Below are 111,787 nucleotides of genomic sequence, written 5' to 3'. Positions count from 1 at the left end.
TCAATGCCTGGGACAACGAAGACTTCGTCCAGGCGATCAAGGCCACCGGCCGTAAGCAGATCATCATTGCCGGTGTAGTCACGGATGTTTGCGTAGCCTTCCCGACCTTGTCGGCGCTGGCGGAAGGGTTTGATGTGTTCGTAGTCACCGATGCATCGGGCACGTTCAATACCACGGTGCAGCAGGCGGCGTGGAGCCGGATGACGCAAGCCGGGGCGCAGATGATGAACTGGTTCTCGGTGGCCTGTGAGCTGCATCGCGATTGGCGCAACGACATCGAAGGCCTGGGGAATCTGTTGTCCCAGCGCATTCCTAACTATCGCAATTTGATGAATGGCTACTCGGCGCTGACGGCGCGCAAGGACTGAGTCAATCGCTGCACCCACTAAGCCTGCCTTAAACAGCAGGCTTTTTCGTTGTTCACTAGCCATTCGCCATTAGCACACTTGCCCTAATTGTGACCGAGCAGGCTCATCACTAAAGTCCTTCCCTTGATTCGGACCTCAAGGAAGGACGCTGTTGAATACATTAACCAAGGTCGGTCGTTTCTTAGCACTGCCAGTAGCATTACTGGCCAGTACCCCATTGGCATTCGCCGACGAGCAAACACCGATCGGCGACTGGTCGATCATCTACGGCAGCGGCCGGGCCCATCAAAATGTCATGTATGTGGCCGACCGCACTTCGGTGGTTCCATCGAAAAAAACAAAGGGCGCCACGTTGGTAGCGGTCACCTTGGTATATGAGGAACCGGGCAAGCCGATGATCGATGTGTACAACCTTGAGGTGCAGTGCCCGACGCGCAAGCTGCGCTTTCTGAACGGGCAATCGGTCGCGCCATTTTCCTACACCCTCACGCACTTAAAGGTCTCCACCACGTGGCAGACGCCAAAGGAATTCTGGCTCGATCGCACGCTTGCGTTTGTCTGTGAGCCGGGCAAGAGCAAGGACACCATCGCCATGGGCAAGATGACCCATTTGCAGATGATCCAGACCACCAAGGCCATGTTCGAGCAGTTGGGGCCGACTCAGGAGAAGAGCCAGATGATCGACGACCTCGACGACATGCTGGGCAACAAGCGCTGATCAACACTCACCGATAAGAAGGATTCACGATGCCTACATGGACAAGGCTGTTGCTGGTTGGGCTCTTGTTGCCTGCGGTACTGTTTATCAACGGGTGCCACCTGATTGCACAGTCGCGCTGGGAAGGCCGTGACGTGCAAGAGGCGCTGGATTTATTCGGCAAGCCCGACTCGATGAAGAAGCAGAATGCGCCCAATGGCGACGCGCAGGTAGTGATGACCTGGCACAAATCCTCTTCATGGACAACCACTGAAGCCGCCGGGACTTCAATGAATCACACCGGAAACGGGATGGTGTACACCGAGTATTACCAGCAAGTCGGGCACAGTTCGGATTGCAAGCTGGAAGCCACGGTGGATAAGGCGAAGAAGATCGTGCTGTTCAGGATTGAGGATGGCCGGATCCTGCATGGCAAGTGCCTGAATGTGCCATTTGTGCCGGGGTATATTCCGCCGGGGTTTTGAGGCTATCAGTCGGTTTTAACCCGCCAGCTCCCGCTCGATCTGCTTGATGCTTGGCAGGCTGGTTCGCAGCTCTGCGGGCAACGACTCAACCAGTTGATATTCCGCTACACCAATCGGTCGATTGTTATCGCGCAACGCATATTCGGCGACGACTTCGTTCTTGCTCTTGCACAACAGCAGGCCGATGGTGGGCCCGTCTTGTGGATGTTTAAGCTGGGCATCGACGGCAGCCAGATAAAAGCTCAGTTTCCCCAGATGCTCGGGTTTGAACTTGCCGGTTTTCAGTTCGATGACCACGTAGCAGCGTAGCTTCACGTGATAGAACAGCAGATCGACAAAAAACTCATCGCCTCCGACATCCAACAGTACTTGCTGGCCGACAAAGGCGAAACCGGCGCCCAGCTCCAACAAAAAGTCGGTGACGTGCTTGATCAAGGCGTTTTCTATGTCGCGCTCCTGCGCGTCCAGGGCCAGGCTGAGGAAGTCAAATCGGTAAGGGTCTTTCAGCGACTCACGCGCCAGGTCGGATTGCGGTTTGGGCAGGTGGGTCTCGAAGTTGCTGACCGCCTTGCCACTGCGCTCCAACAAGCGGTTTTCGATTTGCATCACCAGCGAGTTACGCGACCAGTTGTTCTCTATCGCCTGGGCTATGTACCAGCGGCGGGTTTCGGGGCCGGGGAGTTTGTCCAGTAATGCCAAATGGTGATACCAGGGCAATTGTGCAAGCACCTCTTGCACAAATTCAGCATCTGGCCACGCCTCGGCAAAAGCACGCATGTACTTGAGATTACGCGGCGAAAAACCCTTCATTCGGGGAAAGGCCGCACGCAAATCCTGGGCAAGTCGATCTATGACTTTGCTGCCCCAGCCCTGCTCCGCCTGGCGGGTCAAAATATCGTGGCCGATCTGCCAATAGAGCAACACCAATTCCCGATTCACTGCCAGTGTTGCGCGCTGTTGCGCCGCATGAATACGGCCTTTCAGGTCGGTCAGCCAGTCACTGTAGCCCGCTGGTGGTGTGGTCAAGCCGATACAGGGTTCGCTCATGCCATGTCACTCTGGAGTTTTGAGGCAGGCTAGTCAGGCGTATTGACGGTCACAAGGGGCGAAGGTCGTTCCAAGAAGGACCCTTCAATAACTACAGAAACGTCCTGCTGGCCATTGCGGACTACTGACTTGACTCTCCCCTATACAGCAGCCTTTACCCTGGAACGCCCTGTTCAGGACCTCCCCATGACCCCGCGTACCCTGGTGATCCTCGGCCATCCTTCCGCCACCAGCTTTTGTTCAGCCCTGGCCGATACCTACATCCAGGCGGCAAAAACCGCCGGCCATGAAGTACGTGTCGTACGCTTGGGCGAATTGGCTTTCGACCCAGTCCTTCATCACGGTTACACCCAGATTCAGCCGCTGGAGCCCGACCTGCTCAGCGCGCAATCCGACATTCTCTGGGCCACTCACCTGACATTTGTTTTCCCGATCTGGTGGGGCGGCCTCCCGGCGTTGATGAAGGGTTTTATCGACCGAATCTTCCTACCCGGTTTTGCCTTTAAATACCGAGCGGGCAAAGCTTTTCCTGACAAACTGCTCCACGGCCGAACGGCACATTTACTGGTGACCCTGGACACGCCGCCATGGTATTACCGTTGGTTCTATCGCATGCCGGGCATCCACCAGATGCGCAAGACGACGCTGGGGCTTTGTGGTGTCAAGACTGCAAAGACGCTGCTGTTCGGGCCGGTGCTGGGCTCCACTGCGGCGCAGCGGGATACATGGCTGAAACAGGCCGGCGCTTTAACGGAAAAAAGGAGTTTTCATGTACATCGGCAAAGCCGCGCAGTTGTCGGGCACGACCATCAAGGCGATTCGTCACTATGAGGCAATTGGGCTGCTGCCTGCGCCACAGCGTCAGGGCCAATACCGGGTCTATTCTGAGCAGAACGTTGAGCTGCTGATGTTTATCAAGTGCGCGCAGCAATTGGGGTTCAAGCTCAAGGAATTGCAGGAGATTCTTTCAGGCCACATAGGCGATGCATTGCCTTGGGAGCGGGCGGACCAGGCAATCGCAGACAAGAAGCAGGAACTGGCCCTGAAAATTGCCGCGCTACAGGAAATGCACGTGGGATTGCAGACATTTGAAGCACAGTTGAAAACATCACAAGAACAGTGCTCGTCAATGGCGCAAAGATCCTGACCGGCGGTGAGCCGAATGAAATGGGGATTCGGCTCATTTGATCAGCCGAATAGGGCGCTTATTCGGCTCACCGCCTGAACACCCTCCCCCGCTTATTTGCCCAGAATCCCCATGTCTGCTAGTGTCCCGCCGGTTTACCGTCTACCGGAATAGCCGCCATGGCCCGCAAAAAAGTTGCACTCGATTTCGAACAATCCCTCGCCGACCTGCAAACCCTGGTCGAGCGGCTGGAGAACGGCGAGTTGTCGCTGGAAGACTCGTTGACAGCGTTTGAGCAAGGCATCGGCCTGACCCGCGACTGCCAGAGCGCGCTTGCGCAGGCGGAGCAGAAGGTGCAGGTGCTGCTGGAGCGTGACGGGGAGTTGGCCGAAGAGCCTTTCGATGCGGAACAGCCCGAATGATCGACGCGTATCAGGCCAGTAGCCAAGCCCGGGTCAATGCGGCCTTGGAACCCTTGTTTGTTGCGCCAAGCCCCGAACTCAAGCGTCTTTACGAAGCCATGCGCTATAGCGTGATGAATGGCGGCAAGCGCGTGCGCCCACTGCTGGCGTATGCGGCGTGTGAAGCCTTGGGCGCAGACGCCGAGCAGGCCAATGGCGCGGCGTGTGCGGTGGAGTTGATCCACGCCTACTCCCTGGTGCACGACGATTTGCCGGCCATGGACGACGATGATCTGCGTCGCGGCCAGCCGACCACCCATAAAGCCTTTGACGAAGCCTGCGCGATTCTCGCCGGCGATGGCTTGCAAAGCCTGGCGTTCAGCGCACTGCTGGACCCGGCGCTGAGCAACGTCAACGCCGAGATCCGCTTGCGCATGGTCACGGCCCTGGCCGTGGCGGCAGGCCCGGCCGGCATGGTCGGCGGCCAGGCCATCGACCTCGGTTCGGTCGGCCAGAAGCTCGATCAACACGCGCTGGAATACATGCACCGCCACAAGACCGGCGCCTTGATCGAAGCCGCCGTGCACCTGGGTGCCCTGGCCAGCGGGCGCGCCGAAGCAGCGCAATTGGCGACGCTGAAGACCTACGCGCTGGCCATCGGCCTGGCGTTCCAGGTGCAGGACGACATCCTCGACGTGGAAAGTGACACCGCGACCCTGGGCAAACGCCAAGGCGCCGATATCGCGCGGGACAAGCCGACTTACCCTGCACTGCTGGGGCTGGAAGCCGCCAAGGCCTATGCCCTGGAACTGCGCAACCAGGCCCTGGACGCCCTGCGACCTTTCGACGCGGCGGCCGAGCCACTGCGTGACCTGGCGCGGTATATCGTCGAACGCCGGCACTGATAAGCGCGGCCTTTGCAGCCGCATATCAGCCAAGTTCGGCGCTCTGCGTGGGCAGTTTGCGATGCTTGAGGTAAACTGCCGCCTCTTCTATACCTATAACGATTCGCCTGATGCCCACGACGTTTCAAGAGATTCCCCGCAAGCGCCCGTCCACGCCCCTGCTAGACCGTGCTGTCACGCCGGCCGGCCTGCGTCGACTGGGTGAAGCCGAGCTGGAAACCCTGGCCGATGAGTTGCGCCTGGAATTGCTCTACACGGTCGGCCAGACCGGTGGGCATTTTGGTGCCGGCCTGGGCGTCATCGAGCTGACTATCGCCCTGCATTACGTGTTCGATACCCCGGACGACCGGCTGGTGTGGGACGTGGGCCATCAGGCGTATCCGCACAAGATCCTCACGGGTCGCCGTGAGCGCATGGCCAGCCTGCGCCAGAAGGACGGCATTGCCGCCTTCCCGCGCCGCGCCGAGAGCGAGTACGACACCTTTGGCGTCGGCCACTCCAGCACCTCTATCAGTGCAGCGCTGGGCATGGCGATCGCCGCCCGCCTGCAAGGCAGTGATCGCAAGGCGATCGCGGTGATTGGTGACGGCGCGTTGACCGCCGGCATGGCCTTCGAAGCGCTCAACCATGCGCCGGAAGTGGACGCCAACATGTTGGTGATCCTCAACGACAACGACATGTCGATCTCGCGCAACGTCGGCGGCCTGTCCAATTACCTGGCCAAGATCCTCTCCAGCCGCACCTACGCCAGCATGCGCGAAGGCAGCAAGAAGGTGCTCTCGCGCCTACCCGGCGCGTGGGAAATTGCCCGGCGCACCGAAGAATACGCCAAGGGCATGCTGGTCCCCGGCACCCTGTTTGAAGAGCTGGGCTGGAACTACATCGGCCCGATCGACGGCCATGACCTGCCCACTCTGATCGCCACGCTGCGCAACATGCGTGACCTCAAGGGCCCGCAGTTCCTGCATATCGTCACCAAGAAAGGCAAAGGCTTCGCCCCGGCAGAAGTCGACCCGATTGGCTATCACGCCATCACCAAGCTGGAACCCCTGGACGCTCCTGCCGCCGCGCCGAAAAAGGCCAGCGGGCCGAAGTACTCCGGTGTGTTCGGCGAATGGCTGTGCGACATGGCCGCCGCTGACCCGCGCCTGGTGGGCATTACCCCGGCGATGAAGGAAGGCTCCGACCTAGTGGCGTTCAGCGAGCGTTTCCCGCTGCGTTACTTCGATGTGGCGATTGCCGAGCAGCACGCGGTGACCTTCGCCGCCGGCATGGCCTGTGAAGGCGCCAAGCCAGTGGTGGCGATCTACTCCACCTTCCTGCAGCGCGGTTACGACCAGTTGGTGCATGACGTGGCGGTGCAGAACCTCGATGTGCTGTTCGCCATCGACCGCGCCGGCCTGGTGGGCGAAGACGGCCCGACTCACGCCGGCAGCTTCGACTTGTCGTACCTGCGCTGCATCCCCGGCATGCTGGTGATGACGCCGAGCGACGAGAACGAACTGCGCAAGATGCTCAGCACCGGCCACCTGTACAACGGCCCGGCCGCCGTGCGCTACCCGCGCGGCAACGGCCCGAATGCAGTGATCGAGAAAGACCTTGAGCCTATCGAGATCGGCAAGGGCATCGTGCGTCGTCAAGGCAGCAAGGCCGCGTTCCTGGTGTTCGGCGTGCAACTGGCCGAAGCGCTGAAAGTCGCGGAGAAGATCGACGCCACGGTGGTCGACATGCGTTTCGTCAAACCCCTGGATGAAGCCCTGGTGCGCGAGATCGCCGGCAGCCATGAACTGCTGGTGACCGTCGAAGAAAACGCCATCATGGGCGGCGCCGGTGCGGCGGTCAGCGAGTTCCTGGCGCGGGAGAACATCCTCAAGTCAGTGCTGCACCTGGGCTTGCCGGATGTGTATGTCGAACACGCCAAGCCGGCGCAGATGCTGGCGGAGTGCGGCTTGGATGAAGCCGGGATTGAGGCTTCGGTGCGCGAGCGTATGGCACTACTCGGCCTGTAACACCCCGAACACTTGTAGGAGCTGGCTTGCCAGCGATAGCGGCCGCACATTCAACATCAGTGTGTCAGACAGACCGCTATCGCCGGCAAGCCGGCTCCTACAACGCTATGGACAGCCTATGAATCGTCTGCACTTTGCCCTGCCCTTTCTTCTTCTGCCTGCCACCGACCTGCTCGCCGACACCCGCGACGACGCGCTGAAACTCCCCAACGTCGTCATCAGCGCCAACCGCCAGGTTCAGGCCCGCAACGATAGTAGCGCCGCCAACACAGTGTTCACCCGCGACGATATCGACCGCCTGCAACCCACCAGCCTCACCGACCTGCTCAGCCGCGTGCCCGGCGTACAGATCGCGCCCACCGGTGGCCGTGGCAGTTTGCCGGGGGTGTTCATTCGCGGCACCAAGACGGCCCAGAGCCTGGTGCTGGTGGACGGCCAGCGCATTGCCAACGCCACCTCGGGCGACAGCGGCCTGCAGTTTCTGAGCGTTGACCAGATTGAACGTGTGGAAGTGCTGCGCGGCTCGCGCTCAGTGATCTACGGCAGCGATGCCATCGGCGGGGTTATCCAGATTTTCACCCGACGCAATGCCCAAGCCGGCCTTCATCCGCGCCTGCATGTGGGTTTTGGCAGCAACCAGACGTGGGAACGCAGCCTCGGCCTGTCGGGCGGCGATGAGCGCACGCGCTTCAACCTCGGGGCCAGCCTGGATGAAACCCGAGGCATCAATTGGACTCATGAATCGTTTGCCAGCGATGGTGATAATGACGCCTATCGCAACAAGTCCTTGAGCCTGAACCTCAGCCACTCGCTGAACGATGACCTCGAAGTCGGCTTCAACCTGCTGGATGGTCGGGGCAAGTCGGAATATGACAACCCGTTCGGGCGCTCCGTCAGCTTTTTCGAAACCGTCGGCCAGAAGCCCTACACCGACTACACGGTGAGCAGCGCCAGCAGTTATGTCGACGCCAAACTCAACGAACGCTGGCAGACCCGACTGGAGCTGGGCCACACCGAGAACCGCGACACCAAGCGCGACCACCTCAGTGCTGAGGGCAGCGCCTTCAACACCTATCGCGACGCGGTGAACTGGCAGAACGATTTGACTCTGGATGAGCGCAACAGCCTGATCCTCGGTGGCGACTGGTACGAAGATCGAGTGCATGCCACCACCGACTTTGACGCGGACAGCCGTTGGAACCGCGCGGCGTTTATCCAGCATCGCTTCGCGGCCGAACGGTTTTCCACCGAGTTGGGCCTGCGCCACGACACCAACCAGCAGTTCGGCAGCCAGAACACCTGGAGTGGCACCCTGACCGTACCGCTGAACCCAGACAATGAAGTGCTGCTGTCTTACAGCGAAGGCTTCCGCGCGCCCAGCTTCAACGATTTGTATTACCCCGGCAGCAGCAACCCCGACCTCAAGCCCGAGCATTCAAAAACCTATGAGCTGCAATGGCGCAGTCAACTGAGTGACACCCTGCGCTTGGAAACCTCGCTGCATCGCACCGACCTGAAGGATGCCATCGTCGCGCAGCCGGTGGACTTCTACATCCCACACAACGTGGCGTCCGCACGCATCAATGGCTTTGAAGCCGCGCTGAAGCAACAACTGTTCGGTTGGCAAGGCAATCTAGGCGTCTCGATCATCGACCCTCGTGACCGTGACAGCGGCCATACCCTGGCCCGCCGGGCGCGGCGCACTCTGAACCTGGACGTGGATCGGCAATTTGACAAGCTTGGGCTGGGCGCCAGTTGGCAAGCCATCAGCAGCAGCTATGACGATGAAGAGAACCGCAATCGCCTCGGCGGGTATGCCTTGTTGGGGCTACGCAGCAGTTGGGCGCTGAACCGCGAGGTGCTGCTGTCACTGAAGGTCGATAACGTGCTGGGCAAGGAATATGCACGGGCGATGTACAGCTATCAGGACCCGGACTTCGAAAACAACCAGCATTACCGTGAAGAAGGACGGGTGTGGATGTTTGGGGTCACTTGGACGCCTGAACTCTGAGTGGGCAGACCCGGCCTCATCGCTGGCAAGCCAACTCCTACGTTTGGAATGCATTCCCCCTGAAGGAGCTGGCTTGCCGGCGATAGCTATGTCAGCGGTCCGGCGCAATCACCTGACACAACCGCCCCACCGCCTCCAGCATCTGCCCGCTGGGCCGCTCCAGGCCTTTGTCCGGCACCACGCGCACCCGCTCGGCCATCGCCGGCCAAACCTTCCACGCATCCTGCTGCGCCTGGTCGCCCACCAGTATCATCTCGGGATCACGCTGCAACACCGACTCGATATTCACCTGCGGCGCGGGCAACTTGAGGTCATCGAACACATTGCGCGCGCCGCACACATTCAACGCATCGCTGATGATCTGCCCACCGCCCACGGTATACAGCGGCTGGTTCCACACCTGGTAAAACACACGCAATGGCTCGGCACGCTGATAGCGCTGACGCAGTTCGACCAAGCGTTGGCGTAATTGCGCGGCCAATTGCCGGCCGGCCTCAGCACGGCCCAATTGCTCGGCGATGGCCTGGACCTGGGTGGTGAGTTGCTCAAGGCTATGGGGCTCAGCGACATAAACCGGGATGTTCAGCCGCTGCAACTGCGCACGCTGGGTCGGGCCGACGCTGCCGGGCCACAGCAGGATCAGATCCGGCTTGAGGCCGAGCAGGCGCTCCATGTCCAATTGGCCGTAACGCCCCACTGACGGCACTTGCGCCAGTGCAGCCGGACGATCGCCGCCATCGAGTACGCCGACCAGCACGTCGGCAGCACCCAATTCAGCGACGATTTCAGACAGGGACGGCGCCAGGCTCACGACCCGCTCGGCCGCCAGCGCCTGGGCGCTCAATGCCAGCAGCAGCACCGCCAGCCAGCGACGCCTCATCCCAGTTGACGGGGAATGCGGTAGAGGTAGAACAGCACCAGCGTCGACAGCGCCAACAGGAACAGCGGCACTGCCTCCAGGCCGACGAACACCGCCAGCGCGCCGATCCAGGCCGGGACGGCAGCAACCAGCAGCGCCGTGCGCCGCCGGGCCGCCAGGGTGATCCAGGCAGCCGGTTCTTCGGGGGTATCGAGGGCTTTGGAGGTGGCGATCAACGCGTGTTTATAGCCGTTGAAGTAGCGCAGGCTGAGGAACATCGAGGCCACGCCGGCAATGAAGAACGGCATGGCCAGCACCGGCAGCAGGGATTCGGCTTGGCCGAACACCAGGTTGATCACGAACAGGGGCAGCAACGCCAGGGCCAGGTACTGCCACCAATTGAAGGACAGTCGCCGTTTCACCTGGCCTCGGGTCACGCGCGGTCGACCTCGCCTTGGTGCTCGTTGCCCATCATGTGGTCGAGCTTGCTGGCCTTGGTGGCCAGGTAGAGTTTGTTGTGCGGGTTGTGCCCGGTGTGCAGCGGCACGCGCTCGGCCACGGTGATGCCCATCTCGGTCAAGGCTTTGACCTTGCGCGGATTGTTGGTCATCAGGCGCAGGGACTTGACGCCCAGGTGCTCCAGCATCGGCAGGCAGATCGCGTAGTCACGCTGGTCGGCAGCAAAACCCAGGCGCTCGTTGGCTTCGACCGTATCGGCGCCGCCATCTTGCAGCTCGTAGGCGCGGATCTTGTTCATCAGGCCAATGCCCCGGCCTTCCTGACGCAAATACAGCAGCACGCCCCGGCCTTCACGGGCGATGGCCCGCATAGCCGCTTCCAGTTGCGAGCCGCAGTCGCAGCGCTGGCTGAACAACGCATCGCCAGTCAGGCACTCGGAGTGCACACGGCCAAGCACCGGCGCGCCGTCCGCGATATCACCGAGGCTGAGCACAACGTGCTCACGTCCGGTGGCTTCTTCGAGAAAGCCGTTCATGGTGAACGTGGCAAAAGGGGTAGGCAGCTTGGAAGCGGCGACGAAAACGACGGGCACCGTGTGCTCCTGAATTCAGTTTTTACAGAGGCGGCCATTGTAACAGCACGTTCCTACAGACGCTTAAGCTGAATTATCGCTGATAAAGATCAATAGGTTCGATTGGCCTTCGACCTGGTTCTATGCACGTCAGAACGGATAGGGTTGTTTCCAGCGCTCGAATATCGGCTTTAACTCGCCGCTTTTCACCAGGGCCGCCATGCGCTGGTCAAAGACAGCCATCAAGCCCCGGCCCCGCTCGTTGTCGGCAAAACCGATGTACAACGGCAGTTCGGCAATCGGCGTGAGTGCGAACTTCGACGGGTCATCGGCCTGGCTGAGCACGTACTTGGCCTCGGTCAACGCATCGATATAGAAGTCGGCCCGGGCGTGTTCCAGCATCGGCAGAATGCCGTCGCGGCGCTCGATCTGGTTGAAGCGGTGCACGTTGGGCAAGTACTCCTCGTACTTGTAGCCGCGCACCCAGGCCAGGCGGTAATTGCCCAGCGTGGCCACTGTCGGCGCCGGCGTGCTGGCCAGCCCGAGCGCGTAGATATGGTCGGAATCGAAGTTCCAGTGGGGGTACAACACACCCTCGGCTTCATCACGATAGGAGCCCACCCAGCCGTCCACCTCGCCGCGCTGGGCCAGGCCAACCGAGCGGGTGTAGGGCACGGAGCGGGTCTGCACCTTGATACCGGCGGGCTCGAAGACTTGGCGCAACACGTCCCAGGCCAGGCCGGTGCCGTCTTTGTTGGTGTAGTCGTTCCATTCCTCACTGGCCAGCATGATCTTGCCGGGCACGTCCTGCGCCTGGGCCACCGCCATAAAGGCACACAGCACTATCAGCAGCCAGCGGCGCACATCCATGGTGACGACCTCCTACAGGGCCTTGCATCCGTGATAACGCTATAGAGGGTAGCGCAGCTCGCCGATTCAGGGCGTCTGGCGAAAATGCTGGTAGCCACGGATGGCCGGCGTGATGTCCTGCCCAGTGGCGTCAAGCAGGGTGACGCCCTGCCCCGCCTCGACCCGGCCGATCACATGGATCGGCCAGCCGTCGGCCAGCAATGGCGCCAACTCGACAGGTGGCAGGGTGAACGCCAGCACGTAGTCGTCGCCGCCGCTCAGGGCCGCCACGCGCGCTTCGTCATCGCCGACAAACGCCAGCAGCGCCTGGGACAACGGCAAGCACTGGCGTTCGATCAACAGGCTGACCTTGGACGCCGTCGCGATATGTCCACAATCGGCCAGTAACCCGTCGGAAATATCCATCGCAGACGTCGCCTTGCCGCGCAGTGCCAGCCCCAAGGCCAATTGCGGCTGCGGCGACCAGTAGTGGGCCAGCAATGGATCGGCAACCGCTGCGTCGGCGCCGCGCAGGCCCAACACCAGCGGCAAGGCGCCGGCGGCATTGCCCAGTTCACCGCCCACGCACAGCAGGTCGCCGGGTCGCGCACCGCTGCGGGTCAAGGCTTGCCCAGCCGGTACCCGACCAAACACCGTCAGGGTCAGGCTCAAGGGCCCACGGGTGGTGTCGCCACCCACCAGGCCCACGCCGCAGCGTTGCGCCATGAGGTTCAACCCTTGGGCATAGCGTTGCAGCCAATCGGCATCGACGGTCGGTGTGGTCAAGGCAAGGGTAAACGCGAGGGGGTGGGCGCCCATGGCGGCCAGGTCGCTGACGGCCACGGCCAAAGAACGTTGGCCCAGCAGGAACGGGTCGCAGGGGTCGGAAAAATGCACCCCGGCCACCAATGTGTCGGTGGAGATTGCCAAGTGCTCCCCTGCGGGGAGCGCCAGCAAGGCGCAGTCATCGCCGATCCCCAGGGCAATGCCTTCGCCGCCTTGCGCACAGGGCGCGGCGGCGAAGTAGTTGCGGATCAGCTCAAACTCGCCCATTCAGGTTTCAAGCGCGATTCAGCGCTTGTACGCCTTCACTTCGGCTTCACGCAGGCGCGGGGCCAGCTTGTCGAGCACGCCGTTGACGAATTTGTGGCCGTCGGTCGAACCGTAGACTTTCGCCAGTTCGATACCTTCGTTGATCACCACGCGGTACGGCACGTCGACGCGATACAGCAGCTCCCAGGCCGACAGGCGCATCACGCACAGCTCAACCGGGTCCAGCTCTTCGATGGTCAGGTCCAGGCAAGGCGCCAGGGCTGTATCGATCTCGGTCAGGTGGGCATGCACACCGTGCAGGATGTCGTGGAAGTACGGCAGGTCGGCGAAGGTGAAATCGTTGTCGACGCGAAACTGTGCTTCGATTTCGTTCAACGATGCGCCCGCCAGGTGGCGCTGGTACAGCGCCTGGGTCGCCAACTGACGAGCAGCGCGACGCTTCTCGTTCTTGGAAGGCTTGCCAGCATCGGCTGGACGTGGCTCGCGCGGGTTGAAGTTGTCGCTCTCGTCGGAAATCACTTGGCCTCCAACTGCGACAGCAGGCTGACCATTTCCAGGGCGGACAGGGCAGCTTCAGCACCTTTGTTGCCGGCCTTGGTGCCGGAACGCTCGATGGCTTGCTCGATGGAATCCACGGTCAGCACGCCGAAAGCGACGGGCACGCCGAACTCCATGGACACCTGGGCCAGGCCCTTGGTGCATTCGCCTGCAACGTATTCGAAGTGCGGGGTACCGCCACGAATGACCGCGCCCAGGGCGATGATTGCCGCGTATTCACCCTGCTGAGCAACTTTCTGCGCAACCAGTGGAATTTCGAAGGCGCCAGGGGCGCGGATGATGGTGATGTCGCTCTCGCTCACACCGTGGCGAACCAGGGCGTCCACGGCACCGCTTACCAGGCTTTCAACCACGAAGCTGTTGAAGCGGCCAACCACCAGGGCGTAGCGGCCTTTGGGGGCGATGAAGGTACCTTCGATGGTCTTCAGGGTCATTCGACAAATCTCTTAAAGAGCCGGGACGCGTGTATGACGCGTCCCTTAGTGATATTTGAACCGCGAACAAGGGGCGAAAATCGCCAGCCTTTATTCGGAGGGCACGTATTCTACTACTTCCAGGTCGAAACCGGATATCGCATTAAATTTCATCGGCGCACTCATCAAGCGCATTTTGCGCACGCCCAGGTCACGCAGGATCTGCGAACCGGCACCGACGATGCTGTAGGTGGTCGGTTTTTTCACCGGCGCGTGGTCAGCCGTTTCGCGGATATGCGCCAGCAATACGTCGCCATCCAACGGGTGGCCGAGCAACAGCACCACACCGCTGCCGGCCTCGGAGACCGCAGCCATGGCGGCGCGCAGGCTCCAGCGGCCCGGTTGCTTGACCAGCAGCAGGTCGCGCAATGGGTCCATGTTGTGCACACGCACCAGGGTCGGTTCTTCGGCGCAAATGGTGCCCAGGGTCAGGGCCATGTGCACATCGCCTTCGACTGAATCACGGTAGGTCACCAAATTGAATTGGCCCAGTTCGCTGTCCAGTGGCTGCTCGGCAATCCGCTGAACGGTACGTTCGTGGATCATGCGGTAGTGAATCAGGTCGGCAATGGTGCCCACCTTGATGTTGTGTTCGGCGGCAAAGGCTTCGAGTTCGGCACGACGGGCCATGGTGCCGTCGTCGTTCATCACTTCGCAGATCACGCCGCTTGGCTCGAACCCGGCCATGCGCGCCAGGTCGCAGGCGGCTTCGGTGTGGCCGGCGCGCGCCAGGGTGCCGCCTGGCTGGGCCATCAGCGGGAAGATGTGGCCGGGGCTGACGATGTCTTCGGCCTTGGCGTCTTTTGCCGCGGCGGCTTGCACGGTGCGCGCGCGGTCAGCAGCGGAGATCCCGGTGGTGACACCCGTGGTGGCTTCGATGGACACGGTGAACTTGGTGCCAAAACCCGAGCCATTGCGCGGCGCCATCAACGGCAGCTTGAGCAATTCGCAGCGCTCACGGCTCATGGGCATGCAGATCAGCCCGCGGGCGTGCTTGGCCATGAAGTTGATGTGCTCGGCCTGGCAGGCCTCGGCGGCCATGATGATGTCGCCTTCGTTCTCGCGGTCTTCGTCATCCATCAGGATGACCATCTTGCCTTGGCGGATGTCTTCAACCAGTTCTTCGATGCTATTGAGCGCCACGCGGCACCCCCTTGGTCAGGATTTCAGGTAGCCGTTAGCGGCCAGAAAACTTTCGGTGATGTTACCGGATGCAGGCTCTGCGGCCTTTTCGCCCAGCAACAGGCGCTCCAGGTAACGGGCAAGCAAGTCCACTTCCAGGTTCACCCGGCGACCCGGCTGGTACGAGGCCATGATCGTTTCGCTGAGGGTGTGGGGAATGATGGTCAGTTCAAATTCGGCGCCGTTCACGGCGTTCACGGTCAGGCTGGTGCCGTCGACGGTGATCGAGCCTTTGTGGGCGATGTACTTGGCCAGCTCTTTAGGCGCGCGGATGCGAAATTCCACGGCTCGCGCGTTTTCGCTGCGCGCGACCACTTCACCGACGCCGTCGACATGGCCGCTGACCAGGTGACCGCCAAGGCGGGTGGTCGGGGTCAGGGCTTTTTCCAGGTTCACCGGGCTGCCGGCCTTGAGGTCGTTCATCGCGGTGCAATCCAGGGTTTCCCGGCTGACATCGGCAGCAAAGCCGTTGCCCGGCAACTCGATGACGGTAAGGCACACGCCGCTGACGGCGATGCTGTCGCCCAGCTTGACGTCGCCCAGATCGAGCTTGCCGGTTTCAACCAGCAGGCGCACGTCGCCGCCTTTGGGGGTCATGGCGCGGATGCTGCCGATGGATTCGATAATGCCGGTGAACATGGCCTTCTCCTGGAAAAACGGGACGGGCACTTGAGCGCCCGGTCAGAATTATACGCTCGCTGGTAGAAGCGGGATGGCAGTGACTCGCCAGTCGTCGCCCACAGCGCGCATTTCAGTGATCTTGAGTTGGGGGGCGTCGGCCAGTTTCTCAAGCGGCCAATCCAGCAAAGGCCGGGCGGCGGAGCCGAGGAACTTGCCGGCGATGAATATCACGTACTCATCCACCAGGCCTTGCTGGGCAAATGCGCCCGCCAGGCTTGGGCCGGCTTCCACCAATACTTCGTTGACGCCACGGGCGGCCAGCGCCACCAGGGCAGCACGCAAGTCGACCTGGCCATCGACGCCCGGCACCACCAGGCACTCGGGGCCACGGGGGAATTGGTTTTCCGGCGTGACACAGGTAATGACCAACGCCGGGCCAGCCTTGAAGAAGGGCGCGTTGAGCGGCACGCGCAGGCGGCCGTCGATCAGCACGCGCAACGGCGGACGCGACATGGCCAGGGCGGTGGTGGCTTCATCCAGGCCGAGTTCGGCGGCGCGCACGGTCAGGCGTGCGCCGTCGGCCAGCACCGTGTCGGCGCCGGTCAGCACCACGCTGGCCTCGGCGCGCAGGCGCTGCACGGCGGCGCGGGCGGCGGGGCCGGTGATCCATTGGCTTTCGCCGCTGGCCATCGCGGTGCGACCGTCCAGGCTCATCGCCAATTTGACTCGCACGAAGGGCAAGCCGTGCTCCATGCGTTTGAGGAACCCCGGGTTCAACGCGCGGGCTTCGGCTTCCAGCACGCCGCTGCGCACTTCGATACCGGCTTGTGCCAAACGCTGCATGCCACGCCCGGCCACCTCGGGGTTCGGGTCCTGCATGCCGGCCACGACGCGGGCGACTCCCGCCGTGACCAACGCATCCGCGCAGGGCGGCGTACGCCCGTGATGGCTGCACGGTTCGAGGGTCACGTACACCGTGGCGCCACGGGCCTTGGCACCGGCAGCGCGCAAGGCATTGGGCTCGGCATGGGGCTCGCCGGTGCGCTCGTGCCAGCCTTCGCCGACAATTTGCCCATCACGCACGATCACGCAGCCGACCCGTGGGTTGGGGTGAGTGGTGTATAGGCCGTTGCGCGCCAGTTCGAGGGCGCGGGCCATGTAATGGGCGTCGAGCACAGCTTGTTCGGCAGAGGGCGGGTTCATTCTTTGGCAGGCTCACGGGCCAGGCGGTCGATCTCTTCGCGGAACTCATTGAGGTCCTGGAAGCGTCGATACACCGAAGCGAAACGGATATAGGCGACTTCGTCGAGCTTTTGCAGCTCGCCCATCACCAATTCTCCCACCACCAGGCTCTTGACCTCGCGCTCACCGGTGGCACGCAGCTTGTGCTTGATATGCACCAGCGCCGCCTCCAGCCGCTCGACACTCACCGGGCGTTTTTCCAGGGCGCGCTGCATACCGGCGCGCAGTTTTTCTTCGTCGAAAGGCTGGCGGCTGCCGTCGGACTTGATCAGACGTGGCAATACCAGTTCGGCGGTTTCGAAGGTGGTGAAACGTTCACCGCAGGCCAGGCATTCGCGCCGGCGACGCACTTGATCGCCCTCGGCGACCAGACGCGAGTCAATGACCTTGGTGTCGTTGGCACCGCAGAAGGGACAGTGCATGGTTGGCAGGCAACAAATAAAGGGAGGGCCATGGTAGCGCATCCCCGTGGCAAGACAAGCCATAGCCTTTACGGTATATAGGCTGACTATTATGTTTCATATTTTTTAAGCCACGGATTTTGTCCTTTCTGGAGCCGTACATGCAGTTACGACCACTTGTTTTGCTCACCCTGTTCAGTGTCCTGGTCGCCTGCAGCAGCGAAGCCCCCAAGCCGGCGGCACCTCAACCCACCCCGGCACAAGAGAAAAAAGTCCCCGGCATCGAAGACCTCGGCCCCTTGCCCGCCTTCCAGCGGGAAATCAGCGGCAGCCTGACCAACATTCCGGCCGGTGCCGAAGTCGAAATGGCCCTGCTGGTGATCGACGATCGTTCGCGCCCACAACAATTGCTCGCCAGCAGCGTGCTGACCGGCAACGGCCAGCCCCTGGCGTTCCGCCTGCGCTTTAACCCAGAGGCCTTCCCGGCCGGTGCGCGGGTTGAATTGCGCGGGCGCGCGAGCCAGTCCGGCCAGTTGATCCTGCACCTGCCCGCCGTGCGCATCACCCAAGCGATCACCCAGACCACCGGCCCCCTGCAACTCGTCAAGGCACCATGACGCCACCGCTGGAACTGCAAGCGGCCCTGAGCGAACTGATCGGCGACGCGCAGCTGGTGCCCTGCCCATTGCCGGGCACCGAGCTGTCGTTGTGGCTGCTGGATGCAGACAACATGGACCGCGCCTTCAGCCCCGAAGAAACCCGGCGCATCCTGCATGAACCGCCCTACTGGAGTTTTTGCTGGGCCAGCGGCCTGGCGCTGGCGCGGTACCTGGCGGCGAACCCCGAGTGGGTCGCCGGCAAGCGCGTGCTGGATTTTGGCGCCGGCTCCGGCGTGGCCGGGATTGCGGCGGTCAAGGCCGGCGCGTTGGAAGTAGTGGCCTGCGACCTCGACCCGCTGGCCTTGGCGGCCTGCCGGGCGAATGCCGCGCTCAACGACGTGGAGCTGGGCTACTCCGCCGATTTTTTCGCTGAAGCCGACCGCTTCGACCTGATCCTGGTCGCCGACGTGCTCTACGACCGCGTGAACTTGCCACTGCTCGACCAGTTCCTGACCCGAGGCCGCGAAGCGCTGGTGGCAGATTCGCGCGTGCGCGACTTCCAGCACCCGGATTACCAGCGGCTGGCGATGCTTGATGCGCTGACGTTGCCGGATCTGGCGGAGCCTTGGGAGTTTCGCAAGGTGAGTCTGTACCATTCGCGGCGCTCTTGAGACCATCGCCGGCAAGCCGGCTCCTACCGTTCACCGCGCGCCCTGTAGGAACCGGCTTGCCGGCGATAGCGCTCGAAGCGCCCGACACGCTTTCAGCCAACGACGCCAGCCCTTATATTTGCCCCATTCCCGCTTTATTCGAGACGCCCCATGAGTGATCCCACGCCGTACATCTTCGATGTCACCACCGCCAACTTTGATCAGGCAGTGATCCAGAATTCCTTCGAAAAACCCGTGCTGGTGGATTTCTGGGCCGAGTGGTGCGCGCCGTGCAAGGCGTTGATGCCGCTGCTGGCGCAGATTGCCGAGAGTTATCAGGGCGAGTTGCTGCTGGCCAAGGTCGATTGCGAAGCCGAGCAGGATATCGTGGCGCGTTTTGGCATTCGCAGCCTGCCGACAGTGGTGTTGTTCAAGGATGGCCAGCCGGTGGATGGGTTTGCCGGGGCGCAGCCGGAGTCGGCGGTGCGGGCAATGCTCGAACCGCATGTGCAGATGCCGCCACCGGCTGCGGCGGATCCGTTGGAGCAGGCCCAGGCGCTGTTTGCCGAAGGCCGCATCAGCGATGCCGAAGCTGTGCTGGTAACACTGCTGGGCGAAGACAACACCAACGCCGCGGCGTTGATCCTGTACGCCCGCTGCCTGGCCGAGCGCGGTGAATTGGGCGAAGCCCAGACCGTGCTGGACGCCGTAAAGAGCGACGATCACAAGGCCGCCCTCGCCGGGGCGAAGGCGCAGATCACCTTCCTGCGCCAGGCTGCCGACCTGCCGGATGCCGCTGACCTGAAAAGCCGCCTGGCGCAAGACCCGCAGGACGACGAAGCGGCCTATCAGCTGGCGATCCAGCAGCTGGCGCGCCAGCAATACGACGCGGCGCTGGAAGGCTTGCTCAAGCTGTTCATCCGCAACCGCAGCTACAGCGAAGGCCTGCCACACAAGACCTTGCTGCAGGTGTTCGAACTGTTGGGCAACGACCACCCGCTGGTGACCGTGTACCGCCGCAAGTTGTTCGCCGCGTTGTACTAATCGCCAACCCAGCTGTACAGCGGCGTATCCCCGCCGCTGGCAACCTTCACGTGGGCACTGTGGCGCAGGCGCACCAACAGGCGCTTGCCCGCCGAGGCGTCGCCGGCCAAGCCTTCCAACTGGTCAAGCAGCTCCAGGCCACTGAGTTGTCCGGCCTTGCGCAACAGGTCCTGGGCGCCTTGCCACAGGTCATCATTGTGTTTGACCGGAGCCACGGGCGCGGCAGCCGCACTGTCGACGGGCGTCGCCTGCAATTGCGCACCCAGTCGCGCCCAATCGCCGTCGTCCAGCTCCAGGGTCAAGTCCACCGGCAGGTCGCCGACGGTTCCACGAATTCGCAACATCGTCCCTACTCCCGCAGTTTTCTGACAGGCATGCTCCCACGCGGCTTGCGCAACGCCAAGCGGACGGTCAAACTCTCGGAATATTGTTATAAGATCACATAACAAAACCTTCATGTCCTGGAGCCTTCTCATGCGCCGTCTGTTGCTTGCTTTGCCGTTTGCCCTGCTGCCCTTGGCGGTTGCCCATGCTCATGACGATCACGATCACGACCATGAACACGGCAGCCTTGGCGCCCACGAACATGGCGTCGGTCGCCTCAACGCAGTGCTCGACGGCCAGGCCCTGGAGCTGGAACTGGACAGCCCGGCAATGAACCTGGTGGGCTTTGAACACCTGGCAACCACCCCGGCGGATAAAGCCAAGGTCGCCGCTGCACGCAAAAAGCTGGAGAACCCTGTCGCCCTGTTCAACCTGCCAAAAGCTGCCGGTTGTGTGGTCAGCAGCCAGGAACTCAACAGCCCGCTGTTCGGCGACAAACCCGAAGCCGACCATGATGACGATGATGATGACGCCAAAGACGGCGCCCACGAACACCATCACGACCACAGTGAAATCCACGCCCACTACCAGTTCACCTGCGCCACGCCGACGGCCCTGAGCAACCTTGACCTGACCCAGGTGTTCAAGACCTTCCCCGCCACCCAGAAAATTCAGGTACAACTGATCGGCCCGAGCGGCCAGCAAGGCGTGGAAGCAACCGCACAGGCCGCTACCCTGAAGTTCTGATTGGAACCTGTAGGCGCCGGCCTGCCGGCGATGGTATCGCTGCGTTGCATCAGGTGCACCGCGGTGATGCAATCGCCGGCAAGCCGGCTCCTACAGGGTTTTGCGCCATATTTTGAGACCTGTGATTTCCCATGACTCAAGCGTTGATCGAACTGTCTGACCTGGGCTTCAACTGGCCCGGTCACCCACAGTTGCTGGACATCCCCGCGTTCCGTCTGGACGCGGGGGAAACCCTGTTCCTCAAGGGACCGAGCGGCAGTGGCAAAACGACGCTGCTGGGCCTGCTCGGCGGTGTGCAGAAGCCCAGCCGGGGCAGCATCCGCCTGCTCGGCCAGGAGCTGACCGACCTCTCGGCCGGTGCGCGCGACCGTTTCCGGGTAGACCACACCGGCTACATCTTCCAGCAGTTCAACCTGCTGCCATTCCTGTCGGTGCGTGAGAACGTCGAGTTGCCCTGCCATTTCTCCACACTGCGTGCGCAACGCGCAAAGCAGCGCCACGGCAGTGTCGACCAGGCCGCCGCGGCATTACTGGCGCACCTGGGTTTGAAGGACAAAGACCTGCTGGATCGCCGCGCCGACTCGCTGTCCATCGGCCAGCAACAACGCGTCGCCGCCGCCCGTGCGTTGATCGGCCAACCGGAGCTGGTGATCGCCGACGAACCCACCTCGGCCTTGGACTACGACGCCCGCGAAGCCTTCCTGCAACTGCTGTTCGCCGAATGCCGCGACGCTGGCGCCAGCCTGTTGTTTGTCAGCCACGACCAGAGCCTGGCTTCGCTGTTCGACCGCAACCTGTCGCTGGCCGAACTCAATCGCGCCGCCACGCCCGCAGAGGTTTGAGATGTATCTGTTCCGTCTAGCCATGGCCAGCCTGGCTAACCGCCGCTTTACCGCGATCCTCACCGCCTTCGCCATCGCGCTTTCAGTCTGCTTGTTGCTCGCCGTGGAGCGCGTGCGCGTTGAGGCGCGCAACAGTTTCGCCAGCACCATCAGCGGCACCGACCTGATCGTCGGCGCCCGCTCGGGTTCGGTGAACCTGCTGCTGTACTCGGTGTTCCGCATCGGCAACGCCACCAACAACATCCGCTGGGACAGCTTCGAACACTTCGCCGCCAGCCCCCAGGTGAAATGGGCGATCCCGATTTCCCTCGGCGACTCCCATCGCGGCTACCGTGTGATGGGCACCAACGAATCCTACTTCGAGCACTACCAATACGGCCGCAAGCAGAACCTCGAACTGGCCAGCGGCCGCGCCTTCGCCACTGACCCGTTCGAAGTGGTGCTCGGTGCAGAAGTCGCCGACGCATTGCATTACAAACTCGGCGACAAATTGGTGCTGGCCCATGGCGTGGCAGTGGTCAGCCTGGTGAAACACGATGACAAACCCTTCACCGTGGTCGGTATCCTCAAACGCACCGGCACGCCGGTGGACCGCACGCTGCACATCAGCCTCGGCGGCATGGAAGCGATCCATATCGACTGGCACAACGGCGTGCCGGCCCAGGGCAAAGGCCGCATCAGCGCCGACCAGGCTCGCAACATGGACCTCACCCCGCAGGCCATCACCGCGTTCATGCTCGGCCTGAACAACAAGATTTCCACCTTCGCCCTGCAGCGGGAGATCAATGAGTTCCGTGGCGAGCCGATGCTGGCGATCCTGCCCGGCGTGGCGCTGCAAGAGCTGTGGAGCATGATGGGCACCGCCGAAAAAGCGCTGTTCGTGATCTCACTGTTCGTGGTGCTCACCGGCTTGATCGGCATGCTCACGGCGATCCTCACCAGCCTCAACGAACGCCGTCGCGAGATGGCGATCCTGCGTTCGGTGGGCGCACGGCCGTGGCACATCGCGACGCTGCTGATCTTTGAAGCCTTCGCCCTGGCGCTGTCCGGGGTGATCGCCGGCGTGGGGTTGCTGTATGTGTGCATCGCCGCATCGCGCGGGTACCTGCAGGCCAACTATGGCCTGGACCTGCCGATGTCGTGGCCGAGCGAATATGAATGGACGCTGCTCGCCGGTATCCTGGCGGCCGCGCTGTTGATGGGCAGCGTGCCCGCGTGGCGCGCCTATCGACAATCCCTGGCCGACGGCCTGTCCATACGTTTATGAGGAAGGCCTTGATGCGTCGCGCCCTGTTTGCACTGTTGCTGCTGCTTGCCCTGCCCGCCTGGGCTGCCGAGCCTAAAGAACTGACGTGGTCGGAACTGATACCGCCGGATGCCCCGCCAGAAGTGCCGAACATGCAACCACTGCACAATCTCTCCAGCATGGCGGATGCCCTGGAATCGGCGCCCGCAGCCAAGCAGGACCTGCCCAATGCGCCGGTGGTGCAGGGCCTCGATGGCCAGCACATACGTTTGCCGGGGTACATCGTGCCGCTGGAAGTCAGCGAAGAAGGCCGCACCACCGAGTTTCTGCTGGTGCCGTATTTCGGCGCGTGCATCCACGTGCCGCCGCCACCGTCGAACCAGATCGTGCATGTCAAAAGCGAAATCGGCGTGAAGCTCGATGAGTTGTACCAGCCGTACTGGATCGAAGGCGCGATGCAGGTCAAACCGTCCACCAGCGAGTTGGCCGACGCCGGTTACCAGATGGAGGCCGAGAAAATTTACATGTACGAATTGCCGGAATGAGGCTGATCGACCTTTCATTGAGCTGAGTCAAAAGACCGGGCGGAACGATCTTTACCATTGGACCTACAACTTTTAAACGTCCTTTGGAGCTCCCATGAACAAGTCTCTGCTCGGCGCGTCCCTCTTCGCGCTCGCCCTCGTCGCCCCCGTTGCACACGCTCACGAGGCGGGCGACATTCTGGTGCGCGCCGGTGCAATCACCGTGAACCCGAAGGCGGACAGCGGCCACGTCAAAGTTGACCAGGGCCCACTGGCCGGCACCAACCTGGGCGGCAAGGCGACCATGAGCAGCGACACCCAGCTGGGTTTGAACTTCGCCTACATGCTGACCAACCACGTCGGTATCGAACTGCTGGCCGCCACGCCATTCGAACATGATGTGAAGATCAAGGGCACTGCACTGAGCCCGGCCAACGGCAAGCTCGGCACGCTGAAACACCTGCCGCCGACCCTGAGCGTCGTGTACTACCCGCTGGACAACAAGTCGGCCTTCCAACCGTACGTGGGCGCCGGTATCAACTACACCTGGATCTACGACGAACACGTCGGCAGCCGTGCCCAAGGTGCAGGCTTCAGCAACTTCAAGGCTGAAAACTCCTGGGGCTGGGCCGCGCAGATCGGCGCGGACTACATGATCAACGACAAGTGGATGATCAACGCCCAGGCGCGCTACATCGACATCAGCACCAAGGCCACCGTGGAAAACAACGGCGTGGCACCGGGCACTCGCGCCAAGGTCAATGTGGACGTGGACCCGATGGTCTACATGGTGGGTATTGGCTACAAGTTCTAAACCACACTGCCCCCCTTGTAGGAGCCGGCTTGCCGGCGATGCAGACACCTCGGTCTTTCAGTTAAACCGAGGTGATGCTATCGCCGGCAAGCCGGCTCTTACGCGTTTAGGGGTCAGGTATGGCGGTAGAACCGATCCAGCAACGCCGGCAGCCCCGCCCGCCACGCCCGTGGCTTGATGCCGAAGGTGTGGAGGATTTTCTTGCAGGCGAGCACCGCGTGTTGCGGCTCTTCACTGGCATCCGGCCTTGCCGCGTGGGCCTGGGCGGTGGGCGATTCGATCGCCAGCGGGTGAAAGTTGCGCGCTTCGGTGAGGATCGCCTGGCCCAGCGCCAACGGCGTGGTCGCCTCGTGGCCGGCGTAGTGGTACGTGCCCCACAGCGGCGCCGCGCAATCGAGTTGCTTGAGCACCGAGATGATCACCCTCGCCGCATCGTCCACCGGTGTCGGGTTGCCGCGACGGTCGTCGGCCATCAGCAATTCATCCGGCTTCTCGGCCCGCGCCAAAAAGCGCCCGAGGGTGCCGTCGACACTGTCGTCCAGCAGCCAGCCGAACCGCAGCAATACATGTTGCGGGCAGGTAGCGCGTACGCTCTGTTCGATTCGCCACAACGCCTGGCCGCGCAGGCCCAGGGGCACCGGCTCGTCCTTTTCGCTGTAGGCGGTGGCGCGGGAGCCATCGAACACGCGGTAGCTGGACGGTTGCAGCAAGGTGATGTTGTGGTGCTGGCACAGTTCGGCCAGGCGTTCGATGGCAAACTCCTGGGCGGCCAGGCGGGTTTCGCTGACCACTTCCGCCTGGAACCAGTCGAAATAGTAGGCGAGGTTGATCAACGCATCGGGACGGGTGTCGTCGAGCAGTTGGGTAAGGCTCGCGGCATCCCAGCCGTCTTTGGGCGGTTTGGGGGCGAGGAAACCGATGTCTTCCTCTGCACCGAGGCGAATCAGCGCCTGCCCGAGGGCATTCCCGCCGCCCAGTAACATAAGGCGCATTCGCATAGATTGAGCAGGCCCGGTCTGTGTGGAACGAAGGTTATTAGGTATTTGTCAGAATCGTTGCATTTTGCGGGTTTGTAGCGCAACCGTCACGGATAAAGTGCGGGGTTGCAACTTGTTGTAGCCGGCCGCATAACGTAAGGCATGAACCTACCTGAATCCACGGACACGGTCCTGGACGGCTTCCACCCCGCTGTCAGCACCTGGTTCCGCAGCACGTTCCCTTCGGTGACAGGCGCCCAGGCCCAGGCGTGGCCGCTGATCCGCCAGCGCCAATCGACCTTGATCGCCGCGCCCACTGGCTCCGGCAAGACCCTCACGGCGTTCCTGGCGGTACTGGATGACCTGGTCCACCAAGGCCTGGCCCACGGTGGTGAGTTGCCGGATGAAACCCTGGTGGTCTACGTGTCGCCGCTCAAGGCGCTGTCCAACGACATCCAGATCAACCTGCAAAACCCACTCGCCGGGATCACTGAGCACCTGCAGAACCTCGGCCTGCCGCCGCTGGTCATCCGCACCGCCGTGCGCACCGGCGACACCCCGCAAAAAGACCGCGCGCAGATGCGCAAGCGCCCGCCGCATATCCTGGTGACCACGCCGGAATCGCTCTATGTGCTGCTGGGCTCGGACTCCGGTCGCCAGATGCTCGCCAGCACGCGCACGGTGATCGTCGATGAAATCCACGCCATCGCCGCCGGCAAACGGGGCAGCCACCTGGCCTTGAGCCTGGAACGCCTGCAAGGCCTGTGCGCCGGGCCGCTGATGCGCATCGGCTTGTCGGCTACGCAAAAGCCCATCGACGCGGTGTCGCGATTCCTGGTGGGCAGCGGCCGGGCATGCGCGATTGTGGACATCGGCCACGCCCGCCCGCGCGATCTGGATATCGAGGTGCCCCCCGTGCCGCTCTCGGCGGTAATGGCCAACGATGTGTGGGAGCTGGTCTACGACCGCCTCGCCGACCTGGCGCGCGAGCACCGCACCACGCTGGTGTTCGTCAACACCCGGCGCCTGGCCGAACGCCTGGCCCGGCATTTGAGCGAGCGCCTGGGCAAAACCGCGGTGGCCGCCCACCACGGCAGCCTGGCCAAGGAAATGCGCCTGGACGCCGAGCAGCGCCTCAAGGGCGGCGAGCTGCAAGTGCTGATCGCCACTGCGTCCCTGGAATTGGGGATTGATATCGGCGATGTGGACCTGGTCTGCCAGATCGGCTCGCCCGGCTCCATCAACGGTTTTCTGCAAAGAGTCGGCCGCTCCGGGCACCAGGTGGGCGGCACGCCCAAGGGACGCCTGTTCGCCACCACCCGCGACGACCTGATCGAATGCGCCGCCCTGCTCGACTGCGTGCGCCGGGGCGAACTCGACACGCTGCACATTCCCGTGGCGCCCCTGGATGTGCTGGCCCAACAAATCATCGCCGAAGTCAGCGCCCAGGAATGGTCCGAGCAGGCGTTGCTGGACCTCATCCACCGCGCCGCACCTTACGCCACGCTGGATGAACGCCACTACCAGGCGCTGCTGCAGATGCTCGCCGAGGGCTACAACGGGCGCCAGGGTATCCGCAGCGCCTACCTGCACCGCGACGCGCTGACGCGCACCCTGCGCGGCCGGCGGGGCGCCAAGCTGACCGCCGTGACCAGTGGCGGCACCATCCCTGACAACGCTGACTACAGCGTATTGCTCGAACCGCAGAGCCTGAACATCGGCAGCGTCAACGAAGACTTCGCGGTGGAAAGCATCGCCGGGGATATCTTCCAGCTCGGTAACACGTCCTACAGAATTCTGCGGGTCGACGCCGGCAAAGTGCGGGTCGAGGACGCCCATGGCCAGCCGCCGACCATCCCCTTCTGGCTCGGTGAAGCGCCGGGGCGCAGCAACGAACTGTCGGCGGCGGTCGCGCGCCTCCAGGGCCAACTGGATGCGTTGCTCAGTGCTACGCCGGGCGAGCTGCACGCCGCTCAGGAATGGCTCACCGGCACCCTCGGCCTGAACCGCGCCAGCGCCGAGCAGATCCTCGATTACCTGGCGCGCACGCGCTTGGCCCTGGGTGCGTTGCCGTCCCAGGACACGTTGATCATGGAGCGGTTTTTCGACGCATCCGGCGGCACGCAATTGATCATCCACACGCCGTTCGGCAGTCGCGTCAACCGCGCCTGGGGCCTGGCCCTGCGCAAGCGATTCTGCCGCACATTCAATTTCGAATTGCAGGCGGCCGCCAGCGAAAATGCGATCGTGCTGTCGCTGTCCACCAGCCACAGTTTCGAGCTGGATGAAGTGTGGCGTTACCTCAATAGCCACAGCGCCGAACACATCCTGATCCAGGCTGTGCTGGATGCGCCACTGTTCGGCGTGCGTTGGCGCTGGAATGCCGGTGTGGCGCTGGCGTTGCCGCGCTACACCGGAGGACGCAAGGTCGCGCCGCAGATCCAGCGCATGAAAAGCGAAGACCTGATCGCCAGTGTGTTCCCCGACCAGATCGCCTGCCTGGAAAACCTCGCTGGCGAGCGCGAAGTGCCCGAGCATCCATTGGTGGAACAAACCCTCGATGACTGCCTGCACGAAGCCATGGACAGCGACGCCTGGCTGGCCCTGCTGCGACGCATGGAGCGCGGCGACGTGCGCCTGATCAGCCGCGACCTGCCGGCGCCCTCCCCCATGGCTGCGGAAATTCTCAGCGCGCGGCCCTACACCTTTCTCGACGATGCGCCGCTGGAAGAACGGCGCACCCAGGCCGTGCTCAACCGGCGCTGGAGCGACCCGCAGAGCACCGACGACCTCGGCGCCCTGGATGCGGAGGCCATCGCTGGCGTGCGCGAAGAAGCGTGGCCGGCGCCCAACGGGCTGGATGAAATGCATGAGGCGCTGATGAGCCTGGCGTGCATCGCCAGCAGCGAAGTCACCCCGCAATGGGCGCAGTGGCTGCAGGCGTTGGCCAAGAGTGGTCGCGCCTATCAACTGCACACTCACTTGCACACCCGCCTGTGGGTCGCGGTTGAACGCCTGAGTTGTGTGCAGACAATCTACCCCGGCAATGTGCCGTTGCTGCCCGGTTTCGATGAGCCCTGGACCCTTGAGGAGGCCGTGACCGAAGTGCTGCGCGCGCGCCTCGGTGGGTTCGGCCCACTGAGCCTGATCGAGATCGCCGCGCCCCTGGCCTTGCCGGTGGCGGATGTGACCCAGGCACTCGCCCGCCTGGAGCAGGAAGGCTACGTGCTGCGCGGGCATTTCAGCCCTGGCGCCACCCAGGAGCAATGGTGCGAACGCCACCTGCTGGCGCGCATCCATCGCTACACGGTCAAGCGCCTGCGCCGGGAAATCGAGCCGGTGGCATTGCAGGACTTCATGCGTTTTCTGTTCGATTGGCAGCACGTGTCCGACAGCACCCGTGGCCAGGGCAGCGCGATGTTGCCGCAGATCGTCGGGCAGTTCGAAGGCTATGCCGCCGCCACGTCCGCCTGGGACAGCGACCTGCTCAGTGCACGCCTCAAGGACTATTCCTCCACCTGGCTTGACGCGCTGTGCCGCAGCGGCAAGCTGGTGTGGACGCGCTTGAGCAACAAGACCAGCGCCATCGCATTGCGCAGCACGCCGGTGGTGTTGCTGCCACGCAGCCAAGTGGGGCTGTGGAGCGGCCTCACCGAACTCACTGACGCCACCACGCTGTCGCCCAAGGCGCAAAAGGTGCACCAGGCCCTGCGCGATCACGGCGCGCTGTTTTTTGATGAACTGGTGCACGAAGCCCACTTGCTGCGCAGTGAACTGGAAACCGCCTTGCAGGAACTGGTAGGCGCCGGGTTGGTGAACGCCGACAGCTTCGCCGGCCTGCGCGCCCTGACCACCCCCGCCAGTAAACGCCAAGCGCGCAGCAGCCGGCGTGGGCGCGGGGCGTTTGTGGGCGGTATGGACGATGCGGGTCGCTGGGCGCTGGTCCGGCGCCCGTCGACCGCCGCCGGCCCGCACTCGGCCGAAACCCTGGAGCATGTGGCGATGACCCTGCTGCGCCGCTATGGCGTGGTGTTCTGGCGCCTGCTGGAACGCGAGGCAGAATGGCTGCCGAGTTGGCGCGAACTGCTGCGCACCTTTCACCGCCTGGAAGCGCGCGGGGAGATCCGTGGCGGGCGGTTTGTGAGTGGCTTGGCGGGGGAGCAATTTGCGTTGCCGGAGGCGATTCCATTGCTGCGTGAAGTGCGGCGTCGGCCCCATGATGGGAGTTTGATTGCAGTATGTGGCGCGGACCCGTTGAACCTGGTGGGCACGCTGTTGCCAGGCAGCAAGGTGCCGGCAGTGAGTGGCAATCGAGTTGTGTACCGGGATGGGTTGCCGGCAGCGGTGATGGTGGCGGGTAAGCAGCAGGTGTTGCTGGAGGTGGATCAGCAGGTGATTCAGGAAAAATTGATCAGGCATTGAGCCTGTATTGACCCTGCTGCCCTCATCGCGGGCAAGCCCGGCTCCCACATGGGAGTGCATTCCAAGTATGGGAGCTGGCTTGCCTGCGATGAGGCCTCAACCGTCAACATCACTTATTGAGGCCTGGGCTGCTCCGTCAACACCACCGACGCCGGCAACTCCTCATCCGGCTCATCCACCTGCGGCGTACGCTTGGGCAACAGCACCTGCTGTGGATAAGTCTGCGCGAAGTGCACCTCATCACAGTTATCCACAAGTTTTTTCAACCGCTGGTTAAACGCACGACTCACCGCATATTGCCCGCCCGACACGGTGCGGAACTGCGCGGTGAGTACGACGCCGTTAAGGTCCATTTTGTCGACGCCAAACACCTCCAGCGGCCCTTGCAGGTTGTACTTGAGGAACACGTCATCGCGGATCGACTGCCCCGCTTCGCGGATCAACTCCACGGCTTTGTCCACGTCCGTGTCGTAGGTGAACTGCACCGAGAAGAACGCGTAGGCGAATTGTCGCGACTGGTTGGTGACCGCCTTGATTTGCCCGAACGGCACCGAGTGCACAAAGCCCTTGCCGTCGCGCAGGCGCAAGGTGCGGATGGTCAGGCCTTCGACCGTGCCGGCGTGGCCGGAGTCGAGTACCACCCAGTCGCCAATGGACAGGGTGTCTTCGATGATGATGAACAGGCCGGTGATCACGTCCTGCACCAGTTGCTGCGAACCGAAACCGATGGCCAGGCCGACCACCCCGGCACCTGCCAGCAGCGGCGCAACGTTGATACCCAGGTTGGCCATGGTGGTGATCGCGCAAATCACCACCAGGATGATTTTCACCGCATTGCGCAGCAACGGCAGGATGGTCTTGACCCGCGTGCTGGGCTGGCGGCTGGAGCGTTTGTTGACTGGTGGTTTCAACGCTTCCTGGATGGCCGTGTCGAGCACCACCCAGAACAGCCAGGTCATCAGCAGGATCAGGCCGATGCTGCTGAGCGAGTCGCTGATCGCGCGGCCAATCGAGTTGCGCTCGGCGAATTCAAACAACGACACGCCCCAGATGCGCCCGAGGACCTCGATAAATGCCACCGCCATTACGATGCGCAACAGCGCATGCAGCAGACTGAGGAAGCGCTCTTTGTAGGCACTGCTGCGCTGGATCGCCACTTGGCTGCGGGATTTGAACAGGTGTTGCAGTACCGTGCTGAGGAATACCGTGCCAATCAGCAAGATCGTCGTGAACAACGCACAGCGCAGCACCTTCTGGTTGTCGTCGCCGGCCCCGATCAGGTTGATCGCCGAGACCAGCACCATCAGCAGGATCGGCCAGTACCACAGCCCCGAAAAGATGCGCAGTGATTGCTGCAAGGCCGGGTGTTTGAGGCGCTGGGCCAATGGCCGGTTGCGGATCAAGTGGGCAACCGGGCGGCGCAGGCGAACCACCAGCACACCGAAGATCACCGTCGCAAACAGGCCGGTGAAGACCGCGATGCTGCTGGTGATATTGCCGCCCAATTGGCGTGCGATCTGCGGGCTGGTCAAGGCGTCGCTGAGGGCGGCGAGGAAGCCGATCAGGAACAGCGGCTTGGGGCAGTAGTCGCGAATGATCTGCACCGCTGGGCGCTTGTGTCCGACATTGAACATGACGATCACGCACAGCAGCATCGAGGTAGAAAAGATGCCGCTGCTGGTGGCGTAGGCAAAACACAGCGCCAGCGCGCGCCCCACGGAGGTGGGCAGAAAATGGCTGACATACAGCGTGAGAGGCAGGCACACCAGCGCCGGCAGTGTGTAAGGCACTACATAGCCCAGCACGGAGTGGAGACGGTGGCGCCGTTCGAAAAACGTGCGCTGCCCCAGGCGCCGCACAATCACACGCCCCAGTAACGTCAGCAGCGTAAAGGCGCCGATCCACACACCGGACAACAACAAAAAGTCCCCGGCGACGCTCCACGGCGAGCGCTCAGTGGTTTGGTTGACCAGGCGGCCGACTTCGTTCGCGGCCCGGTCGGCACGCAGGCGCCATTCGTCAATGAAGTTCTGGTTGAGGTCCAGCTTCTGCTGCACATCATCGATGCTGGAGCTGATCGCCCCGAGAAGCCCGCCCTCCACCAACAATTCCGGCTTGGCCGGCGCTTCGGGTTCAGGCGCGGTGGCCGCGGCTTGCAGTGCGCCGCTGCCGCAAAACAGCAGCGCGCCGAGCAGTAATGCAGTCTTTGGATTCAGCAAAACACCGGGCTCCTTCAACAGGGTCTGTAAGGAACTGACGGGTTTGAGCCTTGATCGTTCCCCTTTTGCGGCATCTTTGACTTGCAGGCAAATATCAAATGCCAATCCCTGGCTTTTTCAGCAACTGCCGACACCCGACACTGCGCTCCTGATTGAAACCCACCGGAGTTGCAGCCATGCCCATTGCCTTGCTCGCGCTGACCCTCAGCGCTTTCGCCATCGGGACGACCGAGTTCGTCATCGTTGGCTTGCTACCCACCATTGGCGCCGACCTCGGCGTCGACCTGCCCTCCGCCGGCCTGCTGGTCAGCCTCTACGCCCTGGGCGTGGCCATCGGCGCGCCGGTGCTCACGGCCCTTACCGGCAAGGTGCCGCGCAAATTCCTGCTGCTGTCGCTGATGGTGCTGTTCACCCTCGGCAACCTGCTGGCCTGGAAGGCGCCGAGCTATGAATCCCTGGTGCTGGCGCGGATCGTCACCGGCCTGGCCCACGGCGTGTTTTTCTCGATTGGCTCGACCATCGCCACCAGCCTGGTGCCCAAGGAAAAAGCCGCCAGTGCGATTGCGATCATGTTTACCGGCCTGACCGTCGCACTGGTCACCGGCGTGCCGCTGGGTACGTTTATCGGCCAGCATTTCGGCTGGCGTGAAACCTTCCTCGCCGTTTCGGCGCTGGGTGTGATCGCGTTTATCGGCAGCCTGATCTACGTGCCGAACAACATCGCCCACAGCAAACCCGCGTCCTTGCTGCAGCAACTGCACGTGCTCAAGCAACCGCGCTTGCTGCTGGTATACGCCATGACGGCCATCGGCTACGGCGGCTCGTTTATCGCATTCACTTTCCTGGCGCCGATCCTTCAGGATATTTCTGGCTTCAGCGCCAGCACCGTGAGCCTGGTGCTGCTGGTGTACGGCGTATCGGTCGCCGCCGGCAACATCTGGGGCGGCAAGCTGGCGGATAAACGCGGCCCGATCAGCGCGCTGAAAATTATCTTCGCCCTGCTCGCCGCCGTGTTGTTCGTGCTGACCTTCACCGCCGGCACCCCCTGGCTGGCCCTGGCCACCGTGCTGGTGTGGGGTGCGGTCGCTTTCGGTAACGTGCCGGGCCTGCAGGTGTATGTGGTGCGCCAGGCTGAGCATCACACGCCGCAAGCGGTGGATGTGGCCTCGGGGCTCAATATCGCCGCGTTCAACCTGGGGATCGCCGGTGGCGCCTGGGCGGGTGGTTTGATCGTGGCGCATATGGGGCTGATTCACACCGCCTGGATCGGTGGGCTGGTGGTGCTGGTGGCATTGGCACTGACCGCCTGGAGTGGCCGACTTGATCGGTTGGGGCCGGTGTATGCCGAGTCGTCGACCCGGGTCGTGGCCGGGCACTGACTCGCTCCCACAGTTGGTTTATGCCGTCTGTAGGAAGCTGGAAACTTTCGGTCAAAAATCGTAGTCAGCCATAAACGGGGGCCTGGCCCCCACTTCTTTCACAGGAGCAACCATGGCTGCGATACCCGACTGGGTGCCCATCACCCCCAGCGTCGCCATCACACGCTTCACGGTGCTGACGGTCAATATCCACAAGGGCTTCACCGCCCTGAATCGACGTTTCATCCTGCCCGAGCTACGGGAAGCGGTGCGCAGCGTGGGCGCCGACATGGTGTTCCTGCAGGAAATCCACGGCACCCACGAGCGTCACCCCCAGCGCTTCAGCGACTGGCCAAACATGCCGCAATACGAGTTCCTGGCCGACAGCATCTGGCCGCAGTTCGCTTATGGCCGCAATGCGGTCTACCCCCACGGCGACCACGGCAATGCGCTGCTGTCGAAATTCCAGATCGTGCGCCACGACAACCTGGATATTTCCCAAAGCGGCCATGAAAACCGTGGCCTGTTGCACTGCGTGCTGCGCCTGCCGGGCACCGGCCAGGAGGTGCATGCGATCTGTATTCACCTGGGCTTGCGCGAGGTGCATCGCCAACAGCAATTGCGTCTGATCGAGCAGCGCATCAGCGAGATCCCGGCCGACGCGCCGCTGATTGTCGCTGGCGATTTCAATGACTGGCGCCAGAAGGCCGACTTGAGCCAGAGCGGCCTGAAGGAAGTATTCGTGCAAACCCTGGGCAAACCCGCGCGCACCTTCCCAGCGCGCCTGCCGTTGCTGCCGCTGGACCGCATCTACGTACGAAACTTGAAGGTGCACAACCCCCGGGTGCTGACGACGCGGCCCTGGTCCCATCTGTCCGACCATGTGCCGCTGTCGGTGGAGATCGAGCTATGAACGTGGCCATTGAGCATATTTCCACCGATCAGCCGCCCGACGAGGCCAAGGCCCGCGACCTGGATTACGGCTGGCAGAGCGGCAACCAGGTCGAGTTGCTGGAGAACGGCGAGGCGTACTTTCCCAAGGTTTTCGAGGCGCTGCGCGAGGCCCGGCGCGAGATTCTGCTGGAGACCTTCATCCTCTTCGAGGATAAGGTGGGCCATGAATTGCAGGGCATTCTGATCGAAGCCGCGCAGCGCGGCGTGAAGGTGGTGGTGAGCCTGGATGGCTTCGGTTGCGGCGAGCTGAGCCCGGCATTTCTCGGCGAGCTGGCCGAGGCTGGGGTGGCCGTGCAGATGTTCGACCCGGCCTCCAAGACACTGGGCATTCGCACCAATTGGTTTCGCCGCTTGCACCGCAAGATTGTGGTGGTGGACGCCGAGGTCGCGTTCATCGGCGGGATCAATTTTTCCGCCGACCACCTGGGTGATTACGGCCCCGAAGCCAAGCAGGATTACGCGGTTCGCGTGATTGGCCCGGCGGTGGCGGACTTGCATCATTTCGCCCTGGCACAAAGTGGCCGCCAGCCACGCACGCGTCGTGGCTGGCGGCGGCGCCAGCAACGGCCTGCGCTGTGGTCCACCGACAAAGGCGACGGCCAGGTGCGCCTGATTTATCGCGACAATGTGCAGCACCGCGATGACATCGAAGAAGCCTACATCCATGCACTGAGCCAAGCGCAAAAACGCGCGGTGATCGCCAACGCGTATTTCTTCCCCGGCTACCGCCTGCTGCGGGAAATCCGCAATGCCGCGCGACGTGGCGTGCAGGTGCAACTGATCATGCAGGGTCAGCCCGACGTGCTGTTGGCCAAGCTGGCGGCACGCATGCTCTACGACTACCTGCTCAAGGATGGCGTGGTGATTCACGAATATTGCCAGCGCCCGCTGCACGGCAAGGTGGCGCTGGTGGATGACGACTGGAGCACCGTGGGCTCAAGCAACCTGGACCCGCTGAGCCTGGCGTTGAACCTGGAAGCCAACGTGTTGATTCGCGACCGGGCGTTCAATCAGCAGTTGTATGAACGCCTGGAAACCCTGGCCAAGAACCACTGCCAGACCATGCCCGAGAACCGCAAGCCACGCCTGTGGCTGTGGCGCTTGACCGTGGGTTTCCTGGTGTTCCATGTGATGCGCCACTTCCCTGCGCTGACGGGCTGGCTGCCGGCGCACAAACCGCGACTCAAGCCGTTTGAGGCCCAGCACCATGACGTCTGAAACCCAAGGTTCGCGATTCAAGCGTTGGAAAAAACCGCTGACCATCGCCTTCTTCCTGGTGCTGATCGTCCTGTTCACCCTGCTCGCGCGCCGCATCGACTGGAGCGAGGTGGTGCAGACCCTGGGCGACTTCAAGGTGCGCACCTTGGTGATCGCCAGCGCGCTGACGCTGTGCAGTTTCCTGGTCTACGCCAGCTTCGACCTGATCGGTCGCACCTACATTCGCCAGAACCTGGTGTGGAAGCAGATCCTGCCGGTGGGCATCATCAGCTACGCGTTCAACCTCAACCTGAGCGCGTGGGTCGGCGGTATCGCCATGCGTTATCGGCTGTATTCGCGGCTGGGGGTGAGCACCGGCAATATCGCCAAGATCCTCGGCCTGAGCCTGGCCACCAACTGGTTCGGCTATATGGCGATCGCCGGGGTGGTGTTCAGCAGCGGGCTAGTCACCATGCCGCCGGGGTGGAAAGTCAGCACCACGGCGTTGCAAGGCATCGGCGCGCTGTTGGTGCTGGCCAGCCTGGGTTACCTGGTGGCCTGCCAGTTTTCAAAGAAACGCGCGTGGACCATTCGCGGCATGGAGATCAACCTGCCGTCGGTGCGCATGGCGTGCCTGCAGTTGCTGTTGGGCGCGTTGAACTGGTCGCTGATGGCCGCGGTGATCTTCACCCTGCTGCCGGCGAAACTCGACTATCCGCTGGTGCTGGGTGTGCTGTTGATCAGCGCGATTGCCGGGGTGCTCACCCATATCCCGGCCGGGCTGGGCGTGCTGGAGGCGGTGTTTATTGCACTGCTGCAGCATGAGGCGTCGCGGGGCAGTTTGCTCGCCGGGTTGATTGCGTACCGGGCGATCTATTTTATTGTGCCGCTGCTGATTGCGCTGGTGATGTACCTGGGGGTGGAGGCGAAGGCCAAGGCGTTGCGGGTGAAGAAGACACCGGCTTGATCCCTGTCGCGGGCAAGCCAGCGCCTACAGTTTGAATGCGTCCCCTGTAGGAGCCGGCTTGCCGACGATAGCCATCTAAAGGACACCCCCTACTGGGACTGAATGATGCTCAACCGCTCACCCACCACCATCTCGGTGATCCAATCCACCAGGATCGAGGTATAGGCCTGCTGCGACACCGGATCGCTGAGGGAATGGTCGGCGCCATCGATGATGCGATGGGTCAGGGAGTGCGTCTGCTGGCACGCCGCGCGGTAACTCATGATGGTGGCGTGGGGCACATGATCATCGGTTTCAGACTCGACGATCAGCACATCTCCGGTAAACGCCGAGCACGCGTGCAAGGCGCGGTTGGTTTCGGCATGCACCAGCGTGCTGCGGTAATCCATCAGATCGGCCTTATCCAGATCACGCTTGGGCTTGAGCCATTCCTGGTCGCGGTACAGCGCCGGTACGCGCAGCGCCAGCCAGCGCACCGGGCGCAGTGAGGTGAGGATGGCCGCCAGGTACCCGCCGTAGCTGGTGCCCACCACCGCCACCGCCGAGGTGTCGATGGCCGGGTGGGACAACAACCGGTCGTAGGCCGCCAGCAGGTCGCGCAGGTTGTCCTCACGGGTGACGCGGGACAACGGAATGCCGGTGCCGGCGTGGCCACGCAGGTCGAAGGTCAGGCACACACAGCCCAGGCCGGCGATGCCTTTGGCGCGTTCGAGGTCGCGCTCCTGGCTGCCGCCCCAGCCGTGCACAAACAGCACCCCCGGTACTTTGGACTTGGGACTCAGGAAGGTGCCGCTCATCTGTTCGTCGTCGATATCGATCGCAATGCTTTCGCTTCTAGCCGTCATAAGATTTAACCGTCACGTACTTGAGAAGAAACTCGCTGTTTTCCGCCGGCCCGCGATACACCTCGATAGCATCGGCAGGCAGGGGTTGGTCCACGTAGGTTTCCACCGAGGACACGTGGATCGCGCGCAAGCCGGGGTGATTGATAAAACTCTGCAACGCCGCGACTTCCGCGCTGCTCGCCCCGCCCATGCGCCAGGATTGTTCGAGCACGCCACTGCGCCGCTGGCCGTCACTGTCCAGGCCTTGGGCGATGTCGTAATTGCGCCGAGAGGCATAAAAACCCGGGTAGGCCTCATCGGCGGCATTGTCGAAAACCTGGGCTTGTTCGATGGCTTCGCGTACATCACCGGGCAAGTCGAGCGTTAACAGGTTTTCGTAGCCACCGGGCACTACCAGCAGGTTGGAGCCGCCATAGACATCTTCGCCCTGCCCGTCTTTCGTCAGGTATTGCTCGCCGCAGTAGCTGAAAACGTGCTCACCGATAAAGCTCTGGCCGACACTGTGGGTGATCACGTCGTGCAGGTCTTGCTCCAGCACCACGCCTTGATTGAACAGTTCTGCGGCGTCGGGTCGCGCCAGCACGGCGTCGAATTCGTCAAGGCTGTGGATAACTTCCTGCCCACGGCCCGCGCAGGCGTGCACGGGTTTCAAGCGCAGGGGCCCACTGTCGAGCAGGCGGGTGGCGGCGGGCCGTGCGTCCTCCAGGGCGAACACGCTCAAGCCATCCAGCACCACCGGTCGCACACGCTCGCAAAACAATGCCGACCAGCCTTCCGGCGCCTTGGCCTCAGGGCCGAGCAAGCCATGGCTGATCGCTTTGGTGCAGATGAAGTCGTGGTCGACGTACCCGCCCCACAGGTCCTCCGGGCCATTGATGTTGAGCGCCCGCGCCTGCGCTGGGCCGACCAGGGTTTGCGTGGGCAGCAGGTACAGCGCGCGCCCCGCATGCAGATCGGGGTCGTAGCTGCCGCCGAATTTGAGCCCGAGTATCTGCGCCAGCCAGCGCGCCAGGGCGCGGTTGGTTTCGACCTCGTGCAGCGGCGCGCCCTCGCGTGTGGAGTGAGCCACTACCAGCTTCTTGCGTTGAGTTGGGGTCATGCGTCCCCCTTGGCTATCGCGCCCTGTGTGTGCCAAGAAGGTTGCAGGGATCAGGCCAAGGCTATTTCGCAGGAGAAGGTTTTCGAATCAAGCAGTTGCCCGAAAACCAATGGCAGTTGGCCTGCCTCATTCTGCACGACGTTGCGTTGGGGTCGCGGCGTTCTGCACGATTCAGACGCCAAAACGGCTGCGGTAATCGCTGGGCGCCAAGCCGGTGATTTTCTTGAAGGTGGCGCGGAAGGCGCCGGGGTCCTGGTAGCCCACGGTCCAGGCGATATGGTCAATGGTGCCATTGGTGAACTCAAGCATCTGCCGCGCCTTGCCCACACGCAGGTGCTGGCAGTACTCGGTGGGTTTCAAACCGGTGGCATTGCGAAAACGCCGCAGGAACGTACGCGCTTCCAGGCCTGCCTCTTGGGCCATCGCCGCCACGCTAGCCTCCACCGCACCGCTGGCCTGCAGCCAGTGCTGAGCTTTGAGGATGGCTGCATCACCGTGGCCGAGAATCGGCGCAAAGTTGCTGCCGCACTGGCTGGCACTGTCACTGTGCTCGATCACTAGGAAACGCGCCGTATCCGCCGCGATGCTGGGGCCCATCAGGCGGTCGACCAGGCGCAGGCCAAGTTCGGACCAGGCCATCAAGCCGGCGGTGGTGATCAGGTCGCCGTCATCGACGATCGGCTTATCCGCCTCCAGGCGTACGGCCGGGTAGCGGGCTGCGAAGGATTTGGCGGAAGACCAGTGGGTGGTAGCGCTGCGTCCATCAAGCAATCCACTGCGCGCCAGCATGATCGAGCCAATGCACACACCGCCCAGTACCGTGCCCGCCGCGTGTTGCTGGCGAAGCCATCCCAGTAACGCAGGGGGCGCCTGGTCTTCGGTAAACTCCCCGATCGAGGGCGGTACCAGCACGGCCATCATCGGTTGATCCGGGCCGGGGTGGCTGCTGAATACGCGCACCGGTGTGCCGGTCGCATCCACCTGCCAATGGCTGACCCGCAGCAGCGGCAACTGCACGGATTGATGCTCGGCGGCGATCCGGTTGGCCACGCCGAACAGGTCGGTCAGGCCATGCACGGCCGCCAATTGCGCACCTTGGTAGATCAACACGCCCAACTCAACAACGACCATTGTCAGTTTTCCCCCTGTTATTGTCGGTGCAGCCAATCCCAGGTGCAGGCGCCAGCTAAGATACTGAGCCCATCAACCCATCACGAGGCAACACACATGGCCAAGCAAGCGCTCATCCTAATCGATATCCAGAACGACTACTTCCCCCAGGGCAAGTGGCCACTCGACGGCGTGGACGCCGCAGCAGACAAGGCCGCGCAGGTGTTGCAGGCATTCCGCCAGGCGGGCGATGCGGTGATTCACGTGCGTCATGAGTTCACGTCCGAGGATGCGCCGTTCTTCACACCGGGCTCCGAGGGTGCGCATCTGCATAGCAAGGTGTTGAACGAGGGCAGTGAGCCGGTGGTGCTCAAGCACTTCGTGAATGCGTTTCGCGAGACCAACCTGCGCGCCCTGCTGGAACAACGCAGCATCACGGAACTGGTGGTGGTCGGCAGCATGAGCCACATGTGCATCGACGCGGTGGTACGGGCGGCAGCGGACTTGGGCTACAAGGTCACGCTGATCCATGACGCCTGCGCCACGCGGGACCTGGAGTTCAATGGCAAGGTGATCCCGGCGGCGCAGGTACATGACGCTTATATGGCATCACTGGCGTTCGGCTATGCAACCGTAGTGTCGACCGATGAGTTCCTCGCCCCCGTGTAGGAGGCTGCCGGCAATAGCGTCGTTACGGCCTACGCACTGGCAATGATGAAAAGGCGCGGAAAGGGCAACAGCACGGTGCCATCGGCCAGTGCTGGGTACGCCTGGGTAATCCGCGCCTGGTATTCCTGTAGGAAGGCAGCTTTTTCGCTGTCATCCAAAGGCGCGAGGAATGGCCTCAGTGCCGAAGCCTTGAACCACTCCACCACCGCCGCGTGATCCACCAATGGATGCAAATACGTGGTACGCCACACATCGACACTGCTGCAATGCTGACTCAGCAGCTCGTAGTAGTAACCCGCCGCGTGGCGTTCATTGTGTTTGACCGCGCCGATCTTGGCAGACCAAGGGCCATCAGCGGCGACTTCGCGGGCCAGCCGGTGGGCGGGCTCGTCGAGGTTGTCCGGCGTTTGCACCGCCAGCGTACCGCCGGGTGTCAGTTGGCGGACCAGGTGCGGGTACAACGCTGCGTGGTCGGGCAGCCATTGCAGCGACGCATTGGCCAGGATCACATCGAAGGCTTGCGTCGGATGCCACGCCCCGATATCCGCCAGTTCAAAATTCAGCGCCGGCAGCCGTTTGCGGGCGTCGACCAGCATGTCATCGGAGCTGTCCATGCCGGTGACGTGGGCCTGCGGATAACGCTCGGCCAGTACTTCGGTGGAGTTGCCGGGGCCGCAGCCCAGGTCGACGGCGGTATGCACCTCAGTATTCGGGATAGCCGCGACCAGGTCACGAACGGGACGGGTGCGCTGCTGTTCGAACATCGTGTATTGCTTGGCTGACCAGGTCATCACGGCTTTCCTTCTTTTTGAGGTTGGCTACAGCCTAATTCTTGTGAGCCATGAGAACAAATGCCAGGATTGGAGCCCTCCCATACCTGAAAAGTATCCCTATGCTGGAGCTTCGCCAACTCAAGGCCTTCGTCGCCATCGCCGAAGAAGGCTACATCACCCGTGCCGCCGAACGCCTGGGCATGCAGCAACCACCGTTGACCCGAATGCTGCAAAGCCTCGAAGCCGAATTGGGCGTGGTGTTGATGGAGCGCTTACCCCGTGGCGTGCGCCCTACCACTGCCGGGCTCGCCTTGCTGGACGAAGCGCGGGAGATGCTCGCCCAAGCCGAAGGGATTGCAGAGGTAGTACGCCGCGCGGCACGCGGTGAACGCGGGCGGCTGGCGATCGGCTTCACCAGTTCGGCGGCACTGCATCCCTTCGTGCCGAGCGTGCTGCGGCTGTTTCGTGAAACCTTTGTCGGCGTCACCGTGGTGTTGGAGGAAGCCGGTACCGGCGAACTGCTGGACGCGCTGGCGCACGAGAAACTCGACGCGGCGTTTATCCGTTCGCCGCTCAGCGGGACGCAATCGCTGCAAGACGAACCGATCCTGGTGGAGCCCATGCTGCTGGCGCTGCCGACGGACCACCCGCTGGCAAGCGACTTCGCATCCCCCCTGCCCTTGGCGGCCTTGGCGACCGAGTCCTTCGTGCTGTATCGCCGTCGCGTGGGCCTGGGGTTGTATGACGCGATCCTGGTGGCCTGCCGCGAAGCCGGGTTCAGCCCGCAGGTGGTGCAGGAAGCGCCGCGCATGACCGCGACACTGAGCCTGGTAGCGGCTGGGCTTGGGGTGTCCATAGTGCCGGCGTCGATGCAGCGGTTGCGCGGTGACGGCATCGTTTATCGGGCGTTGACGGAGTGCCGGAGCCTGGTGGCGCCGTTGCATTTGGCGACGCGGGTTGGGGATGGCTCGGCGGTGTTGCAACGGTTCAAGGACATGGTCGTCACCGCCGCGTCGACTGAGGCGGATCACGGGTAATAAAAAACCCCCGAGGCCTGAGCCAACGGGGGTTTTGTGCGTTCCGGGTATTAAACCTTAGAACGGGATATCGTCATCAAAGCTGTCGAAATCCGGCGCTGGCTGCGGCGCGGCCTGCTGTGGCGCTGGACGCGACTCACGCTGTGGCTGCTGGCTTGGCTGCGGACGCGACTGCTGTGGACGCGGTGCCGAGTTGGACATGCCGCCCTGGCCCTGTTGGTCGCCCTGTGGACGGCCGCCCAGCAGTTGCATGGTGCCTTGCATGTCGACCACGATTTCGGTGGTGTAACGCTTGATGCCGTCTTTTTCCCACTCGCGGGTCTGCAGCTTGCCTTCGATGTACACCTGCGAACCTTTGCGCAGGTATTCACCGGCGATCTCTGCGACCTTGCCGAACATCGACACACGGTGCCATTCGGTTTTCTCGACCTTCTGGCCGGTCTGCTTGTCGGTCCACTGTTCGCTGGTCGCCAGACTCAGGTTGGTCACGGCGTTACCGTTAGGCAAGTAGCGAACTTCGGGATCCTGGCCGCATGTACCGACCAATATGACTTTGTTAACCCCACGGGCCATAACGTTCTCCTAGGCTGGGCGCGCTGTCGGCACTGGGTTGACCAGTTGCTCGAGCGTCGCGCGATCCAATAATTCGGTGTCCAATTTGATGTAGATGGCGGCTTCTTCAGCGACAACCACGGCATCGGTAACCCCTGTAACGGCCTTAAGGCGCTCGACCAGACCGGCTTCGCGGATCGCTTCAGGCGATAACGGCAAACGCAGACTCGTCACATAGGGAGGTTCGCGCATGGTAACAGCAAAGGCTAGCCAGAGGGCAGCCAGACCTGCGCATCCAAGGAACACAACCGACAAACCGCCATGCTGGAACATCCAGCCACCCATGATGCCGCCCAGTGCAGAACCCAGGAACTGGCTGGTGGAATACACCCCCATCGCCGTCCCTTTACCGCCGGCCGGTGAAACTTTGCTGATCAGCGAAGGCAACGAAGCCTCCAGCAGGTTGAACGCGGTGAAGAACACCACCGTGCCGATTACCAGCGCCCGCAGGCTGTCGCCGAACTGCCAGAAGAATAGCTCAGTGAGCATCAGCGTCGCGACGGCGCCGAGCAGGATTCGTTTCATTTTGCGTTTTTTCTCGCCATAGATAATGAACGGGATCATGGCGAAGAACGAAATCAACAAAGCGGTGAGGTACACCCACCAGTGCTGCTCCTTGGGCAGGCCGGCTTTTTGCACCAGCGCCAGGGGCAAGGCGACGAAGCTGCACATCAGCATTGCGTGCAACACAAAGATACCCAAATCCAGGCGCAGCAGGTCCGGGTGCTTGAGCGTTGGCAGCAATGCCTGGCGGGCGACGCCGGACTCGCGGTGCTGCAACGTGCCGGTAGAGCGCGGCACCATAAAGGCCACGATCACGATACCGAACAACGCCATGCCGCCAGTGGCCAGGAACAGCCCGTGCAGGCCGAATGCGCGGGTCAGCAAGGGGCCAACCACCATCGCCACGGCAAACGACAGGCCGATGGTCATGCCGATCATGGCCATGGCCTTGGTGCGGTGTTGCTCGCGGGTCAGGTCTGACAGCAACGCCATGACGGCCGCGGAAATCGCACCGGCACCTTGCAGGATACGCCCGGCGATCACGCCCCAGATTGAATCGGACTGCGCTGCGAGCACACTGCCGAGGGCGAACACGATCAGCCCCAGGTAGATCACTGGGCGGCGGCCAATGCGGTCGGAAATGATCCCGAACGGGATCTGGAAGATCGCCTGGGTCAGGCCATAGGCGCCAATCGCCAGGCCGATCAATGCGGGGGTCGCACCTGCGAGATCCATCCCATAGGTCGCCAGCACCGGCAACACCATAAACATGCCCAGCATACGGAAGGCGAACACCAGGGCCAGACCGCTTGCCGCTCGGGTCTCGCCGCTACTCATGCGTTCGCTGTGGGGATCGTGCATGGAAAAACCTCGTGTGAACCGGCGGCGATTCTACCAGTCCCATCGATTGAGAGGGTATATGCGGCGCTTTGCCGCGCAGCTTTCATCTAAGGCTGCAAGCGGCCTTTTGACAGTGTATATTCATCCAGTCTTTAGCCGTATACTCCGGCATTATTTACGCCCGCCGTGCGAGGCCATCTTGGACAAGATCCTGATTCGTGGGGCTAGAACCCACAACCTGAAGAACATCGACCTGACCCTGCCCCGGGACAAACTGATCGTCATCACCGGCTTGTCCGGGTCCGGCAAGTCGTCCCTGGCGTTCGACACGCTGTATGCCGAAGGCCAGCGTCGTTATGTGGAATCGCTGTCGGCCTATGCCCGCCAGTTCCTGTCGATGATGGAAAAGCCCGACGTCGACACCATTGAAGGCCTGTCGCCGGCGATCTCCATCGAGCAGAAGTCGACCTCCCATAACCCCCGCTCCACCGTGGGCACCATTACCGAAATCTACGACTACCTGCGCCTGCTGTATGCACGCGTGGGTATTCCGCGTTGCCCGGACCACGACATCCCCCTGGAAGCCCAGACCGTCAGCCAGATGGTCGACCTGGTGCTGGCCCAGCCGGAAGGCGCCAAGCTGATGCTGCTGGCGCCGGTGATCCGTGAGCGCAAGGGCGAACACCTTTCCGTCTTCGAAGAGTTGCGCGCCCAAGGTTTCGTGCGCGCGCGGATCAACGGCAAGCTGTATGAGCTGGACGAAGCGCCGAAGCTCGACAAGCAGAAGAAGCACTCCATTGATGTGGTCGTCGACCGTTTCAAAGTGCGCGCCGATCTGCAGCAGCGCCTGGCGGAATCCTTTGAAACCGCGTTGAAGCTGGCGGACGGCATTGCCCTGGTGGCGCCGATGGACGACGAGCCGGGCGAAGAGATCATCTTCTCCGCGCGCTTTGCCTGCCCGATCTGTGGCCATGCCATCAGCGAGCTGGAACCCAAGCTGTTTTCCTTCAACAACCCGGCCGGCGCCTGCCCGACCTGTGATGGCCTGGGTGTGAAGCAGTTCTTCGACATCAAGCGCCTGGTCAACGGTGACCTGACGCTGGCGGAGGGTGCCATACGCGGCTGGGATAGGCGCAACGTCTATTACTTCCAAATGCTGGGGTCGTTGGCGTCGCACTATAAATTCAGCCTGGAAGTGCCGTTCAACCAACTGCCGGCAGACCAGCAGAAGGTCATCCTCAACGGCAGCGGTTCGCAGAACGTCGACTTCAAGTACCTGAACGACCGTGGCGATATCGTCAAGCGTTCCCACCCGTTCGAAGGCATCGTGCCGAACCTCGAGCGTCGCTACCGCGAGACCGAGTCGGCCAGCGTGCGCGAAGAGTTGGCGAAATTCCTCAGCACCCAGCCCTGCCCGGATTGCCGTGGCACCCGCCTGCGTCGTGAGGCGCGGCATGTGTGGGTGGGCGAGAAGACATTGCCAGCAGTGACCAACCTGCCGATCGGCGATGCCTGTGAGTACTTTGGTGTACTCAAGTTGACCGGTCGCCGTGGCGAAATCGCTGACAAGATCCTCAAGGAAATCCGCGAGCGCTTGCAGTTCCTGGTCAACGTTGGCTTGGATTACCTGTCGCTGGATCGCAGTGCCGACACCTTGTCCGGCGGCGAAGCCCAACGCATTCGGCTGGCCAGCCAGATTGGTGCCGGCCTCGTGGGTGTGTTGTACATCCTCGATGAACCGTCGATCGGCTTGCACCAGCGCGACAACGACCGCCTGCTAGGCACGTTGAAACATCTGCGGGATATCGGCAACACGGTGATTGTGGTCGAGCACGATGAAGACGCAATCCGCCTGGCGGACTACGTGGTCGACATTGGCCCGGGCGCGGGTGTGCATGGCGGACATATCGTAGCCGAGGGCACGCCTGCCGAAGTCATGGCTCATCCCGATTCGCTGACCGGCAAATACCTGTCCGGTCGTGTGAAGATCGAAGTACCGGCCAAACGTACCCCACGCAACAAGAAGCTGGCTCTGCACCTCAAGGGCGCGCGTGGCAACAACTTGCGCAATGTCGACCTGGAAATTCCGCTAGGCCTGCTGACCTGCGTGACCGGGGTTTCCGGCTCGGGCAAATCGACGCTGATCAACAACACACTGTTCCCCTTGAGTGCCACCGCGCTGAATGGCGCGACCACCCTGGAAGCCGCGGCCCATGACAGCATCAAAGGGCTGGAGCATCTGGACAAGGTGGTCGATATCGACCAGAGCCCGATTGGCCGTACACCACGCTCCAACCCGGCAACCTACACCGGTTTGTTCACGCCGATTCGCGAGCTGTTTGCAGGTGTTCCGGAATCCCGTTCACGGGGTTACGGGCCGGGCAGGTTCTCGTTCAACGTCAAGGGTGGTCGCTGTGAAGCATGCCAAGGCGATGGCCTGATCAAAGTGGAGATGCACTTTCTCCCGGACATCTACGTGCCGTGCGATGTGTGCAAGAGCAAGCGCTACAACCGCGAGACCCTGGAGATCAAATACAAGGGCAAGAGCATCCACGAAACCCTCGAGATGACCATCGAGGAAGCGCGGGTGTTCTTCGACGCAGTCCCAGCGCTGGCGCGCAAACTGCAGACGCTGATGGACGTGGGCTTGTCGTACATCAAACTGGGGCAATCGGCGACCACGCTATCAGGTGGTGAGGCGCAGCGGGTGAAGCTGTCCCGCGAGCTGTCCAAGCGCGATACCGGCAAGACCCTGTATATCCTCGATGAGCCGACCACCGGCCTGCACTTCGCGGATATCCAGCAACTGCTGGACGTGCTGCACCGCCTGCGCGACCACGGCAACACGGTGGTGGTGATCGAGCACAACCTTGATGTGATCAAGACCGCGGATTGGCTGGTCGACCTGGGGCCGGAAGGCGGCTCCAAGGGCGGCCAGATCATTGCCGTGGGCACACCGGAGCAAGTCTCCGAAATGCCGCAGTCGCACACCGGTTACTACTTGAAACCCTTGCTGGAACGCGACCGGGCCTGACTTATTCAGGCCCAATGAAAAGCCCCTGTCACTTTACGGTGACAGGGGCTTTTTCGTAGCCGGGAATCAGAACTGCGATTGCAGGTAATTCTCCAGGCCGATCAACTTGATCAGGCCCAACTGCTTTTCAAGCCAGTAGGTGTGATCTTCTTCGGTGTCGTTCAACTGCACCCGTAGGATTTCACGGGTGACGAAGTCGCTGTGCTGCTCACAGAGCTCGATGCCCTTGCAGAGCGCGGCACGGACCTTGTACTCGAGGCGCAGGTCGGCGGCGAGCATGTCAGGTACCGTGGTGCCCACATCCAGGTCATCGGGACGCATACGCGGCGTGCCTTCGAGCATGAGGATACGGCGCATCAGTGCGTCGGCGTGCTGTGCCTCTTCTTCCATCTCGTGGTTGATACGCTCATAGAGCTCGGTAAAGCCCCAGTCTTCGTACATGCGCGAGTGGATGAAATATTGGTCACGAGCAGCCAGTTCGCCCGTCAGCAACGTGTTGAGGTAATCGATTACGTCGGGGTGACCTTGCATCGCCCTACATCTCCCTGCTTGAAAGTCTGTAGTTTGAACCATGATGACTCGAAGGTCACGGGACCAACGGCAGAAAAGTGAAGATTTCCGGAGAAAAGTAGCTGAAATAACGCAAAAACCGCCCAAATGAGGGCGGTTCTGCTTATCGTTTAGAGTTAGTTAAGCGATACACCCAGTGCCTTTGCGATTGCTTCTCCATAAGCAGGATCTGCCTTGTAGAAGTGCTGCAACTGACGCTGGACGACATCACTGGAAACCCCACCCATGGCACCGGCGATGTTACTGGTGAGCAACGCTTTCTGCTCATCACTCATCAGGCGGAACAGCGCACCGGCGTGGCTGTAGTAATCAGTGTCTTCCCGGTGATCGTAACGATCAGCCGCACCGCTCAAGGCCAAAGCAGGCTCAGCGTATTGTGGTGCCTGTTTCGGAGCATCCGCGTAGCTGTTCGGCTCGTAGTTAGGCGCCGCGCCACCATTGCTGCCAAATGCCATTGAGCCATCACGCTGGTAGCTGTTCACAGGGCTGCGTGGAGCGTTGACCGGCAGTTGCTGGTGGTTGGTGCCAACACGATAGCGGTGAGCATCGGCATACGCGAACACACGACCTTGCAGCATACGGTCGGGCGACAGGCCTACACCTGGAACCATGTTGCTAGGACCGAACGCAGCCTGTTCCACCTCTGCGAAGTAGTTTTGCGGGTTGCGGTTCAGCTCCAGTTCGCCGACTTCGATCAACGGGAATTCTTTTTGCGACCAGGTCTTGGTCACGTCGAATGGATTCTCGTAATGAGCGTTGGCCTGGGCCTCGGTCATGATCTGAATGCAGACGCGCCATTTCGGAAAATCACCGCGCTCGATTGCACCAAACAAATCGCGCTGAGCGTAATCAGGGTCAGTACCGGCCAGGCGTGCAGCTTCGGCCGGCGCCAGGTTCTTGATGCCCTGCTTGGTCTTGTAGTGCCACTTGACCCAGTGACGCTCGCCGGCGGCGTTGATCAGGCTGTAGGTGTGGCTGCCGAAGCCGTGCATGTGACGGTAGCCATCAGGGATGCCACGATCCGAGAACAGAATGGTGACCTGGTGCAGCGCCTCCGGAGAGTGCGACCAGAAGTCCCACATCATTTGTGCACTCTTCAGGTTGCTTTGTGGCAGACGCTTCTGAGTGTGAATGAAGTCCGGGAACTTCAATGGGTCGCGTATGAAGAACACTGGGGTGTTGTTACCCACGATGTCCCAGTTGCCTTCTTCGGTGTAGAACTTCAGGGCGAATCCACGTGGATCGCGCTCGGTGTCAGCCGAACCGCGCTCACCGCCTACGGTAGAAAACCGCAGGAAGGTCGGGGTTTGCTTGCCGACGGCCTCAAACAGCTTGGCGCTGGTGTACTGCGTAATGTCTTGGGTAACGGTGAAGGTGCCATAGGCGCCCGAGCCCTTTGCGTGTACACGGCGCTCAGGAATGTTCTCACGGTTGAAGTGGGCAAGCTTCTCGATCAGATGAAAATCGTCGAGCAGCAGCGGGCCACGTGGGCCGGCGGAGCGGGAATTCTGATTATCCGCAACGGGAGCGCCGCTGGCGGTGGTAAGGATTTTATTCTGACTCATGCTCAATTTCCCTCAGGTCGGACTTGGAACTGCCGGCTAATCGGCTTGGAGGAAGTATTGATCATCAATATGACGCCTACAAATTCATTAAATTGTAGGCGTCGATAGAGAATAACTACCAGACTCCCCAGCCTTCATAGTGCCGAGCCCAACCCGTGGGCGCTTGTACGAATCGCGCTTTTGTTACGCGCACAAAAAACCGGGCACTAGGCCCGGTTCTTCGTTACAGCTTGTCGTCTTACTCGGCGCTTACAGCTTCGCCGGCAGTAGCACGATCAACCAACTCGACATACGCCATAGGCGCGTTGTCGCCAGTGCGGAAACCGCACTTGAGGATGCGCAGGTAGCCACCCTCACGGGTAGCGTAACGCTTGCCCAGGTCGTTGAAGAGCTTACCAACGATAGCTTTCGAACGAGTACGGTCGAAAGCCAGACGGCGGTTAGCCAGGCTGTCTGTCTTGGCCAAAGTGATCAGCGGCTCAGCAACGCGACGCAGTTCTTTAGCTTTCGGCAGTGTAGTTTTGATCAGCTCGTGCTCGAACAGCGACACCGCCATGTTTTGGAACATGGCCTTGCGGTGCGAGCTGGTACGGCTCAGGTGACGACCACTTTTACGATGACGCATGGTTCATTCCTTACCAAACTCACGTTCGGTGATTACGACGATCAGGCAGTCGCCTTGTCGTCCTTCTTAAGACTTGCAGGCGGCCAGTTGTCGAGGCGCATGCCGAGGGACAGACCGCGGGAGGCCAGAACGTCCTTGATTTCAGTCAAGGATTTCTTGCCCAGGTTCGGAGTCTTCAACAGTTCTACTTCGGTACGCTGAATCAGGTCGCCGATGTAGTAAATGTTTTCCGCCTTAAGGCAGTTAGCCGAACGTACAGTCAGTTCCAGATCGTCAACCGGGCGAAGCAGGATCGGATCGATCTCGTCTTCCTGCTCGATTACCACTGGTTCGCTGTCACCTTTGAGGTCGACGAACGCAGCCAACTGCTGTTGCAGAATGGTTGCAGCGCGGCGAATAGCCTCTTCAGGATCCAGAGTACCGTTGGTTTCCAGATCAATAACCAGCTTGTCCAGGTTAGTACGCTGCTCGACACGGGCGTTTTCCACCACGTATGCGATACGGCGAACCGGGCTGAACGAAGAGTCAAGCTGCAAGCGACCAATGCTGCGGCTTTCGTCTTCATCGCTCTGACGCGAGTCGGCCGGTTCATAACCACGACCACGAGCTACGGTGAGCTTCATGTTCAGGGCGCCGTTAGACGCCAGGTTAGCGATTACGTGATCGGGGTTAACGATCTCGACATCATGATCCAGCTGAATATCGGCAGCGGTAACCACCCCCGAACCCTTCTTCGACAAGGTCAGCGTAACTTCGTCACGGCCGTGCAGCTTGATAGCCAGACCTTTAAGGTTCAACAGGATTTCAATTACGTCTTCCTGTACACCTTCGATGGCGCTGTACTCGTGGAGCACACCGTCAATCTCGGCCTCGACTACTGCACAGCCGGGCATTGAGGACAACAGGATGCGGCGCAGCGCGTTGCCCAGGGTGTGGCCAAAACCACGCTCGAGAGGCTCGAGAGTAATTTTGGCGCGGGTTGGACTGACAACCTGCACATCAATGTGGCGGGGTGTCAGGAACTCATTTACCGAAATCTGCATGGATGCACCTATTTTCTAGCCCTTACTTGGAGTAGAGCTCGACAATCAGGCTTTCGTTGATGTCGGCGGACAGATCACTGCGAGCAGGAACGTTCTTGAAAACGCCCGACTTCTTCTCAGTGTCTACTTCTACCCATTCTACGCGGCCACGTTGGGCACACAGATCGAGAGCTTGGACAATGCGAAGTTGGTTTTTTGCTTTCTCGCGAACTGCGACCACGTCACCAGCACGAACCTGGTAGGACGGAACGTTTACGGTCTGACCGTTAACGCTGATCGACTTGTGCGATACCAGCTGACGGGATTCGGCACGAGTCGAACCAAAGCCCATACGGTATACAACGTTGTCCAGACGGCATTCGAGCAGTTGCAGCAGGTTTTCACCGGTTGCACCTTTTTTGCCAGCAGCTTCTTTGTAGTAGCCGCTGAACTGACGCTCGAGAACGCCGTAGATACGACGGACCTTCTGCTTTTCACGCAGTTGGGTGCCGTAATCGGACTGGCGACCGCGGCGTTGGCCGTGGATACCAGGTGCTGCTTCAATGTTGCACTTCGATTCGATCGCGCGCACGCCGCTCTTCAGGAAGAGATCGGTGCCTTCGCGACGAGCGAGTTTGCATTTTGGACCAATGTAACGAGCCATTCTTTACAATCTCCTGGATTACACGCGGCGCTTCTTCGGCGGACGGCACCCGTTGTGCGGGATTGGCGTCACGTCGGTGATGCTGGCGATCTTATAGCCACAGCCGTTCAAAGCACGGACAGCAGACTCACGACCTGGACCTGGACCTTTGACGTTAACGTCGAGGTTTTTCAGGCCATATTCCAGCGCAGCTTGGCCAGCACGTTCAGCAGCTACTTGAGCAGCAAACGGGGTGGACTTGCGGGAACCGCGGAAACCCGAACCACCGGAGGTAGCCCAAGAAAGCGCGTTACCTTGACGGTCGGTGATGGTCACGATGGTGTTGTTAAAAGAAGCATGGATGTGGGCGATGCCATCAACCACTGTCTTTTTAACTTTTTTACGAGGACGAGCAGCAGGTTTTGCCATGATAATTTTCCTGTCGATTCGCTGGGGCGATTACTTGCGGATCGGCTTACGCGGACCTTTACGGGTACGCGCGTTAGTCTTGGTACGCTGACCGCGTACTGGAAGACCACGACGATGACGCAGACCGCGATAGCAACCGAGGTCCATCAAACGCTTGATTTTCATGTTGATTTCACGGCGCAGGTCACCTTCAGTGGTGAACTTCGCCACTTCGCCACGCAGCGATTCAATCTGCTCGTCGCTCAGATCCTTGATCTTAGCGGCTGGGTTTACCCCAGCAACTGCGCAAATTTTCTGCGCAGTAGTGCGACCAACACCATAGATGTAGGTCAGCGAGATAACAGTGTGCTTGTTATCTGGAATGTTAACGCCTGCAATACGGGCCATTCAGTGGGACTCCAATTGACAGCTACCTACGCCCCGGAAGCCAAGAAATAGGGCGCGAGATAATATCGCTGTAATAACAAATAATCAACCCGGCAGCGCACTAGCTGCCGGGCTTCAAGCGGATCACACTCAGCCTTGGCGCTGTTTGTGACGCGGTTCCGCGCTGCAAATTACTCGAACAACACCTTCGCGGCGAATAATCTTGCAGTTACGGCACAGCTTTTTCACCGATGCACGAACTTTCATCACCAACTCCTCGAACCTTATGGGGTACTCAGCGCAACATGCCGCTGCCGTAGCCCTTCAGGTTGGCTTTCTTCATCAGGGATTCGTACTGGTGCGAAACGAGGTGCGATTGTACTTGGGACATGAAGTCCATCACAACCACGACCACGATCAGCAACGAGGTCCCGCCAAGGTAGAACGGAACGTTTGCTGCCACCACCAGGAACTGGGGCAACAAGCACACGGCCGTCATATAGAGAGCACCGAACAGGGTCAAACGAGTCAGAACGCCATCAATGTAGCGCGCAGACTGCTCACCTGGACGGATGCCCGGAATAAAGGCACCGGACTTCTTCAGGTTTTCCGCTACGTCTTTCGGATTGAACATCAACGCCGTATAGAAGAAGCAGAAGAAAATAATCCCTGCACTAAACAGCAGAATATTCAACGGCTGACCAGGAGCGATCGACTGAGAGAGGTCCTGCAGCCAGCCCATATTTTCAGACTGACCAAACCAGGTACCCAACGAAGCCGGAAACAGCAAAATGCTGCTCGCGAAAATTGCCGGAATAACACCGGCCATATTCACTTTCAGCGGCAAGTGGCTTGTCTGCGCAGCAAAAACCTTACGGCCCTGCTGACGCTTGGCGTAGTGAACAGCAATACGACGCTGGCCACGCTCAATGAACACCACAAAACCGATAATCGCTACTGCCAGCAAACCGATGGCAACCAGGGCGAAAATGTTGATATCACCCTGACGTGCAGACTCGAAAGACTGCCCAATCGCTCTCGGAAGACCGGCGACGATACCTGCGAAAATCAACATCGAGATACCGTTACCAACACCACGCTCAGTAATCTGCTCACCCAGCCACATCATGAACATCGCACCAGCCACAAACGTGGATACCGCGACGAAATGGAAGCCAAAGTCACCAGTGAACGCAACGCCCTGCCCGGCCAGGCCAACGGACATGCCGATAGCTTGAACCAGGGCGAGGACAACAGTGCCGTAGCGGGTGTACTGGCTAATCTTGCGACGGCCAGCTTCACCTTCCTTCTTCAACTGCTCCAGCTGCGGGCTGACGGCGGTCATCAGTTGCATGATGATCGATGCCGAAATGTACGGCATGATCCCCAGTGCAAAGATGCTCATCCGCTCCAGCGCGCCGCCGGAAAACATGTTGAACAAGCTAAGAATGGTCCCCTCATTCTGTCGAAACAGGTCTGCGAGTCGGTCCGGGTTGATACCTGGAACCGGGATGTGTGCGCCTATTCGGTAGACGATAATCGCCAGGAACAGAAAACGCAGACGAGCCCAAAGTTCAGACATACCGCCTTTGCCGAGCGCTGAGAGAGCACCTTGCTTAGCCATTTATTCCTCGAACTTGCCGCCAGCTGCTTCGATAGCCGAACGCGCACCTTTGGTGGCGCCGATTCCCTTGCCGATAGTGACAGCGCGAGTCACTTCACCGGACAGCATGATTTTCACACGCTGTACGTTGACGTTGATCACGTTGGCATCTTTCAGGGTCTGCACAGTAACGATGTCGCCTTCCACTTTAGCCAGCTCGGACAGACGCACTTCTGCGCGGTCCATGGCTTTCAGGGATACGAAACCGAACTTAGGCAGGCGACGATGCAGCGGCTGTTGACCGCCTTCAAAGCCTGGAGCGATGGTACCACCGGAGCGGGAGGTTTGACCTTTGTGGCCACGGCCACCAGTCTTACCCAAACCGCTACCGATACCACGGCCCGGACGATGCTTTTCGCGACGGGAACCCGGCGCTGGACTCAGATCATTGAGTTTCATCGATTAACCCTCTACACGCAGCATGTAGTAAGCCTTGTTGATCATCCCGCGATTCTCGGGAGTATCCTGGACTTCTACAGTGTGACCGATGCGACGCAGACCCAGACCTTTAACACACAGTTTGTGGTTAGGGATGCGGCCGGTCATGCTTTTGATCAGCGTTACTTTAACGGTAGCCATGATCAGAAGATCTCCTTGACAGTCAGGCCACGCTTGGCAGCGATGGACTCAGGAGATTGCATAGCTTTCAAACCTTTGAAAGTGGCGTGAACCACGTTTACCGGGTTAGTCGAGCCATAGCACTTGGCCAGAACGTTCTGAACGCCAGCAACTTCGAGGACAGCACGCATAGCGCCGCCAGCGATGATACCGGTACCTTCAGAAGCAGGCTGCATGTACACCTTCGAAGCGCCATGGGCGGACTTCATTGCGTACTGCAGAGTGGTGCCGTTCAGATCAACTTGGATCATGTTGCGACGAGCAGCTTCCATTGCCTTCTGGATCGCGGCAGGCACTTCACGTGACTTGCCACGGCCGAAGCCAACGCGCCCTTTACCATCACCAACCACGGTCAACGCGGTGAAAGTGAAGATACGGCCGCCTTTAACGGTTTTGGCTACGCGGTTAACTTGAACCAGCTTCTCAATGTAGCCTTCGTCGCGCTTTTGGTCGTTATTTGACATAACTTAGAACTCCAGCCCAGCTTCACGAGCAGCATCAGCCAGCGCTTTCACGCGACCGTGGTACTTGAAGCCAGAGCGGTCGAAAGCCACTTGCGAGACGCCAGCGGCCTTAGCACGCGTAGCGACCAGCTGGCCAACCTTTGTGGCCGCGTCGATGTTGCCAGTGGCACCATCACGCAGTTCTTTATCCAAAGTCGAGGCGCTTGCCAGGACTTTGTTGCCGTCGGCCGAGATGACCTGGGCGTAGATGTGCTGCGACGAGCGGAACACGCAGAGACGCACGACTTCGAGTTCGTGCATTTTCAGGCGTGCTTTGCGAGCGCGACGCAGTCGAGTAACTTTTTTGTCGGTCATTTGCTATGCCCTACTTCTTCTTGGCTTCTTTACGACGGACGACTTCGTCCGCGTAGCGCACACCTTTGCCTTTGTACGGCTCTGGTGGACGGAAGTCGCGGATCTCAGCGGCCACTTGACCTACCAGCTGCTTATCGATGCCCTTGATCAGGATATCGGTCTGGCTAGGGGTCTCAGCAGTGATGCCCGCTGGCAGTTCGTAATCCACAGGGTGCGAGAAGCCAAGGGCCAGGTTCAAAACCGTGCCTTTTGCTTGCGCTTTGTAACCAACACCGACCAGCTGGAGCTTACGCTCGAAGCCTTGGCTTACGCCTTGGACCATGTTGTTTACCAACGCACGCGTGGTACCGGCCATTGCGCGAGTTTGTTGATCGCCATTGCGAGCAGCGAAACGCAGCTCACCAGCTTCTTCAACGATCTCAACGGACGAATGGATGTTCAGTTCAAGAGTACCCTTGGCACCCTTCACCGAAAGCTGTTGGCCTGCGAATTTGACTTCGACACCGGCTGGCAGCTTAACGGGGTTCTTAGCGACGCGAGACATGCTTATCCCCCCTTAGAACACAGTGCAAAGAACTTCGCCGCCGACACCGGCAGCGCGCGCAGCACGATCCGTCATCACACCTTTGTTGGTGGAGACGATAGACACGCCCAGACCGCCACGAACTTTCGGCAGATCTTCAGCGGACTTGTACTGACGCAGGCCTGGACGGCTAACGCGCTTCACTTCCTCGATGACCGAACGGCCTTCGAAGTACTTCAGCTCGATGGACAGCAGTGGTTTGGTTTCGCTGCTGATCTGATAACCCGCAATGTAGCCTTCGTCTTTCAGGACTTTGGCAACAGCTACCTTCAACTTGGAAGATGGCATGCTTACGACGGACTTTTCAGCCATCTGGGCATTACGGATACGAGTTAGCATGTCCGCTAACGGGTCCTGCATACTCATGGGCTAGACGCTCCTAATACAAAAAAATTAGCCTTGCGGCTACATATGTCGCCGAGAATCTCCGGGCATAGAAAACACGGGCTCAGGCGAGCCGGGTATTCTAGACACACTCCGGAAATGAAACAAGCCCCAAAAGGGGCTTGTTCCAGATTCAAGGTCACCGGTGGTCGTTATCTTGCGATGCCGACCACCTGGACTCTGAAAGTACTTACCAGCTGGCTTTAACCAGACCTGGTACGTCACCACGCATTGCCGCTTCACGCAGTTTGTTACGGCCGAGGCCGAACTTGCGGTAAACGCCGTGTGGACGACCGGTCAGGCGGCAGCGGTTACGCATGCGCGAGGCGCTTGCGTCACGTGGCTGCTTCTGCAGAGCTACTGTAGCTTCCCAACGCGCTTCTGGACTTGCGTTCAGATCAACGATGATTGCTTTCAGTGCTGCACGCTTCTTGGCGTACTTGGCAACCGTGAGCTGACGCTTCAGCTCGCGGTTTTTCATGCTCATCTTGGCCATGGTCCTACTCCAATCAGTTGCGGAACGGGAATTTGAAAGCACGCAACAGGGCGCGACCTTCATCATCGTTCTTGGCAGTGGTGGTCAGGGTGATGTCCAGACCGCGGAGAGCATCGATCTTGTCGTAGTCGATTTCCGGGAAGATGATCTGCTCTTTCACGCCCATGCTGTAGTTACCACGACCATCGAAGGACTTGGCATTCAGGCCGCGGAAGTCGCGAACCCGAGGCAGGGAGATCGACAGCAGACGATCCAGGAATTCGTACATACGCTCACGGCGCAGAGTCACTTTGACGCCGATCGGCCAACCTTCACGGACTTTAAAGCCAGCGATGGATTTCCGAGCGTAAGTCACAACGACTTTTTGACCGGTGATCTTTTCCAGGTCAGCAACAGCGTGCTCGATGACTTTTTTGTCGCCGATCGCTTCGCCCAGACCCATGTTCAGGGTGATTTTGGTGACGCGCGGAACTTCCATCACGTTCCCGAGCTTAAGTTCTTCCTTAAGCTTGGGGGCGATTTCCTTCCGGTAAATCTCTTGTAGTCGTGCCATGGTCTTATCTACCTAGCAGTGTTCAAGCATCAACCGCTTTTTGGGTCGACTTGAAGACACGAATTTTCTTACCGTCTTCTACTTTGAAACCAACGCGGTCAGCCTTGTTGGTTTCGCCGTTGAAGATGGCGACGTTAGAAGCGTGCAATGGCGCTTCTTTCTCGACGATACCGCCCTGTACGCCCGACATCGGGTTAGGCTTGGTATGACGCTTGACCAGGTTCAGACCACCAACGACCAGACGGTCGTCAGCGAGAACCTTCAGCACCTTACCGCGCTTACCTTTGTCTTTGCCGGCGATCACGATGATCTCGTCGTCACGACGAATCTTTTGCATGTCGGATCTCCTTACAGCACTTCTGGGGCGAGCGAGACGATCTTCATGAACTTCTCAGTACGAAGTTCACGGGTCACTGGCCCAAAGATACGGGTGCCGATCGGCTCTTGCTTGTTGTTCAGAAGAACAGCAGCGTTGCCATCAAAGCGGATAATGGAGCCATCAGCACGGCGTACGCCGTGACGAGTGCGGACTACAACAGCAGTCATCACTTGGCCTTTTTTCACTTTACCGCGAGGAATTGCTTCCTTCACGGTAACTTTGATGATGTCACCGATACCAGCGTAACGACGATGGGAGCCACCCAGCACCTTGATGCACATAACACGGCGAGCGCCGCTGTTATCGGCCACATCGAGCATGGATTGAGTCTGAATCATATAATTTCTCCGACCCCTAGTCCTTAGACTTCCACAGCGCGTTCGAGAACATCAACCAGTGCCCAAGACTTGGTCTTGGCCAGCGGACGAGTTTCACGAATAGTGACTTTGTCGCCGATGTGGCACTGATTGGTTTCGTCGTGCGCGTGCAGCTTAGTCGAACGCTTAACATATTTACCGTAGATCGGGTGCTTAACGCGACGCTCGATCAGAACGGTGATGGTTTTGTCCATCTTGTCGCTGACAACACGGCCAGTCAGCGTACGGACAGTCTTTTCGGCTTCAGCCATGATCACTTACCTGCCTGCTGGTTGAGCACAGTCTTCACGCGAGCGATGTCACGCTTAACTTGCGAGAGCAGATGAGACTGCCCCAACTGGCCAGTTGCTTTCTGCATACGCAGATTGAACTGGTCGCGCAGCAGGCCGAGCAGTTGCTCGTTCAGCTGCTGTGCGGATTTTTCACGAAGTTCATTCGCTTTCATCACATCACCGTCCGTTTAACAAAGGAGGTGGCGAGCGGCAGCTTTGCAGCAGCCAGGGCGAAAGCCTCACGCGCCAGCTCTTCAGAAACACCCTCGATTTCATACAGGACTTTGCCTGGCTGAATCTGGGCTACCCAGTATTCCACGTTACCCTTACCTTTACCCATCCGAACCTCGAGAGGTTTTTTGGAGATCGGCTTGTCCGGGAATACACGGATCCAGATCTTGCCGCCACGTTTTACGTGACGGGTCAGAGCACGACGCGCTGACTCGATCTGACGAGCGGTGAGACGACCACGAGCTACAGACTTCAGCGCGAACTCGCCGAAGCTGACTTTGCTACCGCGCTGAGCCAGACCACGGTTGTGGCCTGTCATCTGCTTGCGGAACTTCGTACGCTTAGGTTGCAACATTTGGCGTACCCCTTACTTAGCAGCTTTTTTACGAGGCGCTGGTGCTTGTGGTTTCAGTTCTTCTTGGCGACCACCAATTACTTCGCCTTTGAAGATCCAAACCTTTACACCGATCACACCGTAAGTGGTGTGAGCTTCGTAGTTGGCATAGTCGATGTCGGCACGCAGGGTGTGCAGTGGCACACGACCTTCGCGATACCATTCAGTACGTGCGATTTCAGCACCGCCGAGACGACCGCTCACTTGGATTTTGATGCCTTTGGCACCAATGCGCATGGCGTTCTGTACAGCGCGCTTCATAGCGCGACGGAACATTACGCGACGCTCCAGCTGCTGAGCTACGCTCTGCGCAACCAGCATACCGTCGAGTTCCGGCTTGCGGATCTCTTCGATATTGATGTGCACAGGCACACCCATTTGCTTGGTCAGGTCCTGACGCAGTTTCTCAACATCTTCACCTTTCTTCCCGATAACGATACCTGGACGAGCGGTGTGGATGGTGATACGTGCAGTTTGCGCCGGACGATGGATATCGATACGGCTTACGGACGCGCTTTTTAGTTTGTCTTGGAGATACTCACGCACCTTCAGATCAGCGAACAAATAGTCCGCATAAGTCCGACCGTCTGCGTACCAGACGGAGGTGTGCTCCTTGACGATTCCCAGGCGAATGCCAATGGGATGTACTTTCTGACCCATCTCTTCGACTCCGTTACTTGTCAGCAACCTTGACAGTGATATGGCAAGACCGCTTGACGATGCGATCAGCACGGCCTTTGGCACGTGGCATGATGCGCTTCAGCGAACGCCCTTCGTTGACGAAAACGGTGCTGACCTTCAGGTCATCAACGTCTGCGCCTTCGTTATGCTCGGCGTTGGCTACGGCCGACTCCAGCACTTTCTTCATGATCTCGGCGGCTTTCTTACTGCTGAAAGCCAACAGGTTGAGCGCTTCGCCCACCTTCTTCCCGCGGATCTGGTCGGCGACCAAGCGGGCTTTCTGGGCGGAGATTCGAGCGCCCGACAACTTAGCGGCTACTTCCATTTCCTTACCCCTTAACGCTTGGCTTTCTTGTCTGCCACGTGCCCACGATAAGTGCGGGTACCGGCAAACTCGCCTAGTTTGTGGCCGACCATGTCTTCGTTCACGAGAACTGGGACGTGCAAGCGACCGTTGTGTACAGCGATGGTCAGACCGACCATTTGTGGCAGGATCATCGAACGACGCGACCAGGTCTTAACTGGTTTGCGATCGTTCTTTTCCGCCGCCACTTCGATCTTCTTCAGTAGGTGAAGATCAATAAAAGGACCTTTTTTCAGAGAACGTGGCACTGTCGTATCCCTCTATTTACTTGCGACGACGGACGATCATTTTGTCGGTACGCTTATTACCACGAGTCTTCGCGCCCTTAGTCGGGAAGCCCCATGGCGATACCGGATGACGACCACCAGAGGTACGACCTTCACCACCACCGTGTGGGTGGTCAACCGGGTTCATGGCAACACCACGAACGGTTGGGCGAACGCCACGCCAGCGTTTGGCACCAGCTTTACCCAGCGAACGCAGGCTGTGCTCGGAGTTCGAGACTTCGCCCAGGGTCGCGCGGCATTCAGCCAGCACTTTACGCATCTCACCAGAACGCAGACGCAGGGTCACGTAGACACCTTCACGAGCGATCAGCTGAGCCGAAGCACCAGCGGAACGAGCGATTTGCGCGCCTTTACCTGGCTTCAATTCGATGCCGTGTACGGTGCTACCAACTGGAATGTTGCGCAGTTGCAGAGCGTTGCCCGGCTTGATCGGTGCCAAAGCACCTGCGATCAGCTGGTCGCCAGCGCTCACGCCTTTAGGGGCGATGATGTAGCGACGCTCGCCATCTGCGTACAGCAGCAGAGCGATGTGAGCAGTACGGTTTGGATCGTATTCGATACGCTCGACAGTGGCAGCGATGCCATCTTTGTCGTTGCGACGGAAGTCGACCAGACGATAATGCTGCTTATGGCCACCACCGATGTGACGAGTGGTAATGCGACCATTGTTGTTACGACCACCAGACTTCGATTTTTTCTCGAGCAGCGGTGCGTGAGGAGCGCCTTTATGCAGCTCCTGGTTGACCACCTTGACCACAAAACGGCGGCCAGGGGAAGTCGGTTTGCATTTAACGATTGCCATGATGCACCCCTTCCTTACTCAGCACTGCTGCTGAAATCGAGATCTTGGCCTGGCTGAAGGGAGATAACTGCCTTCTTCCAGTCATTACGCTTGCCCAGACCGCGAGCAGTGCGCTTGCTCTTACCCAGAACATTCAGGGTAGTAACACGCTCTACTTTCACGCTGAACAGGCTTTCGACGGCCTTCTTGATTTCCAGCTTGGTTGCGTCAGTTGCAACCTTGAAAACGAACTGGCCTTTCTTGTCAGCCAGAACCGTAGCCTTTTCGGAAACGTGCGGGCCAAGCAGAACTTTAAATACGCGTTCCTGGTTCATCCCAGCAGCTCCTCGAATTTCTTCACGGCCGACACGGTGATCAACACCTTGTCGTATGCGATCAGACTAACTGGATCGGAACCTTGCACGTCACGTACATCAACGTGTGGCAGGTTGCGAGCAGCCAGGTACAGGTTCTGATCAACAGCTTCAGACACGATCAAAACATCGGTCAGGCTCATGTTGTTCAGTTTGCCCAGCAGATCTTTGGTTTTCGGGCTTTCAACAGCGAAGTCCTGAACCACGACCAGACGGTCAGTACGCACGAGTTCAGCAAGGATGGAGCGCAGAGCTGCGCGGTACATCTTCTTGTTGAGCTTCTGCGAGTGATCCTGAGGACGAGCTGCGAAAGTGGTACCGCCGCCACGCCAGATTGGGCTACGGATAGTACCGGCACGAGCACGGCCAGTGCCTTTCTGACGCCAAGGGCGCTTACCGCCACCACGTACGTCGGAACGGGTCTTTTGCTGCTTGCTACCTTGACGGCCGCCGGCCATGTAGGCCACGACTGCTTGGTGAACCAGCGTCTCGTTGAATTCGCCGCCAAATGTCAGTTCGGAAACTTCGATCGCTTGAGCGTCATTTACATTTAATTGCATGTCAGCTTCCCCTTAACCGCGAGCCTTGGCCGCTGGACGTACAACCAGGTTGCCGCCAGTAGCGCCAGGAACAGCACCCTTGACCAACAACAGATTGCGTTCAGCGTCGACGCGCACTACTTCGAGGGACTGCACGGTCACGCGCTCAGCGCCCATATGACCGGACATTTTTTTGCCCTTGAATACACGACCAGGAGTCTGGCACTGGCCAATAGAGCCCGGGACGCGGTGGGAAACGGAGTTACCGTGAGTGTTGTCTTGGCCACGGAAATTCCAACGCTTGATCGTACCCTGGAAGCCTTTACCTTTGGACTGACCGGTTACATCAACCAGTTGACCAGCGGCGAAGATTTCAGCGTTGATCAGATCGCCAGCCTGGTAGTCGCCGTCTTCAAGACGGAACTCCATAACAGTACGACCAGCTGCAACGTTTGCTTTAGCGAAGTGACCTGCTTGAGCAGCAGTCACGCGCGAAGCACGACGCTCGCCGACAGTGACTTGCACTGCACGATAGCCATCGGTTTCTTCAGTTTTGAACTGGGTGACGCGATTCGGCTCGATCTCAATGACCGTGACCGGAATGGAGACACCTTCTTCGGTGAAAATACGGGTCATACCGCATTTACGACCGACTACACCAATAGTCATGTTGTAAACCTCATGAGTGTACGGGGCTTTCACCCGCTATGGCCGCCCATTTCAGAGCGTTACACGACTAAGACCCGAGTCTTAGCCGAGGCTGATCTGTACTTCCACACCGGCCGCCAGATCGAGCTTCATAAGTGCATCAACGGTTTTATCCGTTGGCTGGACGATGTCCAGTACGCGCTTATGAGTACGGATCTCGTACTGGTCACGCGCGTCTTTGTTGACGTGCGGGGAGACCAGAACGGTGAACCGCTCTTTACGGGTAGGCAGTGGAATTGGACCACGCACTTGTGCACCAGTACGTTTCGCGGTTTCCACGATTTCCTGGGTGGATTGGTCGATCAGGCGATGGTCAAAAGCCTTCAACCTGATACGGATTTGCTGATTTTGCATTGGATTTCAGACTCCGGCTGCTATTCCCAGCGAGCGCAATACGCCCGTTAAAAGGAGGCGCAATTCTATAGACGGCCCTGATAGGTGTCAACCCAATAAAAAAGGCCCCCGCTGAGCGGGGGCCTTTTCAAAACATCAGAGCTATCTCAGAAGAGATAATTACTCGATGATTTTAGCTACAACGCCAGCACCAACGGTACGGCCGCCTTCACGGATTGCGAAACGCAGACCGTCTTCCATAGCGATGGTTTTGATCAGGGTGACAACCATTTTGATGTTGTCGCCTGGCATTACCATTTCTACGCCTTCCGGCAGTTCGCAGTTACCAGTTACGTCGGTAGTACGGAAGTAGAACTGTGGACGGTAGCCTTTGAAGAACGGAGTGTGACGACCGCCTTCTTCTTTGCTCAGAACGTACACTTCAGCTTCGAACTTGGTGTGCGGCTTAACCGAACCTGGCTTAACCAGAACCTGGCCACGCTCAACGTCGTCACGCTTGGTACCACGCAGCAGAACGCCGCAGTTCTCGCCAGCACGACCTTCGTCGAGCAGTTTGCGGAACATTTCAACACCGGTGCAGGTGGTGACGGTAGTGTCACGCAGACCAACGATTTCCAGTGGATCTTGAACCTTAACGATACCGCGCTCGATACGACCAGTTACAACAGTACCGCGACCGGAGATCGAGAATACGTCTTCGATTGGCATCAGGAACGGCTTGTCGATAACACGGACTGGATCTGGGATGTAGCTGTCCAGAGTCTCAACCAGTTTACGAACGGACGTGGTGCCCATTTCGTTGTCGTCTTTGCCTTCCAGAGCCATACGAGCAGAACCGATGATGATCGGAGTGTCGTCGCCTGGGAAGTCGTAAGTGCTCAGCAGATCGCGCACTTCCATCTCAACCAGTTCCAGCAGCTCAGCGTCGTCTACCAGGTCAGCCTTGTTCAGGTAAACCACGATGTACGGAACGCCTACCTGACGGGACAGCAGGATGTGCTCACGGGTTTGTGGCATCGGACCATCAGCGGCCGAGCAAACCAGGATTGCGCCGTCCATCTGGGCAGCACCGGTGATCATGTTCTTCACGTAGTCAGCGTGACCTGGGCAGTCAACGTGAGCGTAGTGACGGATCAGCGAGTTGTATTCAACGTGCGCGGTGTTGATGGTGATACCACGAGCTTTCTCTTCTGGCGCGCTGTCGATTTTATCGAAATCAACGATTGCGGAACCGAAAACTTCGGAGCAAACGCGAGTCAGAGCAGCAGTCAGAGTGGTTTTACCGTGGTCAACGTGACCGATGGTGCCAACGTTGACGTGCGGTAGGGAACGATCAAATTTTTCTTTAGCCACGACAATTAACTCCTTGCCTAAAGGACTGAATCAGCCTTGTTTTTTGGATACAGTTTCAGCGATGTGCGCCGGAGCTGTGTTGTATTTTTTGAATTCCATAGAGTAGCTTGCGCGACCCTGGGACATGGAGCGAACGTCGGTCGCATAACCGAACATCTCACCCAGCGGAACCTCGGCGCGAATCACTTTGCCGGAAACCGTGTCTTCCATACCCAAGATCATGCCGCGACGACGGTTAAGGTCGCCCATGACATCACCCATATAGTCTTCAGGTGTAACAACTTCTACCGCCATGATTGGCTCAAGCAACTCACCACCGCCCTTCTGGGCCAGTTGCTTGGTTGCCATGGAAGCAGCCACCTTAAACGCCATCTCGTTGGAGTCGACGTCGTGGTAAGAACCGTCAAAAACGGTTGCTTTCAGGCCGATCAGCGGATAGCCGGCAACAACACCGTTCTTCATCTGCTCTTCGATACCCTTCTGGATAGCCGGGATGTATTCCTTAGGAACAACACCACCAACTACTTCGTTCACGAATTGCAGACCTTCCTGACCTTCGTCAGCAGGAGCAAAACGGATCCAGCAGTGACCGAACTGACCACGACCGCCGGACTGACGAACGAACTTGCCTTCGATTTCACAGTTCTTCGTGATGCGCTCACGATAGGAAACCTGAGGCTTACCGATGTTGGCTTCGACGTTGAACTCACGGCGCATCCGGTCAACCAGGATGTCCAGGTGCAGCTCGCCCATGCCGGAGATGATCGTTTGACCAGTCTCTTCATCAGTCTTGACGCGGAAAGATGGATCTTCCTGAGCAAGTTTGCCCAGAGCGATACCCATTTTTTCCTGGTCATCCTTGGTCTTAGGCTCTACGGCAACCGAAATAACCGGCTCCGGGAAGTCCATGCGAACCAGGATGATTGGCTTGGCAGCGTCGCACAAAGTCTCACCAGTGGTGACGTCCTTCATGCCGATCAGGGCCGCGATGTCACCAGCGCGCACTTCCTTGATCTCTTCACGGGCGTTTGCGTGCATTTGCACCATACGACCCACGCGCTCTTTCTTGCCTTTAACCGAGTTGATCACGCCGTCGCCGGAGGCCAACACGCCCGAGTAAACGCGGACGAAGGTCAAAGTACCCACGAATGGGTCGGTTGCGATCTTGAACGCCAGAGCCGAGAACGGCTCGCTGTCATCGGCGTGACGCTCCATCTCTTCTTCCTCGTTATCCGGGTTGGTACCCTTGATAGCAGGAATGTCGGTTGGAGCCGGCAGGTAGTCGATAACGGCGTCGAGAACCAGGGGAACACCCTTGTTCTTGAAGGAAGAACCGCAAACAGCCAAGACGATCTCACCAGCGATAGTACGCTGACGCAGAGCAGCCTTGATTTCCACGTTGGTGAGTTCTTCACCTTCGAGGTACTTGTTCATCAGCTCTTCGTTGGCTTCGGCAGCAGCCTCAACCATGTTATTGCGCCACTCGTCAGCCAGTTCCTGCAGTTCTGCAGGGATAGGCTTGCGAACAGGAACCATACCTTTGTCGGAATCATTCCAGTAGACCGCTTCCATGTTGATCAGATCGATCTGACCCTGGAAGTTATCTTCGGAACCGATAGCCAATTGGATTGGCACCGGAGTGTGACCCAGACGCTGCTTGATCTGACCGATCACGCGCAGGAAGTTGGCACCAGCACGGTCCATCTTGTTTACGTAAACAAGACGTGGAACGCCGTACTTGTTGGCTTGGCGCCATACGGTTTCCGACTGAGGCTCAACACCCGAGGTACCGCAGAACACAACGACAGCGCCGTCGAGTACGCGCAGGGAACGTTCAACTTCAATGGTGAAGTCTACGTGGCCCGGGGTATCGATTACGTTGAAACGGTGCTCGTCTTTGTACTGCTTCTCGGAACCTTTCCAGAAGGCGGTAATAGCAGCAGAAGTAATGGTAATACCACGCTCCTGCTCCTGAACCATCCAGTCTGTGGTCGCGGCGCCGTCATGCACCTCGCCCATTTTGTGACTTTTGCCGGTGTAAAACAGTACGCGCTCGGTGGTGGTGGTTTTACCAGCATCCACGTGAGCAACGATACCGATGTTACGGTAGCGGCTAATCGGAGTAGTACGAGCCATAAAGCCCTCGCAAAATTAGTGAAGCTAAGATTAGAAGCGGTAGTGCGAGAAAGCTTTGTTAGCTTCAGCCATACGGTGCACGTCTTCACGCTTCTTAACAGCAGCACCTTTACCTTCAGCAGCGTCCAACAGCTCGCCGGCCAAACGCAGAGCCATAGACTTCTCGCCGCGCTTACGGGCGAAGTCTACCAACCAGCGCATTGCCAGAGCGTTACGACGGGACGGACGAACTTCAACCGGAACCTGGTAAGTAGCACCGCCTACACGGCGCGACTTCACTTCGACCAGCGGAGCGATGGCGTCGAGAGCTTTCTCGAAGATTTCCAGGGGGTCGCTGTTCTTGCGTTCTTTAACCTTTTCCAGCGCGCCATAAACGATACGCTCGGCAACGGCTTTCTTGCCGCTTTCCATCACGTGGTTCATGAACTTGGCCAGGATTTGGCTTCCGTATTTTGGATCGTCAAGCACTTCGCGCTTGGCTGCTACGCGTCTTCTTGGCATGGATAAGCCCTCAAACGGTCTTCAGGTTCGTTCGGAATCGGTGCCCTTGCGGGACGCCTCCGACCTTACTCTTATCGACTCAGAAAATAAGATGATTCAGTTTTACAAAAAGCCGCTACTACTTAGGCTTCTTGGTACCGTACTTCGAACGACCCTGGTTACGACCTTTAACGCCGGAAGTATCCAAGGAGCCGCGTACGGTGTGGTAACGAACACCTGGCAAGTCTTTTACACGACCGCCGCGGATCAGTACCACGCTGTGCTCTTGCAGGTTGTGACCTTCACCACCGATGTACGAGGAAACCTCGAAACCGTTGGTCAGGCGCACACGGCATACTTTACGCAGTGCCGAGTTAGGTTTTTTCGGCGTAGTGGTATACACGCGAGTGCATACGCCACGACGTTGCGGGCAGTTCTGCAGCGCAGGTACGTCGGATTTCTCGACGATACGCTTACGCGGCTGACGTACCAGCTGGTTGATAGTTGCCATCTACTAGCTCCACTGTTGTCTTGCGACGCTATTGTCTTGCAAGAAAAGCAAAATGGCAGGAACGAATTCCCGCCAAATTTAGGGGTACAAGAGTCTAAAGAGGATCTTGTCCCCAGTCAAGGCAAGGCCCCGACCTCCCCTCTCATCGAACCGGGGCAAAAATGCCTCGATCCGACGAATGGGGCTGCCAGGGCCCAGACTTATTTACCGCAGAACTCAGTTACCGCTTGAGTTCAGCGCTTCGGTCAGTGCAGCTTCCACTTCACTGGCGCTTACGCGCAACGGCTTGTCAGCATCACGGCGGCGCTTGCGCTCGCTGTGGTAAGCCAAACCGGTACCGGCTGGGATCAGACGACCCACAACCACGTTTTCTTTCAGGCCGCGCAGGTAATCGCGCTTGCCGGTTACCGCCGCTTCGGTCAGTACGCGAGTGGTCTCCTGGAAGGAGGCCGCCGAGATGAACGACTCAGTGGACAACGACGCCTTGGTGATACCCAGCAGTACGCGAGTGAACTTGGAGACAAATTTGTCTTCCGCGCCCAGACGCTCGTTCTCTACCAGTACGTGAGTCAGTTCCATCTGGTCGCCCTTGATGAAACTGGAATCGCCGGATTCAGCGATCTCAACTTTACGCAGCATCTGACGCAGGATGGTCTCGATGTGCTTATCGTTGATCTTCACGCCTTGCAGGCGGTAAACGTCCTGGATCTCGTTAACGATGTACTTGGCCAACGCACTGACACCCAGCAGACGCAGGATGTCGTGTGGATCGCTCGGGCCGTCGGAGATAACTTCGCCGCGGTTTACCTGTTCGCCTTCAAACACGTTCAGGTGACGCCACTTCGGAATCAGCTCTTCATACGGATCGCTACCGTCGTTCGGAGTAATGACCAGACGGCGCTTGCCCTTGGTCTCTTTACCGAACGCGATGGTGCCGCTGACTTCAGCCAGAATCGACGCTTCTTTCGGACGACGAGCTTCGAACAAGTCAGCAACACGCGGCAGACCACCGGTGATGTCACGGGTTTTCGAAGTTTCTTGCGGGATACGCGCGATAACATCACCGATCGCGATCTTCGCACCATCCGCTACACCGACCAGGGCGTTGGCTGGCAGGAAGTACTGAGCGATTACGTCAGTGCCTGGCAGCAACAGATCCTTGCCGTTGTCATCGACCATCTTCACGGCAGGACGGATGTCTTTACCGGCAGCTGGACGATCTTTAGCGTCGAGTACTTCAATGTTGGTCATACCGGTCAATTCGTCAGTCTGACGCTTGATCGTGATGCCTTCTTCCATGCCCACGTAGGTCACGGTACCTTTCATTTCGGTAACGATTGGGTGAGTGTGCGGATCCCACTTGGCCACGATTGCGCCAGCGTCGACCTTGTCACCTTCTTTAACCGAAATCACAGCACCGTACGGCAGCTTGTAACGCTCACGCTCACGACCGTAGTCATCAGCGATTGCCAGCTCACCGGAACGGGACACAGCAACCAGGTGGCCATCCACTCGCTCAACGTGTTTCAGGTTGTGCAGACGGACGGTACCGCCATTCTTCACCTGAACGCTGTCGGCTGCGGAGGTCCGGCTTGCCGCACCACCGATGTGGAACGTACGCATGGTCAGCTGGGTACCCGGCTCACCGATGGACTGGGCAGCGATAACGCCGACCGCTTCACCGATGTTCACCTGGTGACCACGAGCCAAGTCACGGCCGTAGCACTTGGCGCAAATGCCGTAGCGGGTTTCGCAGCTGATCGGCGAGCGAACGATCACTTCGTCGATGCTGTTGAGTTCGATGAACTCGACCCACTTCTCATCTACCAGGGTGCCGGCAGGAACGATAACTTCCTCGGTACCTGGCTTGAATACATCACGGGCAATAACACGACCCAATACACGCTCACCCAGCGGCTCTACAACGTCACCGCCTTCAATGTGCGGAGTCATCAGCAGGCCATGCTCGGTGCCGCAATCGATCTCGGTCACGACCAGATCTTGTGCAACGTCTACCAGACGACGAGTCAGGTAACCGGAGTTAGCGGTTTTCAACGCGGTATCCGCCAGACCTTTACGAGCACCGTGAGTCGAGATGAAGTACTGAAGTACGCTCAAACCTTCACGGAAGTTCGCAGTAATCGGCGTTTCGATGATGGAACCGTCCGGCTTGGCCATCAGGCCACGCATACCGGCGAGCTGACGGATCTGCGCAGCAGAACCCCGTGCGCCCGAGTCGGCCATCATGTACATCGAGTTGAAGGACTCTTGGTCAACTTCGTCGCCGTGACGGTCAATGACTTTCTCTTTCGAGAGGTTGGCCATCATCGCCTTGGAAACTTCGTCGTTCGCCTTGGACCAAAGGTCGATTACCTTGTTGTACTTCTCGCCCTGGGTTACCAGGCCGGAAGCGTACTGGCTTTCGATCTCTTTCACTTCATCAGTAGCAGCACTGATGATGCGGGCCTTTTCATCCGGGATAACGAAGTCGTTAACACCGATGGAAACGCCGGAAATGGTCGAGTAAGCAAAACCGGTGTACATCAACTGGTCAGCGAAGATCACGGTCTCTTTCAAACCAACCACGCGGTAGCACTGGTTGATCAGCTTGGAGATCGCCTTTTTCTTCATCGGCAGGTTGACGACATCGTACGACAGACCTTTTGGCACAACTTGGTACAACAACGCACGGCCGACAGTGGTGTCGACGATACGAGTGTTGCTCACGCTGCCGCCATCACGGTCGTTGACGGTTTCGTTGATCCGCACTTTGACCTTGGCATGCAGTGCGGCTTCGCCGGCACGGAACACACGGTCAACTTCTTGCAGGTCAGCGAACACACGACCCTCGCCTTTGGCGTTGATCGCTTCACGGGTCATGTAGTACAGACCCAATACAACGTCCTGCGACGGAACGATGATTGGCTCACCGTTGGCTGGCGACAGAATGTTGTTGGTCGACATCATCAACGCGCGCGCTTCCAACTGGGCTTCCAGTGTCAGCGGTACGTGCACGGCCATTTGGTCGCCGTCGAAGTCGGCGTTGTACGCAGCACAGACCAGCGGGTGCAGCTGGATAGCCTTACCTTCGATCAGTACCGGTTCAAACGCCTGGATACCCAGACGGTGAAGGGTCGGTGCACGGTTGAGGAGAACCGGGTGTTCGCGGATCACTTCAGCGAGAACGTCCCAAACCTCTGGCAGTTCGCGCTCGACCATTTTCTTGGCCGCTTTGATGGTGGTCGCGAGACCGCGCATTTCGAGCTTGCCGAAGATGAATGGCTTGAACAGCTCAAGTGCCATCTTCTTAGGCAGACCGCACTGGTGCAGACGCAGGGTCGGGCCTACGGTAATTACCGAACGACCGGAGTAGTCAACACGCTTACCGAGCAAGTTCTGACGGAAACGACCTTGCTTACCCTTGATCATGTCAGCCAAGGATTTCAGAGGACGCTTGTTGGAACCGGTGATAGCGCGGCCACGACGGCCGTTGTCGAGCAAGGCATCGACAGCTTCTTGCAACATACGCTTTTCGTTGCGCACGATGATGTCCGGAGCGGACAGATCAAGCAGGCGCTTCAAGCGGTTGTTACGGTTGATCACGCGACGGTACAAGTCGTTGAGGTCGGAAGTCGCGAAACGACCGCCATCCAACGGTACCAGCGGACGCAGGTCTGGCGGCAGAACCGGCAGAACGGTCAGCACCATCCACTCTGGCAAGTTGCCGGAACCCTGGAAGGCTTCCATCAACTTCAGACGCTTGGACAGCTTCTTGATCTTGGTTTCGGAGTTGGTTTGCGGAATTTCTTCACGCAGGCGGCCAATCTCGTGCTCCAGGTCGATAGCGTGCAGCAGTTCGCGGACAGCTTCGGCACCCATGCGGGCATCGAAATCGTCACCGAACTCTTCCAGCGCTTCGAAGTACTGCTCGTCGTTCAGCAGCTGACCCTTTTCAAGGGTAGTCATGCCTGGATCGATAACGACATAGCTCTCGAAGTAGAGAACGCGTTCGATATCACGCAGGGTCATGTCCATCAGCAAGCCGATACGGGACGGCAGCGATTTCAGGAACCAGATGTGGGCAACCGGCGAAGCCAGTTCGATGTGCGCCATGCGCTCACGACGAACCTTGGCCAGTGCAACTTCAACGCCGCACTTCTCGCAAATCACACCACGGTGCTTCAAGCGCTTGTACTTACCGCACAGGCACTCGTAATCCTTAACCGGGCCAAAGATCTTGGCGCAGAACAGGCCGTCACGCTCAGGTTTGAACGTACGGTAGTTAATGGTTTCCGGCTTTTTAACTTCACCGAACGACCACGAACGGATCATCTCAGGCGATGCCAATCCAATACGGATGGCGTCGAACTCTTCGACTTGACCCTGGTTTTTCAGCAAATTCAGTAGGTCTTTCAAGGCCTTTCCTCCTGGCGGAGCAGAGAGCGGGCTAAACAGCCCCGCTCTCGATTCGCGTCACGTGTTATTCGGTTTCCAGATCGATATCGATGCCGAGGGAACGAATTTCTTTGATCAACACGTTGAAGGACTCGGGCATGCCCGGCTCCATACGGTGATCGCCGTCCACGATGTTTTTGTACATCTTGGTCCGACCGTTCACATCGTCCGACTTCACTGTGAGCATTTCTTGCAGAGTGTAAGCAGCACCGTATGCTTCCAGTGCCCAGACCTCCATCTCCCCGAAACGCTGACCACCGAACTGAGCCTTACCACCCAGCGGCTGCTGGGTAACCAGGCTGTACGAACCGGTAGAACGAGCGTGCATCTTGTCGTCTACCAAGTGGTTCAGCTTCAGCATGTACATGTAGCCAACAGTAACCGGGCGCTCGAACTTGTTGCCGGTACGGCCGTCGAACAGCTGCATCTGGCCGCTTTCTGGCAGGTCTGCCAGTTTCAGCATGGCCTTGATTTCGCTTTCCTTGGCACCGTCGAACACCGGGGTAGCCATTGGAACACCACCGCGCAGGTTCTTCGCCAGATCCAGGATTTCCTGGTCGGAGAAGGTGTCCAGCTCTTCGTTGCGACCGCCGATCTCGTTGTAGATCTCGTGCAGGAACTTACGCAGGTCTGCGACCTTGCGCTGCTCTTCGATCATACGGTTGATCTTCTCGCCCAGACCTTTGGCCGCGAGGCCCAGGTGGGTTTCAAGGATCTGACCAACGTTCATACGCGATGGTACGCCCAACGGGTTGAGGACGACGTCGACCGGGGTGCCATTGGCATCGTGCGGCATGTCTTCAACCGGCATGATCACGGAGACCACACCTTTGTTACCGTGACGACCGGCCATCTTGTCGCCCGGCTGGATGCGGCGACGGATTGCCAGGTAAACCTTGACGATTTTCAGCACGCCTGGAGCCAGGTCATCGCCCTGCTGCAGTTTGCGCTTCTTATCTTCGAACTTGTCGTCCAGCAGACGGCGGCGATCAACGATGTAGGCCTGGGCCTTCTCGAGCTGCTCGTTCAGAGCATCTTCAGCCATGCGCAGTTTGAACCACTGGCCGTGCTCAAGACCGTCGAGGACTTCGTCGGTGATGTCCTGACCTTTCTTCAGGCCTGCACCGCCTTCGGCCTTGTGGCCTACCAGGGCGGAACGCAGACGTTCGAAGGTCGCGCCTTCAACGATACGGAACTCTTCGTTCAGGTCCTTGCGGATCTCGTCGAGTTGGGTCTTCTCGATGGACAGTGCACGAGCATCACGCTCAACGCCGTCACGGGTGAAGACCTGTACGTCGATGACAGTACCTTTGGTACCGGTAGGTACACGCAGGGAGGTGTCTTTAACGTCGCTGGCTTTTTCACCGAAGATGGCACGCAACAGCTTCTCTTCCGGAGTCAGTTGGGTCTCGCCTTTCGGAGTGACCTTACCGACCAGGATGTCGCCTGCGCCTACTTCAGCACCTACGTAAACGATACCGGCTTCGTCCAGTTTGTTCAGTGCAGCTTCACCCACGTTCGGGATGTCTGCAGTGATTTCCTCTGGCCCAAGCTTGGTGTCACGGGCCACACAGGTCAGTTCCTGAATGTGGATCGTGGTGAAACGATCTTCTTGAACAACACGCTCGGACAGGCAAATGGAGTCTTCGAAGTTGAAGCCGTTCCACGCCATGAACGCGATGCGCATGTTCTGACCCAGTGCCAGTTCACCCATGTCGGTGGACGGGCCGTCGGCCATGATGTCGCTACGCTGAACGCGATCACCCTTGCTCACCAGCGGACGCTGGTTGATGCAGGTGTTCTGGTTTGAGCGGGTGTATTTGGTCAGGTTGTAGATGTCGACACCGGCTTCGCCAGTTTCAACTTCGTCATCGGCAACACGAACCACGATACGGCTGGCATCAACAGAGTCGATCACGCCGCCACGACGAGCCACGACGCAAACGCCGGAGTCACGGGCTACGTTACGCTCCATGCCGGTACCTACCAGCGGCTTGTCAGCGCGCAGGGTCGGTACAGCTTGACGCTGCATGTTAGAACCCATCAACGCACGGTTGGCGTCATCGTGCTCCAGGAACGGGATCAGCGACGCTGCAACCGAAACTACCTGCTTCGGCGAAACGTCCATCAAGGTGACGTCTTCCGGCGCCTTGACGGTGAACTCGTTCAAGTGACGAACAGCTACCAGCTCGTCGATCAGGACTTTCTTGTCGTTCATCGTGGCCGAAGCCTGAGCGATCACGTGATCGGCTTCTTCGATGGCGGACAGGAACACGATCTCGTCGGTGACCAGAGCGTCTTTCACCACGCGGTACGGGCTTTCGAGGAAGCCGTACTGGTTGGTGCGCGCATAAGCAGCCAGGGAGTTGATCAGACCGATGTTCGGACCTTCCGGCGTTTCGATCGGGCAAACACGACCGTAGTGCGTCGGGTGTACGTCACGCACTTCAAAGCCAGCACGCTCACGGGTCAGACCGCCCGGGCCCAGTGCAGAAACACGGCGCTTGTGGGTGATCTCGGAGAGCGGGTTGTTCTGGTCCATGAACTGGGAAAGCTGGCTGGAACCGAAGAACTCTTTCACCGCCGCAGCCACTGGCTTGGCGTTGATCAGGTCTTGCGGCATCAGGCCTTCGCTTTCAGCCATCGACAGACGCTCTTTGACCGCACGCTCAACACGTACCAGGCCAACGCGGAACTGGTTCTCGGCCATCTCGCCTACGCAGCGAACACGACGGTTACCCAGGTGGTCGATGTCATCGACGATGCCTTTACCGTTACGGATGTCGACCAGGGTCTTCAGTACCGCGACGATGTCTTCCTTGCACAGCACGCCCGAACCTTCGATCTCGGTACGGCCGATACGACGGTTGAACTTCATCCGGCCGACCGCAGACAGGTCATAGCGCTCAGGGCTGAAGAACAGGTTGTTGAACAGGGTCTCGGCAGCGTCTTTGGTTGGTGGCTCACCAGGACGCATCATGCGATAGATCTCGACCAGCGCTTCCAATTGGTTGCTGGTGGAGTCGATCTTCAGCGTGTCGGAGATGAACGGACCGCAGTCGATGTCGTTGGTGTACAGGGTCTCGATGCGAACAACCTGAGCCTTGGCGATTTTGGCCAGGATCTCGGTGTTCAGCTCGGTGTTGCACTCAGCCAGGATTTCGCCTGTCGCCGGGTGAACAATAACCTTGGCGGTCGTGCGACCCAGGACGTAGTCCAGAGGCACTTCCAGCTCTGTAATACCGGCTTTTTCGATCTGGTTGATGTGGCGCGCAGTAATACGACGACCCGCCTCAACAATGACCTTGCCCTTTTCATCCTGGATATCCAGGACGGCAATTTCACCACGCAGACGGGAAGCGATCAGCTCCAGCTTGAGGGTTTCATCCTTCAGGCTGAATACGTTGGTGGTGTAGAAAGCGTCCAGCACTTGCTCAGTGGTATAGCCGAGCGCGCGCAGCAGTACCGAGGCCGGCAGCTTGCGACGACGGTCGATACGCACGAACACGCAGTCTTTCGGGTCGAACTCGAAGTCCAACCACGAACCACGGTACGGAATGATCCGCGCGGAGTACAGGAGCTTACCGGAGCTGTGCGTCTTGCCGCGGTCGTGGTCGAAGAACACGCCCGGGGAACGGTGCAGCTGGGAAACGATCACACGCTCGGTACCGTTGATAACGAAGGTACCGTTCTCAGTCATCAGTGGGATTTCGCCCATGTAGACTTCTTGCTCTTTGATGTCCTTGATCGCTTTGTTCGACGATTCTTTGTCGAAAATGATCAGGCGGACTTTTACCCGCAAAGGTACGGCGTACGTAACACCGCGCAACACGCATTCTTTGACATCAAATGCCGGTTCGCCCAGGCGATAACCGACGTACTCCAGCGCAGCATTGCCGGAGTAGCTGATGATCGGGAAAACGGATTTGAAGGCCGCATGCAGGCCCACGTCGCGGAACTGATCTTTGGTCGCTCCCGCCTGCAAGAATTCACGATACGAATCCAGCTGGATAGCCAGAAGGTACGGGACATCCATGACGTCCGGCAACTTGCTAAAGTCCTTGCGGATACGTTTTTTCTCAGTATATGAGTAAGCCATCAGCGTTCCCCAGCTTGGTCACCTGCTTGTTTGGCCCCCCCGACGGGAGCAGCCAGAAAATCTCGCAAACCCCATGGTTTGCACCACCGCATCGGGTGGCTACAGCGCGTTAATGGCGGCGACCGAGTCGACAGCCAAGAACGGAAAAAGGCCGGTGGCAAGAGCCACCAGCCATCAGCCTTCAGCTTAACGCTTGGGCTGGAGACGCAAGGTCGATGCTTACTTCAGCTCGACTTTAGCGCCTGCTTCTTCCAGAACAGCTTTGGCTTTGTCAGCGGCGTCTTTCGACACTGCTTCCAGAACCTGGGCAGGAGCGCCGTCAACTACAGCCTTGGCTTCTTTCAGGCCCAGACCGGTCAGTTCACGTACTGCCTTGATCACGTTTACTTTCTTCTCGCCAGCTTCCAGCAGCATGACGTTGAATTCGGTTTGCTCTTCAGCAGCAACAGCAGCAACAGCTGGGCCAGCGGAAGCAGCGGCAGCGGAAACGCCGAATTTTTCTTCGAAAGCTTTGATCAGCTCAACAACCTGCAGAACCGACATTTCAGCTACGGCGTTGAGGATATCGTCTTGGGAGATAGACATTGCTGTATTTCCTGAATTGGGGGACGGCCTACTCGGCCATCGAAATAAACAAAAATACGCGAGAGAAGTCGCTCAGCCTTAGGCTGCGGCGGCTTCTTTTTGCTCGCGAACTGCGGCCAGAGTACGAGCCAGCTTGCTGGTAGCGCCTTGAATCACGCTCATCAGCTGCGAAATGGCTTCGTCGCGGGTCGGCAGTGTTGCCAGTACGTCGATTTGGTTAGCTGCGAGGAACTTGCCCTCGAACGCAGCTGCCTTGATCTCGAACTTTTCCTGACTCTTGGCGAATTCTTTGAACAAACGGGCAGCAGCGCCTGGATGTTCTTTAGAGAACGCGATCAGAGTCGGGCCGGTGAACACGTCGTTAAGGACACTGTATTCAGTGTCAGCAACGGCGCGCTTGAGCAGGGTGTTACGTACAACACGTACGTATACGCCAGCTTCACGAGCCTCTTTACGGAGTCCGGTCATAGCGCCTACTGTCACACCACGGGCATCAGCCACGACAGCGGACAGAGCAGCTTTGGCAGCCTCGTTGACTTCAGCGACGATGGCCTTCTTGTCTTCGAGATTAATTGCCACGGGTTTAACTCCTGCTTGTTACCGTTTCATCTGGCCGGAGCCGGATGTCGTTTTGGTGTCTGATTCGGTAAGGAACCGGGAGCACCATCTGCGTAGGCTTGTGGTTTAAGACTTGCGTCGCCTACGGTCTTGGATAGCCCCCGCCAGGCAGGGACCCCAATTTTTTCAATTGGCGTGATCGCTCACGCCAATCTGTGTCTTATACGTCCAGCGAACCTTGGTCGATGACCAGACCCGGGCCCATAGTGGTGCTCAGGGTAACGCGCTTGACGTAGATACCTTTCGAGGAAGCAGGCTTGATACGCTTCAGATCAGCGATCAGGGCTTCAACGTTTTCCTTCAGCTTGACGGCATCGAAGCCGACTTTGCCAACGGAGGTGTGAATGATGCCGTTTTTGTCGGTGCGATAACGAACCTGACCAGCCTTGGCGTTTTTAACCGCAGTGGCTACGTCTGGCGTTACGGTGCCGACTTTAGGGTTAGGCATCAGGCCACGTGGGCCCAGGATCTGACCCAACTGACCTACAACGCGCATTGCATCCGGGGAAGCAATAACTACGTCGTAGTTCAGGTCGCCGCCTTTCATTTCGGCAGCCAGGTCGTCCATGCCAACGCGGTCAGCGCCGGCGGCCAGAGCAGCTTCAGCTGCCGGGCCTTGGGTGAAGACAGCTACACGTACAGTCTTGCCAGTACCGTGTGGCAGCACAGTTGCGCTACGAACGACCTGGTCGGATTTACGTGGGTCAACACCCAGGTTTACAGCAACGTCAACGGACTCGCTGAACTTGACAGTCGACAGCTCGGTCAGCAGGGCAGCGGCGTCTACAAAGTTGTAGGCCTTGCCTGCTTCGATTTTGCCGGCGATAGCCTTTTGGCGCTTGGTCAGCTTAGCCATTACACACCCTCCACGTTAAGGCCCATGCTACGAGCAGAACCGGCGATGGTACGCACGGCTGCATCCATATCAGCTGCAGTCAAATCCGCGTTTTTGGTTTTCGCGATTTCTTCCAGCTGAGCACGAGTTACGGTGCCAACCTTAACGGTGTTCGGACGAGCGGAACCGCTAGTCAGACCAGCAGCTTTCTTCAACAGAACCGAAGCCGGAGTCGACTTGGTTTCGAAAGTGAAGCTACGGTCGCTGTATACAGTGATGATCACTGGAGTCGGCAGACCTGGCTCAAGACCCTGAGTACGGGCGTTGAAGGCCTTGCAGAATTCCATGATGTTCACGCCGTGCTGACCCAGAGCTGGACCGACGGGTGGGCTAGGGTTGGCCTGAGCGGCCTTCACTTGCAGCTTGATGTAAGCGGTAATCTTCTTGGCCATGAGGCACTCCAATTACGGGTTCAAACGCCTCGAAAGGCTCCCCGGTTACTTGCGCGTTTATCCCAGTGACGACAAAACCCCACAGCCTAAGGCTGCGGGGTTGGGATGCTTGCTCAGCTAGACCTTCTCGACCTGGCTGAACTCCAACTCTACCGGAGTAGAGCGACCGAAAATAAGCACTGCCACTTGGATCCGGCTCTTTTCGTAGTTAACTTCTTCGACAGTACCGTTGAAATCAGCAAACGGACCATCTGTGACACGAACAACCTCACCCGGCTCGAAAAGCGTCTTCGGCTTAGGCTTGTCGCTACCATCAGCAACACGACGCAGAATGGCTTCTGCCTCTTTATCAGTGATAGGAGCAGGCTTATCAGCAGTACCGCCAATGAAGCCCATGACACGAGGAGTGTCCTTGACCAAGTGCCAAGTACCTTCATTCATGTCCATCTGAACCAGCACATAGCCAGGGAAGAACTTGCGTTCGCTTTTGCGCTTCTGACCATTCCGCATTTCAACCACTTCTTCAGTGGGAACCAGAATTTCGCCGAAGCCATCTTCCATGCCTGCCAGCTTTACGCGCTCCAGCAAAGAGCGCATAACATGCTTCTCGTAACCCGAGTAAGCATGCACAACGTACCAACGCTTAGCCACGGGACACCCTTAGCCAACAATCAAGGAAACAAGCCAGCCGAGCAGGGAATCAAGACCCCACAACAGCAACGCCATAACCAGAACAACAGCCACAACAATCAACGTGGTCTGCGTGGTTTCTTGGCGAGTCGGCCAAACGACTTTACGAATTTCGGTGCGAGCTTCCTTTACCAGGACTGCGAAAGACTTGCCTTTGGCAGTCTGCAGGCCTACAAAGGCAGCTACAGCAGCAAGGACAAGCAAAGCGAGTACACGGTACAGGATCGGCGAAGCAGAATAGTACTGATTGCCAACAACGCCTACGACCACCAATGCGACTACAGCGAGCCACTTGACCAGATCGAAACGAGAGCTTTGAGCTTCAGCCTTAGGAGTCATCTATGAAGATCCTGTGAAAAGAAAGCCAGATACACCACGTGAATCTGGCAGGTCAGGAGGGAATCGAACCCCCAACCTACGGTTTTGGAGACCGTCGCTCTGCCAATTGAGCTACTGACCTAAAACAAAATCAGGCCGACCATTATGCAGGCCTGAAAAAGACTTTACAACAACCAACCCCAAGAGACTTGAAATCACCTGATAACACCAGGCGCAACACCTTCAAGCCGAGATAGCTGTTAAAACAAAGGCAGATATTTTCATATCTGCCTTGTTATATGGAGCTCTTGAGCGGATTTGAACCGCTGACCTCACCCTTACCAAGGGTGTGCTCTACCAACTGAGCTACAAGAGCAAAACACCTGCACAACCTGCAAACTTGGAGCGGGTAGCGGGAATCGAACCCGCATCATCAGCTTGGAAGGCTGAGGTTCTACCACTAAACTATACCCGCGGAGCTTGCAGCTCACGCTAAAAATGGTGGAGGGGGAAGGATTCGAACCTTCGAAGTCGTAGACGTCAGATTTACAGTCTGATCCCTTTGGCCGCTCGGGAACCCCTCCTAAGCGAGCCGGCATTTTACATTACGCCGACCTTCTGTCAAGCATTTTCTCATTTAAAAATATGAGGTTAGCTGCGTTGACCTTTGCTTCACATCGTTGACCTTAAAGGTCTTCACTGCGAAGCGGGCGCCATTCTATGCAAACTATTCGAGAGTTGCAACGCCTTCGCACAACATTATTTTATGTTTTAACTCATTGAATTCCTTAGCAAGGTTTTCAAAGGGCAGATCGTCAGCCAGGCGTCGACTTTCAGGAGCCACACGGAGCCAGTAGCCAGAAGCATCCGCAGTATTCAGCAATTGAATCTTGACCTTTATATCCAGGCTCGTGAGCCGCTGCTCAACTGACTGCGCTTGGCGCTGATCGGCAAAACCACCGATGTACAAGCAAGTGCTCTGCGCATCGGTTGCTTTTGCACGATCCCTTCGCACCACAGCATCAGAGGACTCGCTGAGCAGGCGAATGTCCTGCTGCGAGCCCTTGTATAGACTCAAGGGCGTGACATCTTTAGCGCGCAATGGCGCCTCTTGCTGATGCCAAATGTAGTAGAAAGCGTTGAGAACAAGTAAAAGCAAAAACAGCCAACGCATAATCACCTCAGGACAAAGGGCAAGCCATCGCCAAACCGACAAACACCAGATCAGGGACGAGTCGCGCTTGCGGCACTGCGTCCGCCACCAAGTCAGCATCCCCCCCGGTCAGGAACACGGTGAATTCATCGCCCCAATAGCTTCGCGCCAATTCTAATTGAGTGAGCACAAACCCTCTCAGCATGAGCGTGCAGCCGCGCTCTACCGCCTCTACAGTCGTACGCCCTGGCGAAAGGTGCTCCAACGCCCTTTCAGCAGCGGCGTCGTCATATCGTATCTTGCGCGTATGTGTTCGTAGCTGGTTGCGCATGAGGGGCATACCTGGACAAATGAAACCACCCAAGTGATCACCATCCGCTGCAATAAAATCTGCGGTAGCAGCCGTGCCGAAATCAAGCACCAGACAAGCGCCGCGAGCGAGCCTGAACCCACCCAGCATCGCCAGCCAACGATCAAGCCCCAGACGCTCGAAATCTTCGTAACCGTTCCGTACTCCACCCATCTCCCGTGCGGGAGCAGCGCAGGAAACAGCAACACCAAAAGCCTCATGCAGAGCCGTGACGAGCTTGCTCGTTTCTTCCTGGGCACGAACGCTCACCAAGCGGCAGCGCGTCAGCAACAATCCAGGAACCGCCACCAGGCTTTCAATCAGCGCCAGATCCGAACCGACAACCCCCTCGCTCGATGCACTGGCGTCATCCGAACCAAGCACACGCCATTTGATAAAGCTATTCCCACAGTCGAGCTCAAGAATCATCACGCAACCTCAGGCTTAGCTCACCACCACTGTATATTTTCTCGACGCCATCGACACTCAAGCGCAATGCCCCCTGGCGATCTACCCCCAGCACAACCCCGTCGACCTGGTTGACGCCTGCGATGAGGGATACCGACCGCCCCTGCCAGGCATGATGCTGCTCCCACTCCTGCTGAAGAGCGACAAAACCGCCCTCCCGATGTCGATCAAGATAGCCCTGCAACTGCCGCCCTAACTGCGCAACTAGAACGTTGCGATCAGCAGGCGAACCTGTCTCAAGCTGCACCGAAGTCCATTGCTGATCGACCTCATCAGCCCTCTGCATATTGACGTTGATACCTATTCCAAGGACAACGTGGCAGATATCAGCAGGATCTCCTACCAACTCCAGCAAAATCCCGGCAATCTTCTTCTGCCCAACCAATACGTCGTTTGGCCATTTCAGCGCAGCTCCCTGCACACCTGTCTCACGCAAGGCCTGCATGACCGCCAAGCCAACAACAAGACTTAGCCCTTCCAACTGCCGTAGCCCCGACTCAATACGCAATACAAGACTGTAATAAACGTTTTGTGCAAACGGACTAACCCACTTTCGCCCTCTCCTGCCTCTTCCCGCCGTTTGTTGCTCCGCTAGCACCAGAAACGGCGCCGTGCATTCAGCATCTACAAGTCGCAAAGCCTCGGCATTCGTGGAGTCAATGGAGTCAGAGATATGAACGGGCCACGCCAAGGACGGCGCATTCAGCGCAATATCTTCAGCACTCAAGAACACCAGCGGTGACGCCAACTGATACCCCTTGCCACGAACCTTATGGATGGGCAGGTTCAATTCAGCCTCCAGGTGCTGGAGTTGCTTCCAGACAGCACTACGACTGACGCCAAGGGCAGCACCAAGTGCTTCTCCGGAGTGGAACCGGCCATCTTTCAGAAGTTTCAACAACGTCAGCATGCAAGTATCGCCTCACAATGAGGCACGCATGATAGCTATGCGCAGGGTCATTGCATAGAAAGGCCGGACGTTAGTACTAGAGACCACTGACGCGAGCCGCTACGTACTTTTCGACCGCCCAAAACAAAACCCCTGTTTGCGTTAGCAAACAGGGGTTCTGGAATTTAATCTTGACGATGACCTACTCTCACATGGGGAAACCCCACACTACCATCGGCGATGCATCGTTTCACTGCTGAGTTCGGGATGGGATCAGGTGGTTCCAATGCTCTATGGTCGTCAAGAAATTCGGGTACTGAGTCGTGACCAGTTGGTCTCGCTTCAGCAAATTGGGTATGTGATAGTTTTCGGTGTTTTGTGAACGTCGAACTTTCGGTTCATTTCGTCTTCACACACCGCAATCTGATGCTCGTTAGAGTAGTCAAATTGCTTGGGTGTTATATGGTCAAGCCTCACGGGCAATTAGTATTGGTTAGCTCAACGCCTCACAGCGCTTACACACCCAACCTATCAACGTCGTAGTCTTCGACGGCCCTTCAGGGAACTCAAGGTTCCAGTGAGATCTCATCTTGAGGCTAGTTTCCCGCTTAGATGCTTTCAGCGGTTATCTATTCCGAACATAGCTACCCGGCAATGCCACTGGCGTGACAACCGGAACACCAGAGGTTCGTCCACTCCGGTCCTCTCGTACTAGGAGCAGCCCCTCTCAAATCTCAAACGTCCACGGCAGATAGGGACCGAACTGTCTCACGACGTTCTAAACCCAGCTCGCGTACCACTTTAAATGGCGAACAGCCATACCCTTGGGACCGGCTTCAGCCCCAGGATGTGATGAGCCGACATCGAGGTGCCAAACACCGCCGTCGATATGAACTCTTGGGCGGTATCAGCCTGTTATCCCCGGAGTACCTTTTATCCGTTGAGCGATGGCCCTTCCATACAGAACCACCGGATCACTAAGACCTACTTTCGTACCTGCTCGACGTGTCTGTCTCGCAGTCAAGCGCGCTTTTGCCTTTATACTCTACGACCGATTTCCGACCGGTCTGAGCGCACCTTCGTACTCCTCCGTTACTCTTTAGGAGGAGACCGCCCCAGTCAAACTACCCACCATACACTGTCCTCGATCCGGATAACGGACCTGAGTTAGAACCTCAAAGTTGCCAGGGTGGTATTTCAAGGATGGCTCCACGCGAACTGGCGTCCACGCTTCAAAGCCTCCCACCTATCCTACACAAGCAAATTCAAAGTCCAGTGCAAAGCTATAGTAAAGGTTCACGGGGTCTTTCCGTCTAGCCGCGGATACACTGCATCTTCACAGCGATTTCAATTTCACTGAGTCTCGGGTGGAGACAGCGCCGCCATCGTTACGCCATTCGTGCAGGTCGGAACTTACCCGACAAGGAATTTCGCTACCTTAGGACCGTTATAGTTACGGCCGCCGTTTACCGGGGCTTCGATCAAGAGCTTCGCGTTAGCTAACCCCATCAATTAACCTTCCGGCACCGGGCAGGCGTCACACCCTATACGTCCACTTTCGTGTTTGCAGAGTGCTGTGTTTTTAATAAACAGTCGCAGCGGCCTGGTATCTTCGACCGGCATGAGCTTACGGAGCAAGTCCTTCACCCTCACCGGCGCACCTTCTCCCGAAGTTACGGTGCCATTTTGCCTAGTTCCTTCACCCGAGTTCTCTCAAGCGCCTTGGTATTCTCTACCCAACCACCTGTGTCGGTTTGGGGTACGGTTCCTGGTTACCTGAAGCTTAGAAGCTTTTCTTGGAAGCATGGCATCAACCACTTCGCTAACTAAAAGTTAGCTCGTCATCAGCTCTCGGCCTTAAGATCCCGGATTTACCTAAGATCTCAGCCTACCACCTTAAACTTGGACAACCAACGCCAAGCTGGCCTAGCCTTCTCCGTCCCTCCATCGCAATAACCAGAAGTACAGGAATATTAACCTGTTTTCCATCGACTACGCTTTTCAGCCTCGCCTTAGGGACCGACTAACCCTGCGTCGATTAACGTTGCGCAGGAAACCTTGGTCTTTCGGCGTGGGTGTTTTTCACACCCATTGTCGTTACTCATGTCAGCATTCGCACTTCTGATACCTCCAGCAAGCTTCTCAACTCACCTTCACAGGCTTACAGAACGCTCCTCTACCGCATCACTTACGTGATACCCGTAGCTTCGGTGTATGGTTTGAGCCCCGTTACATCTTCCGCGCAGGCCGACTCGACTAGTGAGCTATTACGCTTTCTTTAAAGGGTGGCTGCTTCTAAGCCAACCTCCTAGCTGTCTAAGCCTTCCCACATCGTTTCCCACTTAACCATAACTTTGGGACCTTAGCTGACGGTCTGGGTTGTTTCCCTTTTCACGACGGACGTTAGCACCCGCCGTGTGTCTCCCATGCTCGGCACTTGTAGGTATTCGGAGTTTGCATCGGTTTGGTAAGTCGGGATGACCCCCTAGCCGAAACAGTGCTCTACCCCCTACAGTGATACATGAGGCGCTACCTAAATAGCTTTCGAGGAGAACCAGCTATCTCCGAGCTTGATTAGCCTTTCACTCCGATCCACAGGTCATCCGCTAACTTTTCAACGGTAGTCGGTTCGGTCCTCCAGTTAGTGTTACCCAACCTTCAACCTGCCCATGGATAGATCGCCCGGTTTCGGGTCTATTCCCAGCGACTAGACGCCCTATTAAGACTCGCTTTCGCTACGCCTCCCCTATTCGGTTAAGCTCGCCACTGAAAATAAGTCGCTGACCCATTATACAAAAGGTACGCAGTCACAGAACAAAGTCTGCTCCCACTGCTTGTACGCATACGGTTTCAGGATCTATTTCACTCCCCTCTCCGGGGTTCTTTTCGCCTTTCCCTCACGGTACTAGTTCACTATCGGTCAGTCAGTAGTATTTAGCCTTGGAGGATGGTCCCCCCATATTCAGACAAAGTTTCTCGTGCTCCGTCCTACTCGATTTCATGACTAAGAGATTTTCGCGTACAGGGCTATCACCCACTATGGCCGCACTTTCCAGAGCGTTCCGCTAATCTCAAAGCCACTTAAGGGCTAGTCCCCGTTCGCTCGCCACTACTAAGGGAATCTCGGTTGATTTCTTTTCCTCAGGGTACTTAGATGTTTCAGTTCCCCTGGTTCGCCTCTTGCACCTATGTATTCAGTACAAGATAACCATCTTATGATGGCTGGGTTCCCCCATTCAGACATCTCCGGATCAAAGTCTGTTTGCCGACTCCCCGAAGCTTTTCGCAGGCTACCACGTCTTTCATCGCCTCTGACTGCCAAGGCATCCACCGTATGCGCTTCTTCACTTGACCATATAACCCCAAGCAATCTGGTTATACTGTGAAGACGACATTCGCCGAAAATTCGAATTTCTCAATTAAGAGAACTCACAAATTTTACCTTAGCCTGATCCGTTACCAGTGAAAGTAACGTTCAGTCTATCTTTCTATCACATACCCAAATTTTTAAAGAACGATCTAATCAAAGACTAGAAATCAACATTCACCATCAACCTGATGGAATGCTCATTTCTAAGCTTTCATAACTTTCAGAAGCAGTAGTGGTGGAGCCAAACGGGATCGAACCGTTGACCTCCTGCGTGCAAGGCAGGCGCTCTCCCAGCTGAGCTATGGCCCCGTATTTCTACAGGCGTTTCCCACACAAAATTGGTGGGTCTGGGCAGATTCGAACTGCCGACCTCACCCTTATCAGGGGTGCGCTCTAACCAACTGAGCTACAGACCCAATTTCGGGCTGCTTCTTATCGTCTTCTTCAATGAATCAAGCAATTCGTGTAGGAACTTATGGAGCAGCTGATGTCGTCGATTAAGGAGGTGATCCAGCCGCAGGTTCCCCTACGGCTACCTTGTTACGACTTCACCCCAGTCATGAATCACACCGTGGTAACCGTCCTCCCGAAGGTTAGACTAGCTACTTCTGGTGCAACCCACTCCCATGGTGTGACGGGCGGTGTGTACAAGGCCCGGGAACGTATTCACCGCGACATTCTGATTCGCGATTACTAGCGATTCCGACTTCACGCAGTCGAGTTGCAGACTGCGATCCGGACTACGATCGGTTTTATGGGATTAGCTCCACCTCGCGGCTTGGCAACCCTCTGTACCGACCATTGTAGCACGTGTGTAGCCCAGGCCGTAAGGGCCATGATGACTTGACGTCATCCCCACCTTCCTCCGGTTTGTCACCGGCAGTCTCCTTAGAGTGCCCACCATTACGTGCTGGTAACTAAGGACAAGGGTTGCGCTCGTTACGGGACTTAACCCAACATCTCACGACACGAGCTGACGACAGCCATGCAGCACCTGTCTCAATGTTCCCGAAGGCACCAATCTATCTCTAGAAAGTTCATTGGATGTCAAGGCCTGGTAAGGTTCTTCGCGTTGCTTCGAATTAAACCACATGCTCCACCGCTTGTGCGGGCCCCCGTCAATTCATTTGAGTTTTAACCTTGCGGCCGTACTCCCCAGGCGGTCAACTTAATGCGTTAGCTGCGCCACTAAAAGCTCAAGGCTTCCAACGGCTAGTTGACATCGTTTACGGCGTGGACTACCAGGGTATCTAATCCTGTTTGCTCCCCACGCTTTCGCACCTCAGTGTCAGTATTAGTCCAGGTGGTCGCCTTCGCCACTGGTGTTCCTTCCTATATCTACGCATTTCACCGCTACACAGGAAATTCCACCACCCTCTACCATACTCTAGTCAGTCAGTTTTGAATGCAGTTCCCAGGTTGAGCCCGGGGATTTCACATCCAACTTAACAAACCACCTACGCGCGCTTTACGCCCAGTAATTCCGATTAACGCTTGCACCCTCTGTATTACCGCGGCTGCTGGCACAGAGTTAGCCGGTGCTTATTCTGTCGGTAACGTCAAAATTGCAGAGTATTAATCTACAACCCTTCCTCCCAACTTAAAGTGCTTTACAATCCGAAGACCTTCTTCACACACGCGGCATGGCTGGATCAGGCTTTCGCCCATTGTCCAATATTCCCCACTGCTGCCTCCCGTAGGAGTCTGGACCGTGTCTCAGTTCCAGTGTGACTGATCATCCTCTCAGACCAGTTACGGATCGTCGCCTTGGTGAGCCATTACCCCACCAACTAGCTAATCCGACCTAGGCTCATCTGATAGCGCAAGGCCCGAAGGTCCCCTGCTTTCTCCCGTAGGACGTATGCGGTATTAGCGTCCGTTTCCGAACGTTATCCCCCACTACCAGGCAGATTCCTAGGCATTACTCACCCGTCCGCCGCTCTCAAGAGAAGCAAGCTTCTCTCTACCGCTCGACTTGCATGTGTTAGGCCTGCCGCCAGCGTTCAATCTGAGCCATGATCAAACTCTTCAGTTCAAACATCTTTGGGTTTTTAAGAAACCCTAAACTTGGCTCAGCAATCGTTGGTTACATCTTTGATTTCTCGCGGAGTAACTTGTGATGCTGATAATCTTGTTGACTATCAGTCTGACTCCACAAGCACCCACACGAATTGCTTGATTCAGTTGTTAAAGAGCGGTTGGTTAAGATCTTTCGTCTCAACCGAGGCGCGCATTCTACAGCAGCCTCATTTGCTGTCAAGTGATTATTTTCAGAAGTTTTCGAAGATTTCTTCAATAACTTCAACCACTTGCGCTTCCGATCTCTCGTTAGCGGGAGGCGAATTCTACAGCGTTACACGCTGCTGTCAACACCTCTTTTTCTCCGCTTTCGACCGAGAAGATCGAAACGTTAATAGAGCCAAACAACACTGCTCTACCAACTCCTTCTGGGCCTCGATGAACTGAAGCAAGTCGCTGTCGAATTCTGCGTAACTCTTTGTTTACCAAGGAGTTTTCCGTTTCGACTGCGCCGGAAGTGGGGCGAATTATAGACAGATATAAAACGCCGTCAACACTTAATTTCAGGTTTATTCGGATTTGAGCGTAATACGCGCAAATGCCTTCTTCCCAGCTTGGCAAACATGGGTAGCGCCCAGCTCGTATATAAAGGTGCGATCTACAACCTCACCATCTACACGCACACCACCGGAACCTAGAAGGTCCCGCGCAACCGCCGAGTTCTTGACCAGACCCGCTTTATTAAGCACAGCAGCGATCGGCATCGCCTCAGCAGCAGACAGCTCGATCTCCGGCAGATCATCCGGCAGCTCACCATCCTTCATGCGATTACCCGCAGCACGGTGAGCATTGGCCGCAGCCTCCTCACCGTGGAAACGCGCAACAATCTCTTCTGCCAGCTTGATCTTCACGTCACGCGGATTGGCGCCTGCCTCTACATCAGCACGCAGTGCATTGATCTCATCCATCGAGCGGAAGCTCAGCAGCTCAAAGTAACGCCACATCAGCGCATCAGGAATCGAGACGAGCTTGCCGTACATCACGCCCGGTGCTTCCTGGATACCGACATAGTTACCCAGGGACTTGGACATCTTCTTGACGCCATCCAGGCCTTCCAGCAACGGCATGGTCAGAATGCACTGGGCTTCCTGCCCGTACGCACGCTGCAGCTCACGCCCCATCAGCAGGTTGAACTTCTGGTCAGTGCCACCCAACTCAACATCCGCACGCAATGCCACCGAGTCATAGCCCTGAACCAACGGGTAGAGGAACTCGTGAATGGCGATCGGCTGATTGGTGGAGTAACGCTTGTCGAAGTCATCACGCTCAAGCATGCGCGCGACGGTGTACTGGGACGTAAGGCGAATGAAATCTGCCGGCCCCATCTGATCCATCCAAGTGGAGTTGAACGCCACCTCGGTCTTGGCGGGATCAAGAATCTTGAATACCTGCGTCTTGTAGGTCTCGGCGTTATCGAGAACCTGCTCACGAGTCAGCGGCGGGCGAGTGGCGCTCTTGCCGCTCGGATCACCGATCATCCCGGTGAAATCACCTATAAGGAAGATGACCTGATGCCCCAGCTCCTGGAACTGACGCAGCTTATTAATAAGCACGGTATGACCCAGGTGCAGATCCGGCGCAGTCGGATCAAAGCCAGCCTTAATACGCAGGGGTTGGCCACGCTTGAGCTTTTCGATCAGCTCAGCCTCGACCAACAGTTCTTCCGCACCACGTTTTATCAGCGCTAGCTGCTCTTCAACCGACTTCATAACAGACCCGCAAGGCTCAGATTCAAAAGGGAACCAACCATACAAGATCAGGGACTAATTACAAGTTTTGCCCTGCGAACGGACACCGTTCAGCAAGCCCAGCGTTCGCGAGCTTGCGCCACAGATGATTTGGTTATATTTTATACAGTTATTTCATCTTCATCATGTCATTCATCTTTTCCACTTCATCTTCAAAGTCAAAATTACCTATGACCACTGAACCGTCTAAAGCGCCGCCGCTTTACCCGAAGACCCACCTGCTCGCCGCAAGTGGTATCGCCGCCCTTCTCAGCCTGGCACTCCTGGTATTCCCTTCCAGCGACGTAGAAGCCAAACGAACATCCCTGAGCCTTGACCTGGAAAGTCCAGTTGAACAACTGACACAAGATCAAGACGCTTCCGACGCGCAACAAGCCACAAACGCACCTGCCGAATCGCCGTTCGCCCAAATAGAAAGCAGCCCAGAAGATACCCAGCAAGCAGTCCAGGACCAGCCTGCGCCTGTTGCCGAGGCAGCCAAGAACCCTCAGCACCGCGAAGTGATCGTGGCCAAGGGCGACACGTTGTCTACCCTGTTCGAGAAAGTCGGCCTCCCCGCCGCTACCGTCAATGAAGTGCTGGCCAGCGACAAGCAAGCCAAGCAATTCACCCAGCTCAAGCACGGCCAGAAACTTGAGTTCGAACTGACGCCCGACGGCCAGTTGCACAACCTGCACAGCAACGTCAGTGACCTCGAAAGCATCACCCTGACCAAGGGCGCCAAAGGCTTTGCTTTCAACCGCATCACCACCAAACCGGTGATGCGCTCCGCCTACGTCCATGGCGTGATTAACAGTTCGCTGTCCCAGTCGGCAGCCCGCGCGGGCTTGTCCCACAGCATGACCATGGACATGGCCAGCGTGTTCGGCTACGACATCGACTTCGCCCAGGACATTCGCCAAGGCGACGAATTCGATGTGATTTACGAGCAGAAAGTCGCCAACGGCAAAGTCGTCGGCACCGGCAATATTCTGTCCGCACGTTTCACCAACCGCGGCAAGACCTACACCGCCGTGCGCTATACCAATAAACAAGGCAACAGCAGCTATTACACCGCCGACGGCAATAGCATGCGCAAAGCCTTCATCCGCACCCCTGTGGACTTCGCCCGTATTAGCTCGCGTTTCTCCATGGGTCGCAAGCATCCAATTCTGAACAAAATCCGCGCCCATAAAGGCGTCGACTATGCAGCCCCACGTGGCACGCCGATCAAGGCAGCCGGCGACGGCAAAGTGCTGCTGGCCGGACGTCGAGGCGGTTACGGCAATACCGTGATCATTCAACACGGCAACACTTACCGTACGCTGTATGGCCACATGCAAGGCTTTGCCAAGGGCGTGCAAACCGGCGGCACCGTGAAGCAAGGCCAGGTGATCGGCTATATCGGCACTACCGGCCTGTCCACCGGCCCGCACTTGCACTATGAATTCCAGGTCAATGGCGTACACGTCGACCCACTGGGACAGAAGCTGCCGATGGCCGACCCCATCGCCAAGGCCGAGCGCGCGCGCTTCATGCAACAGAGCCAGCCGTTGATGGCGCGCATGGATCAAGAGCGCTCCACCCTGCTGGCTTCGGCGAAGCGATAAGGCATGCCGTTCTATATAGGTGTGATGTCCGGGACCAGCCTCGATGGCCTGGACATCGCCTTGATCGAGCAAGCCCCGGCGATCAAGCTGATCGCCACGCATTACATTCCCATGCCAGATACCCTGCGCATCGAGCTGCTCGCTCTGTGCGCCAGCGGCCCGGATGAGATCGCCCGTTCAGCCATCGCCCAGCAGAAATGGGTGAGCCTGGCAGCACAAGGCATTCACGCGCTACTCGATCAACAACACCTCAAGCCCCAGGACATTCGCGCGATTGGCAGCCATGGCCAGACCATCCGCCACGAACCCGCCCGAGGCTTTACCGTGCAGATCGGCAACCCGGCCTTGCTCACCGAGCTCACAGGCATCACCGTGGTCAGCGACTTCCGCAGCCGCGATGTTGCCGCCGGCGGTCAGGGTGCCCCGCTGGTCCCCGCCTTCCATGAAGCACTGTTTGGCGAGCACAGCGGTAACCGTGCCGTATTGAATGTGGGAGGTTTCAGCAACCTAAGCCTGATCGAGACAGGCAAACCTGTAGCCGGCTTTGACTGCGGCCCGGGCAATGTCCTGCTGGACGCGTGGATTCATCAACAACGCGGCGAAAACTTTGATCGCAATGGTCAGTGGGCCGCCAGCGGGAAGGTTGAGCCCCGGCTGCTCAGTGCCCTGCTCAGCGATCCATTCTTCGTGACCAAGGGCCCCAAGAGCACTGGGCGCGAGGTGTTCAACCTGGAATGGCTGCACCAACACCTTGATCGCCTGCCTGCATTCGAGCCTCAGGATGTACAAGCCACTCTGCTGGAGCTGACCGCGCTCACCATTGTCGAGTCCCTGCAGTCCGCCCAACCCCAAACAGAAACGCTGCTGGTATGTGGCGGTGGAGCTCACAATGCCACGCTGATGCAGCGCCTGGCAGCCTTGCTGCCGGCAACCCACGTCAGCAGTACCGCCACGTACGGCGTAGACCCTGACTGGGTCGAGGCGATGGCCTTCGCCTGGCTGGCTCATTGCTGCCTCGAAGGCATCGCTGCCAACCGCCCGAGCGTCACCGGCTCACGCGGGCTTCGGGTACTGGGCGCGATCTATCCCGCCTGACCGGCCCCAATAATCCGTAGACAGCAAAACGCCGCTTGGCCTACACAGCCAAGCGGCGTTTTGGTATCCGCTACAGATAAAGCTATCGATCAGATCGAGAACGAAGACCCGCAACCACAGGTGGTCGTAGCGTTAGGGTTCTTGATCACGAAACGCGACCCCTCCAGACCTTCCTGGTAATCCACCTCGGCACCTGCCAGGTACTGGAAACTCATCGGGTCCACCACCAGGCTCACGCCCTCACGCTCAACGATGGTGTCATCATCGGCCACATCTTCATCGAAGGTAAAACCGTACTGAAACCCTGAACAACCGCCGCCCGTAACGAATACGCGCAGCTTCAAGCGATCATTACCCTCTTCATCGACCAGGCTCTTCACCTTGTGCGCAGCACCGTGGGTGAATTGCAAAGCCGTGGGGGTGAAGGATTCAACGCTCATGCTGATAATCTCCCGGCGTAACGCCGCCATATGCGTAATGGCCGGTATTATCCGCTTCTCCTAGAAAAGCGGTCAACTATTGTTACGGTATATCAATCTGCACAGCCGCCATTAAAAACACAAAAGGCCCGATCAACGGGCCTTTTGCGCAATAGCCAGGAAGCCTTAAGGCAACATGCCCGCGTGGGACAGACCAAGCTTCTCGTCCAGGCCAAACAGGATGTTCAGGTTCTGCACCGCCTGGCCCGACGCGCCCTTGACCAGGTTATCGATCACCGACAACACCACAACCAGGTCGCCATCCTGGGGACGGTGCACGGCAATCCGGCACACGTTCGCGCCGCGCACGCTGCGGGTTTCCGGATGACTGCCGGCCGGCATAACGTCGACGAACGGTTCGTTGGCATAACGCTTTTCGAACAGCGCCTGCAGGTCTACCGAGCGATCAACCACAGTCGCGTACAACGTGGAGTGAATACCGCGGATCATCGGGGTCAGGTGGGGCACGAAGGTTAGACCCACCTCTTTACCGGCCGCGCGACGCAGGCCCTGACGGATTTCCGGCAAATGACGGTGACCTTTCACCGCATAGGCCTTCATGCTTTCCGACGTCTCGGAGTACAGCGAACCGACTGCCGCACCACGACCGGCACCACTGACACCTGACTTGCAGTCAGCGATCAAACGCGAAGCGTCCGCCAGCCCGGCTTCCAGCAAAGGCAGGAAACCCAATTGAGTCGCAGTCGGATAGCAACCCGGCACCGCGATCAGGCGCGCTTGCTTGATCTGCTCACGATTCACTTCCGGCAGGCCGTACACCGCCTCTTCCAACAGCTCTGGCGCGCCGTGCGGCTGGCCATACCATTTGGCCCACTCATCAGCGTCCTGCAAACGGAAGTCTGCGGACAGGTCGATCACCTTGGTGCCAGCGGCCAACAGCTCACCGGCCAATGCGTGGGCAACACCGTGAGGCGTGGCGAAGAACACCACGTCACACGCGCCCAGCGTCTTGATGTCCGGAACACTGAACGCCAGCCCGTCGTAATGGCCTCGCAGGTTCGGGTACATATCGGCCACGGCCAGGCCAGCCTCGGATCGGGAGGTGATGACCACCACCTCAGCTTGCGGATGCTGAGCCAACAGACGCAGCAATTCGACACCGGTGTAACCCGTGCCGCCGACGATACCGACCTTGACCATAAACCTGCCCTCAACGAACCCACTGGAAAGCCGTCGATAATAGGGGCCGTATCGTCCTGCGACAACCGTCAACGTGACGTACGGGCGCATGAGCCACTACTATCTTCAGTTACCGTGAACCTGGGAATAACTAGAAATGCTCTATCTATGGATCAAAGCCTTCCACATCGTCAGCATCGTCTGCTGGTTTGCCGGGCTGTTCTACCTCCCGCGCCTGTTCGTCTACCACGCCCAAAGCGAAGACAGCGTCAGCAAGGAACGCTTCAGCATCATGGAGCGCAAGCTGTACCGCGGCATCATGGGGCCAGCGATGATCGCCACCTTGTTATTCGGCGGCTGGCTGATCTACCTCAACCCGGCCATCTTTCAATCCGGTGCCTGGATCCACGCCAAGCTCACCCTTGTAGTGTTCCTTATCGGCTACCACCACATGTGCGGCGCGCAGGTAAAACGCTTCGCCCGTGGCGAAAACACCCGCAGCCATGTCTTTTATCGCTGGTTCAATGAAGTGCCCGTTCTGATATTGCTGGCTATCGTAATTTTGGTCGTGGTCAAACCGTTCTAACTTCAATTACTCGGGGTACCTCCAATGTCGCTGCCCGCTCTGCTTGAACACCGTCTGCGCCTGCCCGTCGTGGCGGCGCCGATGTTCCTGATTTCCAACCCGCAACTGGTCCTGGCGTGCTGCCGCAACGGGGTGGTCGGGAGTTTCCCGGCCCTTAACCAACGCGAAAGCAGCGGGTTCAAGGCCTGGCTGGAAGAAATCGAAGCGGGCCTGGCACAGTTGGACAACCCCGCGCCCTACGCCGTCAACCTGATCGTGCACAACAGCAATCCTCGCTTGGAGGCAGACCTGGCGATTTGTGTTGAGCACAAAGTGCCGATCGTCATTACCAGCCTGGGGGCCGTGAAAGAACTGGTGGACGCCGTGCACAGCTATGGCGGCCTGGTGTTCCACGACGTCACTACCCGTCGCCATGCCGAGAAGGCTGCCGAAGCCGGCGTGGATGGCCTGATTGCCGTAGCGGCCGGCGCCGGTGGTCACGCCGGAACTTGGAGCCCGTTCTCGCTGATTGCCGAGATCCGCCAATTCTTCGACAAAACCCTGCTGCTGGCCGGCTGCCTCAACCATGGGCATGAGATACTCGCCGCCCAGGTGCTGGGCGCGGACCTGGCCTACTTCGGCACACGCTTTATCGGCACCACCGAAAGCCATGCCCCGGATGCGTATAAAGAGATGCTGCTCACATCGCGCGCGGCCGACATCGTGCACACTCCTGCTGTTTCCGGCGTGCCCGCCAGCTTTATGCGCCAGAGCCTGGAAAACGCCGGCTTTGACCTCGCTGCCCTGCAAGGCAAAGGCGAAGTCAACTTCGGCTCCAAGCTCAAGCCGTTAAGCGACGAGGCCAAGGCCTGGAAGACCGTATGGTCCGCCGGCCAAGGTGTCGGTGAAATTGATGATTTGCCCAGTGTCGATGAACTGGTTGCCCGCCTGGATGCCGAATACCGTAAGGCGCGCGAACAGGCGGCACAACTGAGCTGGCCACGCTGACCCAACCGCAAGGCTTGCCCAGTGAGCAGGCCTGCACCACCTCCCTGAACAAGTGACAAGGAAGCCCGCATGAGCGACAACCGTTTCAAGATTGTGTTTGATGGAGCCTTGCTCCCGGGTGTCGAAAGCACCACGGCCAAATTGAACCTGGCCGAGCTGTTCAAGAGCGAAGTCGAAGCCATCGAGAAGCTCTTCACCGGCCGCCCGGTTGCGCTCAAACGCGACCTGTCGCGCCCGGACGCCGAAACCTACCTCACCGCGCTGAAAAACGCCGGCGTCGATGCCCGTATCGAACCGGAACAACCCGTCGCCTTCAGCCTCGCCGAAACCCACGAAACGGACTCCGGCGCCTCTGGTTTCTCACGCCCTGCCGCGTCACCGTATGCGCCACCGCGCGCCGCCGTGGGCGATAACCTGCCGGAATACTCCACACTCAAGGTGTTCACCATCCACGGGCGTATCGGCCGACTGCGGTACCTCGCCTGGACCCTGGTTCTCACCCTTGCGCTGCTGGTTGCGGGCGGCATCATCAGTACCGTCAGCTTTGCTGTCGCCACCGCTTCTCCGACCGCCGGCACCCTGCTCGGGGTATTGCTGGGTCTGGCATTGTTTGTCGCGCTGGTGTGGGTCAGTGTCCAAATCGGTGTTCAGCGCCTGCACGACCTGGGTTGGTCCGGCTGGCTGTACTTCCTCAACCTGGTGCCGCTGGTCAACAGTGTGTTCCCGATCCTGCTGCTGGTATTGCCGGGGAACGCAGGTGCCAACCAATACGGCGCGCCGCCGCCACGCAACTCCACCGCGGTAAAAGTCCTGGCCACACTGTGGCTGGCGTTCATTCCGGTCATGCTTGCCATCGTAGTGACCCTGGGCATGAACGGTTACCTTGACCAACTCGAAGCCAACATGGACAGCGGCTACGAGAGCAGCTCCATCACCTCCGATGAAGACACTGACCAAAGCGCAACCGTAGAAGAAGACGAAGCGCAGAGTGCTGACGAAGCGGGTGAACCTGTAGACTCTCCAGAACAGTGAAGAAACGCTCCCGGCCTGTAATGCCTTTGTTACAGGCGCGGCGGCGTTGCGATGGAGAAAGGCATGACCCGTTACGCTCTGATCACCGGCGCCTCCAGCGGCATCGGCCTGGCCCTGGCCGAAGCACTGGCCCGTCGCGGCCGCAGCTTGATTCTGGTGGCCCGCCAGCGTGATCAGTTGGAAAGCATTGCAATCGAATTGACTCAGCGCTTTGGCGTTGAAGTGCTGTTTCGGGCCTGCGACCTGGGCGAGCCGCTGCGCTTGTCCGGGTTCCTGCTGGAGCTTGAAGAAGGTGAACGGCAGATCGACCTGCTGGTGAACTGTGCCGGTATCGGCACCAGCGGTCCTTTCCTGGCTCAGGACTGGATGACCGAACAAGACCTCGTAGAGGTCAACATCCTGGCTCTCACCCGCATGTGCCACGCGCTCGGAAACTCGATGGCGCTGCACGGTGGCGGGCAGATTCTCAATGTGGCGTCCGTCGCGGCGTTCCAGCCCGGCCCGTGGATGAGCACCTACTACGCCAGCAAGGCCTATGTACTGCATTTCTCCGAAGGCCTGCGTGAAGAGCTGAAAACCTGCGGCATCAAGGTCTCGGTCCTCTGCCCCGGCCCTACACGCACGGCATTCTTCGGCACCGCGCAAATGGACACCGCCAAGCTCGACCGCAGCCAACAACTGATGAGCCCTGAAGAAGTGGCGCTCTACACCGTGCGTGCGCTGGAAAAGAACAAAGCCATCATCATTCCCGGCCGACGCAACCGCTGGATCGCCTTCAGCCCGCGCTTCAGTCCGCGCTGGCTGACCCGCAAGATAGCCGGCGCCATCAACAAGGCCTATTGCCCACGCTGACCGGCTGAGTACACTCACCCTGCACATTCATAATGGAGAAACAGCTGTGGATACTCTGTTCACCAAGATCATCAACAGAGAAATACCCGCGGATATCATCTACGAAGATGACCAAGTCCTGGCGTTCAAGGACATCTACCCCGCGGCGCCTGTGCACTTCCTGGTCATCCCGAAGAAACATATCCCCACGCTCAATGACCTGACCGAAGAAGACAAGGCCCTGGCTGGTCACATTTTGTTCACCGCCCAGCGCCTGGCCGTGGAACAAGGCTGCGAGGAAGGTTTTCGGGTCGTGATGAACTGCAACCCGAAAGGTGGGCAGACCGTTTATCACATCCATATGCATGTGCTGGGTCAGCGCCAGATGAACTGGCCGCCCGGCTGATTCCCCTGGAAACAAGGGTCACGGCCTCAGGCTGCGACCCCATGCCCTTGACTCAGCGCAAACGCTTCCCCCTCTCTTGCGGTAAACTGGCCGCCGAGATTTTTCCCGGAGGTCAGCATGACTACCCAACGTCACTACTCGCCGATTGACCGTCTGTTGCTGCAAGCCGACATGGCCATGCGCACGTTGCTGCCCTTCAGCGGCCAGCCGTATCGCCCTTCGCCCGCCATCGTGCAGCCCGACGCACAGATGAGCGAGACCGATACCCGCCATGTCGCCGGCCTGATGCGCATCAACCACACTGGCGAAGTCTGTGCCCAGGCGCTGTACCAGGGCCAGGCGCTGACCGCCAAGCTGCCGCAAGTGCGTGCGGCCATGGAACACGCCGCCGAGGAAGAGATCGACCACCTGGCTTGGTGCGAGCAACGCATCCGCCAATTGGGTAGCCACCCCAGCGTGCTGAACCCGCTGTTTTATGGCCTGTCGTTTGGGATCGGCGCTGCTGCTGGCCTGATCAGCGACAAAGTCAGCCTGGGTTTTGTGGCGGCGACCGAACATCAAGTGTGCAAACACCTGGACGAACATCTGGAACAGCTGCCAGCCGAAGACGAAAAGTCCCGGGCCATTCTTGAGCAGATGCGTATCGATGAAGAACATCACGCTGAAAGCGCGCTGGATGCTGGTGGCTTCCGCTTCCCGGCGCCGGTGAGATTTGGCATGAGTGTTTTGGCCAAGGTCATGACTAAAAGCACCTATCGAATTTAGTAGCCTCGAATTTAGTAGCATCGAATCGACAGGCAAAAAGAAAGGGCGCTATCACAGCGCCCTTTCTTTTTGCCCGCCGATTGAGCGATCAACCCAACTCGATGATTTCGTAATCATGGGTGATGGCCACACCGGCCGCACCGAGCATGATCGAGGCCGAGCAGTACTTTTCGGCCGACAGTTCGATAGCACGCTTGACCTGGGCTTCTTTCAGCGCCCGGCCCTTCACCACGAAATGCATGTGGATCTTGGTAAATACCTTGGGGTCTTCAGTGGCACGCTCGGCTTCCAGGAACGCCTCGCAGCTCTCCACGGCCTGGCGGGACTTTTTAAGGATGCTGACCACGTCGAAATTGCTGCAACCGCCCACACCAAGCAGGAGCATTTCCATCGGGCGTACGCCCAGGTTACGGCCACCAGCTTCCGGCGGGCCGTCCATGACCACCACATGGCCACTGCCCGACTCACCGAGGAACATGGCTTCGCCCGCCCATTGGATGCGTGCCTTCATCGCCCAGACTCCACTGCTAAAAAAGGGTCGCCAGCTTAGCACAGGGCCCGCCTGCGTCAGCGTTTGCGACAAAAGCGATCAATAGCACGGTTTACGCGAAATTTGGCTAATCGAGACAGAATGTGTCTGTTAAGCTGGCGCCAAATCGATGGCGTATTGCCACCCTTTATACACCGCGTATCAATGCCGATACCGATGAATACAACAACTCCAACTACCTCGCGCAGTCTTTTCGGGACACAACCATGGTTGCCCTTACTCCCATACCCAAGATCAAGAATCTCGACAAACTGTTGATGCATTGCCAGCGCCGTCGTCATCCGGCCAAGCACAACATCATCTGCGCCGGCGAGCGTTCCGAAACACTGTTCTTCATTATCAAAGGCTCGGTCACCATCCTGATCGAGGATGAAGATGGCCGTGAAATGATCATTGCCTATCTGAACACCGGGGATTTCTTTGGGGAGTTGGGGCTGTTCGAACAAGCTGGCAAGGAACAGGAACGCAGTGCCTGGGTGCGGGCCAAGGTCGAGTGCGAAGTGGCCGAGATCAGCTACGCCAAATTCCGCGAGCTGGCCCAGCAGGATCCCGACATCCTCTACGCCCTCAGCGGCCAGATTGCCCAGCGCCTGCGGGATACCACGCGCAAGGTCGGCGACCTGGCGTTCTTTGACGTCACCGGTCGTGTCGCCCGCTGCTTGCTGGATTTGTGCAAACAGCCCGACGCCATGACACACCCTGACGGCATGCAGATCAAGGTCACGCGCCAGGAAATCGGGCGCATTGTCGGCTGTTCACGGGAGATGGTCGGTCGCGTGCTCAAGGACCTGGAAGAACGCAACCTGGTCCACGTCAAAGGCAAGACGATGGTGGTGTTCGGTACCCGTTAAACCGGCAGGAAGCTGGCCAACACTTGACGGTACAAGGTGTCCAGCCGGCTGATCGCATCCGGCGCTGGGAAGGCTTCGTGCAAGGCGATATGGCTGTCGGCGCGCACCCGCTGTTCGAGACCACAGGCTTGATTGAAGCGGTTGACCGCCGCGATCAGTTCTTCACGGTCGTTTTCCAGCAACAAGGCACCGTGCACCAGACCCACCGGGCGGCCCCCACTTTGTCGCCAGCGCTGGGCCGTGCCGACCATTTTGCGGCCGTTAAGGTTGACGTTATAGCGACCGTCGCAAAACGCGCCGTCGATTTCACCGACGGAGGCATCGCCTCCCAACTCGATCAGCAAGTCGCAGATCGGTTGGCATAAACGCAAATAACCGGTTTCTATACGGTTCTGATCGCCTTCACTGCGCGGTGGAGCATAGACCAGGGCGATGTTGACCGTCGCATTCGACTGCGGCACCGGTTCTCCACCGGTTTCACGCAACAATACCGGCCAACCGGCATCCGCGGAAACCTGGCTGGCGGTCTCAAATGCCGGCAAGCGGCTCAAACGACGCGGCATGACCAAGGCTTGGTCGCTGGGTTGCCAGAACAGCAAGCCATATTCCCGCTCACCCGCACAAACAGCCGCCAGCAGGTCTTGCTCGGCGGCAAGCCCTGCTTCGACGGTCATCGCCACCGGCTGCATCATCATCAATCCAGTGTCGAACCGCTGACCGCCACACCACGCTCCGGGAAGAACAGGCGCTGCAACTCCGCCCCCGGGTTCTCGGCGCGCATGAAAGTTTCGCCGACCAGGAACGAATACACGCCACTGATCTCCATCAGCTCCACATCGGCACGGTTGACGATGCCACTCTCGGTAATCACCAAACGGTCACGCGGGATGCGCGGCAGCAGGTCGAGGGTGTTTTCCAGGCTGACTTCGAAGGTGTGCAGGTTACGGTTGTTGACGCCCACCAGCGGTGTGTCGAGAGTTTTCAGTGCGCGCTCCAGCTCATCGCCGTCGTGCACTTCCACCAGCACGTCCAGGCCGACGCTTTTGGCCACGGCCGCCAGCTCGGCCATCTTCACGTCATCCAGCGCGGAGACGATCAGCAGCACACAGTCGGCGCCCAGGGCACGGGCTTCGACGATCTGGTAAGGGTCGACCATGAAATCCTTGCGGATCACCGGCAACTTGCACGCGGCACGGGCCTGCTGCAGGAACAGGTCGGAACCCTGGAAGTAGTCGATATCGGTCAGTACGGACAGGCAGGTCGCCCCGCCCTTCTCATAGCTCTTGGCAATGTCTTCAGGGATGAATACTTCGCGAATCACGCCCTTGCTAGGCGAAGCTTTCTTGATTTCAGCAATGACGGCGGGCTGCTTTTCCTTGGCTTGCTTGATCAACGCGTTGGCAAAGCCACGTGGCGCATCAGCGATCTTCGCCTGCTCTTCCAGCTCGGCGAGGCTCACGCGAGCACGGCGCTCAGCCACTTCTTCAGCCTTGCGGGCCAGGATCTTTTCCAGAACGGTCGGCACACTCATCCTTCATTCTCCATCTTGAATACTGCGGTGAATGCTCCCAGCTCTTCGAGCTTCTCGCGAGCCAGACCGGTGTGCAGCGCATCGTGGGCCAAGGCGACACCTTCCTTAAGACTATAGGCGTGGTCGGCCGCATACAGTGCAGCGCCCGCATTCAAAACAATCATCTCAGCGGCTTTTTGACCGTTTTCGGTCTTGCGACGCCCCAAGGCATCACGAATCAACTCCAGGGAGGCCGCCGGGCTTTCCACCGCCAGGCCGTGCAGGCTCTGGCTCTTCATGCCCAGGTCTTCCGGCTCGACCCAATACTCAGTGACCTGGTCATTTTTCAGCTCTGCCACGAAAGTCGGTGCCGCCAGGCTGAATTCGTCCAGGCCGTCCTTGGAATGCACCACCAGCACATGCTTGCTGCCCAGGCGCTGCAGTACTTCGGCCAATGGCCGGCACAGCGCCTGGCTGAACACGCCCACCACCTGGTGTTTCACACCGGCCGGATTCGTAAGCGGGCCGAGCATGTTGAACAGGGTACGCAGGCCAAGGTCTTTGCGCGGGCCAGCGGCGTGCTTCATCGCACCATGGTGGGACTGGGCAAACATAAAGCCGATGCCGACGCTGTCGATGCAGCGCGCCACTTGTACTGGGGTGAGGTTCAGGTAGATACCCGCCGCTTCCAGCAAGTCGGCACTGCCGCTTTTGCCGGACACCGCGCGGTTACCATGCTTGGCCACGGTGCAACCCGCCGCCGCGACGACAAAAGAAGAAGCGGTCGAGACGTTGAAGATGTTCGCACCGTCACCGCCGGTGCCGACCACGTCCACAACACCGTCGAGGGTCTTGAGCTCAACCTTGTCCGCCAGCTCGCGCATCACCGATACGGCGCCGACGATCTCGTCGATGCTTTCGCTCTTCATGCGCATCGCCATCATGAACGCGCCGATCTGCGCATCGGTGCATTGACCGGTCATGATCTCGCGCATCACATCGCTCATTTCAGCGGTGCTCAGGTCCAGGTGGCCGACGATACGGCTCAGGGCAGTCTTGATATCCATGGAAAGTCCTTAGCGCGTGCCGCCGCTCTGCTTGAGAAAGTTGGCGAACAGCTCGTAGCCCTGCTCGGTCAGGATAGACTCAGGGTGAAATTGCACCCCTTCGATGTTCAGTGTCTTGTGGCGCAGGCCCATGATCTCGTCGACCGAGCCATCTTCCAGTTGGGTCCAGGCAGTCAGCTCCAGGCAGTCCGGCAGGGTTTCGCGCTTGACCACCAGCGAGTGGTAGCGGGTCACCGTCACGGGCAAGTTAAGCCCATGGAACACCCCTAGATCATGATGGAATACTGGGCTGGTCTTGCCGTGCATCACTTGACGCGCGCGTACCACGTCACCGCCAAAGGCCTGGCCGATGGACTGATGGCCCAGGCATACGCCCAGGATCGGCAGCTTGCCGGCGAAATACTTGATCGCCTCCAGGGAAATACCCGCCTCGGTCGGCGTGCACGGCCCTGGCGAAACCACGATGCGCTCCGGGTTCAGGGCAGCGATCTCGGCCACGGTCAGTTCGTCATTGCGCACTACCTTGACCTCGGCACCCAGCTCGCCCAGGTACTGCACAACGTTGTAGGTAAAGGAATCGTAGTTATCAATCATCAGCAACATGGGGGAAACCTCAAGAATTGGGGGTCTGTTCAGCCAGCGCAACGGCGCGGAACATCGCGCGGCGCTTGTTCAAGGTTTCTTCCCATTCGAGGGCCGGCACTGAGTCGGCAACAATCCCGCCGCCGGCCTGCACGTGCAGCTCCCCGTCCTTGATCACGGCCGTGCGGATCGCAATGGCCGTGTCCATGTTGCCGTTCCAGGCGAAATAGCCCACGGCGCCGCCGTAGACACCGCGCTTGACCGGCTCCAGCTCGTCGATGATTTCCATCGCGCGGATCTTCGGCGCACCCGACAAGGTGCCCGCCGGCAGAATCGCGCGCAGTGCGTCCATCGCCGTCAGGCCGGCTTTCAGCTCGCCGGTGACGTTGGACACAATGTGCATCACATTCGAATAACGCTCGATCACCATCTTCTCAGTGAGCTTCACCGAACCGATTTCCGAGACACGCCCGGTGTCGTTACGACCCAGGTCGATGAGCATCAGGTGCTCGGCGATTTCCTTGTCGTCGCTCAACAGGTCTTCTTCGAGCGCCAGGTCGGCCTCTTCGGTCGCACCGCGTGGGCGGGTGCCGGCAATCGGGCGCACGGTGATCAGGTTGTCTTCGACGCGCACCAGCACTTCCGGCGAACTGCCCACCACGTGGAAGTCGCCAAAGTTGAAGAAGTACATGTACGGCGTCGGGTTGAAGCAGCGCAATGCGCGATACAGATCGATCGGCGCGGCCTTGAAATCGATGGACATACGCTGCGACGGCACTACCTGCATGCAGTCACCCGCGAGGATGTATTCCTTGATGGTATCGACGGCGCGCTCGTAGTCATCCTGGGTAAAGCTGGAGCGGAACACCGGATCGGCCGCCGGCGGACGGCTGAGGTCCAGGCCGCGACGCGGGGTGATCGGCTGGCGCAATTTATCCAGCAGGGCTTCGAGGCTGGCGCGGCCTTGCTCGAACGCGTCCTCCTGGGATGGATCGGCGAGTACGATCGCGTGCATCTTGCCGGCGAGGTTATCGAACACCACCACGGCATCGGAAACCATCAGCAGAATGTCCGGCACGCCCAGCGGATCCGGGTTCGGGCATTTGCCCAAGCGCTTTTCCACATAACGCACGCAGTCATAACCGAAGTAACCCACCAGGCCGCCGTTGAAACGCGGCAGGCCCGCAATGGTCGGCACGTTATAGCGAGCCTTGAAGGCCTCGACGAACGCCAACGGGTCTTCTACATCATGGCTTTCGATCTCAACGCCATCATGGGTAACGCTCACATGATGGTCGTGTACCCGCAGCACCGTACGGCATGGCAGGCCGATGATCGAGTAACGGCCCCACTTCTCGCCGCCCTGTACGGACTCGAGCAGGTAGGAGTTAGGCTCGTCGGCCAGTTTCAGGTAGATCGACAGCGGCGTGTCGAAGTCGGCCAAGGTTTCGCAGGCCAGGGGGATGCGGTTATAGCCGGCAGCGGCCAAACGCAGGAATTCTTCGCGGGTCATGATATGCCTCGTGGCTTGAGGGTCTAACAGTCAGGTATGCAAACGCGCCGCAGAGTGCGGCCAGGATCAGTCAGGCGCGCCAACGCCAGCGGGCCAGGGCCTTGATGACTTTCATCCAGAGTTTGCGAGTGACCACCACGATGGAATTTCCAGAAGGGGACGGATCGGTATCGGGCAACGTTATCTCAGCGCCAGCTCCCAAGCAACCGGGGATTAACAGGCGCAGGTCATCAATCACCAATGAAGGCGACTCTTCGGCGATCGGCCGACCATGGTTATAGCCGTAGCTGAGGGCCACGCACTGCACGCCCGCGGCCTTTGCCGCCAGCACATCACTGCGAGAATCACCGACAAATAACGACTGCGACGCCGGGATATTGGCCATTTTCATCACGAAAAACAGCGCCGCCGGGTCGGGCTTTTTCTGCGGCAAGGTATCGCCGCCGATGATCCAGCGGAAATAACGGCCGATTTTCATCTGGTCCAGCAGCGGCGCGACGAAGCGTTCCGGCTTGTTGGTGATCAGGGCCATTTCCACGCCCTGCTTGCTCAGCCACTTGAGGGTGTCGCGCACGCCCGGGTAAACCACGGTCAGTTCGTGGCCGTCTTCATAGGCGGCGTTGAACAGTTCCAGGGCGTGTTCGGCCTCGACTTCATCCACGCCTTCGGCGTCGATATTGTTGGCCAAGGCCCGGCGCACCAGCATCTGCACGCCGTTGCCGACCCATTCGCGCACCGACTCGATCCCGGCCGGCTTACGGCCCAGCTTGAGCAGCATCTCGTCCACCGCCGCCGCCAGGTCGGGCACCGAGTCGATCAAGGTACCGTCCAGATCGAACATCACCAGCCGTGGCAATTTGCCGGGGAACAGCTGCTCAAAGCCGCTCATGGACGCGCCAGCGCCAGTTCGGCGCGCATCTTGTCGATGACTTCCTGGTAGTCCGGCGCGTTGAAGATCGCCGAGCCGGCCACGAAGGTGTCGGCGCCCGCTGCGGCAATTTCGCGGATGTTGTTGACGTTGACCCCGCCGTCGATTTCCAGGCGGATGTCACGGCCCGAAGCGTCGATCAGCGCGCGGGCCTCGCGCAACTTGTTCAGCGTGCCGGGGATGAACTTCTGCCCACCGAAGCCTGGGTTGACGCTCATCAGCAGGATCATGTCGACCTTGTCCATCACGTACTCAAGCACGCTCAGCGGTGTGGCCGGGTTAAACACCAGGCCCGCCTTGCAGCCGCCTTCGCGGATCAGTTGCAGGGTGCGGTCGACGTGCAGCGAGGCTTCCGGGTGGAAAGTGATGTAGGTCGCGCCGGCGTCAACGAAGTCGCCGATGATGCGATCCACCGGGCTGACCATCAGGTGCGCATCAATCGGCGCAGTGATGCCGTACTTGCGCAACGCGGCGCAGACCATCGGGCCGATGGTCAGGTTGGGCACGTAGTGGTTGTCCATGACATCGAAGTGCACGAAGTCGGCACCCGCGGCCAACACCTTGTCCACTTCCTCACCCAGGCGGGCGAAGTCGGCGGAGAGAATCGATGGAGCAATGACGAAGGGCTGCATGACGCACCTTTTTTGAGCTAAATCACGATGGCGCGCATTGTATACCTCATGCTTTGCCGCGCGCACCGTGACCTAACTCAACGGTTAGTAAGCCGCCCGGTAGATTTTCTCGATATCGTCCGCGCTGAGCTTGCGTGGATTGTTGCGCATCAAGCGCTCAATACCCGCCGCTTCTACCGCCATGGCTGGGATCGCGTCCTCGGGCACCCCAAAACTGCGCAAGCCCGCCGGGATCTCCACTGCGGCACACAGTCGCGTCATCGCCTCGACGGCCTGGTCGGCGGCATCGTTGACGCTCAAGCCGGTGACATTCACGCCCATCGCCTGGGCGATGTCCTGCATGCGCTCGACGCAGGCCAACTTGTTCCAGTGCATCACGTAGGGCAGCAGCAATGCATTGCTCACGCCGTGGGCGATATTGAAGCGCCCACCCAGCGGATACGCCAGCGCATGCACCGCCCCCACCCCGGCATTGCCGAACGCCATGCCGGCCATCAGGCTGGCAGTGGCCATGTCGTCGCGGGCCTGCAGGTTGGCCGGGTTGGCGTAGGCCTTGGGCAATGCATTGGCGATCAGCTTGATCGCGCCAATCGCCAACGCATCAGTGATCGGCGAGGCGTTCAGCGACAAGTAGGACTCGATGGCGTGCACCAGCGCGTCCACGCCACTGGCGGCGGTGACGCTGCGCGGGCAGGTCAGGGTCATTTGCGGGCTGATCAGCGCAACGTCCGGCAGCAGGTAATCGCTGACAATGCCCTTTTTCAGTTGCGCGGCCTTGTCGGAGAGAATCGCCACATTGGTCACCTCCGAGCCGGTGCCGGCGGTAGTCGGGATAGCGATCAGCGGCGGGCCCTTGCGCGGCACCTGGTCGACGCCGAACAAGTCCGCCAGCGCGCCGTGATACCCGGCATAGGCCGCAACACTTTTGGCGATATCAATGGCGCTGCCGCCGCCCACACCAATCAAGCCGTCGTGCCCGCCCTCGCGGTAGACGCGCATGCAGTCCTCGACAATGGCGATTTCCGGGTCGGGTAACACCCGGTCGAAAATCTCGTAAGTGCGTTCGCCCAGGTGTTCAAGGGCCAGCGCCACCGTGCCTGACTTGACCAGCGCAGCGTCGGTGACGATCAGCGGGTTATCCACATCCAGGCGGGTCAGTTCAAAGGCCAGTTGTTCGATGGCGCCAGCGCCGGTCAACAGTTTGTGGGCGATCTTGAATGAGGAAGTACTCATGTGCGCGGCCTCTTATTAAGTGATGGGCTGGCACAAGAGTAGCTCGGGTTTTTGGGTTGCCCAGCATTCAGGGTCTGAATGGTCAGGTGACTCAACGCGGGCACGGTTTATGTGGGAGCTGGCTTGCCTGCGATTCAGGCGACTCGGTGTGACAGGCAAACCGCGGCGATGCAATCGCAGGCAAGCCAGCTCCCACAGGTGATCGCGTTTACCCACTCAGACCTGGGCGGTGCGCAGCTTTTCGCTACGGCCGCGCAGCCATTCGAGGGTCAGCAACAGCAACACAGAGAAGGCAATCAACAGGGTCGCCGCCGCCGCAATCGTCGGGCTGAGGTTTTCGCGGATGCCGCTGAACATCTGGCGCGGCAGGGTCGCTTGCTCGGGGCCGGCCAGAAACAGCGTTACTACCACCTCATCAAACGAAGTGGAGAAAGCAAACAGCGCCCCGGAAATCACCCCCGGCGCGATCAACGGCAAGGTCACCCGGCGGAATGCAGTCAATGGCGAGGCGCCGAGACTGGCCGCCGCCCGCACCAGGTTATGGTTGAACCCCTGCAACGTCGCCGACACGGTGATGATCACAAACGGCACACCCAGCACCGCATGCACCACGATCAGCGAGAAGAAGCTGTTGCCCAGGCCCAGCGGCGCGAAGAACAGGTAACTGGCCACGCCGATGATCACCACCGGCACTACCATCGGCGAAATCACCAGCGCCATCACCAGTGCCTTGCCGGGGAAATTGCCGCGGGTCAGGCCGATCGCCGCCAGGGTGCCGAACACCATGGCCAGCACCGTGGCCGCCGGGGCGACGATGATGCTGTTCTTCAACGCACGCATCCACTCGGCGGAGGCGAAGAAGTCCTGATACCAATGCAGCGAGAAGCCTTGCAGCGGGTACACCAGGAAACTGCCACTGTTAAACGACAGCGGGATGATCACCAGCACCGGCAGGATCAAAAACAGCAGGATCAAGCCGCAGAGGATCCGCAAGCTGTAGAACCACACCCGCTCAACGGGCGACATATAAGGGCTCAGCATCACAAGGTCTCCTTAGCTCAGGCGCAGGCGACTGGCGCCCACCAGCCGGTTGTAGATCAGGTACAGCACCACGGTGGCCAGCAGCAGCAAGCCGCCCAGTGCCGTGGCCATGCCCCAGTTGATGCTGGTGTTGGTGTAGAACGCCACGAAGTAGCTGACCATCTGATCGTTCGGGCTGCCCAGCAGTGCCGGGGTGATGTAGTAACCAATTGCCAGGATGAACACCAACAGGCAGCCAGCGCCAACACCTGCGTAGGTTTGCGGGAAGTACACGCGCCAGAAACTGGCGAACGGGTGGCAGCCCAGGGAAATCGCCGCACGCATGTAGGTGGGCGAAATGCCCTTCATCACGCTGTAGATCGGCAGGATCATGAACGGCAGCAAAATATGCACCATGGAGATGTAGACCCCGGTGCGGTTGAACACCAACTCCAGCGGCTTATCGATCAGGCCCATGCCCATCAGTGCACTGTTGATCAGGCCACCGGACTGCAGCAACACGATCCACGCCGCCACCCGTACGAGGATCGAGGTCCAGAACGGCAGCAACACCAGAATCATCAGCAAGTTGCTCTTGCGCGCCGGCAGGTTGGCCAGCAGGTAGGCCAGGGGATAGGCCAGCAGCAGGCAGACGGCGGTGATCACCAGGCCCATCCAGAAGGTGCGGGCGAAGATGTCCAGGTAGATCGCCTGGTCGGGTGTGGCCGGCGCGACTTCGCCGAGGTCGTCGATGCGGTGATCGACGGCCGCCAGTAGGTAGAACGGTGTCAGGCTGCTGGTATTGCGCCGGATCGCCTGCCAGTAAGCCGGGTCGCCCCAGCGTTCGTCGAGGTTTTCCAGCGCTTCTTTATAGGAGCCAGGCGCTTCGCTGAACGGCAGCGCCCGCGCGGTTTTGGTCAGCAGGCTGCGGTAGCCGGCCAGTTCCATGTTCAGGCGTTTGGACAGATCGCCCAGGGTCTGGTTTTTGCGCGCTTCGCCCAGGTCCTCACTGAGGGCCTGGTACACCGGCTCGCCCGGCAGGCCACGACCGTCCCAGGCCGTGATCGCAACGACAGTACGCGGCAACCCACCCACCACTTCCGGGTTGCCGACGCTCTTGAACAGCAGCGCCACGATCGGCACCAGGAACACCAGCAGCAAAAACAGCACCAGCGGCGCGATCAAGGCCTGGGCCTTCCAGCGATTGAGCCGCTCGGCACGCGCCAGGCGCTGCTTGAGGGTGGGGCTGTTGACCTCGTTCGAGGGAACGGCGATGGCCATGGCTGACTCCGGAAAATCTACGGTTGGGTCCTTGGCAACACGGTCCCTGTGGGAGCTGGCTTGCCTGCGATGGCATCAACTCGGTGCATCAGCTGTACCGAGGTGTCTGCATCGCAGGCAAGCCAGCTCCCACATGAAGCGGTTTCGCCAGAGGGGTATGCGGTGTTACTTGGCCGCCCAGGAATTGAAGCGCTGCTCCAGTTGCTCGCCGTTGTCCGCCCAGAAGCTCACATCGATCTGCACTTGGTTGGCGATGTTTTCCGGGGTGGTCGGCATGTCCTTCAACACGTCCTTGGCCAGCAACGGTACGGCTTGGGTGTTGGCCGGGCCGTAGGCGATGTTTTCCGAGTAGGTCTTCTGCTGCTGCGGCTGCACCGAGAAGGCGATGAATTTCTTCGCGGCCTCGGCACGGTCCTTGGCCAGGCCTTTAGGAATGGCCCAGGCGTCGAAGTCGTAGATACCGCCGTTCCACACCACTTTCAGGTTGCTTTCTTTCTGTACGGCGGCAATCCGGCCGTTGTAGGCCGAGCTCATCACCACGTCACCCGAGGCCAGGTACTGCGGCGGTTGTGCGCCGGCTTCCCACCACTGGATCGACGGCTTGAGCTCGTCGAGTTTCTTAAACGCACGGTCCTGGCCATCTTTACCGGCCAGCACTTTGTACACGTCTTTCGGCGCAACGCCGTCGGCCATCAAGGCGAATTCCAGCGTGTACTTGGCGCCTTTGCGCAGGCCACGCTTGCCGGGGAATTTCTTGGTGTCCCAGAAATCCGCCCAGCTGGTTGGCGCGGATGCCAGCTTGTCAGCGTTGTACGCGAGCACCGTCGACCACACGAAGAAGCCCACGCCACACGGCTGGATAGCCCCCTTCACGTAGTCGGCGGTGTTGCCGAACAGTTTCGGGTCCAGTGGCTCGAACATGTCTTCGTCGCAGCCACGGGACAGTTCCGGCGACTCCACTTCCACCAGGTCCCAGGACACGCTCTTGGTGTCGACCATGGCCTTGACCTTGGCCATTTCACCGTTGTACTCGCCGGCGACGATCTTGCCGTTGCCCGCGCTTTCCCACGGTGCATAGAAGGCCTTGACCTGGGCCGCCTTGTTCGCACCACCAAAGGACACGACCGTCAGGTCCGGGCCTGCCATGGCCTGTGTCGCACCCATCAAGCTCAATGCCAAAACGGAATACTTCAAGGAACTCAACATTGTTGTTCTCTCCACGTGCAGGGTTGGTGAAGCCAGAGGGCGATCAATTCGCCTCTAGAAGTGGGTCGAGTGCGCGAACGTGCTCGACTTGCCAGCCAATCGGTACCACGTCGCCGACCGCCAGGGCTGGGTCCAGCTCGGCAATCGGTTGTTTCACAAAAAAATCGGTCTTGCCGCAGACTTCCAGGCGCACGCGTACGTGGTCGCCCAGGTAGATGAACTCCGCCACCCGCCCAGAGAAGCGGTTGACGCAGCTTTCGCTGGAGCCATTGAGGCTGACGCGTTCCGGGCGTACCGACAGGGTCACCGGGCCGCCGACCTGGCCGACATTCACCGCCAGCGCCTCGACCTTCTCGCCCCGCGCCAGCTCCACCACGCAGCGCTCGCCGGTGTGGCTGTGCAGGCGGCCATTGAGGCGGTTGTTCTCGCCGATGAAGTTGGCGACAAAGGTGTTCTTCGGTTCTTCATACAAGGTTCGCGGCGCAGCGATCTGCTGGATCTCGCCCTGGTGGAACACCGCCACGCGGTCAGACATGGTCAGCGCCTCGCCCTGGTCGTGGGTCACATACACCACGGTCACGCCCAGGCGCTGGTGCAGGTGCTTGATCTCCATCTGCATGTGTTCGCGCAGTTGCTTGTCGAGGGCGCCGAGGGGTTCGTCCATCAGCACCAACTGCGGTTCGAACACCAGCGCCCTGGCCAAGGCCACACGCTGTTGCTGGCCGCCGGAGAGTTGTGCCGGGTAACGCTGGGCGAACGCGTCGAGCTGGACCATGCTGAGCACGCGTTTGACCCGCTCACTGACATCGGTCTTGCTCAGGCCACGCACTGACAGCGGGAACGCCAGGTTCTCGGCGACGGTCATGTGTGGGAACAGCGCGTAGTTCTGGAACACCATGCCGATGTCGCGCTTGTGCGGTGGCACGTTGTTGATGGAACGCCCGGCCAGCTGGATTTCGCCAGCCGTCGGCGTCTCAAAGCCGGCGAGCATCATCAGGCTGGTGGTCTTGCCCGAACCGGACGGCCCGAGCAGGGTCAGGAACTCGCCCTTGCGAATCTCCAGGTTGAGGTCTTTGACGATCAGGTTCTCGCCGTCGTAGCTCTTCTGCACGCCAC

The 111,787-nt window shown here is 59.0% G+C and carries 116 protein-coding genes, 6 tRNA genes and 3 rRNA genes (2 of these 125 running past the window's edge); 34 read left to right on the top strand and 91 right to left on the bottom strand.

All coding sequences use genetic code 11. From position 1 onward, the window contains the following. The 3 genes from ycaC to AC0IYN_RS13935 all read left to right on the top strand — a co-directional run. Positions 1-368: the 3' portion of an isochorismate family cysteine hydrolase YcaC gene (ycaC, locus tag AC0IYN_RS13945; RefSeq protein ID WP_406596864.1), read on the top strand. 265 nt of this gene lie to the left of the window's left edge; only the last 368 of its 633 coding nucleotides appear in the window; its start codon lies off the left edge, out of view; the stop codon is at positions 366-368. A 151-nt stretch (positions 369-519) separates the two neighbouring features. Continuing rightward, complete coding sequence (locus AC0IYN_RS13940) at positions 520-1,086, top strand: hypothetical protein (protein WP_457238983.1); 567 nt, start codon at positions 520-522, stop codon at positions 1,084-1,086. Positions 1,087-1,115: 29 nt separating this feature from the next. Continuing rightward, positions 1,116-1,550: a hypothetical protein gene (locus AC0IYN_RS13935; protein WP_406596862.1), complete on the top strand. Its 435-nt coding sequence runs from the start codon at positions 1,116-1,118 to the stop codon at positions 1,548-1,550. 15 nt (positions 1,551-1,565) lie between these two features. Here the strand turns inward: AC0IYN_RS13935 and AC0IYN_RS13930 are convergent, their stop codons facing one another. After that, a complete protein-coding gene (locus AC0IYN_RS13930; protein ID WP_471841794.1) occupies positions 1,566-2,597 on the bottom strand; it encodes a PDDEXK nuclease domain-containing protein in 1,032 nt (343 codons plus the stop codon). Between the two features lie 186 nt (positions 2,598-2,783). Between AC0IYN_RS13930 and AC0IYN_RS13925 the strand changes: the two genes are divergently transcribed. From AC0IYN_RS13925 to AC0IYN_RS13900, 6 genes are all read left to right on the top strand, one after another. Continuing rightward, a complete protein-coding gene (locus AC0IYN_RS13925; protein WP_406596860.1) occupies positions 2,784-3,428 on the top strand; it encodes an NAD(P)H-dependent oxidoreductase in 645 nt (214 codons plus the stop codon). Continuing rightward, positions 3,367-3,744, top strand: a complete 378-nt coding sequence (locus tag AC0IYN_RS13920; protein ID WP_406596859.1) for a MerR family transcriptional regulator — start codon at positions 3,367-3,369, stop codon at positions 3,742-3,744. Before AC0IYN_RS13925 ends, AC0IYN_RS13920 begins: the two co-directional genes overlap by 62 nt. 158 nt (positions 3,745-3,902) lie before the next feature. Continuing rightward, positions 3,903-4,145 (top strand): exodeoxyribonuclease VII small subunit, encoded by a 243-nt coding sequence (locus AC0IYN_RS13915; RefSeq protein WP_003176346.1) that lies wholly within the window; start codon positions 3,903-3,905, stop codon positions 4,143-4,145. After that, on the top strand, positions 4,142-5,029 hold the full coding sequence (ispA, locus tag AC0IYN_RS13910) for a (2E,6E)-farnesyl diphosphate synthase (protein ID WP_457248395.1): 888 nt from the start codon (positions 4,142-4,144) through the stop codon (positions 5,027-5,029). Before AC0IYN_RS13915 ends, ispA begins: the two co-directional genes overlap by 4 nt. A gap of 110 nt (positions 5,030-5,139) precedes the next feature. Continuing rightward, entirely contained in the window at positions 5,140-7,038 is a 1,899-nt protein-coding gene (gene dxs, locus AC0IYN_RS13905) for a 1-deoxy-D-xylulose-5-phosphate synthase (protein WP_406596857.1), read from the top strand. A 118-nt stretch (positions 7,039-7,156) separates the two neighbouring features. Then, a complete protein-coding gene (locus AC0IYN_RS13900; protein ID WP_471841791.1) occupies positions 7,157-9,049 on the top strand; it encodes a TonB-dependent receptor domain-containing protein in 1,893 nt (630 codons plus the stop codon). Positions 9,050-9,140: 91 nt separating this feature from the next. On the opposite strand, the gene AC0IYN_RS13895 is transcribed toward AC0IYN_RS13900, so the two are convergent. From AC0IYN_RS13895 to nrdR, 11 genes are all read right to left on the bottom strand, one after another. Then, on the bottom strand, positions 9,141-9,929 hold the full coding sequence (locus AC0IYN_RS13895) for a cobalamin-binding protein (RefSeq protein WP_406596855.1): 789 nt from the start codon (positions 9,927-9,929) through the stop codon (positions 9,141-9,143). Beyond that, entirely contained in the window at positions 9,926-10,345 is a 420-nt protein-coding gene (locus AC0IYN_RS13890) for a nuclear FMR1 interacting 1 family protein (protein ID WP_033897956.1), read from the bottom strand. The genes AC0IYN_RS13895 and AC0IYN_RS13890 overlap by 4 nt, the downstream gene beginning before the upstream one ends. After that, complete coding sequence (gene ribA, locus AC0IYN_RS13885; RefSeq protein WP_016978544.1) at positions 10,342-10,959, bottom strand: GTP cyclohydrolase II; 618 nt, start codon at positions 10,957-10,959, stop codon at positions 10,342-10,344. The genes AC0IYN_RS13890 and ribA overlap by 4 nt, the downstream gene beginning before the upstream one ends. Before the next feature lie 129 nt (positions 10,960-11,088). Beyond that, positions 11,089-11,808 (bottom strand): substrate-binding periplasmic protein, encoded by a 720-nt coding sequence (locus AC0IYN_RS13880; RefSeq protein WP_406596854.1) that lies wholly within the window; start codon positions 11,806-11,808, stop codon positions 11,089-11,091. 66 nt (positions 11,809-11,874) lie between these two features. Then, on the bottom strand, positions 11,875-12,840 hold the full coding sequence (gene thiL, locus AC0IYN_RS13875) for a thiamine-phosphate kinase (RefSeq protein WP_457249021.1): 966 nt from the start codon (positions 12,838-12,840) through the stop codon (positions 11,875-11,877). Between the two features lie 18 nt (positions 12,841-12,858). After that, complete coding sequence (gene nusB, locus AC0IYN_RS13870; RefSeq protein ID WP_010206836.1) at positions 12,859-13,359, bottom strand: transcription antitermination factor NusB; 501 nt, start codon at positions 13,357-13,359, stop codon at positions 12,859-12,861. Then, positions 13,356-13,832 (bottom strand): 6,7-dimethyl-8-ribityllumazine synthase, encoded by a 477-nt coding sequence (gene ribH, locus AC0IYN_RS13865; RefSeq protein WP_003176356.1) that lies wholly within the window; start codon positions 13,830-13,832, stop codon positions 13,356-13,358. The genes nusB and ribH overlap by 4 nt, the downstream gene beginning before the upstream one ends. Positions 13,833-13,922: 90 nt before the next feature. Then, the gene (gene ribBA, locus AC0IYN_RS13860) at positions 13,923-15,014 is read right to left on the bottom strand and encodes a bifunctional 3,4-dihydroxy-2-butanone-4-phosphate synthase/GTP cyclohydrolase II (RefSeq protein ID WP_078050375.1); all 1,092 of its coding nucleotides are present in this window, start codon (positions 15,012-15,014) and stop codon (positions 13,923-13,925) included. Between the two features lie 15 nt (positions 15,015-15,029). Further along, positions 15,030-15,692: a riboflavin synthase gene (locus tag AC0IYN_RS13855; protein WP_005791849.1), complete on the bottom strand. Its 663-nt coding sequence runs from the start codon at positions 15,690-15,692 to the stop codon at positions 15,030-15,032. A 48-nt stretch (positions 15,693-15,740) separates the two neighbouring features. Further along, the gene (gene ribD / locus AC0IYN_RS13850) at positions 15,741-16,877 is read right to left on the bottom strand and encodes a bifunctional diaminohydroxyphosphoribosylaminopyrimidine deaminase/5-amino-6-(5-phosphoribosylamino)uracil reductase RibD (RefSeq protein WP_406596852.1); all 1,137 of its coding nucleotides are present in this window, start codon (positions 16,875-16,877) and stop codon (positions 15,741-15,743) included. After that, complete coding sequence (gene nrdR, locus AC0IYN_RS13845; RefSeq protein WP_010206843.1) at positions 16,874-17,338, bottom strand: transcriptional regulator NrdR; 465 nt, start codon at positions 17,336-17,338, stop codon at positions 16,874-16,876. Before nrdR ends, ribD begins: the two co-directional genes overlap by 4 nt. Positions 17,339-17,478: 140 nt before the next feature. Between nrdR and AC0IYN_RS13840 the strand changes: the two genes are divergently transcribed. The 3 genes from AC0IYN_RS13840 (at position 17,479) to trxA (ending at position 19,610) form a co-directional block, all read left to right on the top strand. After that, the gene (locus tag AC0IYN_RS13840) at positions 17,479-17,934 is read left to right on the top strand and encodes a YbaY family lipoprotein (RefSeq protein ID WP_034109512.1); all 456 of its coding nucleotides are present in this window, start codon (positions 17,479-17,481) and stop codon (positions 17,932-17,934) included. Beyond that, on the top strand, positions 17,931-18,587 hold the full coding sequence (locus tag AC0IYN_RS13835; protein ID WP_471841785.1) for a class I SAM-dependent methyltransferase: 657 nt from the start codon (positions 17,931-17,933) through the stop codon (positions 18,585-18,587). Before AC0IYN_RS13840 ends, AC0IYN_RS13835 begins: the two co-directional genes overlap by 4 nt. 150 nt (positions 18,588-18,737) lie before the next feature. Further along, a complete protein-coding gene (gene trxA / locus AC0IYN_RS13830) occupies positions 18,738-19,610 on the top strand; it encodes a thioredoxin (protein ID WP_406596850.1) in 873 nt (290 codons plus the stop codon). Here trxA and AC0IYN_RS13825 read toward each other — a convergent pair. After that, on the bottom strand, positions 19,607-19,954 hold the full coding sequence (locus tag AC0IYN_RS13825) for a hypothetical protein (protein ID WP_471841782.1): 348 nt from the start codon (positions 19,952-19,954) through the stop codon (positions 19,607-19,609). The genes trxA and AC0IYN_RS13825 overlap by 4 nt on opposite strands. A 130-nt stretch (positions 19,955-20,084) precedes the next feature. Here AC0IYN_RS13825 and AC0IYN_RS13820 point away from each other — a divergent pair, with 130 nt between their 5' ends. From AC0IYN_RS13820 to AC0IYN_RS13800, 5 genes are all read left to right on the top strand, one after another. Continuing rightward, entirely contained in the window at positions 20,085-20,681 is a 597-nt protein-coding gene (locus AC0IYN_RS13820) for a DUF2796 domain-containing protein (protein ID WP_471841778.1), read from the top strand. Positions 20,682-20,812: 131 nt separating this feature from the next. Beyond that, the gene (locus AC0IYN_RS13815; protein WP_471841775.1) at positions 20,813-21,523 is read left to right on the top strand and encodes an ABC transporter ATP-binding protein; all 711 of its coding nucleotides are present in this window, start codon (positions 20,813-20,815) and stop codon (positions 21,521-21,523) included. A gap of 1 nt (position 21,524) precedes the next feature. Further along, on the top strand, positions 21,525-22,790 hold the full coding sequence (locus AC0IYN_RS13810; RefSeq protein ID WP_078050382.1) for an ABC transporter permease: 1,266 nt from the start codon (positions 21,525-21,527) through the stop codon (positions 22,788-22,790). An 11-nt stretch (positions 22,791-22,801) separates the two neighbouring features. Then, positions 22,802-23,314, top strand: a complete 513-nt coding sequence (locus tag AC0IYN_RS13805; RefSeq protein ID WP_078050383.1) for a DUF3299 domain-containing protein — start codon at positions 22,802-22,804, stop codon at positions 23,312-23,314. Between the two features lie 94 nt (positions 23,315-23,408). Then, positions 23,409-24,107, top strand: coding sequence for an OmpW/AlkL family protein (locus AC0IYN_RS13800; protein WP_016978527.1), 699 nt, complete (start codon positions 23,409-23,411; stop codon positions 24,105-24,107). A gap of 113 nt (positions 24,108-24,220) precedes the next feature. Here the strand turns inward: AC0IYN_RS13800 and AC0IYN_RS13795 are convergent, their stop codons facing one another. Continuing rightward, positions 24,221-25,105 (bottom strand): sugar nucleotide-binding protein, encoded by an 885-nt coding sequence (locus AC0IYN_RS13795; protein WP_406596847.1) that lies wholly within the window; start codon positions 25,103-25,105, stop codon positions 24,221-24,223. Between the two features lie 141 nt (positions 25,106-25,246). Between AC0IYN_RS13795 and AC0IYN_RS13790 the strand changes: the two genes are divergently transcribed. Further along, entirely contained in the window at positions 25,247-29,506 is a 4,260-nt protein-coding gene (locus AC0IYN_RS13790) for an Lhr family helicase (protein ID WP_471841767.1), read from the top strand. A gap of 113 nt (positions 29,507-29,619) precedes the next feature. Here AC0IYN_RS13790 and AC0IYN_RS13785 read toward each other — a convergent pair whose 3' ends face one another. Further along, positions 29,620-31,725, bottom strand: a complete 2,106-nt coding sequence (locus AC0IYN_RS13785) for a mechanosensitive ion channel family protein (RefSeq protein WP_458375981.1) — start codon at positions 31,723-31,725, stop codon at positions 29,620-29,622. Between the two features lie 176 nt (positions 31,726-31,901). Here AC0IYN_RS13785 and AC0IYN_RS13780 point away from each other — a divergent pair, with 176 nt between their 5' ends. The 4 genes from AC0IYN_RS13780 (at position 31,902) to AC0IYN_RS13765 (ending at position 36,201) form a co-directional block, all read left to right on the top strand. After that, the gene (locus AC0IYN_RS13780; RefSeq protein WP_471841763.1) at positions 31,902-33,104 is read left to right on the top strand and encodes an MFS transporter; all 1,203 of its coding nucleotides are present in this window, start codon (positions 31,902-31,904) and stop codon (positions 33,102-33,104) included. 112 nt (positions 33,105-33,216) lie between these two features. Continuing rightward, positions 33,217-33,996, top strand: a complete 780-nt coding sequence (locus AC0IYN_RS13775; protein ID WP_078050388.1) for an endonuclease/exonuclease/phosphatase family protein — start codon at positions 33,217-33,219, stop codon at positions 33,994-33,996. Then, on the top strand, positions 33,993-35,255 hold the full coding sequence (gene clsB, locus AC0IYN_RS13770) for a cardiolipin synthase ClsB (RefSeq protein WP_078050389.1): 1,263 nt from the start codon (positions 33,993-33,995) through the stop codon (positions 35,253-35,255). The genes AC0IYN_RS13775 and clsB overlap by 4 nt, the downstream gene beginning before the upstream one ends. Next, entirely contained in the window at positions 35,245-36,201 is a 957-nt protein-coding gene (locus tag AC0IYN_RS13765; RefSeq protein ID WP_078050390.1) for a lysylphosphatidylglycerol synthase domain-containing protein, read from the top strand. Before clsB ends, AC0IYN_RS13765 begins: the two co-directional genes overlap by 11 nt. 89 nt (positions 36,202-36,290) lie before the next feature. On the opposite strand, the gene AC0IYN_RS13760 is transcribed toward AC0IYN_RS13765, so the two are convergent. The 3 genes from AC0IYN_RS13760 to AC0IYN_RS13750 all read right to left on the bottom strand — a co-directional run bounded on the left by AC0IYN_RS13760 (position 36,291) and on the right by AC0IYN_RS13750 (position 39,276). Then, on the bottom strand, positions 36,291-37,046 hold the full coding sequence (locus AC0IYN_RS13760; protein WP_025857195.1) for an alpha/beta hydrolase family protein: 756 nt from the start codon (positions 37,044-37,046) through the stop codon (positions 36,291-36,293). Next, positions 37,036-38,145, bottom strand: a complete 1,110-nt coding sequence (locus AC0IYN_RS13755; RefSeq protein ID WP_457238969.1) for a DUF3182 family protein — start codon at positions 38,143-38,145, stop codon at positions 37,036-37,038. Before AC0IYN_RS13755 ends, AC0IYN_RS13760 begins: the two co-directional genes overlap by 11 nt. 171 nt (positions 38,146-38,316) lie before the next feature. Next, positions 38,317-39,276, bottom strand: coding sequence for a GlxA family transcriptional regulator (locus tag AC0IYN_RS13750; protein WP_406596842.1), 960 nt, complete (start codon positions 39,274-39,276; stop codon positions 38,317-38,319). 96 nt (positions 39,277-39,372) lie between these two features. Between AC0IYN_RS13750 and AC0IYN_RS13745 the strand changes: the two genes are divergently transcribed. Further along, positions 39,373-39,924, top strand: coding sequence for a cysteine hydrolase family protein (locus AC0IYN_RS13745; protein ID WP_457238967.1), 552 nt, complete (start codon positions 39,373-39,375; stop codon positions 39,922-39,924). Between the two features lie 29 nt (positions 39,925-39,953). On the opposite strand, the gene tam is transcribed toward AC0IYN_RS13745, so the two are convergent. Then, the gene (gene tam, locus AC0IYN_RS13740; RefSeq protein ID WP_471841751.1) at positions 39,954-40,715 is read right to left on the bottom strand and encodes a trans-aconitate 2-methyltransferase; all 762 of its coding nucleotides are present in this window, start codon (positions 40,713-40,715) and stop codon (positions 39,954-39,956) included. Between the two features lie 101 nt (positions 40,716-40,816). Here tam and AC0IYN_RS13735 point away from each other — a divergent pair, with 101 nt between their 5' ends. Further along, positions 40,817-41,734, top strand: a complete 918-nt coding sequence (locus AC0IYN_RS13735; protein ID WP_406596839.1) for a LysR family transcriptional regulator — start codon at positions 40,817-40,819, stop codon at positions 41,732-41,734. A 57-nt stretch (positions 41,735-41,791) separates the two neighbouring features. Here the strand turns inward: AC0IYN_RS13735 and AC0IYN_RS13730 are convergent, their stop codons facing one another. Then, positions 41,792-42,307 (bottom strand): single-stranded DNA-binding protein, encoded by a 516-nt coding sequence (locus AC0IYN_RS13730; protein WP_003232445.1) that lies wholly within the window; start codon positions 42,305-42,307, stop codon positions 41,792-41,794. A gap of 9 nt (positions 42,308-42,316) precedes the next feature. Next, a complete protein-coding gene (locus AC0IYN_RS13725; RefSeq protein WP_406596838.1) occupies positions 42,317-43,711 on the bottom strand; it encodes an MFS transporter in 1,395 nt (464 codons plus the stop codon). 178 nt (positions 43,712-43,889) lie between these two features. Between AC0IYN_RS13725 and uvrA the strand changes: the two genes are divergently transcribed. Continuing rightward, complete coding sequence (gene uvrA / locus AC0IYN_RS13720) at positions 43,890-46,724, top strand: excinuclease ABC subunit UvrA (protein WP_025857202.1); 2,835 nt, start codon at positions 43,890-43,892, stop codon at positions 46,722-46,724. Positions 46,725-46,790: 66 nt separating this feature from the next. Here uvrA and bfr read toward each other — a convergent pair whose 3' ends face one another. The 55 genes from bfr to tyrS all read right to left on the bottom strand — a co-directional run bounded on the left by bfr (position 46,791) and on the right by tyrS (position 89,349). Then, positions 46,791-47,255 carry a bacterioferritin gene (bfr, locus tag AC0IYN_RS13715; RefSeq protein ID WP_033900044.1) on the bottom strand — a complete coding sequence of 155 codons (465 nt, stop codon included), beginning with the start codon at positions 47,253-47,255 and terminating at the stop codon, positions 46,791-46,793. 155 nt (positions 47,256-47,410) lie between these two features. Then, a complete protein-coding gene (locus AC0IYN_RS13710) occupies positions 47,411-48,859 on the bottom strand; it encodes a catalase (protein WP_457238965.1) in 1,449 nt (482 codons plus the stop codon). A gap of 238 nt (positions 48,860-49,097) precedes the next feature. Then, on the bottom strand, positions 49,098-49,484 hold the full coding sequence (rplQ, locus tag AC0IYN_RS13705; RefSeq protein ID WP_007918448.1) for a 50S ribosomal protein L17: 387 nt from the start codon (positions 49,482-49,484) through the stop codon (positions 49,098-49,100). Positions 49,485-49,525: 41 nt separating this feature from the next. Further along, on the bottom strand, positions 49,526-50,527 hold the full coding sequence (locus tag AC0IYN_RS13700; RefSeq protein ID WP_003176403.1) for a DNA-directed RNA polymerase subunit alpha: 1,002 nt from the start codon (positions 50,525-50,527) through the stop codon (positions 49,526-49,528). 22 nt (positions 50,528-50,549) lie between these two features. Further along, positions 50,550-51,170, bottom strand: coding sequence for a 30S ribosomal protein S4 (gene rpsD, locus AC0IYN_RS13695; RefSeq protein WP_003176404.1), 621 nt, complete (start codon positions 51,168-51,170; stop codon positions 50,550-50,552). An 18-nt stretch (positions 51,171-51,188) separates the two neighbouring features. Continuing rightward, positions 51,189-51,578 carry a 30S ribosomal protein S11 gene (rpsK, locus tag AC0IYN_RS13690; RefSeq protein ID WP_002555466.1) on the bottom strand — a complete coding sequence of 130 codons (390 nt, stop codon included), beginning with the start codon at positions 51,576-51,578 and terminating at the stop codon, positions 51,189-51,191. A 30-nt stretch (positions 51,579-51,608) separates the two neighbouring features. Next, positions 51,609-51,965: a 30S ribosomal protein S13 gene (gene rpsM / locus AC0IYN_RS13685; protein WP_076964124.1), complete on the bottom strand. Its 357-nt coding sequence runs from the start codon at positions 51,963-51,965 to the stop codon at positions 51,609-51,611. 129 nt (positions 51,966-52,094) lie between these two features. Continuing rightward, a complete protein-coding gene (gene rpmJ / locus AC0IYN_RS13680) occupies positions 52,095-52,211 on the bottom strand; it encodes a 50S ribosomal protein L36 (RefSeq protein ID WP_002555468.1) in 117 nt (38 codons plus the stop codon). A 28-nt stretch (positions 52,212-52,239) separates the two neighbouring features. Further along, on the bottom strand, positions 52,240-53,568 hold the full coding sequence (gene secY / locus AC0IYN_RS13675; RefSeq protein WP_003194637.1) for a preprotein translocase subunit SecY: 1,329 nt from the start codon (positions 53,566-53,568) through the stop codon (positions 52,240-52,242). Continuing rightward, entirely contained in the window at positions 53,569-54,006 is a 438-nt protein-coding gene (rplO, locus tag AC0IYN_RS13670) for a 50S ribosomal protein L15 (RefSeq protein ID WP_003176407.1), read from the bottom strand. 3 nt (positions 54,007-54,009) lie between these two features. Next, positions 54,010-54,186 (bottom strand): 50S ribosomal protein L30, encoded by a 177-nt coding sequence (gene rpmD / locus AC0IYN_RS13665; RefSeq protein WP_003176408.1) that lies wholly within the window; start codon positions 54,184-54,186, stop codon positions 54,010-54,012. Positions 54,187-54,188: 2 nt separating this feature from the next. Continuing rightward, positions 54,189-54,689 carry a 30S ribosomal protein S5 gene (gene rpsE / locus AC0IYN_RS13660; protein ID WP_003176409.1) on the bottom strand — a complete coding sequence of 167 codons (501 nt, stop codon included), beginning with the start codon at positions 54,687-54,689 and terminating at the stop codon, positions 54,189-54,191. A 3-nt stretch (positions 54,690-54,692) separates the two neighbouring features. Next, positions 54,693-55,043: a 50S ribosomal protein L18 gene (rplR, locus tag AC0IYN_RS13655; RefSeq protein ID WP_003186037.1), complete on the bottom strand. Its 351-nt coding sequence runs from the start codon at positions 55,041-55,043 to the stop codon at positions 54,693-54,695. Between the two features lie 10 nt (positions 55,044-55,053). Beyond that, entirely contained in the window at positions 55,054-55,587 is a 534-nt protein-coding gene (gene rplF / locus AC0IYN_RS13650; RefSeq protein WP_003194640.1) for a 50S ribosomal protein L6, read from the bottom strand. Between the two features lie 12 nt (positions 55,588-55,599). Further along, a complete protein-coding gene (rpsH, locus tag AC0IYN_RS13645; protein WP_010566853.1) occupies positions 55,600-55,992 on the bottom strand; it encodes a 30S ribosomal protein S8 in 393 nt (130 codons plus the stop codon). Positions 55,993-56,200: 208 nt separating this feature from the next. Beyond that, on the bottom strand, positions 56,201-56,506 hold the full coding sequence (gene rpsN, locus AC0IYN_RS13640; protein ID WP_003176414.1) for a 30S ribosomal protein S14: 306 nt from the start codon (positions 56,504-56,506) through the stop codon (positions 56,201-56,203). A gap of 13 nt (positions 56,507-56,519) precedes the next feature. Next, a complete protein-coding gene (gene rplE / locus AC0IYN_RS13635; protein WP_003194642.1) occupies positions 56,520-57,059 on the bottom strand; it encodes a 50S ribosomal protein L5 in 540 nt (179 codons plus the stop codon). 22 nt (positions 57,060-57,081) lie between these two features. Next, positions 57,082-57,396, bottom strand: a complete 315-nt coding sequence (rplX, locus tag AC0IYN_RS13630) for a 50S ribosomal protein L24 (protein WP_007896770.1) — start codon at positions 57,394-57,396, stop codon at positions 57,082-57,084. An 11-nt stretch (positions 57,397-57,407) separates the two neighbouring features. Further along, positions 57,408-57,776 carry a 50S ribosomal protein L14 gene (gene rplN, locus AC0IYN_RS13625; protein ID WP_002555479.1) on the bottom strand — a complete coding sequence of 123 codons (369 nt, stop codon included), beginning with the start codon at positions 57,774-57,776 and terminating at the stop codon, positions 57,408-57,410. Between the two features lie 23 nt (positions 57,777-57,799). Further along, positions 57,800-58,066: a 30S ribosomal protein S17 gene (gene rpsQ / locus AC0IYN_RS13620; RefSeq protein WP_003176419.1), complete on the bottom strand. Its 267-nt coding sequence runs from the start codon at positions 58,064-58,066 to the stop codon at positions 57,800-57,802. 2 nt (positions 58,067-58,068) lie between these two features. Next, a complete protein-coding gene (gene rpmC, locus AC0IYN_RS13615) occupies positions 58,069-58,260 on the bottom strand; it encodes a 50S ribosomal protein L29 (RefSeq protein ID WP_002555481.1) in 192 nt (63 codons plus the stop codon). Further along, on the bottom strand, positions 58,260-58,673 hold the full coding sequence (gene rplP / locus AC0IYN_RS13610) for a 50S ribosomal protein L16 (protein WP_003176421.1): 414 nt from the start codon (positions 58,671-58,673) through the stop codon (positions 58,260-58,262). Before rplP ends, rpmC begins: the two co-directional genes overlap by 1 nt. A gap of 12 nt (positions 58,674-58,685) precedes the next feature. Then, positions 58,686-59,372, bottom strand: coding sequence for a 30S ribosomal protein S3 (gene rpsC / locus AC0IYN_RS13605; RefSeq protein ID WP_003176422.1), 687 nt, complete (start codon positions 59,370-59,372; stop codon positions 58,686-58,688). 13 nt (positions 59,373-59,385) lie between these two features. After that, positions 59,386-59,718, bottom strand: coding sequence for a 50S ribosomal protein L22 (gene rplV, locus AC0IYN_RS13600; protein ID WP_003103908.1), 333 nt, complete (start codon positions 59,716-59,718; stop codon positions 59,386-59,388). An 11-nt stretch (positions 59,719-59,729) separates the two neighbouring features. Then, positions 59,730-60,005, bottom strand: coding sequence for a 30S ribosomal protein S19 (rpsS, locus tag AC0IYN_RS13595; RefSeq protein WP_003232420.1), 276 nt, complete (start codon positions 60,003-60,005; stop codon positions 59,730-59,732). A gap of 16 nt (positions 60,006-60,021) precedes the next feature. Next, on the bottom strand, positions 60,022-60,846 hold the full coding sequence (gene rplB / locus AC0IYN_RS13590) for a 50S ribosomal protein L2 (protein WP_003186055.1): 825 nt from the start codon (positions 60,844-60,846) through the stop codon (positions 60,022-60,024). A 14-nt stretch (positions 60,847-60,860) separates the two neighbouring features. Then, positions 60,861-61,160 carry a 50S ribosomal protein L23 gene (rplW, locus tag AC0IYN_RS13585; protein ID WP_002555488.1) on the bottom strand — a complete coding sequence of 100 codons (300 nt, stop codon included), beginning with the start codon at positions 61,158-61,160 and terminating at the stop codon, positions 60,861-60,863. Next, the gene (gene rplD, locus AC0IYN_RS13580; RefSeq protein WP_003176424.1) at positions 61,157-61,759 is read right to left on the bottom strand and encodes a 50S ribosomal protein L4; all 603 of its coding nucleotides are present in this window, start codon (positions 61,757-61,759) and stop codon (positions 61,157-61,159) included. Before rplD ends, rplW begins: the two co-directional genes overlap by 4 nt. Before the next feature lie 12 nt (positions 61,760-61,771). Beyond that, positions 61,772-62,407, bottom strand: coding sequence for a 50S ribosomal protein L3 (gene rplC / locus AC0IYN_RS13575; protein WP_003194649.1), 636 nt, complete (start codon positions 62,405-62,407; stop codon positions 61,772-61,774). An 81-nt stretch (positions 62,408-62,488) separates the two neighbouring features. Continuing rightward, complete coding sequence (rpsJ, locus tag AC0IYN_RS13570; protein WP_003186070.1) at positions 62,489-62,800, bottom strand: 30S ribosomal protein S10; 312 nt, start codon at positions 62,798-62,800, stop codon at positions 62,489-62,491. A gap of 159 nt (positions 62,801-62,959) precedes the next feature. Further along, positions 62,960-64,153, bottom strand: a complete 1,194-nt coding sequence (gene tuf, locus AC0IYN_RS13565; RefSeq protein WP_003176426.1) for an elongation factor Tu — start codon at positions 64,151-64,153, stop codon at positions 62,960-62,962. A 30-nt stretch (positions 64,154-64,183) separates the two neighbouring features. Next, positions 64,184-66,289 (bottom strand): elongation factor G, encoded by a 2,106-nt coding sequence (fusA, locus tag AC0IYN_RS13560; RefSeq protein WP_033900034.1) that lies wholly within the window; start codon positions 66,287-66,289, stop codon positions 64,184-64,186. A gap of 30 nt (positions 66,290-66,319) precedes the next feature. After that, positions 66,320-66,790: a 30S ribosomal protein S7 gene (gene rpsG / locus AC0IYN_RS13555; RefSeq protein ID WP_002555493.1), complete on the bottom strand. Its 471-nt coding sequence runs from the start codon at positions 66,788-66,790 to the stop codon at positions 66,320-66,322. Positions 66,791-66,908: 118 nt separating this feature from the next. Continuing rightward, a complete protein-coding gene (gene rpsL / locus AC0IYN_RS13550) occupies positions 66,909-67,280 on the bottom strand; it encodes a 30S ribosomal protein S12 (protein ID WP_002555494.1) in 372 nt (123 codons plus the stop codon). Between the two features lie 216 nt (positions 67,281-67,496). Then, positions 67,497-71,696 carry a DNA-directed RNA polymerase subunit beta' gene (gene rpoC / locus AC0IYN_RS13545; RefSeq protein WP_078050399.1) on the bottom strand — a complete coding sequence of 1,400 codons (4,200 nt, stop codon included), beginning with the start codon at positions 71,694-71,696 and terminating at the stop codon, positions 67,497-67,499. Between the two features lie 64 nt (positions 71,697-71,760). Beyond that, positions 71,761-75,834, bottom strand: a complete 4,074-nt coding sequence (gene rpoB, locus AC0IYN_RS13540; protein WP_034101000.1) for a DNA-directed RNA polymerase subunit beta — start codon at positions 75,832-75,834, stop codon at positions 71,761-71,763. Between the two features lie 219 nt (positions 75,835-76,053). Continuing rightward, entirely contained in the window at positions 76,054-76,419 is a 366-nt protein-coding gene (rplL, locus tag AC0IYN_RS13535) for a 50S ribosomal protein L7/L12 (protein ID WP_003210093.1), read from the bottom strand. 78 nt (positions 76,420-76,497) lie between these two features. Next, positions 76,498-76,998, bottom strand: coding sequence for a 50S ribosomal protein L10 (gene rplJ, locus AC0IYN_RS13530; RefSeq protein WP_010206364.1), 501 nt, complete (start codon positions 76,996-76,998; stop codon positions 76,498-76,500). A gap of 199 nt (positions 76,999-77,197) precedes the next feature. Beyond that, entirely contained in the window at positions 77,198-77,893 is a 696-nt protein-coding gene (gene rplA / locus AC0IYN_RS13525; protein WP_003232403.1) for a 50S ribosomal protein L1, read from the bottom strand. Next, on the bottom strand, positions 77,893-78,324 hold the full coding sequence (gene rplK / locus AC0IYN_RS13520; protein WP_003176435.1) for a 50S ribosomal protein L11: 432 nt from the start codon (positions 78,322-78,324) through the stop codon (positions 77,893-77,895). The genes rplA and rplK overlap by 1 nt, the downstream gene beginning before the upstream one ends. 117 nt (positions 78,325-78,441) lie before the next feature. Next, entirely contained in the window at positions 78,442-78,975 is a 534-nt protein-coding gene (nusG, locus tag AC0IYN_RS13515; RefSeq protein WP_003176436.1) for a transcription termination/antitermination protein NusG, read from the bottom strand. A 9-nt stretch (positions 78,976-78,984) separates the two neighbouring features. Further along, positions 78,985-79,353, bottom strand: a complete 369-nt coding sequence (gene secE, locus AC0IYN_RS13510; RefSeq protein ID WP_025857211.1) for a preprotein translocase subunit SecE — start codon at positions 79,351-79,353, stop codon at positions 78,985-78,987. Between the two features lie 45 nt (positions 79,354-79,398). Next, a tRNA-Trp gene (locus AC0IYN_RS13505) sits at positions 79,399-79,474 on the bottom strand. A 158-nt stretch (positions 79,475-79,632) separates the two neighbouring features. After that, positions 79,633-79,708 (bottom strand) — tRNA-Thr (locus AC0IYN_RS13500). A gap of 25 nt (positions 79,709-79,733) precedes the next feature. Then, a tRNA-Gly gene (locus AC0IYN_RS13495) sits at positions 79,734-79,807 on the bottom strand. 24 nt (positions 79,808-79,831) lie between these two features. Further along, positions 79,832-79,916 (bottom strand) — tRNA-Tyr (locus AC0IYN_RS13490). A gap of 143 nt (positions 79,917-80,059) precedes the next feature. Next, positions 80,060-80,506 carry a hypothetical protein gene (locus AC0IYN_RS13485; protein ID WP_406596836.1) on the bottom strand — a complete coding sequence of 149 codons (447 nt, stop codon included), beginning with the start codon at positions 80,504-80,506 and terminating at the stop codon, positions 80,060-80,062. Positions 80,507-80,513: 7 nt separating this feature from the next. Next, complete coding sequence (locus AC0IYN_RS13480; protein WP_406596835.1) at positions 80,514-81,263, bottom strand: pantothenate kinase; 750 nt, start codon at positions 81,261-81,263, stop codon at positions 80,514-80,516. Further along, entirely contained in the window at positions 81,253-82,212 is a 960-nt protein-coding gene (gene birA / locus AC0IYN_RS13475) for a bifunctional biotin--[acetyl-CoA-carboxylase] ligase/biotin operon repressor BirA (RefSeq protein ID WP_406596834.1), read from the bottom strand. The genes AC0IYN_RS13480 and birA overlap by 11 nt, the downstream gene beginning before the upstream one ends. 168 nt (positions 82,213-82,380) lie before the next feature. Next, a 5S ribosomal RNA gene (gene rrf, locus AC0IYN_RS13470) occupies positions 82,381-82,496 on the bottom strand. 157 nt (positions 82,497-82,653) lie between these two features. Continuing rightward, positions 82,654-85,545: ribosomal RNA gene (locus AC0IYN_RS13465) — 23S ribosomal RNA — on the bottom strand. A 249-nt stretch (positions 85,546-85,794) separates the two neighbouring features. Continuing rightward, a tRNA-Ala gene (locus AC0IYN_RS13460) sits at positions 85,795-85,870 on the bottom strand. A gap of 30 nt (positions 85,871-85,900) precedes the next feature. After that, a tRNA-Ile gene (locus tag AC0IYN_RS13455) sits at positions 85,901-85,977 on the bottom strand. Between the two features lie 82 nt (positions 85,978-86,059). Further along, positions 86,060-87,596: ribosomal RNA gene (locus AC0IYN_RS13450) — 16S ribosomal RNA — on the bottom strand. Together the 16S, 23S and 5S rRNA genes with 2 tRNA genes alongside form the textbook arrangement of a ribosomal RNA operon. Before the next feature lie 553 nt (positions 87,597-88,149). Beyond that, positions 88,150-89,349, bottom strand: coding sequence for a tyrosine--tRNA ligase (gene tyrS, locus AC0IYN_RS13445; RefSeq protein ID WP_034109594.1), 1,200 nt, complete (start codon positions 89,347-89,349; stop codon positions 88,150-88,152). A gap of 209 nt (positions 89,350-89,558) precedes the next feature. Here tyrS and AC0IYN_RS13440 point away from each other — a divergent pair, with 209 nt between their 5' ends. Next, a complete protein-coding gene (locus tag AC0IYN_RS13440; protein WP_099493028.1) occupies positions 89,559-90,977 on the top strand; it encodes a peptidoglycan DD-metalloendopeptidase family protein in 1,419 nt (472 codons plus the stop codon). A gap of 3 nt (positions 90,978-90,980) precedes the next feature. Beyond that, complete coding sequence (locus AC0IYN_RS13435) at positions 90,981-92,072, top strand: anhydro-N-acetylmuramic acid kinase (RefSeq protein ID WP_471841736.1); 1,092 nt, start codon at positions 90,981-90,983, stop codon at positions 92,070-92,072. Positions 92,073-92,161: 89 nt separating this feature from the next. Here the strand turns inward: AC0IYN_RS13435 and erpA are convergent, their stop codons facing one another. Further along, positions 92,162-92,512, bottom strand: a complete 351-nt coding sequence (gene erpA / locus AC0IYN_RS13430; protein ID WP_003176443.1) for an iron-sulfur cluster insertion protein ErpA — start codon at positions 92,510-92,512, stop codon at positions 92,162-92,164. A 165-nt stretch (positions 92,513-92,677) separates the two neighbouring features. Then, on the bottom strand, positions 92,678-93,712 hold the full coding sequence (gene argC / locus AC0IYN_RS13425; RefSeq protein ID WP_406599833.1) for an N-acetyl-gamma-glutamyl-phosphate reductase: 1,035 nt from the start codon (positions 93,710-93,712) through the stop codon (positions 92,678-92,680). A gap of 136 nt (positions 93,713-93,848) precedes the next feature. Here argC and hemJ point away from each other — a divergent pair, with 136 nt between their 5' ends. The 6 genes from hemJ (at position 93,849) to coq7 (ending at position 98,298) form a co-directional block, all read left to right on the top strand. Next, positions 93,849-94,277 (top strand): protoporphyrinogen oxidase HemJ, encoded by a 429-nt coding sequence (hemJ, locus tag AC0IYN_RS13420; RefSeq protein WP_406599832.1) that lies wholly within the window; start codon positions 93,849-93,851, stop codon positions 94,275-94,277. 24 nt (positions 94,278-94,301) lie between these two features. Beyond that, entirely contained in the window at positions 94,302-95,264 is a 963-nt protein-coding gene (locus tag AC0IYN_RS13415) for an NAD(P)H-dependent flavin oxidoreductase (RefSeq protein WP_406599831.1), read from the top strand. A gap of 69 nt (positions 95,265-95,333) precedes the next feature. Continuing rightward, a complete protein-coding gene (locus AC0IYN_RS13410; protein ID WP_457240237.1) occupies positions 95,334-96,296 on the top strand; it encodes a DUF805 domain-containing protein in 963 nt (320 codons plus the stop codon). A 63-nt stretch (positions 96,297-96,359) separates the two neighbouring features. Beyond that, positions 96,360-97,148 (top strand): SDR family NAD(P)-dependent oxidoreductase, encoded by a 789-nt coding sequence (locus tag AC0IYN_RS13405; protein ID WP_078050409.1) that lies wholly within the window; start codon positions 96,360-96,362, stop codon positions 97,146-97,148. Between the two features lie 46 nt (positions 97,149-97,194). Next, positions 97,195-97,533, top strand: a complete 339-nt coding sequence (locus AC0IYN_RS13400; RefSeq protein ID WP_071490214.1) for a histidine triad nucleotide-binding protein — start codon at positions 97,195-97,197, stop codon at positions 97,531-97,533. A gap of 117 nt (positions 97,534-97,650) precedes the next feature. Continuing rightward, a complete protein-coding gene (gene coq7, locus AC0IYN_RS13395) occupies positions 97,651-98,298 on the top strand; it encodes a 2-polyprenyl-3-methyl-6-methoxy-1,4-benzoquinone monooxygenase (protein ID WP_017138087.1) in 648 nt (215 codons plus the stop codon). A gap of 88 nt (positions 98,299-98,386) precedes the next feature. Here coq7 and AC0IYN_RS13390 read toward each other — a convergent pair whose 3' ends face one another. After that, entirely contained in the window at positions 98,387-98,809 is a 423-nt protein-coding gene (locus AC0IYN_RS13390) for an OsmC family protein (protein WP_005792019.1), read from the bottom strand. 245 nt (positions 98,810-99,054) lie between these two features. On the opposite strand from AC0IYN_RS13390, the gene crp reads away from it, so the two are divergent. Beyond that, entirely contained in the window at positions 99,055-99,699 is a 645-nt protein-coding gene (gene crp / locus AC0IYN_RS13385; protein ID WP_078051000.1) for a cAMP-activated global transcriptional regulator CRP, read from the top strand. On the opposite strand, the gene AC0IYN_RS13380 is transcribed toward crp, so the two are convergent. The 12 genes from AC0IYN_RS13380 to AC0IYN_RS13325 form a co-directional block, all read right to left on the bottom strand. Further along, positions 99,696-100,391 carry a lipoate--protein ligase family protein gene (locus AC0IYN_RS13380; protein WP_457240238.1) on the bottom strand — a complete coding sequence of 232 codons (696 nt, stop codon included), beginning with the start codon at positions 100,389-100,391 and terminating at the stop codon, positions 99,696-99,698. The genes crp and AC0IYN_RS13380 overlap by 4 nt on opposite strands. Before the next feature lie 2 nt (positions 100,392-100,393). Then, the gene (gene trpC, locus AC0IYN_RS13375; RefSeq protein ID WP_406599827.1) at positions 100,394-101,230 is read right to left on the bottom strand and encodes an indole-3-glycerol phosphate synthase TrpC; all 837 of its coding nucleotides are present in this window, start codon (positions 101,228-101,230) and stop codon (positions 100,394-100,396) included. Further along, positions 101,227-102,276, bottom strand: coding sequence for an anthranilate phosphoribosyltransferase (gene trpD, locus AC0IYN_RS13370; protein WP_010206948.1), 1,050 nt, complete (start codon positions 102,274-102,276; stop codon positions 101,227-101,229). The genes trpC and trpD overlap by 4 nt, the downstream gene beginning before the upstream one ends. Before the next feature lie 9 nt (positions 102,277-102,285). After that, positions 102,286-102,879 carry an aminodeoxychorismate/anthranilate synthase component II gene (locus tag AC0IYN_RS13365; RefSeq protein WP_471841732.1) on the bottom strand — a complete coding sequence of 198 codons (594 nt, stop codon included), beginning with the start codon at positions 102,877-102,879 and terminating at the stop codon, positions 102,286-102,288. Between the two features lie 10 nt (positions 102,880-102,889). After that, positions 102,890-104,371, bottom strand: a complete 1,482-nt coding sequence (trpE, locus tag AC0IYN_RS13360) for an anthranilate synthase component I (RefSeq protein ID WP_406599825.1) — start codon at positions 104,369-104,371, stop codon at positions 102,890-102,892. 70 nt (positions 104,372-104,441) lie between these two features. Further along, a complete protein-coding gene (locus AC0IYN_RS13355) occupies positions 104,442-105,260 on the bottom strand; it encodes a phosphoglycolate phosphatase (RefSeq protein WP_028618148.1) in 819 nt (272 codons plus the stop codon). Then, positions 105,257-105,931: a ribulose-phosphate 3-epimerase gene (gene rpe / locus AC0IYN_RS13350; protein WP_046035020.1), complete on the bottom strand. Its 675-nt coding sequence runs from the start codon at positions 105,929-105,931 to the stop codon at positions 105,257-105,259. The genes AC0IYN_RS13355 and rpe overlap by 4 nt, the downstream gene beginning before the upstream one ends. An 84-nt stretch (positions 105,932-106,015) precedes the next feature. Then, on the bottom strand, positions 106,016-107,164 hold the full coding sequence (locus AC0IYN_RS13345; protein ID WP_457248910.1) for an iron-containing alcohol dehydrogenase: 1,149 nt from the start codon (positions 107,162-107,164) through the stop codon (positions 106,016-106,018). Between the two features lie 216 nt (positions 107,165-107,380). Further along, complete coding sequence (locus tag AC0IYN_RS13340; RefSeq protein WP_028618151.1) at positions 107,381-108,205, bottom strand: ABC transporter permease; 825 nt, start codon at positions 108,203-108,205, stop codon at positions 107,381-107,383. 12 nt (positions 108,206-108,217) lie between these two features. Continuing rightward, positions 108,218-109,465 (bottom strand): ABC transporter permease, encoded by a 1,248-nt coding sequence (locus tag AC0IYN_RS13335; RefSeq protein ID WP_099493035.1) that lies wholly within the window; start codon positions 109,463-109,465, stop codon positions 108,218-108,220. Between the two features lie 165 nt (positions 109,466-109,630). Then, on the bottom strand, positions 109,631-110,671 hold the full coding sequence (locus AC0IYN_RS13330; protein ID WP_010206957.1) for an ABC transporter substrate-binding protein: 1,041 nt from the start codon (positions 110,669-110,671) through the stop codon (positions 109,631-109,633). A 43-nt stretch (positions 110,672-110,714) separates the two neighbouring features. Next, a protein-coding gene (locus AC0IYN_RS13325; RefSeq protein WP_338574723.1) for an ABC transporter ATP-binding protein crosses the window boundary here: on the bottom strand, positions 110,715-111,787 show its 3' portion. 40 nt of this gene lie beyond the right edge of the window; 1,073 of the gene's 1,113 nt are visible here — the last part of the coding sequence; its start codon lies beyond the right edge, outside the window; the stop codon is at positions 110,715-110,717.

The organism is Pseudomonas sp. AC112, assembly GCF_979253545.1.
This window is presented reverse-complemented; position numbering and strand designations above follow the sequence as displayed.

Bases quoted from the DNA above. Each gene is read 5' to 3' on its own strand.
- AC0IYN_RS13365 (WP_471841732.1), bottom strand. From the start codon at position 102,879: ATGTTGCTGATGATTGATAACTACGATTCCTTTACCTACAACGTTGTG.
- rplB (WP_003186055.1), bottom strand. From the start codon at position 60,846: ATGGCAATCGTTAAATGCAAACCGACTTCCCCTGGCCGCCGTTTTGTG.
- rpmC (WP_002555481.1), bottom strand. From the start codon at position 58,260: ATGAAAGCGAATGAACTTCGTGAAAAATCCGCACAGCAGCTGAACGAG.
- rpsC (WP_003176422.1), bottom strand. From the start codon at position 59,372: ATGGGTCAGAAAGTACATCCCATTGGCATTCGCCTGGGAATCGTCAAG.
- AC0IYN_RS13435 (WP_471841736.1), top strand. From the start codon at position 90,981: ATGCCGTTCTATATAGGTGTGATGTCCGGGACCAGCCTCGATGGCCTG.
- AC0IYN_RS13380 (WP_457240238.1), bottom strand. From the start codon at position 100,391: ATGATGCAGCCGGTGGCGATGACCGTCGAAGCAGGGCTTGCCGCCGAG.
- AC0IYN_RS13345 (WP_457248910.1), bottom strand. From the start codon at position 107,164: ATGAGTACTTCCTCATTCAAGATCGCCCACAAACTGTTGACCGGCGCT.
- rplC (WP_003194649.1), bottom strand. From the start codon at position 62,407: ATGACTATTGGTGTAGTCGGTCGTAAATGCGGTATGACCCGTATTTTC.
- rplR (WP_003186037.1), bottom strand. From the start codon at position 55,043: ATGACCGACAAAAAAGTTACTCGACTGCGTCGCGCTCGCAAAGCACGC.
- rpsD (WP_003176404.1), bottom strand. From the start codon at position 51,170: ATGGCTCGTTACATTGGTCCAAAATGCAAACTCGCTCGTCGCGAAGGC.
- AC0IYN_RS13340 (WP_028618151.1), bottom strand. From the start codon at position 108,205: ATGCTGAGCCCTTATATGTCGCCCGTTGAGCGGGTGTGGTTCTACAGC.
- thiL (WP_457249021.1), bottom strand. From the start codon at position 12,840: ATGGGCGAGTTTGAGCTGATCCGCAACTACTTCGCCGCCGCGCCCTGT.
- crp (WP_078051000.1), top strand. From the start codon at position 99,055: ATGGTTGCCCTTACTCCCATACCCAAGATCAAGAATCTCGACAAACTG.
- AC0IYN_RS13330 (WP_010206957.1), bottom strand. From the start codon at position 110,671: ATGTTGAGTTCCTTGAAGTATTCCGTTTTGGCATTGAGCTTGATGGGT.
- nrdR (WP_010206843.1), bottom strand. From the start codon at position 17,338: ATGCACTGTCCCTTCTGCGGTGCCAACGACACCAAGGTCATTGACTCG.
- AC0IYN_RS13815 (WP_471841775.1), top strand. From the start codon at position 20,813: ATGACTCAAGCGTTGATCGAACTGTCTGACCTGGGCTTCAACTGGCCC.
- clsB (WP_078050389.1), top strand. From the start codon at position 33,993: ATGAACGTGGCCATTGAGCATATTTCCACCGATCAGCCGCCCGACGAG.
- AC0IYN_RS13755 (WP_457238969.1), bottom strand. From the start codon at position 38,145: ATGACCCCAACTCAACGCAAGAAGCTGGTAGTGGCTCACTCCACACGC.
- AC0IYN_RS13745 (WP_457238967.1), top strand. From the start codon at position 39,373: ATGGCCAAGCAAGCGCTCATCCTAATCGATATCCAGAACGACTACTTC.
- rplF (WP_003194640.1), bottom strand. From the start codon at position 55,587: ATGTCTCGCGTCGCTAAGAACCCCGTTAAGCTGCCAGCCGGTGTCGAA.
- AC0IYN_RS13725 (WP_406596838.1), bottom strand. From the start codon at position 43,711: ATGCACGATCCCCACAGCGAACGCATGAGTAGCGGCGAGACCCGAGCG.
- rpsJ (WP_003186070.1), bottom strand. From the start codon at position 62,800: ATGCAAAATCAGCAAATCCGTATCAGGTTGAAGGCTTTTGACCATCGC.
- secY (WP_003194637.1), bottom strand. From the start codon at position 53,568: ATGGCTAAGCAAGGTGCTCTCTCAGCGCTCGGCAAAGGCGGTATGTCT.
- AC0IYN_RS13820 (WP_471841778.1), top strand. From the start codon at position 20,085: ATGCGCCGTCTGTTGCTTGCTTTGCCGTTTGCCCTGCTGCCCTTGGCG.
- rplO (WP_003176407.1), bottom strand. From the start codon at position 54,006: ATGAAACTCAATGATCTGAGTCCAGCGCCGGGTTCCCGTCGCGAAAAG.
- AC0IYN_RS13775 (WP_078050388.1), top strand. From the start codon at position 33,217: ATGGCTGCGATACCCGACTGGGTGCCCATCACCCCCAGCGTCGCCATC.
- hemJ (WP_406599832.1), top strand. From the start codon at position 93,849: ATGCTCTATCTATGGATCAAAGCCTTCCACATCGTCAGCATCGTCTGC.
- AC0IYN_RS13355 (WP_028618148.1), bottom strand. From the start codon at position 105,260: ATGAGCGGCTTTGAGCAGCTGTTCCCCGGCAAATTGCCACGGCTGGTG.
- rpsL (WP_002555494.1), bottom strand. From the start codon at position 67,280: ATGGCAACTATCAACCAGCTGGTACGTCAGCCGCGTAAGCGTATCGTC.
- ispA (WP_457248395.1), top strand. From the start codon at position 4,142: ATGATCGACGCGTATCAGGCCAGTAGCCAAGCCCGGGTCAATGCGGCC.
- AC0IYN_RS13825 (WP_471841782.1), bottom strand. From the start codon at position 19,954: ATGTTGCGAATTCGTGGAACCGTCGGCGACCTGCCGGTGGACTTGACC.
- AC0IYN_RS13935 (WP_406596862.1), top strand. From the start codon at position 1,116: ATGCCTACATGGACAAGGCTGTTGCTGGTTGGGCTCTTGTTGCCTGCG.
- rplE (WP_003194642.1), bottom strand. From the start codon at position 57,059: ATGGCACGACTACAAGAGATTTACCGGAAGGAAATCGCCCCCAAGCTT.
- AC0IYN_RS13900 (WP_471841791.1), top strand. From the start codon at position 7,157: ATGAATCGTCTGCACTTTGCCCTGCCCTTTCTTCTTCTGCCTGCCACC.
- AC0IYN_RS13920 (WP_406596859.1), top strand. From the start codon at position 3,367: ATGTACATCGGCAAAGCCGCGCAGTTGTCGGGCACGACCATCAAGGCG.
- rpsK (WP_002555466.1), bottom strand. From the start codon at position 51,578: ATGGCAAAACCTGCTGCTCGTCCTCGTAAAAAAGTTAAAAAGACAGTG.
- trxA (WP_406596850.1), top strand. From the start codon at position 18,738: ATGAGTGATCCCACGCCGTACATCTTCGATGTCACCACCGCCAACTTT.
- rplA (WP_003232403.1), bottom strand. From the start codon at position 77,893: ATGGCTAAGCTGACCAAGCGCCAAAAGGCTATCGCCGGCAAAATCGAA.
- rpsG (WP_002555493.1), bottom strand. From the start codon at position 66,790: ATGCCAAGAAGACGCGTAGCAGCCAAGCGCGAAGTGCTTGACGATCCA.
- rpmJ (WP_002555468.1), bottom strand. From the start codon at position 52,211: ATGAAAGTTCGTGCATCGGTGAAAAAGCTGTGCCGTAACTGCAAGATT.
- AC0IYN_RS13485 (WP_406596836.1), bottom strand. From the start codon at position 80,506: ATGCGTTGGCTGTTTTTGCTTTTACTTGTTCTCAACGCTTTCTACTAC.
- AC0IYN_RS13930 (WP_471841794.1), bottom strand. From the start codon at position 2,597: ATGAGCGAACCCTGTATCGGCTTGACCACACCACCAGCGGGCTACAGT.
- rpsH (WP_010566853.1), bottom strand. From the start codon at position 55,992: ATGAGTATGCAGGACCCGTTAGCGGACATGCTAACTCGTATCCGTAAT.
- secE (WP_025857211.1), bottom strand. From the start codon at position 79,353: ATGACTCCTAAGGCTGAAGCTCAAAGCTCTCGTTTCGATCTGGTCAAG.
- AC0IYN_RS13700 (WP_003176403.1), bottom strand. From the start codon at position 50,527: ATGCAGATTTCGGTAAATGAGTTCCTGACACCCCGCCACATTGATGTG.
- AC0IYN_RS13390 (WP_005792019.1), bottom strand. From the start codon at position 98,809: ATGAAGGCACGCATCCAATGGGCGGGCGAAGCCATGTTCCTCGGTGAG.
- rplV (WP_003103908.1), bottom strand. From the start codon at position 59,718: ATGGAAGTAGCCGCTAAGTTGTCGGGCGCTCGAATCTCCGCCCAGAAA.
- AC0IYN_RS13780 (WP_471841763.1), top strand. From the start codon at position 31,902: ATGCCCATTGCCTTGCTCGCGCTGACCCTCAGCGCTTTCGCCATCGGG.
- AC0IYN_RS13760 (WP_025857195.1), bottom strand. From the start codon at position 37,046: ATGACGGCTAGAAGCGAAAGCATTGCGATCGATATCGACGACGAACAG.
- rplX (WP_007896770.1), bottom strand. From the start codon at position 57,396: ATGCAAAAGATTCGTCGTGACGACGAGATCATCGTGATCGCCGGCAAA.
- trpD (WP_010206948.1), bottom strand. From the start codon at position 102,276: ATGGATATCAAGACTGCCCTGAGCCGTATCGTCGGCCACCTGGACCTG.
- fusA (WP_033900034.1), bottom strand. From the start codon at position 66,289: ATGGCTCGTACTACTCCGATTAGCCGCTACCGTAACATCGGTATCGTT.
- rpsN (WP_003176414.1), bottom strand. From the start codon at position 56,506: ATGGCCAAGATGAGCATGAAAAACCGCGAGCTGAAGCGTCAGCTCACG.
- rplP (WP_003176421.1), bottom strand. From the start codon at position 58,673: ATGTTGCAACCTAAGCGTACGAAGTTCCGCAAGCAGATGACAGGCCAC.
- bfr (WP_033900044.1), bottom strand. From the start codon at position 47,255: ATGCAAGGTCACCCCGACGTAATCGATTACCTCAACACGTTGCTGACG.
- AC0IYN_RS13405 (WP_078050409.1), top strand. From the start codon at position 96,360: ATGACCCGTTACGCTCTGATCACCGGCGCCTCCAGCGGCATCGGCCTG.
- ribD (WP_406596852.1), bottom strand. From the start codon at position 16,877: ATGAACCCGCCCTCTGCCGAACAAGCTGTGCTCGACGCCCATTACATG.
- AC0IYN_RS13410 (WP_457240237.1), top strand. From the start codon at position 95,334: ATGAGCGACAACCGTTTCAAGATTGTGTTTGATGGAGCCTTGCTCCCG.
- AC0IYN_RS13730 (WP_003232445.1), bottom strand. From the start codon at position 42,307: ATGGCCCGTGGGGTTAACAAAGTCATATTGGTCGGTACATGCGGCCAG.
- rpsQ (WP_003176419.1), bottom strand. From the start codon at position 58,066: ATGGCTGAAGCCGAAAAGACTGTCCGTACGCTGACTGGCCGTGTTGTC.
- rplQ (WP_007918448.1), bottom strand. From the start codon at position 49,484: ATGCGTCATCGTAAAAGTGGTCGTCACCTGAGCCGTACCAGCTCGCAC.
- tyrS (WP_034109594.1), bottom strand. From the start codon at position 89,349: ATGAAGTCGGTTGAAGAGCAGCTAGCGCTGATAAAACGTGGTGCGGAA.
- rpmD (WP_003176408.1), bottom strand. From the start codon at position 54,186: ATGGCTACCGTTAAAGTAACGCTGATCAAAAGCATGACCGGCCGCATC.
- AC0IYN_RS13440 (WP_099493028.1), top strand. From the start codon at position 89,559: ATGACCACTGAACCGTCTAAAGCGCCGCCGCTTTACCCGAAGACCCAC.
- dxs (WP_406596857.1), top strand. From the start codon at position 5,140: ATGCCCACGACGTTTCAAGAGATTCCCCGCAAGCGCCCGTCCACGCCC.
- AC0IYN_RS13805 (WP_078050383.1), top strand. From the start codon at position 22,802: ATGCGTCGCGCCCTGTTTGCACTGTTGCTGCTGCTTGCCCTGCCCGCC.
- AC0IYN_RS13880 (WP_406596854.1), bottom strand. From the start codon at position 11,808: ATGGATGTGCGCCGCTGGCTGCTGATAGTGCTGTGTGCCTTTATGGCG.
- AC0IYN_RS13710 (WP_457238965.1), bottom strand. From the start codon at position 48,859: ATGAGTCAGAATAAAATCCTTACCACCGCCAGCGGCGCTCCCGTTGCG.
- ribH (WP_003176356.1), bottom strand. From the start codon at position 13,832: ATGACCCTGAAGACCATCGAAGGTACCTTCATCGCCCCCAAAGGCCGC.
- AC0IYN_RS13750 (WP_406596842.1), bottom strand. From the start codon at position 39,276: ATGGTCGTTGTTGAGTTGGGCGTGTTGATCTACCAAGGTGCGCAATTG.
- AC0IYN_RS13335 (WP_099493035.1), bottom strand. From the start codon at position 109,465: ATGGCCATCGCCGTTCCCTCGAACGAGGTCAACAGCCCCACCCTCAAG.
- rplD (WP_003176424.1), bottom strand. From the start codon at position 61,759: ATGCAATTAAATGTAAATGACGCTCAAGCGATCGAAGTTTCCGAACTG.
- rplK (WP_003176435.1), bottom strand. From the start codon at position 78,324: ATGGCCAAGAAGATTACCGCTTACATCAAGCTGCAAGTGAAGGCCGCT.
- birA (WP_406596834.1), bottom strand. From the start codon at position 82,212: ATGCTGACGTTGTTGAAACTTCTGAAAGATGGCCGGTTCCACTCCGGA.
- trpC (WP_406599827.1), bottom strand. From the start codon at position 101,230: ATGAGTGTGCCGACCGTTCTGGAAAAGATCCTGGCCCGCAAGGCTGAA.
- AC0IYN_RS13795 (WP_406596847.1), bottom strand. From the start codon at position 25,105: ATGCGAATGCGCCTTATGTTACTGGGCGGCGGGAATGCCCTCGGGCAG.
- AC0IYN_RS13895 (WP_406596855.1), bottom strand. From the start codon at position 9,929: ATGAGGCGTCGCTGGCTGGCGGTGCTGCTGCTGGCATTGAGCGCCCAG.
- erpA (WP_003176443.1), bottom strand. From the start codon at position 92,512: ATGAGCGTTGAATCCTTCACCCCCACGGCTTTGCAATTCACCCACGGT.
- AC0IYN_RS13765 (WP_078050390.1), top strand. From the start codon at position 35,245: ATGACGTCTGAAACCCAAGGTTCGCGATTCAAGCGTTGGAAAAAACCG.
- rplN (WP_002555479.1), bottom strand. From the start codon at position 57,776: ATGATTCAGACTCAATCCATGCTCGATGTGGCCGATAACAGCGGCGCT.
- rplW (WP_002555488.1), bottom strand. From the start codon at position 61,160: ATGAACCAGGAACGCGTATTTAAAGTTCTGCTTGGCCCGCACGTTTCC.
- AC0IYN_RS13835 (WP_471841785.1), top strand. From the start codon at position 17,931: ATGACGCCACCGCTGGAACTGCAAGCGGCCCTGAGCGAACTGATCGGC.
- trpE (WP_406599825.1), bottom strand. From the start codon at position 104,371: ATGACCCGCGAAGAATTCCTGCGTTTGGCCGCTGCCGGCTATAACCGC.
- rpoB (WP_034101000.1), bottom strand. From the start codon at position 75,834: ATGGCTTACTCATATACTGAGAAAAAACGTATCCGCAAGGACTTTAGC.
- AC0IYN_RS13925 (WP_406596860.1), top strand. From the start codon at position 2,784: ATGACCCCGCGTACCCTGGTGATCCTCGGCCATCCTTCCGCCACCAGC.
- AC0IYN_RS13800 (WP_016978527.1), top strand. From the start codon at position 23,409: ATGAACAAGTCTCTGCTCGGCGCGTCCCTCTTCGCGCTCGCCCTCGTC.
- rpe (WP_046035020.1), bottom strand. From the start codon at position 105,931: ATGCAGCCCTTCGTCATTGCTCCATCGATTCTCTCCGCCGACTTCGCC.
- AC0IYN_RS13810 (WP_078050382.1), top strand. From the start codon at position 21,525: ATGTATCTGTTCCGTCTAGCCATGGCCAGCCTGGCTAACCGCCGCTTT.
- AC0IYN_RS13480 (WP_406596835.1), bottom strand. From the start codon at position 81,263: ATGATTCTTGAGCTCGACTGTGGGAATAGCTTTATCAAATGGCGTGTG.
- coq7 (WP_017138087.1), top strand. From the start codon at position 97,651: ATGACTACCCAACGTCACTACTCGCCGATTGACCGTCTGTTGCTGCAA.
- rpsE (WP_003176409.1), bottom strand. From the start codon at position 54,689: ATGTCAAATAACGACCAAAAGCGCGACGAAGGCTACATTGAGAAGCTG.
- AC0IYN_RS13735 (WP_406596839.1), top strand. From the start codon at position 40,817: ATGCTGGAGCTTCGCCAACTCAAGGCCTTCGTCGCCATCGCCGAAGAA.
- argC (WP_406599833.1), bottom strand. From the start codon at position 93,712: ATGGTCAAGGTCGGTATCGTCGGCGGCACGGGTTACACCGGTGTCGAA.
- AC0IYN_RS13915 (WP_003176346.1), top strand. From the start codon at position 3,903: ATGGCCCGCAAAAAAGTTGCACTCGATTTCGAACAATCCCTCGCCGAC.
- tam (WP_471841751.1), bottom strand. From the start codon at position 40,715: ATGACCTGGTCAGCCAAGCAATACACGATGTTCGAACAGCAGCGCACC.
- AC0IYN_RS13415 (WP_406599831.1), top strand. From the start codon at position 94,302: ATGTCGCTGCCCGCTCTGCTTGAACACCGTCTGCGCCTGCCCGTCGTG.
- rplL (WP_003210093.1), bottom strand. From the start codon at position 76,419: ATGTCTATCTCCCAAGACGATATCCTCAACGCCGTAGCTGAAATGTCG.
- AC0IYN_RS13855 (WP_005791849.1), bottom strand. From the start codon at position 15,692: ATGTTCACCGGCATTATCGAATCCATCGGCAGCATCCGCGCCATGACC.
- AC0IYN_RS13790 (WP_471841767.1), top strand. From the start codon at position 25,247: ATGAACCTACCTGAATCCACGGACACGGTCCTGGACGGCTTCCACCCC.
- rpsM (WP_076964124.1), bottom strand. From the start codon at position 51,965: ATGGCCCGTATTGCAGGCGTTAACATTCCAGATAACAAGCACACTGTT.
- AC0IYN_RS13840 (WP_034109512.1), top strand. From the start codon at position 17,479: ATGCAGTTACGACCACTTGTTTTGCTCACCCTGTTCAGTGTCCTGGTC.